Annotated in this window: 96 protein-coding genes and 1 tRNA gene (1 of these 97 cut by a window edge); 45 read left to right on the forward strand and 52 right to left on the reverse strand. The window is 49.3% G+C overall.

From position 1 onward, the window contains the following. The 15 genes from J5A66_RS07815 to J5A66_RS07885 form a co-directional block, all read left to right on the forward strand. Positions 1 to 226, forward strand: partial view of a glycoside hydrolase family 13 protein gene (locus J5A66_RS07815; RefSeq protein WP_211790080.1) — the end only. 1,634 nt of this gene lie to the left of the window's left edge; 226 of the gene's 1,860 nt are visible here — the last part of the coding sequence; its start codon lies off the left edge, out of view; it ends in the stop codon at positions 224 to 226. A gap of 388 nt (positions 227 to 614) precedes the next feature. Then, positions 615 to 1,004, forward strand: coding sequence for a DUF1573 domain-containing protein (locus J5A66_RS07820; RefSeq protein ID WP_211791477.1), 390 nt, complete (start codon positions 615 to 617; stop codon positions 1,002 to 1,004). A gap of 158 nt (positions 1,005 to 1,162) precedes the next feature. Then, positions 1,163 to 2,134, forward strand: a complete 972-nt coding sequence (gene ftsY / locus J5A66_RS07825; RefSeq protein WP_211790081.1) for a signal recognition particle-docking protein FtsY — start codon at positions 1,163 to 1,165, stop codon at positions 2,132 to 2,134. After that, entirely contained in the window at positions 2,131 to 3,432 is a 1,302-nt protein-coding gene (gene rimO, locus J5A66_RS07830; RefSeq protein ID WP_211790082.1) for a 30S ribosomal protein S12 methylthiotransferase RimO, read from the forward strand. Before ftsY ends, rimO begins: the two co-directional genes overlap by 4 nt. Beyond that, positions 3,422 to 3,712 (forward strand): HU family DNA-binding protein, encoded by a 291-nt coding sequence (locus tag J5A66_RS07835; RefSeq protein WP_211790083.1) that lies wholly within the window; start codon positions 3,422 to 3,424, stop codon positions 3,710 to 3,712. The genes rimO and J5A66_RS07835 overlap by 11 nt, the downstream gene beginning before the upstream one ends. Then, positions 3,705 to 5,138, forward strand: a complete 1,434-nt coding sequence (locus tag J5A66_RS07840) for an HU family DNA-binding protein (protein ID WP_211790084.1) — start codon at positions 3,705 to 3,707, stop codon at positions 5,136 to 5,138. The genes J5A66_RS07835 and J5A66_RS07840 overlap by 8 nt, the downstream gene beginning before the upstream one ends. A gap of 124 nt (positions 5,139 to 5,262) precedes the next feature. Beyond that, on the forward strand, positions 5,263 to 5,994 hold the full coding sequence (locus J5A66_RS07845; protein ID WP_211790085.1) for an SDR family oxidoreductase: 732 nt from the start codon (positions 5,263 to 5,265) through the stop codon (positions 5,992 to 5,994). Between the two features lie 406 nt (positions 5,995 to 6,400). Then, on the forward strand, positions 6,401 to 7,816 hold the full coding sequence (locus J5A66_RS07850) for a threonine/serine exporter ThrE family protein (protein ID WP_211790086.1): 1,416 nt from the start codon (positions 6,401 to 6,403) through the stop codon (positions 7,814 to 7,816). Positions 7,817 to 7,960: 144 nt separating this feature from the next. After that, entirely contained in the window at positions 7,961 to 8,230 is a 270-nt protein-coding gene (locus tag J5A66_RS07855) for a co-chaperone GroES (RefSeq protein ID WP_211791478.1), read from the forward strand. A gap of 51 nt (positions 8,231 to 8,281) precedes the next feature. Next, on the forward strand, positions 8,282 to 9,910 hold the full coding sequence (groL, locus tag J5A66_RS07860) for a chaperonin GroEL (RefSeq protein ID WP_211790087.1): 1,629 nt from the start codon (positions 8,282 to 8,284) through the stop codon (positions 9,908 to 9,910). 385 nt (positions 9,911 to 10,295) lie between these two features. After that, the gene (gene aspS, locus J5A66_RS07865; protein ID WP_211790088.1) at positions 10,296 to 12,056 is read left to right on the forward strand and encodes an aspartate--tRNA ligase; all 1,761 of its coding nucleotides are present in this window, start codon (positions 10,296 to 10,298) and stop codon (positions 12,054 to 12,056) included. Positions 12,057 to 12,182: 126 nt separating this feature from the next. Continuing rightward, positions 12,183 to 12,491: a winged helix-turn-helix domain-containing protein gene (locus tag J5A66_RS07870; RefSeq protein ID WP_211790089.1), complete on the forward strand. Its 309-nt coding sequence runs from the start codon at positions 12,183 to 12,185 to the stop codon at positions 12,489 to 12,491. Positions 12,492 to 12,671: 180 nt separating this feature from the next. Continuing rightward, on the forward strand, positions 12,672 to 13,025 hold the full coding sequence (locus J5A66_RS07875) for a hypothetical protein (protein ID WP_211790090.1): 354 nt from the start codon (positions 12,672 to 12,674) through the stop codon (positions 13,023 to 13,025). 446 nt (positions 13,026 to 13,471) lie between these two features. After that, the gene (locus tag J5A66_RS07880) at positions 13,472 to 14,908 is read left to right on the forward strand and encodes a leucine-rich repeat domain-containing protein (RefSeq protein WP_211790091.1); all 1,437 of its coding nucleotides are present in this window, start codon (positions 13,472 to 13,474) and stop codon (positions 14,906 to 14,908) included. Positions 14,909 to 14,941: 33 nt separating this feature from the next. Then, positions 14,942 to 15,139, forward strand: coding sequence for a transcriptional regulator (locus tag J5A66_RS07885; RefSeq protein WP_249109951.1), 198 nt, complete (start codon positions 14,942 to 14,944; stop codon positions 15,137 to 15,139). Positions 15,140 to 15,522: 383 nt separating this feature from the next. Here J5A66_RS07885 and J5A66_RS07890 read toward each other — a convergent pair whose 3' ends face one another. From J5A66_RS07890 to J5A66_RS07970, 17 genes are all read right to left on the reverse strand, one after another. After that, a complete protein-coding gene (locus J5A66_RS07890) occupies positions 15,523 to 18,021 on the reverse strand; it encodes a YfhO family protein (RefSeq protein WP_211790092.1) in 2,499 nt (832 codons plus the stop codon). Between the two features lie 260 nt (positions 18,022 to 18,281). Beyond that, positions 18,282 to 20,765, reverse strand: a complete 2,484-nt coding sequence (locus J5A66_RS07895; protein WP_211790093.1) for a transglycosylase domain-containing protein — start codon at positions 20,763 to 20,765, stop codon at positions 18,282 to 18,284. 35 nt (positions 20,766 to 20,800) lie between these two features. Next, positions 20,801 to 21,709: a tRNA (adenosine(37)-N6)-dimethylallyltransferase MiaA gene (gene miaA / locus J5A66_RS07900; protein ID WP_211790094.1), complete on the reverse strand. Its 909-nt coding sequence runs from the start codon at positions 21,707 to 21,709 to the stop codon at positions 20,801 to 20,803. 426 nt (positions 21,710 to 22,135) lie between these two features. Beyond that, the gene (gene lpxA, locus J5A66_RS07905) at positions 22,136 to 22,906 is read right to left on the reverse strand and encodes an acyl-ACP--UDP-N-acetylglucosamine O-acyltransferase (RefSeq protein WP_211790095.1); all 771 of its coding nucleotides are present in this window, start codon (positions 22,904 to 22,906) and stop codon (positions 22,136 to 22,138) included. Positions 22,907 to 22,921: 15 nt separating this feature from the next. Then, positions 22,922 to 24,307 carry a bifunctional UDP-3-O-[3-hydroxymyristoyl] N-acetylglucosamine deacetylase/3-hydroxyacyl-ACP dehydratase gene (locus tag J5A66_RS07910; protein WP_211790096.1) on the reverse strand — a complete coding sequence of 462 codons (1,386 nt, stop codon included), beginning with the start codon at positions 24,305 to 24,307 and terminating at the stop codon, positions 22,922 to 22,924. Positions 24,308 to 24,311: 4 nt separating this feature from the next. After that, positions 24,312 to 25,352 (reverse strand): UDP-3-O-(3-hydroxymyristoyl)glucosamine N-acyltransferase, encoded by a 1,041-nt coding sequence (lpxD, locus tag J5A66_RS07915; protein WP_211790097.1) that lies wholly within the window; start codon positions 25,350 to 25,352, stop codon positions 24,312 to 24,314. Between the two features lie 47 nt (positions 25,353 to 25,399). Next, on the reverse strand, positions 25,400 to 26,620 hold the full coding sequence (locus J5A66_RS07920; protein WP_211790098.1) for an HD domain-containing protein: 1,221 nt from the start codon (positions 26,618 to 26,620) through the stop codon (positions 25,400 to 25,402). After that, entirely contained in the window at positions 26,617 to 27,444 is an 828-nt protein-coding gene (gene pyrF, locus J5A66_RS07925; RefSeq protein ID WP_211790099.1) for an orotidine-5'-phosphate decarboxylase, read from the reverse strand. The genes J5A66_RS07920 and pyrF overlap by 4 nt, the downstream gene beginning before the upstream one ends. Positions 27,445 to 27,642: 198 nt before the next feature. Continuing rightward, on the reverse strand, positions 27,643 to 28,062 hold the full coding sequence (locus tag J5A66_RS07930) for an HU family DNA-binding protein (RefSeq protein WP_211790100.1): 420 nt from the start codon (positions 28,060 to 28,062) through the stop codon (positions 27,643 to 27,645). A gap of 130 nt (positions 28,063 to 28,192) precedes the next feature. Beyond that, complete coding sequence (locus J5A66_RS07935; protein ID WP_211790101.1) at positions 28,193 to 29,989, reverse strand: hypothetical protein; 1,797 nt, start codon at positions 29,987 to 29,989, stop codon at positions 28,193 to 28,195. A gap of 22 nt (positions 29,990 to 30,011) precedes the next feature. Then, positions 30,012 to 30,251 carry a hypothetical protein gene (locus J5A66_RS07940; RefSeq protein WP_211790102.1) on the reverse strand — a complete coding sequence of 80 codons (240 nt, stop codon included), beginning with the start codon at positions 30,249 to 30,251 and terminating at the stop codon, positions 30,012 to 30,014. A gap of 433 nt (positions 30,252 to 30,684) precedes the next feature. After that, positions 30,685 to 31,800, reverse strand: a complete 1,116-nt coding sequence (gene prfA / locus J5A66_RS07945; RefSeq protein ID WP_211790103.1) for a peptide chain release factor 1 — start codon at positions 31,798 to 31,800, stop codon at positions 30,685 to 30,687. A 9-nt stretch (positions 31,801 to 31,809) separates the two neighbouring features. Then, positions 31,810 to 32,973, reverse strand: a complete 1,164-nt coding sequence (locus J5A66_RS07950) for an AIR synthase related protein (RefSeq protein WP_211790104.1) — start codon at positions 32,971 to 32,973, stop codon at positions 31,810 to 31,812. Positions 32,974 to 33,064: 91 nt separating this feature from the next. Next, complete coding sequence (locus tag J5A66_RS07955; RefSeq protein WP_211791480.1) at positions 33,065 to 33,820, reverse strand: shikimate dehydrogenase; 756 nt, start codon at positions 33,818 to 33,820, stop codon at positions 33,065 to 33,067. A gap of 8 nt (positions 33,821 to 33,828) precedes the next feature. Continuing rightward, entirely contained in the window at positions 33,829 to 34,566 is a 738-nt protein-coding gene (ubiE, locus tag J5A66_RS07960) for a bifunctional demethylmenaquinone methyltransferase/2-methoxy-6-polyprenyl-1,4-benzoquinol methylase UbiE (RefSeq protein ID WP_211790105.1), read from the reverse strand. Positions 34,567 to 34,888: 322 nt separating this feature from the next. Continuing rightward, on the reverse strand, positions 34,889 to 35,839 hold the full coding sequence (locus J5A66_RS07965) for a phosphoribosylaminoimidazolesuccinocarboxamide synthase (protein WP_211790106.1): 951 nt from the start codon (positions 35,837 to 35,839) through the stop codon (positions 34,889 to 34,891). A 75-nt stretch (positions 35,840 to 35,914) separates the two neighbouring features. Continuing rightward, positions 35,915 to 36,856, reverse strand: coding sequence for a PhoH family protein (locus J5A66_RS07970; RefSeq protein WP_211790107.1), 942 nt, complete (start codon positions 36,854 to 36,856; stop codon positions 35,915 to 35,917). Between the two features lie 100 nt (positions 36,857 to 36,956). Here J5A66_RS07970 and J5A66_RS07975 point away from each other — a divergent pair, with 100 nt between their 5' ends. Next, positions 36,957 to 37,769, forward strand: a complete 813-nt coding sequence (locus J5A66_RS07975; protein WP_211790108.1) for a DUF5715 family protein — start codon at positions 36,957 to 36,959, stop codon at positions 37,767 to 37,769. Positions 37,770 to 37,908: 139 nt separating this feature from the next. Here the strand turns inward: J5A66_RS07975 and J5A66_RS07980 are convergent, their stop codons facing one another. The 6 genes from J5A66_RS07980 to J5A66_RS08005 all read right to left on the reverse strand — a co-directional run bounded on the left by J5A66_RS07980 (position 37,909) and on the right by J5A66_RS08005 (position 45,761). Continuing rightward, entirely contained in the window at positions 37,909 to 38,406 is a 498-nt protein-coding gene (locus tag J5A66_RS07980; protein WP_211790109.1) for a hypothetical protein, read from the reverse strand. Positions 38,407 to 38,946: 540 nt separating this feature from the next. Next, entirely contained in the window at positions 38,947 to 40,515 is a 1,569-nt protein-coding gene (locus J5A66_RS07985; protein ID WP_211790110.1) for a hypothetical protein, read from the reverse strand. Positions 40,516 to 40,569: 54 nt separating this feature from the next. Beyond that, positions 40,570 to 40,803 (reverse strand): hypothetical protein, encoded by a 234-nt coding sequence (locus tag J5A66_RS07990; protein ID WP_371742851.1) that lies wholly within the window; start codon positions 40,801 to 40,803, stop codon positions 40,570 to 40,572. Positions 40,804 to 41,920: 1,117 nt separating this feature from the next. Then, complete coding sequence (locus tag J5A66_RS07995) at positions 41,921 to 43,591, reverse strand: peptide MFS transporter (protein ID WP_211790111.1); 1,671 nt, start codon at positions 43,589 to 43,591, stop codon at positions 41,921 to 41,923. 58 nt (positions 43,592 to 43,649) lie between these two features. Next, positions 43,650 to 44,393 (reverse strand): porin family protein, encoded by a 744-nt coding sequence (locus J5A66_RS08000; RefSeq protein WP_211790112.1) that lies wholly within the window; start codon positions 44,391 to 44,393, stop codon positions 43,650 to 43,652. A 12-nt stretch (positions 44,394 to 44,405) separates the two neighbouring features. Beyond that, positions 44,406 to 45,761: a LysM domain-containing protein gene (locus J5A66_RS08005; protein WP_211790113.1), complete on the reverse strand. Its 1,356-nt coding sequence runs from the start codon at positions 45,759 to 45,761 to the stop codon at positions 44,406 to 44,408. 37 nt (positions 45,762 to 45,798) lie between these two features. Here J5A66_RS08005 and J5A66_RS08010 point away from each other — a divergent pair, with 37 nt between their 5' ends. Further along, positions 45,799 to 46,038, forward strand: coding sequence for a hypothetical protein (locus J5A66_RS08010; protein WP_211790114.1), 240 nt, complete (start codon positions 45,799 to 45,801; stop codon positions 46,036 to 46,038). Between the two features lie 103 nt (positions 46,039 to 46,141). Continuing rightward, positions 46,142 to 47,947, forward strand: a complete 1,806-nt coding sequence (gene typA, locus J5A66_RS08015) for a translational GTPase TypA (protein WP_211790115.1) — start codon at positions 46,142 to 46,144, stop codon at positions 47,945 to 47,947. A gap of 161 nt (positions 47,948 to 48,108) precedes the next feature. On the opposite strand, the gene J5A66_RS08020 is transcribed toward typA, so the two are convergent. Next, positions 48,109 to 50,130: a TonB-dependent receptor gene (locus tag J5A66_RS08020; protein WP_211790116.1), complete on the reverse strand. Its 2,022-nt coding sequence runs from the start codon at positions 50,128 to 50,130 to the stop codon at positions 48,109 to 48,111. 538 nt (positions 50,131 to 50,668) lie between these two features. Here J5A66_RS08020 and J5A66_RS08025 point away from each other — a divergent pair. The 16 genes from J5A66_RS08025 (at position 50,669) to J5A66_RS08100 (ending at position 69,188) form a co-directional block, all read left to right on the forward strand. Further along, complete coding sequence (locus J5A66_RS08025; protein ID WP_211790117.1) at positions 50,669 to 51,760, forward strand: YhcG family protein; 1,092 nt, start codon at positions 50,669 to 50,671, stop codon at positions 51,758 to 51,760. Between the two features lie 159 nt (positions 51,761 to 51,919). Continuing rightward, entirely contained in the window at positions 51,920 to 52,609 is a 690-nt protein-coding gene (locus J5A66_RS08030) for a phosphatidylserine decarboxylase family protein (RefSeq protein WP_211790118.1), read from the forward strand. Positions 52,610 to 52,681: 72 nt separating this feature from the next. Then, a complete protein-coding gene (gene pssA, locus J5A66_RS08035) occupies positions 52,682 to 53,401 on the forward strand; it encodes a CDP-diacylglycerol--serine O-phosphatidyltransferase (RefSeq protein WP_211790119.1) in 720 nt (239 codons plus the stop codon). A 3-nt stretch (positions 53,402 to 53,404) separates the two neighbouring features. Continuing rightward, the gene (locus J5A66_RS08040) at positions 53,405 to 53,683 is read left to right on the forward strand and encodes a DUF4834 family protein (RefSeq protein ID WP_211790120.1); all 279 of its coding nucleotides are present in this window, start codon (positions 53,405 to 53,407) and stop codon (positions 53,681 to 53,683) included. A gap of 240 nt (positions 53,684 to 53,923) precedes the next feature. After that, positions 53,924 to 55,153, forward strand: a complete 1,230-nt coding sequence (locus J5A66_RS08045) for a DNA recombination protein RmuC (protein ID WP_249109953.1) — start codon at positions 53,924 to 53,926, stop codon at positions 55,151 to 55,153. Between the two features lie 139 nt (positions 55,154 to 55,292). Next, positions 55,293 to 55,886 carry an IMP cyclohydrolase gene (locus J5A66_RS08050; protein ID WP_211790122.1) on the forward strand — a complete coding sequence of 198 codons (594 nt, stop codon included), beginning with the start codon at positions 55,293 to 55,295 and terminating at the stop codon, positions 55,884 to 55,886. 246 nt (positions 55,887 to 56,132) lie between these two features. After that, positions 56,133 to 57,155 carry a rod shape-determining protein gene (locus J5A66_RS08055; protein WP_211790123.1) on the forward strand — a complete coding sequence of 341 codons (1,023 nt, stop codon included), beginning with the start codon at positions 56,133 to 56,135 and terminating at the stop codon, positions 57,153 to 57,155. Positions 57,156 to 57,161: 6 nt separating this feature from the next. Continuing rightward, the gene (mreC, locus tag J5A66_RS08060) at positions 57,162 to 58,019 is read left to right on the forward strand and encodes a rod shape-determining protein MreC (protein WP_211790124.1); all 858 of its coding nucleotides are present in this window, start codon (positions 57,162 to 57,164) and stop codon (positions 58,017 to 58,019) included. Positions 58,020 to 58,085: 66 nt separating this feature from the next. Beyond that, on the forward strand, positions 58,086 to 58,586 hold the full coding sequence (gene mreD, locus J5A66_RS08065; RefSeq protein WP_211790125.1) for a rod shape-determining protein MreD: 501 nt from the start codon (positions 58,086 to 58,088) through the stop codon (positions 58,584 to 58,586). A 10-nt stretch (positions 58,587 to 58,596) separates the two neighbouring features. Beyond that, positions 58,597 to 60,447 (forward strand): penicillin-binding protein 2, encoded by a 1,851-nt coding sequence (mrdA, locus tag J5A66_RS08070; protein ID WP_211790126.1) that lies wholly within the window; start codon positions 58,597 to 58,599, stop codon positions 60,445 to 60,447. Then, entirely contained in the window at positions 60,428 to 61,900 is a 1,473-nt protein-coding gene (gene rodA / locus J5A66_RS08075) for a rod shape-determining protein RodA (protein WP_211790127.1), read from the forward strand. The genes mrdA and rodA overlap by 20 nt, the downstream gene beginning before the upstream one ends. A gap of 451 nt (positions 61,901 to 62,351) precedes the next feature. After that, positions 62,352 to 62,744 carry a hypothetical protein gene (locus J5A66_RS08080; RefSeq protein WP_211790128.1) on the forward strand — a complete coding sequence of 131 codons (393 nt, stop codon included), beginning with the start codon at positions 62,352 to 62,354 and terminating at the stop codon, positions 62,742 to 62,744. Positions 62,745 to 62,870: 126 nt separating this feature from the next. Further along, positions 62,871 to 64,355 carry an IMP dehydrogenase gene (gene guaB / locus J5A66_RS08085; RefSeq protein WP_211790129.1) on the forward strand — a complete coding sequence of 495 codons (1,485 nt, stop codon included), beginning with the start codon at positions 62,871 to 62,873 and terminating at the stop codon, positions 64,353 to 64,355. 194 nt (positions 64,356 to 64,549) lie between these two features. Next, on the forward strand, positions 64,550 to 65,968 hold the full coding sequence (locus J5A66_RS08090; RefSeq protein WP_211790130.1) for a peptidylprolyl isomerase: 1,419 nt from the start codon (positions 64,550 to 64,552) through the stop codon (positions 65,966 to 65,968). A gap of 74 nt (positions 65,969 to 66,042) precedes the next feature. After that, positions 66,043 to 67,494 (forward strand): peptidylprolyl isomerase, encoded by a 1,452-nt coding sequence (locus J5A66_RS08095; protein ID WP_211790131.1) that lies wholly within the window; start codon positions 66,043 to 66,045, stop codon positions 67,492 to 67,494. After that, on the forward strand, positions 67,491 to 69,188 hold the full coding sequence (locus tag J5A66_RS08100; protein WP_211790132.1) for an OstA-like protein: 1,698 nt from the start codon (positions 67,491 to 67,493) through the stop codon (positions 69,186 to 69,188). Before J5A66_RS08095 ends, J5A66_RS08100 begins: the two co-directional genes overlap by 4 nt. A 261-nt stretch (positions 69,189 to 69,449) precedes the next feature. Here the strand turns inward: J5A66_RS08100 and J5A66_RS08105 are convergent, their stop codons facing one another. The 11 genes from J5A66_RS08105 to J5A66_RS08155 all read right to left on the reverse strand — a co-directional run bounded on the left by J5A66_RS08105 (position 69,450) and on the right by J5A66_RS08155 (position 85,657). After that, positions 69,450 to 70,403, reverse strand: coding sequence for a DUF6261 family protein (locus J5A66_RS08105; RefSeq protein ID WP_211790133.1), 954 nt, complete (start codon positions 70,401 to 70,403; stop codon positions 69,450 to 69,452). A 683-nt stretch (positions 70,404 to 71,086) separates the two neighbouring features. Continuing rightward, positions 71,087 to 72,442: a dihydrolipoyl dehydrogenase gene (gene lpdA / locus J5A66_RS08110; protein WP_211790134.1), complete on the reverse strand. Its 1,356-nt coding sequence runs from the start codon at positions 72,440 to 72,442 to the stop codon at positions 71,087 to 71,089. Next, the gene (gene gcvPB / locus J5A66_RS08115; RefSeq protein ID WP_211790135.1) at positions 72,429 to 73,910 is read right to left on the reverse strand and encodes an aminomethyl-transferring glycine dehydrogenase subunit GcvPB; all 1,482 of its coding nucleotides are present in this window, start codon (positions 73,908 to 73,910) and stop codon (positions 72,429 to 72,431) included. Before gcvPB ends, lpdA begins: the two co-directional genes overlap by 14 nt. After that, entirely contained in the window at positions 73,910 to 75,241 is a 1,332-nt protein-coding gene (gene gcvPA, locus J5A66_RS08120) for an aminomethyl-transferring glycine dehydrogenase subunit GcvPA (protein ID WP_211791482.1), read from the reverse strand. Before gcvPA ends, gcvPB begins: the two co-directional genes overlap by 1 nt. Positions 75,242 to 75,437: 196 nt before the next feature. Further along, on the reverse strand, positions 75,438 to 75,818 hold the full coding sequence (gcvH, locus tag J5A66_RS08125; protein ID WP_211790136.1) for a glycine cleavage system protein GcvH: 381 nt from the start codon (positions 75,816 to 75,818) through the stop codon (positions 75,438 to 75,440). A gap of 38 nt (positions 75,819 to 75,856) precedes the next feature. Beyond that, positions 75,857 to 76,948, reverse strand: coding sequence for a glycine cleavage system aminomethyltransferase GcvT (gene gcvT, locus J5A66_RS08130; protein ID WP_211790137.1), 1,092 nt, complete (start codon positions 76,946 to 76,948; stop codon positions 75,857 to 75,859). 4 nt (positions 76,949 to 76,952) lie between these two features. Further along, entirely contained in the window at positions 76,953 to 77,927 is a 975-nt protein-coding gene (locus tag J5A66_RS08135; RefSeq protein WP_211790138.1) for a lipoate--protein ligase, read from the reverse strand. 696 nt (positions 77,928 to 78,623) lie between these two features. Continuing rightward, entirely contained in the window at positions 78,624 to 79,832 is a 1,209-nt protein-coding gene (locus J5A66_RS08140) for a bifunctional 3,4-dihydroxy-2-butanone-4-phosphate synthase/GTP cyclohydrolase II (protein WP_211790139.1), read from the reverse strand. A 57-nt stretch (positions 79,833 to 79,889) separates the two neighbouring features. Next, positions 79,890 to 81,797 carry an LptF/LptG family permease gene (locus J5A66_RS08145; RefSeq protein ID WP_211790140.1) on the reverse strand — a complete coding sequence of 636 codons (1,908 nt, stop codon included), beginning with the start codon at positions 81,795 to 81,797 and terminating at the stop codon, positions 79,890 to 79,892. A 649-nt stretch (positions 81,798 to 82,446) separates the two neighbouring features. Further along, positions 82,447 to 84,045 carry a leucine-rich repeat domain-containing protein gene (locus tag J5A66_RS08150; protein ID WP_211790141.1) on the reverse strand — a complete coding sequence of 533 codons (1,599 nt, stop codon included), beginning with the start codon at positions 84,043 to 84,045 and terminating at the stop codon, positions 82,447 to 82,449. 58 nt (positions 84,046 to 84,103) lie between these two features. Next, entirely contained in the window at positions 84,104 to 85,657 is a 1,554-nt protein-coding gene (locus J5A66_RS08155) for a leucine-rich repeat domain-containing protein (RefSeq protein WP_249109955.1), read from the reverse strand. 203 nt (positions 85,658 to 85,860) lie between these two features. Here J5A66_RS08155 and J5A66_RS08160 point away from each other — a divergent pair, with 203 nt between their 5' ends. Both J5A66_RS08160 and rplS read left to right on the forward strand, forming a co-directional pair. Next, positions 85,861 to 86,145 carry a hypothetical protein gene (locus tag J5A66_RS08160; RefSeq protein ID WP_211790142.1) on the forward strand — a complete coding sequence of 95 codons (285 nt, stop codon included), beginning with the start codon at positions 85,861 to 85,863 and terminating at the stop codon, positions 86,143 to 86,145. Between the two features lie 436 nt (positions 86,146 to 86,581). Continuing rightward, positions 86,582 to 86,947: a 50S ribosomal protein L19 gene (rplS, locus tag J5A66_RS08165; RefSeq protein WP_211790143.1), complete on the forward strand. Its 366-nt coding sequence runs from the start codon at positions 86,582 to 86,584 to the stop codon at positions 86,945 to 86,947. A gap of 211 nt (positions 86,948 to 87,158) precedes the next feature. Here rplS and J5A66_RS08170 read toward each other — a convergent pair whose 3' ends face one another. From J5A66_RS08170 to J5A66_RS08205, 8 genes are all read right to left on the reverse strand, one after another. Further along, positions 87,159 to 87,908, reverse strand: a complete 750-nt coding sequence (locus tag J5A66_RS08170; RefSeq protein ID WP_211790144.1) for an exodeoxyribonuclease III — start codon at positions 87,906 to 87,908, stop codon at positions 87,159 to 87,161. Between the two features lie 6 nt (positions 87,909 to 87,914). After that, positions 87,915 to 88,547 (reverse strand): DUF4840 domain-containing protein, encoded by a 633-nt coding sequence (locus tag J5A66_RS08175; RefSeq protein ID WP_211790145.1) that lies wholly within the window; start codon positions 88,545 to 88,547, stop codon positions 87,915 to 87,917. A 66-nt stretch (positions 88,548 to 88,613) separates the two neighbouring features. Then, positions 88,614 to 89,207, reverse strand: a complete 594-nt coding sequence (folE, locus tag J5A66_RS08180; RefSeq protein ID WP_211790146.1) for a GTP cyclohydrolase I FolE — start codon at positions 89,205 to 89,207, stop codon at positions 88,614 to 88,616. Positions 89,208 to 89,341: 134 nt separating this feature from the next. Further along, positions 89,342 to 89,956: an SPOR domain-containing protein gene (locus tag J5A66_RS08185; RefSeq protein WP_371742852.1), complete on the reverse strand. Its 615-nt coding sequence runs from the start codon at positions 89,954 to 89,956 to the stop codon at positions 89,342 to 89,344. Between the two features lie 204 nt (positions 89,957 to 90,160). Then, complete coding sequence (locus J5A66_RS08190; protein WP_249109956.1) at positions 90,161 to 92,233, reverse strand: BT_3928 family protein; 2,073 nt, start codon at positions 92,231 to 92,233, stop codon at positions 90,161 to 90,163. A gap of 13 nt (positions 92,234 to 92,246) precedes the next feature. Beyond that, entirely contained in the window at positions 92,247 to 92,804 is a 558-nt protein-coding gene (locus tag J5A66_RS08195) for a DUF1599 domain-containing protein (RefSeq protein WP_211790148.1), read from the reverse strand. 238 nt (positions 92,805 to 93,042) lie between these two features. Continuing rightward, the gene (locus J5A66_RS08200) at positions 93,043 to 93,477 is read right to left on the reverse strand and encodes a hypothetical protein (RefSeq protein WP_371742853.1); all 435 of its coding nucleotides are present in this window, start codon (positions 93,475 to 93,477) and stop codon (positions 93,043 to 93,045) included. A gap of 51 nt (positions 93,478 to 93,528) precedes the next feature. After that, a complete protein-coding gene (locus J5A66_RS08205; protein ID WP_211790149.1) occupies positions 93,529 to 93,927 on the reverse strand; it encodes an START-like domain-containing protein in 399 nt (132 codons plus the stop codon). Positions 93,928 to 94,072: 145 nt separating this feature from the next. On the opposite strand from J5A66_RS08205, the gene J5A66_RS08210 reads away from it, so the two are divergent. Then, positions 94,073 to 94,146, forward strand: a tRNA-Met gene (locus J5A66_RS08210). Positions 94,147 to 94,754: 608 nt separating this feature from the next. On the opposite strand, the gene J5A66_RS08215 is transcribed toward J5A66_RS08210, so the two are convergent. From J5A66_RS08215 to J5A66_RS08240, 6 genes are all read right to left on the reverse strand, one after another. Then, positions 94,755 to 95,603, reverse strand: coding sequence for a hypothetical protein (locus J5A66_RS08215; protein ID WP_211790150.1), 849 nt, complete (start codon positions 95,601 to 95,603; stop codon positions 94,755 to 94,757). A 936-nt stretch (positions 95,604 to 96,539) separates the two neighbouring features. Next, the gene (locus J5A66_RS08220) at positions 96,540 to 97,619 is read right to left on the reverse strand and encodes a relaxase/mobilization nuclease domain-containing protein (protein WP_211790151.1); all 1,080 of its coding nucleotides are present in this window, start codon (positions 97,617 to 97,619) and stop codon (positions 96,540 to 96,542) included. Further along, positions 97,603 to 98,034, reverse strand: a complete 432-nt coding sequence (locus J5A66_RS08225) for a hypothetical protein (protein WP_211790152.1) — start codon at positions 98,032 to 98,034, stop codon at positions 97,603 to 97,605. Before J5A66_RS08225 ends, J5A66_RS08220 begins: the two co-directional genes overlap by 17 nt. Positions 98,035 to 98,417: 383 nt before the next feature. Continuing rightward, positions 98,418 to 98,906: a DUF3408 domain-containing protein gene (locus J5A66_RS08230; RefSeq protein ID WP_211790153.1), complete on the reverse strand. Its 489-nt coding sequence runs from the start codon at positions 98,904 to 98,906 to the stop codon at positions 98,418 to 98,420. A 4-nt stretch (positions 98,907 to 98,910) separates the two neighbouring features. Further along, positions 98,911 to 99,891: a toprim domain-containing protein gene (locus J5A66_RS08235; RefSeq protein WP_211790154.1), complete on the reverse strand. Its 981-nt coding sequence runs from the start codon at positions 99,889 to 99,891 to the stop codon at positions 98,911 to 98,913. A 208-nt stretch (positions 99,892 to 100,099) separates the two neighbouring features. Further along, the gene (locus tag J5A66_RS08240; protein WP_211790155.1) at positions 100,100 to 101,479 is read right to left on the reverse strand and encodes a VapE domain-containing protein; all 1,380 of its coding nucleotides are present in this window, start codon (positions 101,477 to 101,479) and stop codon (positions 100,100 to 100,102) included. A gap of 534 nt (positions 101,480 to 102,013) precedes the next feature. On the opposite strand from J5A66_RS08240, the gene J5A66_RS08245 reads away from it, so the two are divergent. From J5A66_RS08245 to J5A66_RS08255, 3 genes are all read left to right on the forward strand, one after another. Further along, a complete protein-coding gene (locus tag J5A66_RS08245; protein WP_211790156.1) occupies positions 102,014 to 102,301 on the forward strand; it encodes a helix-turn-helix domain-containing protein in 288 nt (95 codons plus the stop codon). A gap of 16 nt (positions 102,302 to 102,317) precedes the next feature. Next, entirely contained in the window at positions 102,318 to 102,620 is a 303-nt protein-coding gene (locus tag J5A66_RS08250) for a helix-turn-helix domain-containing protein (RefSeq protein WP_211790157.1), read from the forward strand. A gap of 473 nt (positions 102,621 to 103,093) precedes the next feature. Then, the gene (locus J5A66_RS08255; RefSeq protein ID WP_211790158.1) at positions 103,094 to 105,454 is read left to right on the forward strand and encodes a carboxypeptidase regulatory-like domain-containing protein; all 2,361 of its coding nucleotides are present in this window, start codon (positions 103,094 to 103,096) and stop codon (positions 105,452 to 105,454) included. 252 nt (positions 105,455 to 105,706) lie between these two features. Here J5A66_RS08255 and J5A66_RS08260 read toward each other — a convergent pair whose 3' ends face one another. Genes J5A66_RS08260 through J5A66_RS08270 form a run of 3 tightly spaced genes read right to left on the reverse strand, consistent with a single transcriptional unit; the run spans position 105,707 to position 108,642 of the window. Continuing rightward, the gene (locus J5A66_RS08260; RefSeq protein ID WP_211790159.1) at positions 105,707 to 106,111 is read right to left on the reverse strand and encodes a hypothetical protein; all 405 of its coding nucleotides are present in this window, start codon (positions 106,109 to 106,111) and stop codon (positions 105,707 to 105,709) included. Continuing rightward, the gene (locus J5A66_RS08265) at positions 106,108 to 107,352 is read right to left on the reverse strand and encodes a site-specific integrase (RefSeq protein WP_211790160.1); all 1,245 of its coding nucleotides are present in this window, start codon (positions 107,350 to 107,352) and stop codon (positions 106,108 to 106,110) included. The genes J5A66_RS08260 and J5A66_RS08265 overlap by 4 nt, the downstream gene beginning before the upstream one ends. A 60-nt stretch (positions 107,353 to 107,412) precedes the next feature. Continuing rightward, positions 107,413 to 108,642, reverse strand: coding sequence for a site-specific integrase (locus tag J5A66_RS08270; RefSeq protein ID WP_211790161.1), 1,230 nt, complete (start codon positions 108,640 to 108,642; stop codon positions 107,413 to 107,415). Positions 108,643 to 109,279: 637 nt separating this feature from the next. Between J5A66_RS08270 and J5A66_RS08275 the strand changes: the two genes are divergently transcribed. The 5 genes from J5A66_RS08275 to mutL all read left to right on the forward strand — a co-directional run bounded on the left by J5A66_RS08275 (position 109,280) and on the right by mutL (position 115,089). After that, complete coding sequence (locus J5A66_RS08275) at positions 109,280 to 110,236, forward strand: methylenetetrahydrofolate reductase (protein ID WP_211790162.1); 957 nt, start codon at positions 109,280 to 109,282, stop codon at positions 110,234 to 110,236. Continuing rightward, complete coding sequence (locus J5A66_RS08280) at positions 110,233 to 111,378, forward strand: DNA polymerase III subunit delta (protein ID WP_211790163.1); 1,146 nt, start codon at positions 110,233 to 110,235, stop codon at positions 111,376 to 111,378. Before J5A66_RS08275 ends, J5A66_RS08280 begins: the two co-directional genes overlap by 4 nt. 28 nt (positions 111,379 to 111,406) lie before the next feature. Further along, a complete protein-coding gene (locus J5A66_RS08285) occupies positions 111,407 to 112,675 on the forward strand; it encodes a regulatory iron-sulfur-containing complex subunit RicT (protein ID WP_211790164.1) in 1,269 nt (422 codons plus the stop codon). Between the two features lie 3 nt (positions 112,676 to 112,678). After that, positions 112,679 to 113,158, forward strand: coding sequence for a gliding motility lipoprotein GldH (locus J5A66_RS08290; protein ID WP_211790165.1), 480 nt, complete (start codon positions 112,679 to 112,681; stop codon positions 113,156 to 113,158). A 92-nt stretch (positions 113,159 to 113,250) separates the two neighbouring features. Beyond that, positions 113,251 to 115,089 (forward strand): DNA mismatch repair endonuclease MutL, encoded by a 1,839-nt coding sequence (mutL, locus tag J5A66_RS08295; RefSeq protein ID WP_211790166.1) that lies wholly within the window; start codon positions 113,251 to 113,253, stop codon positions 115,087 to 115,089. The last annotated feature ends 254 nt before the right edge of the window (positions 115,090 to 115,343 follow it).

The following is a 115,343-nucleotide window of genomic DNA, read 5'->3' on the forward strand; positions in this document are numbered from 1 at the left end:
CTTTAATGGCGTCTACGTGTTGGCGCGAACCCTCGGAAAACGTCACGTCCTCACCATTATGAACGGCACATCAAAGTCTGCCATCATGCCTGTGGCCCGCTATGCAGAGGTGATTGGCGATGCCGACGAGGTGCGCGACGTGCTCACTGGTCGAACTGTCAGTTTGTTGGAGGACGTACAACTCAGTCCTCGCGAAACGCTGGTGGTGGAATTCAACGCTGAATAAGAACACCTCTTCCGAAATGTTCAGAACGGCCGCTGGCACCCAGCGGCCGTTCTGAACATTTCAGAAAGCTTCCCTGGATGCCAGCGGCGGTTCTGAACATTTCAGAAAGCTTCCCTGGGTGCCAGCGGAGGTTCTGAACATTTCAGAAAGCCTCCCTGGGTGCCAGCGATGGTTCTGAACATTTCGGAAAGCTTCCCTGGGTGCCAGCGGCGGTTCTGAACATTTCAGAAGCATCAGGGAGTCTTCATTCTCTCTTCCTGAGCAGCAGTACTCGGAATAAAAAACACCGAAATTCGTTTTTCTCCCCACATACCACTACCTTTGCAGTCGACATCGCCCCGAGAAAGAACAGCCTCCCCGGGGCACTTTCAACCCAAAAGATATGAAAATGAAGAAATTGGTATTACTCTCCATGATGCTCTTCGCATTCGTGGGATGGGCCGCAGCACAACAGCAGGCCGAGATCAAATTCGACAAGGTGAGTCACAACTTCGGTAACTTCAGCGAGAAAAATCCCGTTCAAGAGTGCACCTTCACCTTCACCAACGTAGGCAAAGCCCCCCTCGTCATCAATCAGGCCGTGGCCAGTTGCGGATGCACCGTGCCCGCCTATCCCAAAAATCCCATCAAACCGGGCGAGAAAGGCGAAATCAAAATCACTTATAACGGAAAAGGAAAATTCCCCGGATATTTTAAGAAAACTGTCACCATCAGAACCAATGCCATCACGGAGATGACCCGCCTCTACGTCGAAGGCGTGATGGAAGAGGCCAAGTAAGATGACACAAAACCGAAAAAGACTGTGCCAAAGGAGATACACTCCTCTTGGCACAGTCTTTTTTTCGTCCCTCCTCCTGAACAGAAAGGCCGTTTCGAGTGCAGAGAGACATTTTCTCGGATTTTAATCGTAACTTTGCCGCAAAAAGACAAGCCATCATGGGGATTTTCGATTTTTTCAATAGAAACAAGAAAGAAACATTCGACCGAGGACTGGAAAAGACCAAACAAAGCGTCTTCACCAAACTCACACGCGCCGTAGCCGGTAAATCGAAGGTGGACGACGACGTGCTCGACCAACTCGAAGAAGTGCTCATCACCTCGGATGTAGGCGTAGAAACCACCCTGAAAATCATCCAACGCATCGAACGCCGTGTAGAACGAGACAAATACGTCTCCACCGCCGAGCTCAACGCCATCCTACGCGACGAAATCGCTCAACTGCTGGCCGAAAACAACACCGCCGACAACAACGGATGGGAACTGCCACCAACGGGACAGCCCTACGTCATTCTCGTCGTAGGCGTTAACGGTGTAGGTAAAACCACCACCATCGGCAAACTGGCCCACCAATTTAAACAAGCCGGAAAGAAAGTCTACCTCGGAGCCGCCGACACATTCCGCGCCGCAGCCGTCGAGCAAATCTCCATCTGGGGCCAACGAGTAGGCGTTCCGGTGGTGAAACAACAGATGGGAGCCGACCCTGCTTCAGTAGCCTTCGACACGCTCAACTCAGCCAAAGCCAATGGAGCCGACATCGTCATCATCGACACCGCCGGGCGACTCCACAACAAAGTAGGCTTGATGAACGAGCTCAAGAAAATCAAAGACGTCATGAAAAAAGTGCTACCCGAAGCCCCCAACGAAGTGTTGCTCGTACTTGACGGCTCCACCGGACAAAATGCCTTCGAGCAAGCCAAACAATTCTCTGCCGTCACCCACATCACTTCACTGGCCATCACCAAACTTGACGGAACGGCAAAAGGCGGCGTCGTCATCGGCATCAGCGATCAACTGCAAGTGCCCGTGAAATATATCGGACTCGGCGAGGGTCTCGAAGACCTCCAACTCTTCGACCGACAACAATTCGTCAACTCCCTTTTCAACGCCTCAACCTCCACTCCGGAATGAAGAAAAATCAAGTAGACATCGTCACGATGGGCTGTTCCAAAAATCTTGTCGACAGCGAATTGCTCATGCGACAGTTCGAAGCCAATGGCTATCACTGCGTGCACGACAGCAAACAGCCCACCGGAGAAATCGCCGTCATCAACACCTGCGGCTTCATCGAAAGCGCAAAAGAAGAAAGCATCAACACCATCCTCGAGTTCGCACAAGCCAAAGAGGAGGGGCGGCTCAAACAACTCTACGTCATGGGATGCCTTTCGCAACGCTATAAAGACGAGCTGGAACGCGAAATCCCACAGGTGGATAAATTCTATGGGAAGTTCAACTACAAAAATCTCCTCAATGACCTCGGTATGGGCATCATCGCCTCCTGCAACGGCTCGCGAAGCATCACCACACCACCCCACTACGCCTATCTCAAAATTAGCGAAGGATGCGACCGCAGTTGCGCCTATTGCGCCATTCCGCTTATCACCGGCAAACACATCAGTCGTAAAAAGGAAGACATTCTGCAAGAAGTGCACAACTTGGTGGCCCAAGGCGTGAAAGAATTTCAAATCATTGCGCAAGAACTCACCTACTATGGCGTCGACCTTGACGGAAAACGACAGATCGCAACGCTCATCGACGACATTGCCCAGGTAAAAGGCGTAGCCTGGATTCGGCTGCATTATGCCTATCCCAATCAATTTCCCGTCGAACTCCTCGATGTCATCCGTCGACGGGATAACATTTGTAAGTACCTTGACATCGCCCTACAACACATTTCCGACCACATTCTCACCCGCATGCATCGGCACGTATCGAAGGCCCAAACCATGGAGCTGATTCGTCGAATACGAGCCTCTGTTCCTGGAATACATCTCCGCACCACGCTCATGGTTGGCTTTCCGGGCGAGACCGAAGAAGATTTCAACGAACTGATGGACTTTGTCCACTGGGCGCGATTCGAACGAATGGGAGCCTTCACCTACTCGGAAGAAGACGGAACCTATAGCGGCGAACACTACGAAGACGACGTCCCTGCCGACGTAAAGCAACGACGACTCGATCAACTCATGGCTCTGCAACAAGAAATCAGTGCCGAAGTAGAAGCCGAAAAGGTAGGACAAACAATGAAAACCATCATCGATCGCAAAGAGGGCAACTATTATATCGGTCGAACAGAGTATTGTTCGCCCGAGGTAGACCCCGAAGTTCTCATCCCTGCAACTCGCCAACTGCGCATCGGCGAGTTCTATCAAGTGCGCATCACAGACAGCGAAGAGTTTGACTTATACGGCGAAATAGATGAACAATAAAGAATATATCACCGAGTTAGCGCAGCAAGCGGGCTACACACAGAGCGTCGCCCAGACGCTCGTGCGCACCGTTGTAGACGAGATGACTGCTCGTTTCGACGACGGAGACAGTGTTTCTATCCCCGGATTCGGAACCTTCGAGGTGAAAAAACGATTGGAACGGGTAGCCGTCAATCCCGCAACGCAACAGCGCATGTTGGTTCCACCCAAGTTGGTGCTCAACTTCCGTCCCACCTCTTCGGTAAAAGAACGCTTAAAAAACGGAGGTGAAGATGAGTAGCAAAGCTGGAATACGCGAGTTGGCCATGGCCCTTGTGCGGAAACACGACATCACTCAGAAAGACGCAGAACGGTTTGTGACCCTGATGTTCGACACGTTGAACGAAGGATTGGAGACCGACAAACTGGTTAAACTCAAAGGACTGGGCACCTTCAAGGTAACGAACGTGAGTGCGCGGAAGAGCATTGACGTGAACACCGGCGAGCCCATCGTCATCGAAAGTCGAGATAAAATATCATTTACACCGGACAACACCATGCGCGACCTGGTGAATCGCCCTTTCTCCCAGTTTGAAACAGTTGTCGTGAACGAGGGAGTCGACCTCGAGATGCTCGAAAATGTGTCGACCACACCGAATAGCGAGGAAGAACCAAACGAGCTTTCCGAACCTGAAATGCCTTCCACCCACGAAGAAACAGAGCCTATTCTCACCGCAGAAGATGTTCCTACAACGATAGAAACGCCCGTTGAAGACCCGACAGAACAGCCGCAAGGCCCTTCCACCGTTCAAGAAAGCACACCCTATCGCTTGCCTGGAGAACCCGCACCTGTTCCTACAGAGACGACCCCTTCTGCGGTTTCAAAAGAAGAAACACCGGCCGAAACCGCCGTTCCATCCTCATTTCGCCTTTCCATCCGTCAACTTTCAATGCTCAATGCCGATGAAAATCCCGAGCAAAAAGAAGAAACAACGGTCATGGAAGAGCCGAATTCTCCAACAACGAAAGAAGAAACGGCAGAAGTAGACTTAGCAGATGAGGAAGAAACCACTACCACCGACAACAGCTTTGTAGACGAATTAATCGACGAAATAGATGGTTACAGGCGGCAGCGTAGCGGATTAGTGGCCGCCTTGGTTGTACTTTTGTTGTGTGGAGGCGGCTTGTTTTGGTATGTCAGCGGAGAGATGGAACAGAGAGACCATCGCATTGCCCATCTCGAAACGCTGCTCAAGTCGGTGCCAACCATCAAAAAGAAAAGCACAACCACCCCTCCCGACTCGACCGTCTCTGCCTCCACTGCCGACGTTCCGCCCGTTGTGGAAGAGACCCTGCCGCCGGATGCCACACAACAAAACGTATCTCAAACTCTGTCCAAGAAACCTTCTGCCCCGTCATCCACCCCTGTTTCAACAGGAAAAGTTGCTCAACAGAAGCCGGAAACATCCTCCGCAGCCCCCATCGGGAAAGCTTCTGTTACGCTTTACAACTCAGATGCTCGCGTCAGAACCGGTGCCTATCGCATCGTTGGAGTAGCGCAGACCGTGACGGTGCGTAAAGGACAAACCCTCCAATCCATCAGTAGAAGCCTCTTAGGCCCGGGAATGGAATGTTATGTCGAGGCACTTAACGGCAAGAACGCAGACCTCAAAGAGGGTCAAACCCTCAAAATTCCTCAGTTGGAACTGAAAAGACGAAAACGCTGATGCCCCCAAAAGGGCGACGGAAGGGAGACCTGCGTCGCCCTTTTTTTAGTTTCCCTTTGTCTCGACATCTTCAGATAGAAGAAAAGCAAATCTCTCCCATCATCTCATCACAACCCCTCGACAAATGAAAAAAGCAATCATCATGGGAGCCTCCTCAGGCATTGGCCACGCTGTGGCACAGCTTCTCATTGCAGAAGGCTGGCAAGTAGGTCTGGCAGCACGCAGAACAGAACCTCTGATGGCCCTGAAAGCAATGGCACCAGAGCGAGTAGAAGTCATGGCAATAGACGTGACCGACGAAGCCTCACCTTGCCTATTGGCAACCCTGATGGATCGAATGGGCAAGACCGACCTCTATTTTCATGCCTCGGGAATAGGCAAGCAGAATGCCTGTTTGGACACTACAATCGAGCAAAACACCATTCAGACCAACGTCTTAGGTTTCACAAGGATGGTAGACGAGGTCTTCTTGCAAATGGTCAAACAAGGAAGTGGACACATCGCCGTGATCTCTTCCGTGGCCGGCACCAAGGGTATGGGCCGCGCCGCCTCGTACAGTGCCTCCAAAGCCTATCAAAGCACTTATATACAGGCCCTCGATCAGTTGGCAGTCGGTCGGCAACTGCACATCCGTTTCACCGATATTCGCCCAGGATTTGTAGACACACCGCTACTCACCGGCGACCATTATCCAATGCTCATGCAAACCACCACCGTGGCAAAAGCCGCCCTGCGAGCCATCTTTCGTGGCCAACGCGTGTGCATCATCGACTGGCGTTACCGACTGTTGGTGGCCCTTTGGCGGATGATTCCCAATCGTTTGTGGCGTAGCATCAGATTGGGCAGAACACAATAACCCCTTCCTCACTCCTTACTACTTCCCTCCTTCTCTCTCCATCTCTTAGTTTTCATCCTCCAAAAGCTAAGAGATGGATTTGCATTTTCTTAGCTTTTGCACCTCAAAAGCTAAGGAAATGCAGGGCAAAAGCTAAGCTTTTGAAAAGCACTTGATAAACAATTGAAAACCAACAGCTTACAGGCCCATCTTTTCTTTCTATAAAACCTCATGCAGACGGGGCCGACATCGCCTTGTCATCTCGGCATCGAGATGAGATGGATGGAGAGCGGAACCTCCCGAATAAGCAAGCGGAGAAACCTCCGTACGTTGCCCCATAACTCATTTGTTTTTATTAACTTTGCAGCGATTTTTGGGATACATCGCACACAACGCGTGTTTTTAGTAAGACAAACAAATGCAAAAAATGGAAGAGAATCAACAGATTGCTTCGAAGAAATTGCTGCGTCGCAAACTCGATTTGCTGCTACGCACAGGTAAGATTTTGGTAGAAAGCTCGGCAGACACCAGTCGTATCATGCGCAACATGAAACGAACGGCCGCCTATTTAGGACTGCCCGAGGAAGACCTTCACATCCACATTACTTATAATATGCTGATGGTAAACCTGAGCGACGGCACCCATTCGTTTTCGAAGTTTCAGCGTTGCGACAAGCACGGCATCGAGATGCTGGCCATATCGGATGTGAGTAAACTCTCGTGGAGTGCCATTCGGGAAGACTATTCGCTGGATCGATATGAAGAAGAGCTTGAAAAAATAGCCCATCGCAAGCGCAGTTACACCCCTTGGCAGGTGGCACTCTGTGCAGGTTTGGCTTGTGGCGGATTCTGTATACAGTTCGGTTGTGACTGGACGGCTTTCTTCTATGCCTCCATTGCAGCAGCCCTGGGTTTCCGTTTGCGCACCCGGCTCAACGAGATTGGCTCCAATGGCTATGCCAACATTGCTGTGGGAGCTTTCGTGGCTACGCTCATTGCCTGGTTGTTGGGTATGTTTTCGGCCTCGCCACTGGTGGTCTCGCTGCCCGGTTGGCTCTCGTCGGCCCTGCAAACAGCCACCCCGTGGCATCCGTTGATGGCCTGTACGCTGTTCATCGTTCCGGGAGTGCCCATCATCAACTTCGTAAACGATGTGTTGGACAACAATATCGAGGTGGGAATCGTTCGAGGCATCAACACGTTGCTCATCGTTGCAGCCATGGCTTTCGGCATTGTGGTGGCCATTCAAGTGTGTGGTATCGACAATTTTGTGAAAGACCTGAGCATGACTCCTCACCACTCCTATTGGGAATTTGCCCTTGCGGCGGCCATTTCGGCCATGGGTTTCGCCACGATCTACAACTTTCCGCCCAAGAAACTTTGGATTTTAGCCCTCGGAGGGATTGTGGCGGTGTGCACACGCAACTTTATCAACTTAGGACCGAGCAGCGATAATATCGGGTTAGACTGGGGACCGATTCTCGGATCGCTCATCGGAGCCTCTCTCATCAGTGTGATCTACATCAAAGTGGTGCATTGGGTGCATCTACCCCACCAGTGTTTGTCTATCCCTACAGTCATTCCGATGGTTCCGGGCGTACTGATGTATCGTTGTCTCTTCGGCTTACTGGGCATGCACGGCGTGGTTGGCGAGCTCACCGGAGCCATGTACAACGGCATTCGGGCCTCGCTCATCGTGCTGTGTATCGCTATCGGCGTGGCCATACCCAACATTTTTGCCCGCAAATGGATTGCTCCCGAACGGCAGCGCAAGCTGAAACGGATGATTGAAGAACGCAGGGCGCGCGGCGAGTTCATCGATCTCACGAGAGTAGAACAATGAAAAAAGACTGACAACATTGTCAGTCTATCGTGCCAAAACCGACAAAAGGAGGTTTTGGCACGTTTTTCGTATAGAGAGAGGCGAAGTCTTTCGCAAGAAGAGACCCTACAGAACGAATCGTTTAATTTAAAATAGAATATGAAAGTGAACATTCAACCATTGGCAGACAGAGTGCTGGTGCTCCCGGCACCTGCCGAAGAAAAGGTAGGCGGAATTATCATTCCCGACACAGCAAAAGAAAAACCGCTCAACGGAACCATCGTGGCCGTGGGCGAAGGAACGAAAGACGAGAAGATGATTCTCCAAGCAGGCGACCGTGTTCTCTACGGTAAATATGCCGGAACAGAACTGGAATATGAGGGCGAGAAATATCTGATGATGCGCCAAAGCGACGTTCTCGCCATCGTGAAGTAAAGAGAGAGAAAACTCATCACTCATCAACAAACCAACTAAAATACAGATACAATGGCAAAAGAAATTAAATTTGATATAGAGGCACGCGATCTATTGAAGAATGGTGTAGACAAACTGGCTAACGCTGTCAAGGTAACGTTAGGCCCGAAAGGTCGCAATGTTGTGATTGAAAAGAAATTCGGTGCACCGCAGATCACCAAAGACGGCGTCACTGTAGCTAAGGAAGTGGAACTCGAAGATCACTTCGAGAACACCGGTGCACAGCTTGTTAAGAGCGTGGCCTCAAAGACCGGAGACGATGCCGGAGACGGAACCACGACGGCAACCATCCTCACACAAGCCATCGTAAACGAGGGTCTGAAGAATGTTACTGCCGGAGCCAACCCCATGGACTTGAAACGCGGCATCGACAAAGCCGTGAAAGTGGTGGTAGACTTTATCAAAGACAACGCCGAAAAGGTGGAAAACAACTACGATAAGATTGAGCAGGTGGCAACAGTGAGTGCCAACAACGACCCCGAAATTGGCAAACTCTTGGCCGATGCCATGCGCAAGGTGAGCAAAGACGGCGTGATCACGATTGAAGAGAGCAAGAGCCGCGACACCAGCATTGGCGTGGTAGAGGGCATGCAGTTCGATCGGGGTTATCTCTCGGGCTACTTTGTGACCGATGCCGACAAGATGGAGGCTGTCATGGAAAATCCTTACATTCTGATTTACGACAAGAAGATCAGCAACCTCAAAGATTTCCTCCCCGTATTGCAGCCTGCTGCCGAGAGCGGACGTCCGTTGTTGGTCATCGCAGAAGATGTTGACTCAGAAGCTCTCACAACACTTGTGGTCAATCGACTGCGTGGCGGCTTGAAGATTTGTGCAGTAAAGGCTCCCGGATTCGGCGATCGCCGCAAGGCTATGCTGGAAGATATTGCCGTGCTGACGGGCGGTTTGGTCATCAGCGAAGAGAAAGGACTCAAGCTGGAGCAGGCTACACTCGAGATGATGGGCACCTGCGACAAGGTGGTTGTGTCGAAAGACAATACTACCATCGTAAACGGTGCCGGCGAAAAGCAACTCATCGCCGACCGTGTGGCTCAAATCAAAAACGAGATTGCTAATACCACCAGCTCTTACGACAAGGAAAAACTGCAAGAACGCTTGGCTAAACTTGCCGGAGGCGTGGCCGTTCTCTACGTAGGAGCTAACAGCGAGGTGGAGATGAAGGAAAAGAAAGACCGCGTAGACGATGCTCTTTGCGCCACCCGCGCTGCTCTTGAAGAGGGCGTTGTGGCAGGCGGAAGCACCACATACATCCGTGCACTCGACGCGTTGAAAGGTTTGAAGGGCGACAATGCAGACGAACAAACGGGTATCAACATCGTCGAACGGGCCATCGAAGAGCCGCTCCGCCAGATTGTCATCAATGCCGGCGAAGAGGGTGCAGTGGTTGTTCAGAAAGTGCGTGAGGGTAAAGGCGACTTCGGTTACAATGCCCGCACCGGTGAGTATGAAGATATGCGTAAAGCAGGAATCATCGATCCGGCTAAAGTGGCTCGCGTAGCATTGGAAAATGCCGCCTCTATCGCAGGTATGTTCCTTACCACCGAATGCCTGATTGTTGAAAAACCGTCGGACACTCCGGCCATGCCGATGGGCAATCCCGGTATGGGCGGCATGATGTAAGCTACGTGGGCGGTGAACAGCAGACCAGTTGTCTGTCTGTATAACGTTGCTCGCAAAAGCAAAGGAAAAGGACGTTTGTCTTCGGACAGACGCCCTTTTTATGTTTCTTTGCATGAGAACGAGATTTTATAGACGGAAGACTTTGATGCGAGCACCCTTGTTTCTATATTTGCAAACAAGAAAAAGAGTGTCCTATCATAGGACGAAAATCAGAGTTGTAATATTTTGATTTGTTTGAGTAGATGAGTTTGAAGTAGTTGGATTTGAAATCGGATGTCTCACGACAACCGATTTTTTTTGCAATCAGCTTGGGTGTAGGCTTGAAATATTTGTCCGTTTCGGTGGTAATGTGTACTTTTGCACCCATCATTAAAAAGGAAACAACATGTATAGGACGAATACTTGTGGAGAACTTCGCCTCTCGGATGCAGGCAAAAATGTAACGCTGGCAGGCTGGGTTCAGCGCGTAAGAAGAATGGGTGGCATGTCGTTCGTAGACATTCGCGATCGATATGGCATCACGCAGCTGGTGTTTAACGAAGCGGAAAATAAGGAACTCTGCGACCGAGCCAACCGTTTGGGACGCGAATTCTGCATTCAGGCAACGGGCACAGTGAACCAACGTGAAAGCAAAAACCCCCATCTACCCACAGGAGACATCGAAATCATTGCCCGCGAACTGACCGTTCTGAGCGAAAGCGAGACACCTCCGTTCACCATTGAGGAAAATACCGATGGAGGAGACGACATTCGGATGAAGTATCGCTATCTCGACCTGCGCCGTCCGAACGTGCGAAAGAACTTAGAACTGCGTCATCGTATGACGATTCTGATCCGTAACTTCCTCGATAGTCGCGACTTCATCGAAGTAGAGACACCTATTCTCATCGGTTCTACACCCGAGGGAGCACGCGATTTCGTGGTGCCCTCGCGCATGAATCCGGGACAGTTCTATGCGCTTCCGCAAAGTCCGCAAACGCTCAAGCAGCTGCTGATGGTGAGCGGATTCGACCGATATTTCCAAATTGCCAAGTGTTTTCGCGACGAAGACCTGCGCGCCGACCGTCAACCCGAGTTTACGCAGATAGACTGTGAGATGAGTTTCGTAGAGCAAGACGATGTCATCGACCTCTTTGAAGACATGGCCCGACATCTCTTCCGCGAGATTCGTGGCGTAGAACTGCCGGCCAAGCTACGTCAAATGCCCTGGCACGAGGCCATGAAGCTGTATGGCAGCGACAAGCCCGACCTGCGTTTTGGAATGGAATTCGTAGAATTGGCCGACGTTCTGAAAGGAGCGGGCGAGTTTAGTGTCTTCAATTCGGCAGAATATATTGGTGGAATCTGCGTTCCCGGCTGTGCCGACTACTCGCGCAAGCAACTCAACGAACTCACCGACTTCGTTAAGCGTCCGCAAATAGGGGCAAGTGGATTGGTGTTCGTCAAGTTCGAGGCCGACGGTGGAGTGAAGAGCAGCATCGATAAGTTCTATTCGCCCGAGGTGTTCGCCCGTCTCAAACAGGCTATGGACGCAAAGGATGGCGACCTGGTGCTCATCATGAGCGGCGACAAACCCAATAAAACCCGCACCCAGCTTTGTGCCCTGCGCTTAGAAATGGGCGAGAGATTGGGGCTACGCGACAAAGATCGTTTCGAGTGTCTTTGGATTGTCGACTTCCCTCTCTTTGAATGGAGCGACGAGGAACAACGCCTCATGGCTACTCATCACCCCTTCACGATGCCTCATCCCGACGACATCCCGCTGCTCGACACGCATCCCGAGCGCGTGCGTGCCAAGGCCTACGACTTCGTTTGCAACGGAATCGAAGTGGGTGGCGGCAGTCTTCGAATTCATGACGGGGCTCTACAGGAGAAGATGTTCCACATCCTGGGTTTTACTCCCGAGCGAGCCATGGCACAGTTCGGCTTCCTTATCAATGCCTTTAAATACGGTGCGCCCCCTCATGCCGGACTGGCATTCGGTCTCGATCGCCTTGTTTCCATCTTTGCGGGGCTTAATTCGATTCGCGATTGTATCGCTTTCCCCAAGAACAATAGTGGCCGCGACGTGATGCTCGATGCTCCTTCGACCATTGCAGCTCAACAGCTCGACGAACTTTGCTTAAAGGTTGATTTACATCAATAAAACCCGCCGCCGCTCTGCCATCTCCTTTCGGTTGGCATCGGGAGCCAGAAGAAAGCGTTAACTTTGTGCCCGATTTCAGCTAAGATTGTAACCCAGGCGGTTACAAGAATCATAAAATTATAAGACATGGCAGAAAAGAAAGCAACCAAAACTTCTGGTGCAACCGCAGCGGTTGCGACCGAGAAGAAAGCCGTAGCAGTGAAGAAACCCGCAGCAAAGAAAACATCGAAACCTACTTGGGGAATAGATGCCGAGAGCGTGGGCTTCAGAGCAGGAGATGTTTATCAAGCTCTCTCTTCGGCAGGCAAAGCCCTGACCGTGGCACAGATTGCTAAAGCGTCTGAAAAGAGTGAAGAAGAGGTGCTCTTAGGCATCGGCTGGCTCTTTAAAGAAGGAAAAATCAAAGGTGAAGGTCAACTCGTCACTTTAGCTTAAAACTAAAAAGAGCCGCTTCTTTTACAGGAAGCGGCTTTTTTAGTGGATCAGATTCATAAGTTAACGAGCTGACAAGTTAACAAGTCGATCGGTTGACGAGTTAACAAGGAAGTTAGCCCCTCTGCTCAAAAACTATTGTCTTAACTCCTTAACTCCCTTACTCCTTATCTCCCTTACCCAATGTACGCCCGCGAGATATTTCGTGTACTGGCCGAAGCCGGCGAAGACGGACTCTCTGTTCAGAAAACGGCCCTGCACGTTTTCAACGCCTGCAACTCCTTCTTCAGCGAAGTGAGTCTGGATGAAGTGCGGGCCTACGTTTCGCGGTTTCTTGCTGCCAACTCACGCAATCCCAATTCAATGGTAGAGCGCACGCAGACGCGCGGAGTCTACCACCTCAACCTCCATTCCCAGCAGACGCAGCAGCTGATGTTGCAATTTGAAGACGAACGCACCGAGGAACAAGACAAGGAATCACGACCGGCAGCGGAAGACCTTTCGCTCTCACTCTTCGACGAAGCCCCATTCCGTTAATTACTTTGCTCGATCAAAACAAACAATTTACCTCTTCCATCAATTCCTCATTTTCTTTAATCTTTCTTCAACCTTTGGCCAAACCAAAAGATTGTGTTACCTTTGCCGCCGTGAAACAGAATGTGTTGACATATCGGCAGCATCAAAAGGAGCAGAAAGGGGCGAACTTTTCTGCATCTTTTAACGCCCATTGTTTGGTAGTCTCCCAGAAAATGATTACCTTACACACACACACACACACACACACACACACAGTATGCGCACCTATTGGTAGCGCAATACTTTTTCACTTTTCCATACGCGCGCGCGAGGCGAGCGCAACCCCAATAAACAAAGGGCTCACTGGAGTTCCCTTTGTTTCTCTTTTTGTGTCCGTTTGCCAGGCAACGGAAAAAAGAAATGATAACGATTTGAGATAAGTATTCAGTAATAAAAAAATCAATGATATGAAGAGAATTCTATTTTATTTAGTTGCGCTTGTATATTCGTGTCAACTCATGGCGCAGAGTTTCATCCTCAACAATGCCGATGGCATTCCTTTGAAGTACGACATCATCAACACCAATCCGCGCCAAGTAAGACTCACCGGGCGTGGAACAATTCCAGCCGGTTTCACCGGGACAGATTTAAATCTCCCTGGCTTCATTTTGTATGGAGGAAATTCCTACCAAGTTGTTGAAATCGGTGAACAAGCTTTCTATACGGAGAATAAATTCACTAACTTCCATATCTCAGAAGGTGTTTTAAGGCTCAAAAAGAGTGCCATAGCTCAAGGTCGATATGTTTCCGTTACGCTGCCCAGCAGTTTGGAAAAGATAGAAGATCCCCAAATGTTTTGGAGTGAAACCCTTAAATATGTTTATGGGCTTGAGAATACCAAAATCACCGAATTGCCAGAGAATACTTTTGGTGATTGTTACGCCTTGGAGTATGTCAAATTGCCCTCTCAATTGCAAGTAATCGGCGGTTATTGTTTTATGCAGACCAATCTTACGGCGTTGGAGATTCCTGCCACGGTAAAGAAAATCGGAGATAACGCTTTTATGATGAGCAATATTGCCGAGTTTGATATTCCCGCCTCGGTGGAAGAAATTGGATGGGCAGCATTTACTTCTAACAACGTGTCGAAAATAAGGATGCATCGCGCTATTCCTCCTACTGCAAGTGGTCAGCTATTTTATAATCTTACGAATCTGAGCATCTTTGTTCCAACTGAGGCCACACTCACCTACGAAACGACAGCACATTGGGCAGACTTGAAAGGAACCTATCGCGAAGAGGTGCCGATCGGCACCTCTGGTTACGCCACGCTCTATCTCGAAACCGAGAACTTCGAGGTGCCGGCAGGTTGTACGGCCTACATCATCACCGAGGTGAAAAAGGAAAGCGGGCAATATCAAGCCAAGACCGAGGCCTTTGCTGCCGGCAACATCATCCCCGCCGGGCAAGCTGTGATATTGAAAGGCACGGCCGGACAAACCTATGCCTACAAGGCCAACCTGACCGGAACACCCGTTACCATTGCTAAGAATCTGCTTGTGGGCACGGCTATCGAGCAAACCCTCAACGCTGCGGGTTACAAATATTTCCTCTTCGGCAGCGGTCCCGACGGACAAGGCTTTTACAGGCAGACCGGGCACGACATCAACTCGATTCACCTCAAGGCGCACAAAGCCGGATTGCGACTCCCCAGCACCGCCATCGGTTCGGCCAAGAGCTTCGTGATCGACTTCTCTACGCCCGAAACCACCGGCATCCGCTCCGTCGGTTCCGCAGTCCAGCCGAGTAAAGAAGACGTTTACTTCGACTTGCAAGGTCGTCGCGTTCTTCATCCCACCCGCGGCATTTACATTGTCAATGGAAAGAAAGTAGTCAAGGAATAAATAGTAAGGTATAAGTAAAAAAGCAATCAGACAATGACAAGCAAACAAACATACACCACGCCCCTCAGCCACATCATCCGTCTCACAACCGATGGCGACCTGGCTCAGCAACAGTTTCCCGTCAATTCTCACCATTCCATCAGCGAGGGTGACGCCAAGCAGGGCGACTTCTTCGACGAAGAAGACGAAACGCAGTTTGAAGAACGGCCCTGGAGCGAGGTGAGCTATTAGGCTTGGCGGTGAAAAGCCCTCCCATTTGGGCCTTCTGTAGCACCGTCTCGATGCGCAGCCAAAGTCAATGCCGTGCGCAAGCATCATTTACAACACCGGAGGTGACTTCCCAATGTGCGGGAGGTCACCTCCGGTGTATTGGGAGAGCACCTCTTTCGTATCGAGAGGTTATCTACCGCATATTTGTACACGTTGTACAAACATTCCCAACAGCCCCAGCCCTTATAGGGTTGTTATCTCTTCGTATCGCTTAGACAGGGTTGACGAGAGTAAACAAGTTAACAAGGTAGCTTGTTTCTTAAACTGACGAGTTGACAGGAAGGTTGCCTCCTTGTCAACTTGTCAACTCGTCAACTTGTTCACCTGTCAACTTAACTCCTTGTTCATACGCGTTCTCTTTTCTTGCTTTTCCGGTTCCAGAAAATCAGGCCGATGGTGAGGAGCACTAAGAGAGCGTAGGCGATATAGGCCACGAGCTCGGTACGCTGGACGGACTGAGGGAAGAAGCTCAGCACGACTTCATGGCGGCCGGGCTTGACGTGGATGGCACGGAGGAGATAGTTGACGCGGCCCACTTCGACGGGATGGCCGTCGACGGTGGCGGTCCACTCGGGATAATAGACTTCGGAGAAGACGAGGATGCCGCCTTTGTCGGTCTCGAGGCTATAGGTGAGCTGGTCGGGGGCGTACTTCGTGAGAACGGCTTTGGCAACGTTGCCCTGCGGCTGGCTCTGCCCAAGGACGGACTGGAAGCGTTTGTCGGCCACGGCTTCGTGCTTGAGGTCGATATGGGCCAGGGCATCGAGTTCGGCATTGGCGTTGTCGACATAGCTGATGCGGTCTATCATCCAGGCGTTGCCGAAGGCGTAGGGGTTTTGAAGAGGAACGGTTTGGTTGTTTTGAAGGGGGAGAATGAAATATTTGGTGTTGAGCATGTTGAGAACGGGATAGAGCGAGTCGCCGTTGACGCGGGTCATATCGCCGCCGGCTTTCACGAGGGCGGGCATGAGGCGTTGCATCTCGGGAGAGATGTAGGCTTCGATGAGCTCTTGGTAACGGCGCAACTTGGCAGCGTGATAGCCGCCGATACTCTTGTGATAGTAGGAGGTTTCGTTCTCGTTAAAAGTGTTCGAGGCGAGGTTGAGCACACGATAGTCGAGAGCTTTGTCTTGAAGAATCTGCCGGTCGGTGGGCGTGAGGGGCTGTGGGGTGTCGCGAACGGTAGACTCGACAAACATGCCGTCGTTGAGGTATCGCTTGTTCACCTGCCACATGTCTACCAAACACAACAGAGTGATGGCGGCAATGGCGTATGGAGCTTTCAGTCGTTTGGTTGTGAAGAGCAACAGAAGGGCTGTTCCAATGACGATGATCCAGAACGTGCGCCAACAGTCGGCGGCGAAAATGGCTTGACGGACGGTGCGCAGATTGGTGAGAATGGGTGTGAGCTGCTCGGAGGGGAACTGCGACAGAGCACGCATTTCGTCGGTCGAGATGAAGTCGGAAAAGAAGACGCCGGGCATCAGGGCGAAGAGTAGGGCCATACCGGCGGTGAGACCGAAGCTGACATATAAGTATTTCATCTTGCTCCTCAGAAGATCGGGCTCGTCGACAATCTGCTTCAAGGCCAGCATGGCCAGCAGAGGGATGGTGAATTCGGCGATGACCAGAATCGAGGCTACCGTGCGGAACTTGGCATACATCGGGACGTAATCGATGAAAAAGTCGGTGAGGCCCATGAAGTTCTTTCCCCACGAGAGCAATATCGATAGGACGGTGGCCGCAAGCAAAGCCCACTTCATCGGCCCTTTCACAATGAAAAGACCGAGGATGAAGAGCATCAGCACAAAGGCCCCGACATAGACGGGACCTGAGGTTCCCGGCTGCTCTCCCCAGTATTGCCCCATCTGTTGGTAGAGATAAGAGAGTTCGGGGGAGCCTTTCTCCTGCACGATTTTGTTGGCAGACATCGGCACGGCAGACGTTCCTCCCTTGGCGTTGGGGATGAGCAGCGTCCAGGTTTCACCGATGCCGTAGCTCCATTGCGTGATATAGTCTCGCTCCAATCCGCTGTTGGTTTGGTTGGCGGTATTCTTCTTCACCAATTCGCTTTTACCCCGCATCGATTCCTGTCCATACTGCCAGGTGTGATACAGATTGGAAAGATTGATGCAAATGCCCAGCGCGGCTCCCACGATACAGGCCAGCGTGGCTTTCAGAAAGCGAGTCATCTGTCGCTCTCTGAAAGCTTGCACGCCGTAGGCGATCACGATGAACAGGAGGATGAATAGGTAGTAATAGGTCATCTGCACGTGATTGGCATTGATTTCGAAGGCCGAAAAGAGGGCCGTGAGGACGAGGCCGCTGGCCCATTTCCCACGATAGGCCAGTATGACGCCCGCTATCATCGGCGGAAGATAGGCCAAGGCCATGACTTTCCAGATGTGCCCGGCAGCTATAATAATGAAGAAATAACTGGAAAAGGCCCATACCACAGCACCCAGAACGGCTAACGAGTGCCGGAAGTCGAAGGCTCTGAGCAGGATGTAGAAGCCCAGGAGATAGGCAAAGACGTACCACACATAGTCGGGTAGCCACAGGTGATAGGCTTTTGTGGCAGCTACGAGCACACCCATGCTCTGATACGAGGGCGAGGTTTGATAGGTAGGCATTCCGCCAAAGGTGGAGTTGGTCCACCGCGAGATCTTTCCTGTCTGCTCACGATATTGCAGAACCTCTTGTCCGGCTCCTCTTCCGGCCGATGCGTCGTGCTGATAGAGAATTCGTCCATCAAGGGTTGCGGGCATAAAATAGGCCAACGAGATGACTGCAAACACCACTACTGCCACCACATCGGGCAGATATTTCTTCCATATTTCCATGTGTGAGTAAGGATTTTGTTAGTTTCTTGCAAAGATAGATATAAAATGCAAGAAATCCGTTGTTTTTCGCCCGTTTTGCAAAAGCTAAGAGATGGGAAATTGACGAGTTGACAAGTTAACAAGTTGATGAGTTGACAAGTTGACGAGGTGGTTTGCTTTTAAACAAATGAGTTAACAAGGAGTTCCCACATGAGTAATCTCCTTGTCAACTCATCAACTTGTTAACTTGTCAACCCATCAACTCGTCAACTAAAAAACACTTATAATTCGTCGAGGTTGAGGGGCTGCTCGGTGGGATGCGAGCGTTTCTTTTCTGTACCCTGCTCGGTGGGTTTGAGGTCGTTGGGGTTGACGTCTTTGATAGGATTGCCCTCGCCATCGAGGATAATGAGACCGTCGGCTGAAGCACTGTCGCTCTCAGTGGTATCGCGTTTAGCTTGGGGATAATAGCTGGCGCAGAGGTACATGTCGCGGGTGATGTCGGCATCTTTCGGATTGCCGAACTTGGCATGATATTGTTTGAAAGCAGGATCGCGGAAAACGGCCTGTAGGAAGTAGCCGCAGATGGGCAGAGCCGTGCGACTGCCTTGCCCCAAGGCTCCGGTTCGGAAGTGAATGCTTCGATATTCGCCACCCACCCAGGCTCCGACGACGAGTCGCGGACTCACCCCCATGAACCAAGCATCGGAGTGATTGTTGGAGGTTCCGGTTTTTCCGCCGAAGTCGGTGTCACGATAGTTTCCCACATATCCCCAAAGACTTTGCGAGGTGCCGCCTGGTTCGCGCATGCCACCCATGAGGAGTTGCTGAACAAGAAAGGCACTTTTGTAGGGTACAACTTGCTCGGTAGTGGTGGGACCGACAAACACTTCGTTCCCGTCTTTATCCTCAATACGGGTGACCAACACAGGCTCATGATGCTGACCGTCGGCGGCAATGGTGCAGTAGGCGTCGGTGAGTTCGAGCAGATTGACGTCGCTCGAGCCCAAAGCCAGTGAGGGGGCATCATCGAGCGGACTCTTGATGCCCATCTTTCGAGCAGTCTCGATGATGCGCTTGATGCCCATCTCTTGTCCTAATCGCACAGCCACTGAGTTGATACTTTTGGCGAAAGCGGCTTTCAGGGGGAGGGAGTCGCCCGAGAAAGAGCCATTGGCGTTAGAGGGTGTCCACGTCGTCACTTCTCGTTTCACTTTGTCGTAGACCTGCATTGAGATATATTCGTCGCGGCGTTTATCGCAGGGAGTCAGTCCTTGGTTCATCGCTTCGGTGTAGACAAAGAGTTTGAAGGTGGAACCGGGTTGGCGCATAGCCGTCACCTTGTCATACTTCCACGACCCGAAGTCAATGTCGCCCACCCAGGCTTTCACAGCACCCGTCTGCGGTTCCATGGCTACGAAGGCGCAGTGCATGAACTTCACCATGTAGCGAATGGAGTCCATCGTGGAGAGTTGCATCTCGATTTCTCCTTTTTGATAATCGAATACCCGCACCTGATGCGGCTTATTGAGGTAATAATGAATAGAGTCGGGCTGATTGGGATATTTCTCTAAGAGCCATTTGTAGACAGGTTGCTTGCGGGCAATGCCTTCGATGAAGTCGGGAATGACTCGTCCTCGTTCGTCTACCCACGGATCGTTGTTGCCCCAGTGGTTTTTGAAGTTCTGCTGAATCTGCCGCATCTGTTTCATTGCGGCCTCCTCGGCATATCGCTGCATGCGGGTGTCGATGGTGGTATAGATTTTCAGACCACTGCTGTAGAGATCGTACCCGTTGCTTTGACACCACTCTTTGAGATAGTCGGCCACGGCTTCGCGGAAATATTTCGCCTGACCGTCGTAGTTGCTCTCAACGCTGTATTTCAGACGGATGGGAACTGAGCAGAGCGAGTCGTATACCTGGCGACTCAAATCGCCGTGCCGAACCATATTCGAAAGCACCACGTTGCGGCGGCGCAGACTGTTTTCCGGATGCGAGATGGGATTGTAATAGGTTGTGGCCTTGAGCATTCCCACGAGCGTAGCGGCCTGTTCAGTGGTCAGATCTTTTGGTGTAGTATTGAAATAGGTTTTGCAGGCCGTTTTGATGCCATACGAATTAGCTCCGAAATCGACGGTATTGGCATACATCGTAAGAATCTCGTTCTTGTTGTAGAGCATCTCCAGCTTGGTGGCAATGATCCATTCCTTGCTCTTCATGATAAGCATGCGAATGCCGGGAATCTTACCGAGCAGTCCGGTGGAATATTGCGTGCGAACGCGGAACATATTCTTGGCCAACTGCTGAGTGATGGTTGACGCGCCGCGGGCATCGTTCCGCGCCACGGCATCTTTCACTGCTCCGAGCATTCCAGGAACGTCGATACCGAAGTGGTGATAGAATCGTTCATCTTCGGTGTCGATGAGCGTCTTCCAAAAGAGTGGATTCACCTCGTCGAACTTCACCGGCGTGCGATTCTCGTTGAAGTATTTGCCGATGAGTTGTCCGTCGGCACTATATATCTCGGAGGCTTGCGACGTGGTGGGGTTCTTGATCTGAGCAAACCCGGGCGACTTCCCGAAGAGCCACAGGAAGTTACAGTCTACCATCCCCAGATAGAGGAAAAAGAATACAATGCCCGAGACCAAACCTACGGCCGTTCTGAATGCCCAGTTTCGGCCCCGATACAGACCTTTATACCAATGCCAGAAGGTGCGGAGCCTTTGCTCCCCCCATTGTGCATAATAGATGATTTTTCGACGCATGATGTGTGTGTTGATTTGTTTGCAAAAGTACGGATTTAATCCGTTACGGCGATAGATGTCTCGATATAATTTAGGATTTCAACGGGGTTGTCGGGATGGAACCATTTGATTTGTGCATCCCGCTTGAACCACGTGAGTTGCTTGCGCATGTACTCCCGTGTGTGCGACTGGATCTGTCTCACGGCCTCCTCTTTGGAGATCTGTCCGTCGAAATGTGCGAAGAGTTCTTTATAGCCCACTGTGTTGAGCGAGTTCATCCCGCGTTGCGGATACACACTCCGAGCCTCGGCCTCAAGTCCGGTCTCCATCATCTCAAGCACTCGCGTGTTGATGCGGGCATAGAGTTCTTCACGTGGGCGGTTGAGTCCGATTTTCAGGATTCGGAACGGACGTTGTTTCACCTCTTTCTTTCTGAAGGAGGAATAGGTGGTGCCCGTCATCCGGCAAATCTCAACGGCATGGCACACACGTCGGGGATTCCGCTGGTCGACGATGCGGTAATGTTCAGGGTCAAGCCGTCTGAGTTCTTCTACCAGGGCTGGCAGTCCTTGGGTTTCGAGCTTGCGTTTCACGGCCAGTCGTGTCTCGTTGTCGATGGTAGGGAGGTCGTCGATGCCGTTGCACACAGCGTCGATATACATCATACTGCCGCCCGAGAGCAGGGCCGTATCGTGCCGGAGAAAGAGTCGGTCGAGCAGGTTGATGACGTCCGTCTCGAACATCGATGCACTGTAATAATCGGTGATCTGCCTGTTGCCCACAAAAAAATGCTCAGCCTCCTGCCGCTCACGCTCTGTGGGGGCGGCCGTACCGATGGGGAGCTCGGCAAAGATCTGTCGCGAGTCGGCGTTAATGATGGGGATACCGAATCGCCGGGCAATGGCCAGGTTGAGTTGTGTTTTTCCCACGGCGGTGGGACCTACGAGCACGATGAGAGTCTTCATACGCTTCTTTTGGGGGATGAATGGGAGATTTTGAGGGCAAATTTACAAAAAATACGCCAGCCAAGGGATGAAAATGTGATTGAGTGGACCGAATCAGGGCTTTCTCCCCTGGTAGAAACGTAGAACGGGCAACAGAATAGGATTTCCCCCCTGGGGGAAACGCAGGACGGGCGACAGAATGGGCTTTCCCTCCTGGGGAAACGCAGAACAGGCAACAGAATGAGCTTTCCCTCCTGGTGGAAACGCAGAACAGGCAACAGAATGAGCTTTCCCTCTAGGGGGAAACAAAAAACAGCCCCAAAACGGGCTTGCTCCCTCTGCCGAACAAAAAGCGGAACGGTTTTGTTATCTCGATGGGCAGGCAAAACGATAAGAGAGCGTATCAAATTCACGTTTGATACGCTCTCTTGCTCCCCAGAAGAGGCTCTATCGGATGATTCCGCGCTGAGACGACTCGACGAAATCGATGATATACTGTATTTCTTTCGTAATGCGCAGGTTGCGTTTGATTTCTTCGATGCCCTCGGCCATAATACCTTTAGAATAGAGTAGGCGGTAGGCATTGTGGATAAGGTCGATGAGTTCGTTGTCGAAACCGCGACGACGTAGCCCCACGAGATTGATTCCGGCGAAGCGTATGGGGTCTTTCCCGGCGATGATGTAAGGGGGAATGTCCTGACTGAACCGACAACCGCCTTGTATCATTACGTAACCGGCAATGCGGCAGAACTGGTGACAGAGTACGGCGGCACTAATGATGGCATGATCGTCTACCACCACTTCGCCAGCAAACTTAGTGGAATTGCCGATGATGGTGCCCGAACCGATAATGCAGTCGTGTGCAATGTGCATGTTTTCCATCAACAGATTGTTGTTGCCCACTCGTGTGGTTCCGCGCGAGGCCGTTCCACGCGAGATGGTTACGTTTTCGCGGATACTGTTGTTGTCGCCAATCTCGCAGAGGGTGTCTTCGCCGGCAAACTTCAGATCTTGTGGTTTGGTGGAAATACTTGCTCCGGGAAAAATCTCGTTATTGTTGCCCAATCGGGTTCCGTAGTTCAGAGTGACGCTGTTTTGCAGGTTGTTGCCGTTTCCGATCACCGTGTTGCGATCGATGTAGCAGAATGGGCCAATAAGATTGTTCTCTCCCAGTACGGCTTCGGGGTGGACGTAGGCTAAGGGGCTGATTTGGTTCATAGCTTCCAGGGGGATTTATTTATTCTTTACGATCTGGGCGGTGAAGGTGGCTTCAGACACTACTTGGTCGCCTACAAACATGTAACCTTTCATTGAGCTCACGCCGTGGCGAACGGGATGGAGCAATTCTACACGGAAGAGCAGCGTGTCGCCGGGAACAACTTTCTGCCGAAACTTCACTTCGTCGATCTTCATAAAGTAGGTCGACCAACGTTCCGGTTCCTCCAGTTGGTTGAGCACCAACAATCCGCCGCACTGCGCCATTGCCTCAACCTGTAATACGCCGGGCATGACGGGCTCCTGCGGGAAGTGCCCCACGAAGAAAGGTTCGTTGCTCGTCACGTTCTTGATGCCGACGATGCTCGTGGGCCCTAACGAGATGATCTTGTCTACCAACTGCATCGGATATCGGTGCGGTAGGAGTTCGCGAATGCGTTTGTTGTCCATCACGGGTGCCTCGTTGGGATCGTAGATGGGGGCTTGTATCTCGTGCTTGCGAATGTCTTTGCGCAGATGGCGGGCAAAAAGGTTGTTGATCGTATGTCCGGGCCGAGTGGCGATGATGCGCCCTTTGATGGGTTTGCCCAAGAGAGCCATGTCGCCGATAATGTCGAGCAGTTTGTGGCGGGTGCATTCGTTCTCCCAAACTAAGGGCTTGTGTTGGATATAACCTTGCTTGGTGGCATCGAGATGAGGCACTTTGAGGAGGTCGGCCAACTGATCGAGTTGCTGCTGCCCGATGATATTTTCGTAGATGACGATGGCATTGTCCATATCGCCGCCCTTAATGAGGTTGGCTTTCAGCAGCGGTTCAATGTCGCGCACGAAGACGAAGGTGCGGGCCGGGGCGATTTCGGTCTCGAAATTTTCGAGAGTATCGAGCGTGGCAAACTGACTGTTGATGAATTTCGAATCGAACGAACACATTGCCGTAACGCTGAACTCATCGTCGGGCAGGATAGTAATGCACGAGCCTGTCTTCTCGTCTTTCACCTCGATCTTATGGCGAATGATGTAATAATCCTTCGGTGCGTTCTGTTCTTCTATACCCACACGGTTGATCTGCTCAACATACATGATGGCCGAACCGTCGAGAATTGGGAATTCAGGACCGTTGACCTGTATCAGACAGTTGTCCACGCCCAAAGCATAGAGTGCCGCAAGGCCGTGCTCAACGGTAGACACGCGCACATCGCCGTTGGCCAAAACTGTTCCGCGCTGCGTGTCGACAACGCGCTCTGCCAGGGCATCGATAACGGGTTGTCCTTCCAAATCGATTCTCTGTATCTTATAGCCGGTGTTTTCGGGGGCAGGATTGAACGTTACCGTGAGGTTCAATCCCGTATGTAAACCTTTTCCGCAGAGCGAAAAACTTCCTTTCAATGTTGTTTGTTTTAACATTGCATTATGATTTTAATTGCTGTTGTAATTCTTCTACTTGTTTCTGCAAATCGTTGATTTGCTTGTATAGTTCGGGCAGACGCTTCAATACGGCTTGCGACTTGAAGTATGGGCGTTGCTCCATGGGCGGTGTTCCGATGAGCTGTTGGTTATCGCCGATATTGCCCGGCACACCCGACTGCGCCCCGAGAAAAACTCTATTGCCGATGGTGATGTGTCCGGCTATACCCACTTGCCCACCGAACATGCACCATTGCCCCACCTTAGTCGAACCTGCCACACCCACCTGAGCTGACATCACCGTGTTTTCACCGATGTCTGTATTGTGTGCAATCTGCACCAAATTGTCCAGCTTCACACCTTTGCGGATATAGGTACTGCCCATTGTCGAACGGTCGATGCAGGTATTGGCTCCCACCTCTACATCGTCTTCGATCGTAACGATGCCGATTTGCGGAATCTTATCGTAGCCGTTGGCAGAAGGTGCAAAACCAAAGCCATCCGATCCCACCACGCTACCGGCATGCAAAATCACCCGATCGCCGATAACCGACTCTTGATACACCGTGACATGGGGATAGAACGTGCAATTTTCTCCTATCGTCGTATTCTCGCAGATGGTAGTATGGGGGTATATTTGTGTATGATCGCCTATTTTTACTTTACTGCCCACATAGGCAAATGCGCCGATGTAGCAATCTTTTCCTATCTCTGCATCGGGCGCAACAAAAGCCAAAGCATCTATACCGGTTTTCTTCGGCTTGGATGCCTCGTACATTTGCAGCAGACGAGCAACGCATTCGTAGGCATTGTCTACTTTAATAAGAGTTGTTTTTACGGGTTTTTCAAGTACAGTATCTTTATTCATTAGTACGATACTTGCCTCGGTATGATATATATAATGTGTGTATTTAGGGTTGGAGAGGAATGAAATACTTCCCGGTTTTCCTTCTTCTATCTTGGAAAAAGATCTGACCGCTGCGTTCTCGTCTCCTATAATTTCGCCATTGATGATTTGGGCAATTTGTTTTGCTGTAAATTCCATCAGTTTAAGCCGTGTTGAAATAATTTTGCAAATATAGCAATTATAATTTAGATTCGTTGAAAGCAAAGGTAATATTTGCTGTTTTTCTTGGAAATGCGAGCGATATCAAACAGCTCTGATGCCTCGGAAATATCTTTGCAAGTTCCGTCTTTATATTTGATGGAGATATGGTCGTCGTTCATGCTGTACATGTTCTTCCGAACGGTATTGGCACTGAGCAGATAGCGGCATTCGTCGTCTGAGAGATTCAGGCGTGTTTGAATTTCCTGGCGCACGGCATTGATTTTCTCTTCGGGGATAGGTTCGTCATAGACTTTCACCCTAAAGATGTTACGTTCGACCAGATTGGCAGAAAGCAGAGCAAGCACCCGATCTTCGTCGTTCATCCACACCTTCACGCTGCTCCATATATCATTGTCGTCCAGGGCACAGTAATGGTGCAGAGCTTCGGCATCTTGGCGAAAGCGTTCTTGATCTACATCGTTCTCTAAGAAATAGGTAAGGGCTGGTGTGGCAAACAGTCGGCGACCTTGCCTCGTTAGCTGTTTGGCGCGCCGAAGCACGTTGATGAGCATCGCCTCGCAAGCTACAGCTGTTTTGTGGAGATATACCTGCCAGTACATCAGACGTCGGGCGATGAGATAGCTCTCAATAGAATAGATGCCTTTATGATCTACCACCAATCCATCGTCCACCACATCAAGCATCTTAATGATACGGGCCGACCCGATATTACCCTCGCTCACGCCCGTAAAAAAGCTGTCTCGACTAAGATAATCCAACCGGTCCATATCCAACTGACTACTGATGAGTTGATGCAGAAATCGCTTGGGATATTCGTTCTTAAAAATACTAATCGATAGCGTCAGCGCACCGTTCATTTCGCGGTTCATCTGCTCCATCATCAGCAGCGAAATTTCTTCGTGCGAGATACCGCTGATGAGCGTATTCTCCAAGACATGCGAAAAGGGACCGTGCCCGATGTCGTGCATCAGGATGGCCGCTTCCACGGCCTCTGCCTCACTGTCGAAAATAAAAATACCTTTTTGTTGAAGCGAAAACACGGCCTCGCTCACCAAATGAAACGCCCCGATAGAATGTTGAAACCGCGTGTGTTGTGCACCGGGGTAGACCGCCGAGGCCAGTCCCAATTGTTTGATACGTGTGAGTCGTTGCATCAATGGATGGCGCACGATGTTGAGAAGCACGCCGCGAGGAATTTTGATAAACCCGAACACGGGATCGTTGATGATTTTCGCCTCGCTCATCGTCCTCGTGCTGCCAGTTCTTGCTCCATCTCCTGCTGCATCTCACGTGCTTTTTCGGCAGCCACCTCTGCAAATCGTTCTCCGCCGTCGGCATAGATGATTCCACGCGAACTGTTCACCAGCAATCCGCAATCCCTCGTCATACCATACCGACACACTTCTTGCAGACTGCCGCCCTGTGCTCCCACGCCGGGCACCAACAAGAAATGATGCGGCACATGCCGGCGAATATCCTCGAACGCTCTACCCTGTGTCGCTCCCACGACATACATCATGTTTTCCTCGTTGCCCCATTGCTGCGAACGAATGAGCACCTCTTCAAACAGCCGCCGTCCCTTAGCATCTTCCAGTAACTGAAAATCGTGCGATCCCCGGTTGCTCGTCAGGGCCAACAGAATCACCCACCGCCCATCATACTCAAGGAATGGCCGCACGCTATCCTCGCCCATATACGGAGCCACCGTCAACGCATCAAGTCCATACTCTTCGAAAAACGTGCGGGCATACAGAGCCGATGTATTCCCGATGTCGCCGCGTTTGGCATCGGCAATCACAAACTGCTCGGGATAGACCCGCTTCAGATAGTCCACCGTACGTTCGAAGGCTGCTATTCCCTTCACCCCCAGTGCCTCGTAGAAGGCCAAATTGGGTTTGTAGGCCACACAATAGGGAGCCGTTGCGTCGATAATGGCTTTGTTAAAGGCAAAGACGGGATCTTCCTCCGCCAGCAGATGTGGTGGAATTTTCCGAATGTCCGTATCGAGCCCTACGCACAAAAACGATTTCTTTCTCCATATCTGCTCCACCAACTGTTGTCTGTTCATATCGATCTCCTCTGTTTTGTTAGTTAATTTCGACTGCAAAGATACCACAGTTTCGCCAACTTCCCAAGTCATGATGCCAAAAGCCTGAGTCAGAACAAGGGGGTGGAAAGGCGCGCCGTGCGTCTTTCCACCCCCTCGGTTCTCTGTTTCGGCATTCTCTCCACCTTGAGAGCGAAAGCCGTTGCCGCCCAAACGGCCTTATGGTTTCTTGGGCTTGGCCTCTTTCTTCCTGGCGGGATTGTCTATGCTCACCTCCGCCGCTTTAGAGGCCGCGCGCATCTTTGCTTTGGGTGTGAACACGATTTTGGGTGTTTTGAGCGTACCGGCCGTCACATCTTCTTTCTTATCCATCATACGTGAGGGGAAATAGACACGTATCGAACCCACGTCGCCCAGGTCGATGCTGAAGCCCATCTTCAGCGATCGGCACGTCAGCTGTCCCAGCGTGATGAGCGTGTTCATCACGTCACCGCGTGAGAGTGAGGTTTCGGCTACAATCATGTCGCACACCATCTCGAGCGTCATGTGGTTATTGGTCTTGGCCACAGCGTAATACACCGTTTGGCCTTTCTTGGCTCCGATCGTCTGTTTTTTAGACTTCACTTCGAATTCGATCATAATTTTGTTTCCTTTCCATTTAAGTGATTATAATAAGTTGATAAAATACGCTTCTTCAAAGGTATTGAACACTCTTCCTCAAGGGTGTTGAATACTCTTGACCGTAAGTGTTCAACACCCTTGTTGCTTCTTATTTGTATTTTACGAATGGGCGGACAAGATTGTCGTATTGTGATATGGCATATCCTCCCCAGTATCCATCTGTCGGATTTGCAAGGAAAGCATTCCCGTATGTATCTGTTCCATACAATCCAGTTACAACGTATTCAGAACTTGACCAATACCTCTTAAGGTACATCGCACCTGTAATCGCATCACCACCAACTTGTGTTAACGCAATATCGGCCAAACTGCCATACCAACTATAATGAGCGGGTTGAGTTACAACAGTTTTATCACCCAAACCTAAACTAGAAAACATCCACTTAAAATCACTGTATGACGGAAGATACCATTGTAGTGCGGGTGAACCTGTGTAAACCGTACCTGGATCATAGTGAGCTGCGGCATAGAATGCAGGGAAATCAGAGTTCTTCCCTTTTACCTTTTCGCCAATTACATTACTCGTACTGTAGTTTGGATCCCATGTCTCATCTAATCCACTGGTAACTTGACTGTTTAAGGCATCGGCCTGATTTGTTACCCCATGCGTATTAGTCTGTTTATACCAATATTTGTTGGTACTCCACCATGCTGGAGCTCCTCCATTGGCGTTCTTTAATGCTACCGCCATTCCTTTGCTTTGGCTTAACACCACGGCGATGGGCACTTTGGGGGTGGCGAGCACAGTGCCTTGCTTGTCGACATAGCGTTTCGTTTTACCGTCGCTAGCGCGCAGGGCGGTATATTGGGTGGAGTTAAGGAAGTCAGTGGTGCCGTCGCTCATCAAGTAGAGGAAGTTGTATTTGAGGTTGATGTTCACCAAATACGACTCGTTGATGTCCATGACGTGGGCTGAATGAATGTTGGGATCGACAAGACTGATGAGGTTGACGCTGGCACCGGCCATGTTCATCTTGTAGATCTGCCCGCCGGTGAACTTGAGTTTGAAACCTTCCATGTCGGTACCGGGCACGAAGTAGAGATACTCGTTACTCTGGGTGGTGTAGGTACCGTCGGCGTTAGGAGTGGTGGCACTGGCAGGGAAAGTGAGGGGTTCGTTAAGAGGATTCAGTTCGCCATCAGTCAACTTATCACCGCTGTAGGGTAGTTCAAAGGTGCAATCCTCAGGCAGCAAATTGGAGTTGTAGGCTTGTATGCTGGCTGTGGTGGAGGCTTGAATGGGCATCCATCCGGTAAGCTTGATACGCATACGACAACCCACATGGCTCATTTGGAAATCGACATACTGTGGGTCGGGTGTGGCGGTTACAGTATAATCGGTTCGGGCCAGCAAGGCCTTTTCGGCGTTGTCACGGGTAAGCTTCAATCCAATCGTGCCCATGGGGGTGGTGACTTTAGTCATACGGTTATTGTGCAACATGAAGATGTAAGGGCCTGGTGCCAGGCGCAAATGCATGTTGGGAGTGAATTTGCCGTCTTTCAATGTGCCGGTAATCTCCCCTTTCAGCGTGTAGGTGGGAAAAGAGCCTTGGAATACGAGCATCGTATAGTCGTCGTTCTCCAATGCGCGGGTAGCGGCTATGGAGCGGGTAGTCCTGGCAGAGTCGCGTTGCACGGTTACCTCGGCCAGCAGGTTGTTGCCCAGGTCGATGGTTTTGCGGCTGATGGTGTCGGAGGTTGGCGTGGTGCGTGTTCCGACATATTCTTTTTCAGTATTGAAATCTTTGAAGTTTACCTTGAACTCAATACCTTGCGTAATATCCACTTTGCCTTTATCGCCATCCTCGGGCTTTACGTTATCATTGTTGCTGCAAGCTGCCAGCATGGCTAACAGTGCGAAGGATAAAATCATCTTTGTCTTCATTGTGTCTGTCTCTTTTTTACGTTTAATAATCTTCTTCTTCTCCATCGTCTTCCCACAAACCCTTTTTGGAGGGTGCTACGTTGCTCTCGTCGCCAAAGAAGACGGAACCGCCCTCATGGTTCTTTTCATCCCACGGGTCGGTGGTCGAGGGGTTGCCGCCATTGGGACGAACGGAGACGCAGATAAAACTCTCACTTTCCGTTTGAATAACCTCACATTGCGGTGCTGTGTAAGGTTGATTCTTGAATTGCTTTCTGTTCATAATTCTCTAATATTTAATTGATGAAACTTCGGTGTGAATTCGCTTTCCGACACTTGGCGAAAGAGCATGAAAAGAGAAGCAAAGGGAACTCCGTGGAGCCCTTTGCTAATAGGGGTTGCGCTCACTTCGCGCGCGCGTAGAGAAAAGCTAAAAAATCTTACACTACAATAGGTGCGAATATTGTGTGTGTGTGTGTGTGTGTGTGTGTGTGTGTGTGTGTGTGTGTGTGTGTGTGTAAGGTAGTCATTTTCTGGGAGACTACCAAGGAATGGGCGTTAAAAGATGCAGAAAAGTTCGCCCCTTTCTGCTCCTTTTGATGCTGCCGATATGTCAACACATTCTGTTTCACGGCGGCAAAGGTAACACAATCTTCCCTTTCCGCCAAAGGTTTCAATATGAAATACGAATCACAGTGAGAATAAATCGGTGATGATTAAGCCAGTGAGGACTCTTTCATCCGCTCGGCATTTTCGGCCACGGTGAGAGCGTCGATCATATCTTGGATGTTGCCGGAAACAAAGCCTTGAAGGTCGTGCGTGGTGTAGCCAATGCGATGGTCGGTGACACGGCCCTGCGGATAGTTGTAAGTGCGTATTTTGGCAGAACGGTCGCCGGTGGAGACGAGACTCTTGCGCCGACTGGCAATATCGTCGATATACTTTTGATGCTCGCGATCGTAAATAAAGGTACGCAGTCGAGAAAGGGCGCGTTCCTTGTTCTTGGGTTGGTCGCGTGTTTCGGTACATTCGATGAGAATTTCCTCAGTCTCGCCCGTGTTGGGGTTCTTCCAAGGATAGCGCAAACGCACGCCCGATTCTACCTTATTGACGTTCTGACCGCCTGCACCCGAACTGCGGAACGTGTCCCACTTGATGTCGCCTTCGTTGATATTTACTTCGAACTTGTCGGCCTCGGGCAGCACGGCAACGGTAGCAGCAGAGGTGTGCATTCGGCCCTGCGTTTCGGTAGCAGGAACGCGTTGCACGCGGTGTACGCCGCTTTCGTATTTCAGAACGCCGTAGACGTTATCGCCACTTACAGCGAAGTCTATCTCCTTAAAACCGCCGACAGCACCTTCGCTCGAACTGGTGACGGAAAGACTCCAGCCTTTGGAGTCGCAGAAGCGTTTGTACATGCCAAAGAGGTCGCCAGCAAAGAGTGCGGCCTCGTCGCCACCTGTTCCGGCACGGATTTCCATTTGCACGTTCTTGGCGTCTTCGGGGTCTTTAGGAATGAGCAACAGTTTGATTTCTTCTTCCAGCTTCGGACGTTCTGTTTCGTTGACCGACAACTCTTCACGCGCCATCTCTTTTAGGTCGGAATCGGTTTCGTTGGCCAGAATATCTTTGGCTTCGGCAATGGAATTCAAACAAGAGACGTATCTACGGCGGGCATCCATGATATCGCCAAGATCTTTATATTCGCGGGTAAGTTTTACGTATCGCTCTTGGTCGGCAATGACGGCAGGATCGGTAATCAGGGTCGACACTTCTTCGTAACGACTTTCCAATCCGTCGAGTTTCGCTAATATGCTGTTATCTTCTATCATCTTTCTTCATCAATAGTTATAGGTTCCAAATTCTGAGGTAATGGTGAGCGACTTGCTGCCTTCTTCTACACGGCCGACTATCTGCGCATCGATGTTGAAGCTGCGACTGATGTCGATGATACGGGGGGCAATGTCGGGGTGGACGTAGAGTTCCATGCGATGGCCCATGTTAAACACTTTATACATCTCGCGCCAATCAGTGTTGCTTTCTTTCTGAATAAGACGGAAGAGGGGCGGGACGGGGAAGAGATGGTCTTTTATCACGCGGCAGTTGTCACCGACGAAGTGGAGCACCTTGGTTTGTGCGCCACCTGTGCAGTGTACCATACCGTGGATATCAGAGCGCAGCTCATCGAGCACCTGACGGATAACGGGAGCGTAGGTGCGGGTGGGCGAGAGCACCAATTGACCGGCATCAACGCCAAGAGCCTCGATGGCATCGGTCAGATGTTTTGTTCCGCTGTAGACCAGTTCCTGGGGCACAGCGTGGTCGTAGGTCTCCGGATATTTCTCGGCCAAGTATTTGGCAAAGACATCGTGGCGCGCGCTGGTGAGTCCGTTGCTGCCCACACCGCCGTTATAGCGTTGTTCGTAGGTGGCGGTGCCGCAGGAGGAGAGCCCTACAATGACGTCGCCGGGGCGAATGTTGGCATTGTTGATGACATGGCTACGCTTCATGCGACAGGTGACAGTAGAGTCGACAATGATTGTGCGGACGAGATCGCCCACGTCGGCAGTTTCACCACCGGTGGCATAGATGCCGATACCCATGCGTCGAAGTTCGGCAAGCAGATCGTCGGTGCCGTTGATGATAGCGGAGATTACTTCGCCGGGGATGAGCATTTTGTTGCGCCCGATGGTACTTGAGACGAGGATATTGTCGACGGCACCCACGCAGAGCAGGTCGTCGGTATTCATCACGATGGCATCCTGGGCGATGCCGCGCCATACGGACAGATCGCCCGTCTCGCGCCAGTAGGCGTAGGCCAGTGACGACTTAGTACCGGCTCCATCGGCATGCATGATGTTGCAATACTCGTCGTCTCCGCCGAGGATGTCGGGGATGATTTTGCAGAATGCTTGCGGAAAGATTCCTTTATCGATATTCTTGATGGCATTGTGCACATCTTCTTTGGCGGCACTCACGCCGCGCTGCATATAACGGTTGTTCATATTTTTAGTTGACAAGTTGACGAGGTGACGAGGTGACAAAGTTGACAAGTTGACGAGGAAGTTACTCTGTCGACAAAAGCAATACTCCTTCCTACTTCCTCCCATCTTCTCCCGTCCAAATTTCCCAACTGGCGAAAGCTTGGAGGAGAAGCATTTCCAGTCCATTTTTGGTGATAGCCCCTTGCTGCCGACCTTTTTTCATAAAGAGCGTTTCGTCGGGATTATAGAGCAGGTCGTAGAGCAGCGTGTGCGAATTCATCGCCTCGTAAGGCAGGTCGGGGCATACCTCGGTATTGGGATAGAGTCCCAGTGGAGTGCAGTTGACGATGACGTTGTAGGCCTCGATCATCTCGGGAGTGATCTGATTGTAGGTGACGACGCCTGCGCGCGGTGTCCTACTGACGAAGAGTGTCTCCAGGCCCAGGCTTTTCAGTCCGTAGGCCACGGCTTTGGCCGCTCCGCCCGTACCGAGGATGAGAGCCTTCTTATGACAAGGCTCGAGCATCGATTCGATACTACGGGTAAACCCGATGACATCGCTGTTGAAGCCCTTGAGTATCGTCTTCGAACCTTTATGACTCACGCGGATGACATTCACCGCTCCGATGGCCGAGGCCTCGGGCGTGATGTCGTCTAAATAGCGCATCACCTCCTCTTTGTAGGGGATGGTGACGTTGAGGCCTTTCAGATGAGCATTAGCGGCAAGAATCTCGGGCAGATCTTCGATTTGGGAAATCTCGAAGTTGACGTATTCTGCGTCGATGCCTTCATTGTGGAACTTCTCGTTGAAGTAGCCTATTGAGAAGGAATGTCCAAGGGGATAGCCTATCAGTCCGTACTTATCCATCATGTTTTTTATTTTTTACTGGCCAAATACATCGTGCAAACACCGAGGGTGAGCCGGCAGAACTGCACCTCCTCGAAGCCCGCTTTACGCAGAATCTCCATCATCTCCTCACCCTGTGGAAAAGCTTCGATGGTATTGATGAGATAGCGGTAGGCACTGCCATCTTTCGACACGAGGCGAGCGTAGAGGGGCAACAGCGTGTGCGAGTAGACTTTAAAGAGCCACGACATGGGTGGGCGCATAGGGGCCGAGAGTTCGACGATGCTGAGGTGTCCACCCGGTCGGAGCACGCGATGCAATTCGCGCAGACAAGTGTCGAGGTCTTTGAAGTTACGGATCCCAAAGGCGGCTGTCACAGCATCGAAACTGCCATCTTCGAACGAGAGCTGCAGGCAGTCTTCGCGGCGAAAATGGATGACATCTCGCAAACCTTCGCGCTCCACCTTCTGTCTTCCCACGGCCATCATTCCTTCGGAGATGTCTGCCCCCACGAGTTGTTCGGGCTTTAGCATCCGGGCGGCGAGGATAGCGAAGTCGCCGGTTCCGGTGGCGATGTCGAGTATCTCCCGGGGGGCGAAAGGCTTTAGCTGGGCGATGGCTTTGCGTCGCCAGCCTTTGTCGATGTCGCACGACAGGCGATGGTTGAGCATATCGTAAGTGGGAGCGATGTTGTCGAACATCTCTTCCACTTGTGCGCCTTTGTCGCCCTCGCTGCCGTAGGGCTTGATTTGTTCTTGCCGATACATTTTTTATTGACAATTGATCATTTCGAGCTTTTGGGAGGATACGCCCCCTAAGTTAGGGGATTGAGGGGCTGTTGAGTGAAGTTTCAACTTTCCGAGGCCTCGGAAGCTCTGTTTTTCTCATTTTCGAGCTTTCCGAGTAGTCGGAAGCCCCGTTTTTCCCATTTTTGAGCTTTCCGAGTAGTTGGAAGCTCCGTTTTTCTCATTTTCGAGCTTTCCAAGTAGTTGGAAGCTTCGTTTTTCTCATTTTCGGGCTTTCCAAGTAGTTGGAAGCCCCGTTTGGCTCATTTTTGAACTTTCCAAGTAGTTGGAAGCTTTATCGGGCTCATTTTTCCTGCGCCAGGTAGGCCGAAACGTTGCAATGGATGCGAGCGGCGATGTCGCCAGTTTCGGTGGAGCGATTGAAAGGCTCTCCGGTGATGTGCTCGTAGAGTTCGATGTAGCGGTTGCTCACTTCGAGGGCATATTCGTCGGTAATGTCGGGCATGGTCTGTCCGGGTTCATTCATAAATCCGCGGGCGATGAGCCACTGCCGCAGAAATTCTTTGGAGAGTTGGCGTTGAGGTGCACCCTTGGCCAGTTTTTCTTCGTAGCCCTCGGCATAGAAATAACGACTGGAGTCGGGGGTGTGGATTTCGTCGATGAGGTAGACCCGACCGTCGCGCTTGCCGAATTCGTATTTCGTGTCGACCAGGATGAGGCCCTGCCGTGCGGCAATCTCCTGCCCGCGGGCGAAAAGGCGACGGGTGTAATCCTCTATCACGGCGTAGTCTTCAGCCGAAACAAGACCTTGCGCGATGATTTCCTCACGCGAGATGTTGAGGTCGTGCCCCTCGTCAGCTTTCGTCGTAGGGGTGATAATGGGTTGTGGGAAACGTTCGTTCTCGCGCATCCCATCGGGCAGACGTACGCCGCAGAGCTCACGACAGCCTTCTTGGTAGGCGCGCCAGGCCGAACCGGTGAGGATGGAGCGGATGATCATTTCCACGCGGAAGGGTTCGCACTTAAGGCCGACGGTGACCATCGGGTCGGGCGTGGCGAGTTTCCAGTTGGGGCAGATGTCGGCGGTGAGATCGAGAAATTTGGCGGCAATCTGGTTGAGCACTTGTCCCTTGAAGGGGATGCCTTTGGGGAGGATGACGTCGAATGCCGAGATGCGGTCGGTGGCAATCATCACGAGTCGGTCGGCGTCGATGTCGTACACGTCGCGCACTTTGCCATGATAGACGCTGCGCTGACGGTCAAAGTGAAAGTCGGTTGTTGTTAATGCTTTCATTGTGTGTTGTATGTTTTTTGTGTGAAATATCGTTGTTTCTTTACTTACTCCTTTTACTCCTTACTCCCTTACTCCTTACTTACTACCCTTGTAGGCCTCGTAAGCGTTCACGATTCGGGTAACGAGTCGGTGCCGCACGATGTCTTTTGAGCCGAATCTTACGGTGGCAATACCTCGAATGTCGGTCAGAATGTCGAGAGCTGTTCGCAGTCCGCTAGTTTCTTGGCGGGGCAGGTCGATTTGGGTGAGGTCGCCCGTGACGATCATTTTCGTGTTGGTACCCATTCGGGTGAGAAACATTTTAATTTGCGCCGAGGTAGTATTCTGAGCTTCGTCGAGGATGACGATGGCATCGTTCAGCGTTCGTCCACGCATAAAAGCCAGTGGGGCGATTTGTATCACGCGCTTCTCCATCATCTCTTGCAGTTTGACGGCGGGGAGCATGTCTTCCAGCGCGTCGTAGAGGGGTTGAAGATAGGGGTCGATTTTCTCTTTCATGTCTCCCGGCAGAAAACCGAGCTTCTCGCCCGCCTCTACTGCCGGTCGGCTGAGGATGATCTTCTTGGCCGTCTTCTCCTTCAAAGCTTTCACCGCCAGGGCGATGCTTAGGTAGGTTTTACCCGTTCCGGCCGGTCCCACGGCAAATACCAGATCGTTCTTCTCGTAGGCCTCTACCAATAGCTGCTGATTCTCGCTGCGACTTTTGATGGGTTTGCCCGACGTATTGTAGACGATGACGCCCTTACTGCCCTCGGCTTTGGTCTTTCTACCGTTGATGATGTCGATGAGGTCTTCTTCGGTGATGGCGTTGTATTTCAGGATGTGGCGGCGCAGGGCTTCGGTTTTCTCTTCAAATCGAATCAGCTCCTCCTCGTCGCCCAAGGCACGCACCACATTATCGCGTGCCACGATGCGCAACTTGGGGAAGAGCGACTTCAGCATCTGCAAGTGTCCGTTGTTCACACCGTAGAACATTACGGGGTCAATGTCTTCAAGAACGATATGTTTCTCTACCAATATCAATGTCTTCTACTTTGTTGATAGGCGCAAAATTACAAAAAACGTTCTATAACTTTGCACTTTTCGCTACCTTTGTGCCTACAAACCACCTGTTTCAATGAGATTGACAAAGACGAGAATCACCAAGAACCAATATTTGAAAGCCTTTTCCGCCTGCGTGCTTCTATTGGCTTTCATACGTGCCATCTTTCCCGAAGTGGCCAGCACGAAGGAGGAAGAATCGTACCATCTTGCAACGGATTCTGCTAAGACGGTATCGAGAGCTGCCTTTCTTTCCGCACAACCAGTGGAGAACGGAGCACAGACCGTCACTTTTTTCAGGGCCGACGGCTCGCCCGTGAAGAATCGCATTCGTAGTGTTCCCGATTTCTCAAAAGCCTTTCCCGACCTTAACGACGTACAGTTGGAGGAAGCTCATCGATACGGCGTCCCTCCGGTAGCCAATCGCCAGGAGGCTGAACGGCGAAAATCGGAATTGGTATACATCGCTGGCAGTCCTTTTTATCAAGTCGATCGCCTTCGCAGCAGCATTCCTTATCTCGTCCCGCGCGCCGCCGTTTTACTGCACGACATCGGGCGCAATTTCTTCGACAGTTTGCAGGTGAAGGGCGTTCCACTACATCGATTCATCGTCACGAGCGTGTTGCGCAGCGAGGCAGACGTGGCCACACTGCGCGGACATAACGGCAATGCTTCCGAAAACAGCTGCCATCGCTATGGCACTACATTCGATATTGCCTACAATCGCTACAAAACGGTTGAGGATCCCAACGGTCCTTCCCGCCGTCGTGTACGCAACGACACGCTCAAATGGGTGCTCAGCGAAGTGCTCAACGATCTGCGCACCGCCCACCGCTGCTACATTAAATACGAAGTAAAGCAGGGGTGCTTCCACATCACGGTGAGATAGATGGGATGAGTTGACGAGTTGATAAGTTGATGAGTTGACGGATTAACCAAGATAGGATTGGATGAAACGAAAAGAGGATGCTCCATGAATAGGGGCATCCTCTCTTAGTTTATACTCTTAAATTCTCGTCAGCTTAGGGTTAGGGCTTCTTTACGCTCAGGTTCTTGCCCTCATAGCTACCGCTGATGGTCGTTGTTTTACCGGTCGGGTCTTTCTTGATGAATGTGAACTTAACGGTATAAACATCACCGCTCTTGTTAACATACAACGAGCTACCTTCTGCCAAAGGCGAACGGGAATCTGCATCAACCGCACCGTTTACCGACCAGTCGATATTGCTCTTCTTGCTCAAATCGATGGTTTTGCCAAACTGATTGGTCGGAATGGTAAAGCCAACAGTGGTCATGTTAATGCCTGCCGCCGAAGGAGAACCTGCTGTAAGTAAACCGATAAGAGAACCACCGCCTTCGTTCAGAGAAGCTCCTACGATGCTTACGGCCTGACCATTAACAACAATCGTGTTACTGTTCTTGTCGTCATCGTCGCTTCCGCAAGAAGCAAAAAGGGTTGAAGCACAAACAGTAACAAGTGCTACTGCCAACAGACTGAAAAACTTCATTGTCTTGTTTGATTTCATAATTACTTTGTTTTAATTGACTCCACGACTGATAAATTACTGTCTCATTTATTTTATTAAACTCTCCGGCGGGCTGTCTTCAAGAGTGCCGTGGAAAAACTCTCTCCAATAGTCTTCCGAACTGACCGCAAAGTTATTAACATTTTCAAGACTACACAAAGAAAACAGTAAGATTTTTTATACTCTAATCTCTTTTTCTTGTGAAAGCTTTTTCAATTTGCTCCTATCACTTAGTTTCTTAAATATTGAGATGAATGAAAGGATAGAGCAAAATTATATGATAAAACAAATTCACCCGAATATTCTCTTTTAAGAATATTCGGGTTGAAAGGGTTGTGATTACTGAGTTTTCCACAAGGGAATACCACTTGTCAAATAATCAAAGTAAATAACTACATTTGCAGTTGTGCACTTTTGTTTGACAACCTACAGGGTTATAAATTTTCTTGCAACGGGTTGGATATTTCAATGTCTCTCACCCTCCTTTATCCAGTTAGGCTCCCTCCCCTTTTGGGGAGGGTCGGGGTGGGGCTTTTAGGACTACTCGAACCCGCCAACCCTGTTCCCGCTGCCGCAACTGTAGTAGAACACGGTGACGTTGAAACTGTTGAAGGACAGGTAGTACGCGTAGTAGCTGGTCCATGGGAAAGCACTTGACGACCAATAGATTCCGGTGTCGCCAACGTAGTTCAGCTGACCAGAGTCGTAGTAACCCAAGGCGGGCAGGTAGAAGTAATTACCTGCATCGGCGACGGAAGGGAGACCAGAGTTTCTGATACTACTGCTGTTGTTGGTGTAGCTTATCCCTGTTGTACGCATGTCGGTTGTACCGTCGGCAGATTTCTCGACGTCGTAATGACTCTCTCCCTTTAATACAGACTTCTTCTTAAACCACATACCACCTTTATATAAATGACCCATAGTTGTCCATAACTCATCTGCATCCCAACGTGGATCGCCGTTCATGCAATACCAAGACAGCTCGTTAACGTTGGGAAGACCTGCGCAACTCTGGGTAGCTTGGAATGCACCGCCACCCTCGTGGTACCAACGAGAGTCACTGTTGCTCTGGGGGAAGTTTGAAGAACTCCTATTGTTTAGTGTTGGTTGGCCTGTGTTTCCTGCCAAATTCTTTGTCCATTCGTAACCATACCAATATTGCTGCTGAGCATCCCACATGTAATAATGGTCGCCATCGTAGTCGCGTACGTTGAGGTCGGCGGTCATATCGTAGTAGGTGTTCGAAGCGTATGCTGTAGATGGATATATCTTAGTTATAGTTCCCTCTGTACCTGTTGCCACGTCCTTTACCCAATAACGTACCCTTAAAGTATGAGTGCCTGGCTTAATCACCATGTAAGCTCCGTTAGTTGTTACGCTGGCGCTGTTGTTGGTTAGTGGGAAGCCGGTTGCGCCTTGTGTCGTTAAGACTATCTTGTCTCCGTTTGTTACTGCGGAAGCGTCTAAAGCACCTGTTGTTGGGTTGATGGTGTAGGTCTCGGCGATATCGTTGTCGGAGCTTACTTCTACCTTTGTTAACTTACAGTTCCGTAGAATTGTGTTACTTGTGTAAGGCTGGAAGACTAAGTAAGCCGGATGATGCTCCAATACGAACGCAAACTGATTTTTGTCTGTCACTTTTGTAGCGGTAGCAGTACCGTAATCGCCTGCTGTGCCAAAGTGCGCGGTGTTGTCTGGAGCGGTCTGGCTCTGGGCCGTTGAGATAGTTACTGAGTTGCCACTACTGTTCTTGCCCAAGTAATAAACTTTATAACTTGTACTTGCGCCAAACTTGCCAGGAACTCTATAACGGAAGGAAGCTACCTTCTGAGTTGGAGCGTTGCTACTCTTCTGCAATACACCATCATCATCCTTTACGTAGATATAATCACCTGCTTCCCAAGAGAAGTCGCTACTGTTATAATCCAATGACGTGCGGGTTTTTGCCTCGTCGCCTGCTACGAAAGTTGTTAGGTTCTTATTCCCCTCCTCGTTTGGCTTTGCCGGGTTCTGAGCCACGTCGTCCTTTGTACATGAGGCCAAAGCCAAACCTAAGCTCAGCATGATGCCCAAAGACTTTATTCCTGATAAAAGGGACTGATGTTTCATCTTTCTTTTTTCTTTGTTCGTTTTCTTTTTTTTGTTAATTAATCGCTTTAGGAATTAGTCGTTCCATGATGAAGAGCTGTCATCGTTAGCTTCTTCGCTACTGTCCTCCTCAAAGTACTCATCACTCCATAAGCCGAAAGACTTGGCTGGAGCCGTTGGACCAGTACCGTGATTTGCCTTCTTGTGCTGGCTCGGGAAAGACGTATCCATGAGATAAGTCATTTCGCTCACTTGGATTATCATGCAACGTGGTGCAGAATAATCCTTCTTTTCTTGCTTCTTTCTCATTGCTTTTTTGATTTGATTAAAAATAGTTGTTATCTACTCTCTATGTGGCTTCGTTGCTCACCTTTTATTATATACATCCTGACAAACTCATTATTTATCCTTTATGGTTGCCTGCCCTCTTCCCGCTCTATAGGCAGACAGCGTATCACTGCTGCCTGCCCGAGAAATCAACGAGAGAAAACAAACTATTATCAGAGAATTACAATTATTTGTTACGGTAATTTCAGTGCTTAAAACGTTCTTATTTTGCTTTCTTGATAGCTCGCAAACGGGCACAAAAAAGCGAACAAAGGGAACTCCTTGGAGCCCTTTGCTAATAGAGGTTGCACGCATTTCACGCGCGCGTAGGGAAAAGTGAAAAAGTCTTACGCTACCAATAGGTGCGCATACTGTGTGTGTGTGTGTGTGTGTGTGTGTGTGTGTGTAAGGTAGTCATTTTCTCGGAGACTACCAAACAATGGGTGTTAAAAGATGCAGAAAAGTTTTTGCTCTTCTGCTCTGTTACACCTTTATTATTTATATGCACATTTATCATCACGGCTGCAAAGATAAGCAAAATCTTCTTTTCTCACAAATCTTCCCGCAATGAATCCATCTCTTTCTTTTCTCATTCGATCATTAAACACAGACCAAGACCTACGGCCTTGTTTTCTCTTTGTACGCCGTAAACAAGGTAGGTTCGCTTCGCTCACCAGCCTTGCTCTACCAACAGACCAACCCTTACAGGGTTGTTTACTACCTCAACATCTCCACTCCTTCCCTCTCTACCCCTTACTATTTCCCCTCTTTTCTCCTTACTACTTACTACTTTCCTCCTCACTACTTCCCTCCTTCCCTTTCCATCTCTTAGCTTTCGCCACCCAAAAGCTAAGGAAACGCAGGCCGAAAGTTAAGGAAATGGAAGGCGAAAGCTAAGAAATAGGAAGACGTCTATGCAAACTTCTGTGGTTCAAGGCGTTTTTACAAATTATATACGCAGGAGGATGGGCATCAAAAAAGAGGATGCAACAAGGTTGCATCCTCTCTTAAGGGGTGATAGTTGATGGGGCGTTTTAGTCCACGGTCTTAAATTTTTTGGTCCACTGTTTCACATCTTTTAGCCCACGATTTCATTCTTTTAGCTCACTTTCTCAAGTCGTTTCATGATCGAGAAGATGAAGAGGGCTGAGAGCAGACAGCAAACGATGAGTACACTCCATACCATCCACAGCTGCATGTCGCCCCATAGATAGCCAATGATGGCCACAAGATAGTTGCCAATGGCAGTAGCAACAAACCAACCGCCCATCATCATGCCCTTGTATTTGGGCGGTGCTACTTTCGATACGAAAGAGATGCCCATCGGCGAGAGCAGCAGTTCGGCGAAGGTAAGGACGAGATAGGTAGAGATGAGCCAGTTGGGCGAAACCAAAAGATTGTCGGCAATGCCCTCGGTTTGCACTGTTGTGGGCGTGGGCAGACCGAGTGAGGCCACGGCAAGAATCATAAATCCGCAGGCTGCAATGAGCATTCCGAAACCTATCTTACGCGGAGCAGAGGGCTCTTTGCCCTTGCGTGCCAGGTAACTGAAGACGGCCAGCGAGACGGGCGTTAAGGCAACGACGAAGAAGGGATTGAACTGCTGGAAGATTTGCGGAAGAATCTTCACCTCGCCGTCCATCGTGTGATAGTTGGCTGCAATGCCAATGACAGCCGCCACGAGCAAAACACCCGAGATGCCTTTGCCTTTACTTGTTTTCGACTGGAAAAACGAGAAGGCACTGTATACCGCCACGACGGCAAGAACTAGGTTGAGAACGTCGAAGCCCAAGCGGTCGAACCCCATAACGGACTTAGCGGTGTAGTCGCGGGCGAAGAACGTCATTGTCAGTCCGTTTTGATGGAAGGCCATCCAAAAGAAGATCACAACGGCGAAGACCAGCAACAGGGCGATGATGCGTTGACGGGTGTCGGCCGGAGAAAGTTCGTCGGCCTGTGCGTCGATGCTGCCAGATTGGACTTTCTGCTTATTGTTGACGTCGGCATGCTTAAAAGTGGAACGGAATGCCACATAGATGGCCATCGAGATGATGAGCGAGATGCAGGCCACGGCAAACCCATAGTTGTAGGCTTTTGAGAGTTGCTCGATGTAGGTGGTGCAGAAGGTGGCCATATCGCCCGTAAAGCCCTGTGCGGCTTTTAGCTGTTCGAGCAGCACGTTACCGTCTGGCTTGATGGTTCCGTCGAGAAACTGATGGGCCAACGACGGGATCTGGGGTTCGTAGGTGAAGTGAGAACCGGCCAGAACGTAATTGGTTACCTTCGTTGCGGCCGTCGGAGCAAAGAGTGCTCCTACGTTGATGGCCATGTAGAAGAGGCTAAATGCAGTGTCGCGCTTGCCGCTGAGCTGCGGATTGTCGTAGAGATTGCCCACCATGACCTGGAGATTGCCCTTAAACAAGCCCGTCCCGCAGGAGATGAGAGCCAGCGCACCGAACATCATGGCCTTGCCGGTGATGTCGGCTCCGGTGGGGATGGCCAGCAGCGTATAGCCCAAAAACATGACGACGATGCCCGATGTCACCATCTTGCCGTAGCCAAAACGGTCGGCAAGGATTCCGCCGATGAGGGGCATGAAATAAACAAAGCCGAGGAAACTTCCGAAGATAGTGGATGTTTCTGCCGCGGTGTAACCGAACTTGGCTTGCAAAAACAAAGTGAAAATGGCAAGCATGGTGTAGTAACCGAAACGCTCGCCCGTATTGGCTAATGCCAATGCGTACAGTCCTTTAGGTTGACCTTCAAACATAGTTTTTATTTTTTAGTTAAGGGTGGATGAATTCTTGAGTTGTCAAACATGGCGATGTTCACCTCCGGGTCTTGGCTACGTCGAAGAGATAGGCTATCTTCAGGAGGATATTTCCAAAGTTGGACCGCCCGAAAAAGTCGCGTTTGCTCTCGCCGTAGATGCTGCCCAGGCCGTAGTAATAGCGCGCTTCGAGAAGGAAATGGCCCACACTGGGCAGACGATATTCTGCCCCCAAACCTGCGGCAATGCCGTAGTCGAACTTCCGTTCGACGGGCATCGACTCTTGCTCGACCACTTTGTTGGCTCTATCGGCGAGGTTTCTTTGAGTCGCCTCGTAGTTCGTCTGCGTCTGCTCGCTCAAATAAAGCCCCATCTGCGGGCCCAACTGGAAGAAGAACTGTGCGCCACGGTCTTCTTTTCCCCAAGCCAAATGAGCAAAGATGGGCACCTGAACGTAGTTGATCGTACGCAAGTAAGACTCGGCCTCGCCGGTATGGGTATTGATAACGGCACGTCCGTCGAGGTCTTTGATGTCTTGCTTCCAACCAATCGAGGCATAATTCACCTCGGCATAGAGGGAACAAAAGGTGTTGAAGTATTTCTCGCAGACGTATTTCACCGACAGTCCGCCTGTGAAACCGCCATGCTGCGACTGGTCTACCTTGGGGTTGAATCCTACCGAACTCAACACATAGCCGCCATTGAGACCTATCGAGAGATCGCTGCGATGAAGCCCTATCTGCGCCATCGACTGCAATGGGAAGAAGAGAAGGAATTGAAGAAGAAGTTGTTTTGCGTTCATCGGTCTGCCGGATTAATAGGCCAGGGATTCTATCTTTCGGTCGTACGTGTAATGAATGAGCATGAATGCCACGTTCTGCATCCCCCCGTTGCCTACACGTTGGAAGCTCATCGGGGTTTGCAACGCCGTATAAACGTTCTGCTCTTTCGTCCCCATGAATGCCTTACCGTATTTGTGCAATCCTCGCAAGAAGAACTGAGCATGGTCATATCCGGTGAGAGCAAACCGCGGAAGGGCGTATTGCATCGGCATACTGAACCACCGACGATAGCTGTTTTCCAATTGCTGCGTCTTCGTTGAGAGGGGGTTATAATAAAAGGTGGTGGGGATGTAGGTGTTGTATTTAAAAAAATGGTCGAGGTGTTGCTTCGTGTACATCAACCATTCGGTATAGCCGAAGAGCGAGATCACAATGCCGGGAGCATTGGCCGTAAGCCCGTTGATCTTGGCAAGAGCCACCGACAGCTCGGGCGATCGACCCGTATTCAGCACTACGACGTTGGGTTGGGTGCGACTGAAAGCCTTGGCAAAGGCATCCTCGGGCGATCGAAGATTGGTAATACTGTATTTGATACCCCGCGCGCTGAATTGGTTTCGCAGCGCAGAAGTAAAAATTCCTTTCTTGCTGGTGCTGTCGTTACAATCGATAAAAACGGGGTGCTGCTTGGCGAATCGCTCCAAAAAGGCATCGATGGTGGCGTTATTCAACTCGTCGGTCGACTGATATACTTGATACACCTGCGGATTGCGCACGACCTCGTCGCCCCCAATCGAAAACGGAATCACGAGTTTGATGCCCGCCGTTTTACAAAAGTCGGCCAGCGGACGCACCTGTTTGGTATAGAGCGGACCAAAGATGATGTCGCACTTCTTCGCCTCTGCCTTGAGCAACGTCTGTCGCACGTCGGCATCTGCCGAAACATTCCAGGCATAAACCTCCGTCGAGATTCCTTGTTGTCTCAAACTGTCGCAGCCCATCAGGAGTCCGCGATAGTATTCCACCATTCTTTTCCCGTCACCGTCTACATTGTGCAGTGGAAGCATCACGCCCACCCGAATGGCTCGATTGCGAACATCTGCCGACGACGAGAGTGCCCTCTGAGTGGCCGAAGCCGCCGGTTTCTGTGTCGAGGGGTAGGGGATGAAGATGTAGTCACCCTTCTTCAGTTCGTAGCCAGCCACCTTCATGTCGGGATTGGCCGTGATGAGCTCTTCCAGTGTAATGCCATAACTCTTGGCAATCCCGAAGAGCGTATCTTTCTTTTTCACTTGATACATGTCTCGCCATTTCAGCGTCTGCGCCCATACATTGACACATAAGAGTGCGATAACGGCTAAAAGCATGTATTTGGAAATCGTTTTGATCATCGTATACTTTTGATTGTTCGCTGCAAAGATAACGATTTTGAAAGAACAAGCAATGAAAATGCAACATAAGAGAGGGTTGTTCGCCTCGTTCAAGCGCAAAAATGAGCCGTCGCTCCAAGCGATAGCTCGTTTTCTTCCTTTTTTTGTTTTCGCTCCAGAGCGAAAGCTTCTTTTCTCTATTTTGCAGCTTTCGCTCCGACGCGAAACTTTCTTTGCGTCCTTTTCTCCCCTTCGCTCCGGCGCGAAGCCTTACGGGAAAACTCTGGTGTCTCTCTAATCGTCAATTGTCGCATCCGCAATGGTCGATTGTCAATTAAATGCCGTACCTTTGCAACCGATTCAATAACAAAGGATAATTCACAACTTAAGGTAAAAAGACAATGCAAGACATTAGAAATATAGCTATCATCGCCCACGTGGACCATGGAAAAACCACGCTGGTTGATAAGATGATGCTTGCTGGAAAACTCTTTCGCGAAGGGCAGGATAACAGCGGACAGGTGCTGGACGCCAACGACTTGGAACGCGAAAGGGGTATAACCATCCTGTCGAAGAACGTATCGATTACGTGGAAAGGCGTAAAAATTAACATCATTGACACTCCGGGGCACTCCGATTTCGGTGGTGAAGTGGAGCGTGTGTTAAACATGGCCGACGGCTGCATTCTGCTCGTCGACGCTTTCGAAGGGCCTATGCCGCAGACGCGCTTCGTTTTGCAGAAGGCCTTACAACTGGGATTGAAGCCCATCGTGGTGGTAAACAAGGTGGATAAGCCTAACTGCCGACCCGAAGAAGTGTATGAAATGGTGTTCGACTTGATGTTCTCGCTCAACGCCACAGAAGATCAACTAGACTTCCCCGTGGTGTATGGCTCGGCCAAAAACGGTTGGATGGCCGCCGATTGGAAAGCACCCAGCGACAATATTGACTATTTGCTCGACGAGATTGTTGAGAAAATACCTGCCCCAAGACAGATTGAGGGTACGCCGCAGATGCTTATCACCTCGCTAGACTATAGCAGTTACACGGGTCGAATTGCTGTGGGGCGCGTTCATCGCGGTACTTTCACCGACGGAATGAACGTTACCGTGGTGCATCGCAATGGCGAAAAGGAACGCACACGCATCAAGGAGCTACACACTTTCGTAGGTATGGGACACGTTAAGACCGATCACGTGGACAGCGGAGATATCTGTGCCGTTATCGGACTTGAAAGATTCGAGATTGGCGACACCATCTGCGACTTTGAAATGCCCGAACCACTGCCGCCAATCGCTATCGACGAACCCACGATGAGCATGCTCTTCACCATCAACGACAGCCCTTTCTTTGGCAAAGAAGGTAAGTTTGTTACCTCGCGCCACATCAACGACCGACTAGAAAAGGAGTTGGAGAAGAACCTCGCCTTGCGCGTACGCCCCTTTGAAGACTATACCGACCGCTGGATTGTTAGCGGACGTGGCGTGCTTCACCTCTCGGTGCTCATCGAAACCATGCGCCGCGAGGGCTACGAGCTGCAAGTGGGTCAGCCACAGGTTATCTATAAGGAGATTGACGGCCAGCGTTGCGAACCCATTGAAGAACTAACCATCAACGTTCCCGAAGAGTTTGCCAGCAAAATGATTGACATGGTGACACGCCGAAAGGGCGAAATGACCTCGATGGAAACACAAGGCGAACGCGTGAACATAGAATTCGACGTGCCATCACGTGGTATCATCGGCCTTCGCACCAACGTTCTCACTGCCAGTCAGGGTGAAGCCATCATGGCCCACCGCTTTAAAGAGTACCAACCTTTTAAAGGTGAGATTACGCGACGCACCAATGGCTCGATGATTGCTATGGAAACGGGTACTGCCTTCGCCTACTCCATCGACAAGTTGCAAGATCGTGGCAAATTCTTTATCGATCCAGGAGAAGAGGTTTACTACGGACAGATTGTTGGCGAGCATGTTCACGACAACGATTTGGTTATCAACGTAACCAAATCTAAGCAGCTAACCAACGTGCGCGCCAGCGGAAGCGACGACAAGGCACGTGTCATTCCCAAGGTTATCATGTCGTTGGAAGAGGCCTTAGAATACATCAAGGGGGACGAGTTTGTAGAGGTTACGCCCAAAAGCATGCGTATTCGTAAGATGACACTCGACCATAATGAACGCAAACGCCTGAATAAAGACAATTAATGATTGAACAAGGTCATGAATTGACAGGTTAACAAGAAGATTATTGATTAGATTGACGAGTTGACAGGAACGCCCACATGGGTAACTTCCTTGTCAACTCGTCATTTTGTTAACTCGTTAACTCATCTACTTGTTAACTGGTTAACTTGCCAACCGATTCACTAAAACCTCACATTTCCTCCTGCCATTATCCACAATCCCGGCTGTCGAACACCGCCGAGGTCGTAGTAGCGATGCGCTGTAAGATTATCTGCTTGCAAGAAAAGCGAGAAGCGGCGTGCCGTCCACAGCAATTTTCCGTCGATTTTCGCATAAGGGTGATAGCCATTCATGCGCCTCTGCCAGCGCAAAGCCCAGTGAGCCGAGAGACGCGAAAAAAGATGATGGTCTACCTCTGCTGTGAGTTGATGCCGCAGATATTCCAATGCATAGAGCGATCGGAAGATAGGCTGCGACGTATCATGCCGCTGATGGATATACGCATAGCCCAAACGCACCGACGCAATGGGACAGAGCGGCCACCACTCACGGGGCAACCATTTCACGTCGACCGATGCCCCCATGTTGTCCAGTCGTCCTATGTTGAGAGCATGATAACGAGTGGAAGCCGATGTCTCGAACACCCAATCGATCATATCGCGCCCCCGACTATAAAATACACCCGTCCGAGCCTCCCATCCCGTCTGCCGGAGATTCGCTCCCAGTCGGAAAGTAGACACCCGTTCAGGCCGCAAGTGCAGGTCGCCCATCTGCGCACGATTACTGATATACAAGTCCGTATAGGTAGGTAGCCGCAATGCCTTGTTCCAAGAAGCAAACAACTTCCATCCCGTTGCCGGTCGAAACGCCAGGTCTATACCCGGATAAAATCGCAAACCACCTCCAAGCCATGAGTTGCCATTAGCCAACAGTCCCATCGAAAGCGTCCATCGGCGAAGCACCACATCATGTTCTAAGAAAATACTTGTGTTTGTACGCTCACCCAGTCGCTCATACTGCCTACTACTACCATGGATGCCACGCCAATCTTCCGGAGAGAGTCGCTCGCCATAAGCCGTACTCCGGATGCGCTCTCTCCTCAGGTCGCCTCCCAAAGCCGTTCGTCCCAGTGCCCAAACCAGATGCATATTGAGCGAAGCCCCGTAGACATCCGTGCGATGGAAATTCTCTCCGGCCGCCGCCCCGGTTTTTCCTTTTATCCATTGATAATGATCCCAATCGCGATGCCCATAAAGCATCGGCTCCACAACGAGCGAAGCCGGTAGTCCCCGCAGCCTTCCGCCCACCGAGGCAATGAGTCGCCGTGTGGCTTCATACTGGTTATCGCTCTTCAAACCGTAGAACGTACCAGCACCATAATCTTTCGATGTAATCCCGGCCTGCCAGAAAAGGTCGAACCTCCGACCGGAGAAGTCGCCTTGATAAAAGGTGCGTCGCATGCGAAAATACGTGTTTTCCGTTCCGCCATCCGACTGTCCATAGCCACCGCTCATTCGTTGTCGCACTTTCCCCGTAGCCAAATTGAGAAAGCCACCCGCAGCTATCGTTCCATAGGATCCACCTTCACTCGAGAGTCCTAAGGAGTTCTGCGCCTCGCGCCGCGTCACAATATTGATTGCTCCACTGAAAGCCGAAGAGCCAAACACACGGGCTGCCGCCCCTTCCAACACCTCGATGCGCTCAATATCCTCGAGAGCCACCGGGAAATCGGCTGCATTGTGTCCCGTCTGCGGACTGCCGATGTCCATGCCATTGAGCAGAATGGTGATTTGATCGAACGTGCCACCATTGATCGAAATATCCGTCTGAACACCCATCGGCCCTCTCTGTCGCACGTCCACGCCCTGAGCCAGTTTTAAGATGTCCTGAATACTTGTGGCTGCTGCACGGCGAATCTCGTCGCGCGAGATGACAGTCACCATTTTGGCCGATTGCAGAGCTGTGAGCGGAGCACGTGAGCCCGTCACGACCACCTCGTCGAGTTTCAGTTCGCGTCGAGTCAACGAATCTGTCGCCAGTTCCGTTTTCGCCCCGATTCCCTCGGCTTTGGCATTCGCAAGCGTAGCTACGCTCAACACTCCTACCAGCACCTCGCGACCCAGACAAGCGAAGAGCGCATAGCCCTTACGGCTGAACCTTGAAAAACGAATGGCCGGCTGTCTTTTAAAATACAATTGATACATAAATAATAATAGATTAATAAAACGCTGCAAAGGTAATCAATAATTACATTTTTTCATTCAATTGTTAACCAAGCAGCATCTCCCCACCCTCCTTTTCTCACAAATCCTCGCCAGTTGTACAGCTCAATTGTTTTTTATCATCCCGTCGTTGTTTCTCGGAAAAACAGAAACTTTTGGTTGAAAATCAGCAAGGCTTTCACCATACGCTTAGCTTTTACGTTCCCATCTCTTAGTTTTCGCGATGCATTTTCTTAGCTTTTGCATCACGTTTTCTTAGCTTTTGAAATACATTTTATAAGTTCCTGATTCACAGCGATTTATAATTCGCATTAAGAAAAGAATACCATTACTGTTTCAACTCCACTCAAACACAAATATTCTGAATAGGAAAGAAGCGAAAAAACTTTATATTTTTATGAAAAATGATTACATTTGCAAACACAACAACGGGTTTTTTCGTTTGCTGATCGGCAATAGGCCTCTGTCTAACTGATGAACAATGAAGAGCCCCATCACCAATGAAAAAACTGAAGAAACAATGGAAACCAAACAAGACCAACAACCTTTGACCTATCCAGAGACAACCGTTGCGCCATGGACAGCCGCAGTGTTATCGGACGTGAAAGCCATTATTGCACAAGGACGGCAGACGGCCTATCAAGGGGCTAATGCCATATTGATACGCACTTACTGGCAGGTGGGTCGACGCATTGTGGAAGAAGAACAGCAAGGAGAGCAACGAGCAGCGTATGGCATACAGCTGATTGACTTCTTGGCAGAGTCGCTTTCGAAAGAATTCCCTATGGGATATAAAGCAAGGGATTTACGCAATTATCGACAGTTCTACCTGATGTTCAATGATTTAGAGATTTGGCACGCACGCGTACCAAATCTTTCCTGGACCCATTTTCGCACCCTACTCCGCGTAGACAATGAGGATGCGCGTTATTGGTACATGCGTGAAGCGGCAAAAGAGATGTGGAGCACACGCACGCTCGACCGTAACATCGGATCGCAATACTACTACAGACTGCTACGTTCGCCCCGAAAAGAAGAGGTGATGGCAGAGATGAAACAACGCACACAAAGCCTGCAAGCCCAACCGGACGAGATTATTAAAAGTCCGATTATAGCCGAATTCTTAGGCCTCCCGTCGGACCTCAGCTACAATGAATCGCAAATAGAGCACGCCATTCTCGATCATATACGCGAGTTTATCATGGAGATGGGGCGCGGCTTTGCCTTTGTGGCACGTCAAAAGCGCATCGCTACCGATATGGGCGACTTCTACGTCGATCTGGTTTTCTATAATTACATCCTTAAATGTTTCTTCCTCGTTGATCTCAAAACCGAACGAATCAGCCATCAAGACGTAGGACAGATGGACATGTATGTGCGGATGTACGACGAGTTGGTTCGTACAGAGGGCGACAATCCCACCCTGGGGCTCCTGCTTTGCTCGGAAACCAGTCAAGATATTGCCCGCTATTCCATTTTAAAAGACAACAAGCAGCTCTTCGCCTCCAAATATCTCGCCTTTCTTCCTACAGAAGAAGAACTGAAAAGAGAGATTGAACGACAAAAAGAACTCTTCCTCTTGCAGCAACAAAAGCCGAACCAGACATCCTAAAACTAAAGAAAATGCACCACTGCACATCGTTGCAGAATGCAGAAAAAAGAACAAAAATGTGCGCAAAGTGGCATGTAGAATGAAGAAAAACACAGCCGTATTTGTCTAATGCGCTAAAAATCATTATCTTTGCAACACTAAAATTAGCATCTACCGAGAATGGTTAATGAAATAAAGAAACTCAAAAAAATACGAATTCACCGAGAGGGCACGACCACATTGATCCTTGGTTTCGCCGTAATAGCCCTTATTTTGCCGCTCCTATGGAACTTTTTTGAGACGAAAATTCCCTTTTGGAGTTTCCTCAGTGTTTTCGGAATCGTCTATGCAATCCTCTTAAACTTCTTTCGTTGTCCCACGCGTTATTTCGACGGAGAGACAGAAAAGATCGTGGTTGCTCCGGCCGATGGAAAGATTGTCGTGATAGAAGAGGTGGAAGAAAACACCTATTTTCACGACCGTCGTATCATGGTGTCCATCTTTATGAGCCTCTTTAATGTGCATGCCAACTGGTTTCCGGTGGATGGGAAAGTGAAGTTTGTCAAACACAAGGACGGCAACTTTCACAAAGCTTGGCTGCCTAAAGCCAGTGAAGAGAACGAGCATGCCGACATCATGCTCACCACTCCCGATGGAGTGGACATCCTTTGCCGACAGATAGCGGGGGCGATGGCACGACGAATCGTGACCTATGCCAAACCGGGAGAAGACTGTTTTATTGACGAACACTTGGGGTTCATCAAATTAGGGTCGCGTGTAGACGTGTTCCTTCCTTTGGGAACAGAAGTGTGCGTCAAGATGGGACAACTTACCACGGGAGACCAAACCGTGATAGCAAGGCTGAAATAAAACGAATCAATCGAGGGAACCTTACGCATCGAGTTGTGTAGGGCTTCGCAAAACTTTTACAACAGAAAGAGAATGAAGAAGGGGATCACACGGCATATTCCGAATACCATCACTTGTTGCAATCTGATTTCGGGTTGCATCGCAGTGGTTTGTGCCCTTTACGGCGAGTTGCACTTAGCCCTTTTGTGGATCGTGATAGGAGCCGTGTTCGACTTTTTCGATGGGATGAGTGCCCGTTTGCTGCACGTCTCTTCGCCCATTGGTAAAGAATTAGACTCGTTGGCGGATGTCATCACTTTCGGATTGGCCCCCTCGATGATGCTTTTCCACGAATTGTATTGCGCTGAATATCCGTTCGCTTTGGTGGCGGTAAAGCCATTAGTGCGTTATTTACCCTTTGTAGCCTTTACCATGGCAGCCTTTTCGGCCCTCCGGCTGGCTAAGTTTAACCTCGACGAGCGGCAGACAACCTCGTTCGTCGGACTACCGACACCTGCCAATGCCTTATTCTGGGGGTCGCTTCTGTTAGGACTGAACAGGCAAATGGAAAGCTGTGAATGGGCAGGATTACTGCTCATTGCGGGTGTGTTTGTCAGCAACTGGTTGCTGGTGGCCGAGATCCCGATGTTTGCTCTCAAATTTAAACATTGGGGATGGCATGGCAACGAAGTGAAATATGTCTTCCTGTTGAGTTGCATTCCGCTACTCATTCTCTTCAAGATCCTTGCTTTAGCCATCATTATTGCCTGGTATGTGGCGCTTTCTGTTTATGTCAACCTTACGAAGAAGTAGCCGATGGAATCTTTTTTCAAAGTGATAGGCGTATTTACGCTTTCCGTTTTCATCGGTGCGATAGTGGCAATGGTCTTCTTGTTGAAGCGCATCATCAAGATATTCAGACAGACGATGCGATCATTCAGCGATACCAAAACCGCCGGACAAACGTATGAGGAAAAAAGACGAGCCGGAAAAGACGGAGAAGTGATGATCGACCGCCAGACTGCGCAACGGATGAATCGGAAGATTTTCGATAAGAACGAGGGAGAATATGTAGACTATACAGAAGAGGTATAGTTGTCTTTTGAGGGTTGCAGGGTTCTTTTTTCTCTGTTTTTACAATAAAGAAAAGAGGCTGGAAAGCCATCGCCAACGATCATTCATACATTGTTTCATGTGTGCTCCTGCAAGGAGAACGAACGATGACACAATGTTTTTTGTATATCACCATCACAAAAACAAAAAGAAGATAAAATGGAGATTCTGGTTATAGGTATTCTTATGGCAGCCGCTGGGGCGGTTTTTGTCCTGCAAAAAATGCTGAAGGCAAGCTATGAACGACAAATAGCCACCTTACAGGGACAAATAGAAACCGAACGGGCGTATGCAAAACGGATGATCGACTTGGCAAATGAAAGTTTGGAAAAAGAAAAAGAACACGCCGAGGAGATGAGAAAAGAAAACGACCGACAGTGGAGAGACAAACTGGATAAGCTAAAGCAAGAAATGCTGAAAACAACAACCGAAGAACTGGCTGAAAAACAGAAGAGTCTGCAAGAAAATAACCGAACACAGATGGACGAACTCCTAAAGCCCATCAAAGAACAGTTTGATGAATTCAGGCGATCGGTTGATGAAAGTAAGATGCAAAACGAAGTGAACAAGAAGGAATTGCAGAAGGCTTTCGAATCGACGATGAAGCTTTTTCAACAAGAACAACACCAGGCTGTTGCACAACTCAAAGAGCAGACCGAGCGAATAGGGACAGATGCCGCCAATCTGACCAAGGCATTGAAAGGCGAAAACAAAACGCAGGGCGACTGGGGAGAAATGGTGCTGGAGATGTTGCTTGAGAACAGCGGACTACAAAAAGGCGAAGAGTTCTTTGTTCAGGAAACAGTGAAGGGTGAAGAGGGTGGTATTTATCGTCCGGATGTCGTGGTGAGATTTCCTGAAGGCCGATCGGTGGTGATTGATTCCAAGGTTTCACTAACAGCCTATGCGGAAGCCGTAGCAACCGAAGACGAACAGGAACGCGACCGCTTGCTGCGCGAACATGCGCGAAGCGTGAAGCGACATGTAGACGAATTGGCCGAAAAGGGCTATGATCAACTCGTGGCTGATGCTATTGGCTTTGTATTGATGTTCGTACCGAACGAGAATAGCTACATCGCAGCAATGAAACAACAACCCGATCTGAGTCGTTATGCTTATCAGAAGCGCATCATCATCATCTCGCCAAGCAATTTGCTCATGGCGTTGCAGCTGGCCTACAACCTGTGGCAGTATGATAGGCAAAGCAAAAACGTAGAAAAGATTGTGAAAACGGCCGCCGACCTATATGACAAAGTTGCGGGATTTGCAGACACTTTCGGCGATTTGGAAAGTCAGATAGACCGCCTGAACCGCAGTTTTGGTAAAGCTAAAGACCAATTATTCGAAGGAAAAGGTAACGTAATGCGACGAATAGAGAGTCTGCGCTCGTTAGGCGTGACCCCGAAGAAGCGCATCAAGGCAGTAGAAGAGCAGGAGGAAGAAGGCAATTAAAAGTTTACAGCGATAAGGAGAAAAAGAAAACCGAGAAAGTTTTTAATATATATAATGTGTTTTTTAGGGAGGCACGCTGTTTTCTATACAAGGATTTTCGTAACTTTGTGGCCTAAACGCAATAAGGAATTCAAGGCTTATGGCTGAAACAAAAAGAATAAAGACCGCATTAGTTTCTGTCTATCATAAAGACGGATTGAACGAACTGCTCGCCAAACTGCATGAAGAAGGCGTGAAGTTCTTGTCTACAGGTGGCACACAGCAACTGATCGAATCGTTGGGATATGAGTGCCAAACGGTGGAGAGCGTCACTTCCTATCCTTCTATCTTAGGAGGCAGAGTAAAAACACTGCATCCCAAAGTGTTCGGAGGAATCTTGGCACGCCGTGACCATGAAGAGGATCAGGCGCAAATGAGACAATACGATATCCCGGCAATCGACCTGGTTATCGTAGACCTCTATCCTTTCGAGCAGACAGTGGCAAGCGGTGCGTCGGACGCAGATATTATTGAGAAAATCGATATTGGAGGAATCTCACTCATCCGGGCCGGTGCAAAGAATTTCAACGACGTGGTGATTGTCCCCAGTAAGGCTGAATACGGAATGTTGCTCGATGTCATCAAGAAAAATGGAGCACAGACTGAGCTGAATGAACGCAAGGCTTTTGCTGAGAGAGCATTCAACGTGAGCAGTCGGTATGATACGGCTATCCATCGTTGGTTCTCCAAATAGAGATAGAAGAAACCTGTGCGTAGCCATAAGAACAGAACGCATAGGACGGTTTGTGACAAACTGACCGCTGGCGTATTTTCACCAATAAGCTTTTTGATAGCATATATTTTATAAAATGATAAGTGGAGTGAAGTTTTGCAAGCGATGCGAGTCTCCTGCATGAGTAACGTGCAAACGCGGCTTACTTCGAAGGGGTAGCTTCAAGCAATTCTCAACAAATTCACTCCAAATAAAACCAATAGAGACATGGGATTCTTTTCTTTTATGCAAGAAATTGCAATGGACCTCGGCACAGCGAACACCATCATCATCAACGATGACAAAATTGTGGTGGACGAACCTTCTGTTGTGGCCCTCGATCGCCGTACAGACAAAATGATAGCTGTTGGCGAACGTGCGAAGCTGATGTACGAGAAGACACACGAAAATATCCGCACCGTTCGCCCATTGCGCGATGGCGTGATAGCAGACTTTACCGCTTGCGAACAAATGATGCGGGGACTTATCAAGATGGTGCATACAGGCAGTCGATTGTTTTCTCCATCGCTGCGCATGGTTATCGGTGTTCCCTCGGGTAGTACGGAGGTAGAACTCCGTGCCGTACGCGATTCGGCAGAACATGCCGACGGGCGAGATGTCTATCTTATCTTCGAGCCTATGGCAGCAGCAATAGGCATCGGCATTGACGTAGAGGCCCCCGAAGGTAATATGATTGTAGATATTGGCGGTGGAAGCACCGAGATTGCAGTCATTTCATTAGGCGGGATCGTGTCGAACAACTCGATTCGCGTGGCAGGAGACGACCTCACGGCGGATATTCAAGACTATATGAGTAGACAACACAATGTGAAAGTGAGCGAGCGGATGGCCGAACGTATTAAAATACATGTGGGATCGGCTCTTACCGACTTGGGAGAAGAAGGTCCGGAAGACTATGTCGTACATGGGCCGAACCGCATCACGGCTTTGCCTATGGAAGTCCCGGTGTGCTATCAGGAGATTGCCCACTGTCTGGATAAAACCATTGCGAAAATTGAGAACGCAGTGCTCTCAGCTTTAGAGAACACCCCCCCGGAACTATATGCCGACATCGTGAAGAACGGTATTTATCTTACCGGCGGCGGAGCCTTGCTTAGAGGACTCGACAAGCGGCTGCAAGATAAAATCAACATTCCGTTCCACATTGCCGAAGACCCCTTGCACAGCGTGGCAAGAGGGGCAGGCATCGCCCTAAAGAACGTAGATCGTTTCTCGTTCCTGATGAGATAAAGGCGCATGAGGAATCTCCTTGCCTTTTTAGATAAATACAATCACTGGTTCCTTTTTGTTCTGCTGGAAGTTGTCAGTGCGGTATTGCTGTTTCGGTATAACAGTTATCAGGGCAGTGTGTGGTTTTCTTCAGCGAATGTCGTAGCAGGAAAGGTGTACGAACTAAATGCCTATGCGGAGAGTTTCTTTGCACTGACAAAGGTGAATCAAGAACTGACCAAGCGCAACTTAATACTGGAGCAGCAATTGGTGGTCTTGCAAGGATTGCACGTTAAAACCTCGGCAGATAGCAGTCGTATGTATATGGAGCAGCAACAGCTACTGTCTCGCTTTAAACTTTACCCCGCCAAGGTAGTGAGCAACTCGTTAGATAAGCGCGATAACTTTATCACTATCGATAAAGGAGCGGCAGACGGGATTCGCAAAGACATGGGTGTAGCCTGCGGAAGTGGAGTTGTGGGCGTGGTCTACATGGTTTCGCAACACTATTCGGTTGTTATTCCCGTGCTCAACTCACATTCCAATATCAGCTGCATGATAAGAGGTCGGGGATATTTTGGTTATTTGCATTGGACAGGAGGATCCCCGGAGCTAGCCTATGTCGACGACATTCCAAGGCATGCACGCTTTGCTTTGGGCATGAACGTTGTCACCAGCGGTTACTCTTCCATCTTTCCGCCCGGCATTATGGTAGGAAAGATTTTGCACGTGTTCAACTCACCCAATGGATTGTCCTACCGATTGCAAGTAAAATTGGCAACCGACTTCGGTAATTTACGAGACGTATGCGTGATTGACAACACGGGAATGGAAGAGAGACTTGGAGTAATGAACGCTGTACAAGACTCCTTGAAAGAGAGATGATAGGTAAGTGCGAAAAGATTGCGTCTATTCGTGAGCGGAATCAAACAAAAGATATGAGATAGAAGAATGAGCATGAGCATTTTAAGGAGCATCGGATTGTTTTTCGTTTTTCTGCTGGTACAGGTGCTAGTGCTGAACCATATCCACCTCCTCGGTTGTGCAACACCTTTATTATATATATATATGGTGTTGTTATTTCCGCGCAACTATCCCAAATGGGCTATGTTGCTATGGGCGTTCGGACTGGGTTTGTCTGTCGACATTTTCTCGAACACACCCGGAGTGACCGCTGCCTCAATGACATTGGCAGCCTTTTTACGTCCTTATCTGCTCGAACCTTTCCTGCAACGGGAAAGCGCAGACGACTTGGTGCCCTCCATGAAGTCGTTAGGAACCTTTCGTTACGTGGTTCTCGCGACCATTCTTATTCTGTTTTACTGTCTTACCTTTTTTTCATTAGAGATGTTTTCATTCTTCAACTGGGTGCAGTGGCTCTACTGCATCGGTGGAAGCGCGGCATTGACGCTCGTATTAGTGTTGGCGTTAGACAATCTCAGAAGCAGATAGAAATCAAAGCGTGAAAGATTTTGAACTTGAAAAGCGGCAATTGGTGATTGGTGGGGTGGCAACATTCATTGTGATTGTCTATCTCATCCGGTTATTCACGCTTCAACTTCTTAGCGACGATTACAAAAAGAACGCCGACAGTAATGCTTTCCTAAAGAAAATTGAATTTCCCTCGCGCGGCGTTATTACCGACCGACACGGGCGTCTGCTCGTTTATAATCAACCGGCTTATGACATCATGGTAGTGATGAACGAAGAGAAGGGGAGGCTCGACACCGCAGAGTTTTGCAACACATTGGGCATCACCAAAGACTTCTTCATACGCCGAATGGAAGAAATCAAAGATCGAGCGAAGAATCCCGGTTACTCACGCTTCACCCAACAGCTCTTTATGAGCCAGTTATCAGACAGAGAGTTCAGCGTATTCCAAGAGAAAATCTTCCGTTTCCCCGGTTTTTATGTACGAAAGCGCAGTATCCGACAGTATCAGTACCCCTATGCCGCTCACGTCTTAGGCGATGTGGCCGAGGTTTCGAGAAGTGACATCGAAGCATCCGACTACTATCAGTCGGGCGACTACATCGGAAAGCTCGGCATCGAGCGCAGCTACGAAGAACAGTTGCGTGGCGAAAAAGGTGTACAAATCTTATTGCGCGATGCCCACGGAAGAATTCAAGGTAGCTATCAGGACGGAAAATTCGACCGTAAACCCGTAGCAGGCAAAGACCTCACCCTAAGCATCGACATCAAGCTCCAAGCCTTGGGAGAGCGACTCTTGGAAGGGAAGATAGGAAGTATCGTTGCCATTGAGCCTGCTACAGGCGAAGTGCTCTGCATGGTATCGTCGCCCACTTACGACCCGCGACTGATGGTAGGCCGACAGCGTGGTCGGCATCACATGGAACTATCGCGAGATGTTTGGAAACCCTTGCTCAACCGTTCTATCATGGGGCAATATCCGCCGGGGTCTACATTCAAAACGTCTCAAGGACTCACCTACATGACCGAAGGCATCATTACCCCCACCACACAATTCCCTTGTCATCACGGCTTCAACTATCGCGGACTGCATGTGGGTTGTCACGGACATGCCTCGCCCGTGGCCCTTGTCGGAGCGTTGAGCACCTCGTGCAACAGTTACTTCTGTTGGGGATTATTCCAGATGATGTCCAACCGTCGGCGTTACCGAAACGTGCAGGAAGCGATGAATACCTGGCGCGACTACATGGTCAGTATGGGATTCGGTTACAAGCTCGGCATCGATCTGCCCGGCGAAAAACGCGGGCTCATTCCCAATGCCAGCTTTTATGACAAGAACTATCGAGGATCTTGGAACGGATTGACCGTCATCAGCATCTCCATCGGACAGGGTGAAGTAAATCTCACGCCGCTACAAATAGCCAATCTCGGAGCCACCATCGCCAATCGCGGCTACTACTACGTGCCGCATGTGGTGCGCAAGGTGAAAGGCGAACCGCTCGACACCCTCTTTACGCGTCGCCATTACACCAAGGCCAGTCGGCGTGCTTACGACTATGTGGTAGCAGGCATGCGCGCTTCGGTGCTCGGTGGAACCTGCCGCGCAGCCAATCGAGCCGACTATGAAGTGTGCGGCAAGACCGGAACAGCCCAGAACCGCGGTCAAGACCACTCCGTCTTTATGGGTTTCGCACCGATGAATCACCCCCGAATCGCCATCGCCGTATACGTAGAGAATGGTGGATTCGGAGCCGATTACGGCGTGCCCATTGGGTCGCTGATGATGGAACAATATCTCAAAGGAAAACTCTCAGAAGCTTCGGAGGCACGGGCACGAGACTTCCAAAATCGAAGAATAGCTTATGGCAGGAGCAACAGATAAGCAGTCGAGCATTCTCGGCTCTTTAGATTGGTGGACGATAGGCATCTACATCGCCCTACTTACTTTCGGGTGGGTGAGCGTGTGCGGAGCCAGTTACACCTACGGAGACACCGACATCTTCAGTCTCTCCACCCGTTCGGGCATGCAAATCGTGTGGATAGGCACCTCTATCTGCTTAGGTTTCGTGCTACTGATGCTCGACGATCGTTTCTACGACACCTTCGCCTACGTCATCTACGCCCTCCTTCTGCTGCTACTTTTTGCCACCATCTTCAACCCGCACGAAATCAAAGGCTCGCGTTCGTGGCTCGTACTCGGGCCACTCCGACTGCAGCCCGCCGAGTTTGCCAAGTTCGCCACTGCCCTGGCCATCTCCAAACTCATGAGCACCTACGGTTTCAACATCCACAACTGGCGGCACTTCCTTGTCTCCTGTCTCGTAATACTGCTGCCGATGGTCTTCATCGTAGCGCAGAAAGAAACCGGTTCGGCTCTGGTCTATCTCTCCTTTTTTTTGATGTTCTACCGCGAGGGAATGCCCGGTAGCATCCTCTTCACCGGTGTAGCGATGGTGATTTATTTCGTCGTAGGCATCCGTTTCGAAGCCGTCGAACTGTGGTCAACCCCCTCCTCGCTGGGCAAGTTTGCCGTGCTCGCCCTGGTGCAACTGTTTTCCGCAGGACTGGTGCAAGTCTATTGCCGCCCCGACCGCAGTCGCACCCGCTTACTTACAGCCGTTATCCTCCTCCTCACCGTCCTCTCGCTGCTCGTATCGCATTATCTGTTTCCGTTCGATGTCACGCAGATACAGCTTGGGCTGACCGTTGTGTTGGTGCTCTATCTGCTTTACCAGGCTCTACACGCCCGACTACAGCCTTACCTTTACGTTGCCCTTTTTGCCATTCTCTCGGTGGGCTTTTTCTACTCGGCCGACCATGTCCTCAACAACGTTATGGAGCCACATCAACGTGTGCGCATCAACGTGCTCTTAGGTTTGGAGCAAGACCTTGCCGGTGCTGGCTACAACGTGCACCAAAGCGAAATTGCCATCGGTTCGGGCGGGCTCAAAGGCAAAGGATTTCTCAATGGGACACAAACCAAACTCAAGTTTGTGCCCGAGCAAGACACCGACTTCATCTTCTGTACCGTGGGCGAAGAAGAAGGATTTGTGGGATCAGCCGCCGTACTGTTGCTCTTCCTCGCGCTCATTTTGCGGCTCATTCGCCTGGCCGAGCGGCAGACCATGCGGTTTGGTCGGGTTTATGGCTATTGCGTACTTAGCATCTTTCTCTTCCATGTCTTCATCAACGTGGGAATGGTGTTGGGCCTTACGCCCGTCATCGGCATCCCGTTGCCCCTCTTCAGCTATGGCGGTTCGAGTTTGTGGGGATTTACATTACTCTTGTTTATCTTTCTACGAATTGATGCCGGGCGTGAACGCTCGCGCTATTAACTCCCAATGCCTTCGCCCGGAACGGAAGGATTCTATCCGGTTCTGATAGAATAGCAAATCGAGTTTCTAATCCGTTGAAATTCATTCTCTTACAAGGCCCCTTACATTCTCTTAGCTTTTGCAACCCATTTTCTTAGCTTTTAGGCTGCGTTTTCTTAGCTTTCGCCATGTAGTCTCTTAGCTTTTGCAATTTGTTTTCTATCGCTTGGTATGCCCAATACTATTGGACGAACAATCGTTTGCAACGTAGTCTGTTAGTCCGAAATCAAGAAATGGCCCTGTTTGTCGAACATTTCGACGGCAGCACGACTCTACTCATAACTTGTCAGCTCGTTCACGGTGCATTTGTCAACAGGTCGACTCATCCACTTGTCAACCCGTTCGCCTGCCCACTCGTTCACTTCTCAACTAAATCCCTTAACTTTGCACCCAAATTCAAAACCTCGGAACGATGAAGAAAACAAAAATCTGGGCTCTGGCCGCACCGTTACTACTGATCGCTTGCACCGACCGGACAAGCCCTGAAGATGTGGCCGGAGCGGCAGCCAAGACGTATTATCAACAACTCGCCAAAGGACAGTATGCCGAATATGTAGACGGCTTCTATCGCCCCGATAGCATCCCAACCAATTACCGGCAGCAATTGATCGAGAATGCCAAAATGTTTCTCGCCGAGCAAACCCGAGAGCGAGGCTCTTTAGCCGGTGTACACCTCACTCGAGCCACGGTAGACACCGCCCTGCACACAGCCAACGCTTTCCTACTGCTCACTTTCGCCGACAGCAGTCGTGAAGAAATCGTCGTGCCTATGGTGCAACACCGTGGATTGTGGTACATGCGTTAAGCTGCGCAAAACGCTTCGACACCCGCCACAACATCACTTAATAAATAAGAAAAACAAAACTCCAGGGAACGGTATCTGACTTTTTATTGCTACTTTTGCAAGCAATCAAATCCTAAAAACTTCGATATGTCATCATTTCTTGCAGATAAAATCGTGATGGACGGACTCACCTACGACGACGTCCTCCTCATCCCCGCTTATTCAGACGTACTGCCCAAAACGGTAGAGTTGAAAACACGCTTCTCACGGAATATCCATCTCAACATCCCTTTCGTAACGGCTGCCATGGATACCGTCACCGAAGCCGCCATGGCCATTGCCATTGCACGGGAAGGAGGCATAGGCGTGATTCATAAAAATATGTCTATTGAGGAACAAGCACACGAGGTGGCCGTAGTGAAACGGGCCGAGAACGGAATGATTTACGACCCCGTAACCATCCGCCGAGGACGCACCGTGAGAGACGCACTCGAAATGATGAGCGACTATCACATCGGAGGCATCCCCGTAGTGGACGATGAAAACCGACTCGTGGGCATCGTCACCAATCGCGACCTGCGCTTCGAACGCCGGCTCGACAAGAAAATCGACGAGGTGATGACCAGCGAAAACCTCGTCGTGACGCATCAACAAACCGACTTGGCCGCAGCTGCCAAGATTCTGCAAGAAAACAAAATCGAGAAGCTTCCCGTTGTCGATGCCGATAACCATCTCGTGGGACTCATCACTTATAAAGATATTACCAAGGCCAAGGATAAGCCCATGGCCTGCAAAGACGAAAAGGGACGACTGCGCGTGGCGGCCGGAGTAGGCGTAACGGCCGACACTCTGGAGCGCATGCAGGCCTTGGTGGAGGCCGGAGCCGATGCCATCGTTATCGACACGGCGCATGGACATTCGAAGTATGTCGTCGAAAAACTCGTCGAAGCCAAACAGGCCTTCCCCGGTGTAGACATTGTTGTGGGCAACGTTGCTACGGGCGAGGCTGCTCGTTTGCTCGTTGAGAACGGTGCCGATGCCGTGAAAGTGGGCATCGGTCCGGGCTCGATCTGCACCACTCGCGTGGTGGCTGGCGTAGGCGTTCCACAGCTCAGTGCCATCTACAGCGTGTTCAGTGCCCTCGAAGGAACGGGTGTTCCGCTCATTGCCGACGGCGGACTGCGCTACTCTGGCGACGTGGTCAAGGCTCTTGCAGCGGGCGGCAGTTCGGTGATGATCGGGTCGCTCGTGGCAGGAACAGAAGAAAGCCCCGGCGAAACAATTATCTTCAATGGACGAAAGTTTAAAACCTATCGCGGTATGGGCTCGATGGAGGCCATGGAACAGAAGAACGGATCGAAAGATCGCTACTTCCAAGGCGACACAAAAGAGGCCAAGAAACTGGTACCGGAAGGCATCGCCGGCCGAGTGCCCTACAAAGGCACGGTACAGGAGGTGATCTATCAGCTCATCGGCGGTCTGCGGTCGGGCATGGGCTACTGTGGTGCGCACGACATTACTGCACTGCATCAGGCCAAGTTCACCCGCATCACCAATGCCGGCGTCTTGGAAAGTCATCCCCACGACATCACCATCACCAGCGAGGCTCCTAATTATAGTAGACCGGAATGAAGAGGGAGTAGGAAGGAGTAAGGAGAGAAGTTGGAAGGAGGAGAATAGAAAGAAGTAAGTGCGATCAACCTTTCCCCTCTTTCCACAGAACAAAACAAACAGCCGAACATCCTCCTCGCTCCCTCCCCTACTCCTTACTACTGGCTCCGCCCCTCCCTCCTACTGATACTCCTTACTCCCTTTACTCCTAAAAGATGAAACTTCTCACCCTCCTTCTTCTTTGTTCTGCCGCCGTCCACGCCCAGACGACCGATCCCATCATCATGACGATAGACGGGCAACCGGTGAGCCGATCGGAATTTGAATACTCCTACAACAAGAACAACGGCGAGAACGTGGTAGACAAGAAGACTGTAGCCGAATATGTCGAACTCTTCATCAATTATAAACTCAAAGTGGCCGCCGCATTGGAAGCCCGACTCGACACGCAGACTTCTTTCAAGCAAGAGTTTGCTGGCTACCGCGATCAGCAGATACGTCCCTCGTTCGTGACCGATGCCGACCTCGAAGCCGAGGCACGACGCATCTACACCGAGACGCAGCAACGCATCGATGCACAGGGGGGAATGGTGAAACCGGCACACATCCTGTTGTTGCTTCCACAGAAAGCGTCGAAAGAAGTGCAGCGCGCCGCCGAAGTAAGAATCGACTCTATCTATGCCGCTCTGCGCGCCGGAGCCGACTTCGCCACGTTGGCCCGCCGGTTTTCCGATGATAAAGGCTCGGCCTCGAACGGTGGCGAACTGCCTTGGATTCAGCCCGGACAAACCCTCAAAGAGTTTGAAGACGCCGCCTATGCATTGAAGCGTGGCGAAATGAGCCGTCCTTTTCTCTCCCCCGCCGGCTATCACATCGTGCTCATGAAAGACCGTCGCCAGTTCGTGCCCTACGACTCTGTGCGTACCGACATTCTCAGATATATCGACCAGCGCAACCTGCGCGAGCAGATCATCGACCGCAAGCTCGAAGCATTAGCCACCTCAACCCATCCACAGCGTACGCCGCAGGACGTACTCGCTCAGCGCACCGAGGAAATGGCCGCTAAAGACCCCGCCCTTAGGTTCCTCATTCAGGAATACCACGACGGATTGTTGCTCTACGACATCAGCAACCGTCTGGTATGGGAGAAAGCCGCCAAAGACGAGGCCGGCCTGCAAGCCTTCTTCAAGAAGAATAAAAAACGTTATGCATGGGATGCTCCCCGATTCAAGGGCATCGCCTACTATACGAAGACGGCGGCCGACTTGAAAGCTGTTCGGCAGACCATCAAGCGTCTCCCCTTCGACCATTGGGCTGAAGCCCTGCGCAAGACCTTCAACAACGACTCCACCCTACGCATCCGCGCCGAGAAAGGCCTCTTCAAGCAGGGCGACAACGCGCTGGTAGATCGCGAAGTGTTCAACACCGGTGCACAACCCAAGCCTCTAACCGGCTATCCTTTCTCGGCCACGCTGGGTCGGCGACTCAAGGCTCCGAAAGAGTTGGACGATGTGCGCCCGCTCGTTGTGGCCGACTATCAAGAAGAACTCGAACGCGAATGGGTGAAGGCTCTTCGTCGCCAGCATCGGGTGGAGGTGAACCCGGATGTGGTTCAAACCGTCAACCAACACTGACATCTTTGCCTTCTTAGGCATTTCGTCCACAGACGACGACTCAAAATCAAAACATCGCAATCCATTTCACAAGAATGAAAACAAGAACAAAGATATTCTGCGGACTTTCTGCCATGATTTTGGCAGTAGTCCTTTCTGCCCATGCCAAACAAGGCGCACGGCGCACGGCGGCAGACAACGATTCTACTCGAACTCCCAGCGTAGCCAAGGAAAATCCCGTGGTGCCCGAGACCAGCGTGATAGACGAGGTGATTTGGGTTGTGGGCGACGAGCCCATCCTCAAATCCGACGTCGAAGCAGCCCGACTGCAAGCCGAAGCCGATGGGCATAAGTTCAAAGGCAACCCCGACTGTTCCATCCCCGAGCAACTGGCCGTTCAGAAGCTATTCCTCCATCAAGCCGCCATCGACAGTCTGGAAGTAAGCGAGTCGGACATCTCACAAGGCATCGAAGACCAAATCAACTACTGGATACAACTCATCGGTTCGAAAGAAAAGCTTGAAGAATATCGCAAACAAAGCGTCTCGGAAATGCGGCAGGCCATGCACGACGACTTCAAAAACAACCGCCTCATCACCATGATGAAAGACAAGCTCGTGGCCGACGTAAAAGTATCGCCCGCCGACGTGCGTCGCTACTTCAACGCCCTACCCGCCGACAGCATCCCCCTCGTGCCCACCGTAGTAGAAGTAGAAATCATCACGCAGAACCCCAAGGTGCGGCAAGACGAAATCAACCGCATCAAAGACCAACTCCGCGAATACACCGACCGCGTGACCAAAGGCGAAACCACCTTCGCCACCCTGGCACGCCTCTACTCAGAAGACCCTGGTAGCGCACGGCAGGGCGGAGAACTCGGCTTCACCGGTCGCGGAACACTCGATCCTGCCTTCGCCGCCGCAGCCTTCAACCTCACCGATCCAAAGAAAATCTCGAAAATCGTCGAGACAGAATTCGGCTATCACATCATCCAGCTCATCGACAAACGCGGCGATAAAGTCAACGTGCGGCACATTCTGCTCAAGCCCCGCATCTCGCAAGAAGAAATCACCAACGCCGAAGCCCGACTCGATTCCATCGCTGCCGACATCCGCAGCGGGAAATTCACCTTTGAAGAAGGAGCCACCTTCATCTCCGACGACAAAGACACGAAAAACAACCACGGGCTCATGGCCTACACCGACCAAGAAAATCGCTCCCTCACCTCCCGTTTCCGCATGCGCGACCTCCCCACCGAAGTCGCCCGTCAGGTAGAAAGCATGAAAGTAGGCGACATCTCCCAGCCCTTCTCCATGGTCAACAACCGCGGGAAAACCGTCTGCGCCATCGTCAAGCTCAAAAGCAGAGTAGAAGCCCACAAAGCCACCATCACCGAAGACTTCCAAGTGATGCGCAACGTCGTGCTCGCCAAAGAAAAAGAAAAGAAACTACACAACTGGGTAGTCAACAAGATCAAGCAAACCTACGTACGCATGAACGATCGCTACAAAGGTTGTGACTTCGAATATCAAGGTTGGGTGAAATGAAACACCTCCACCCCATTCATCCGCATCACAGCAGGCATAGAGGCATCCTCGCATCGCTTCTATGCCTGCTTGCCATAGGTCTGTCGCCTGTTTTTGCAAGTCAGATAGCAGCTCCCCTTTGGCAGCACGCCCCGCATCCTTCACAGAAGAAAACCACCCCTTCGCAGAAACGCCCCACCCCCCGAAAAGGGAAAAAGCCCGTGCCAGACGACCGCGTCTACCTCGTCCACTCCGACGAACTCCGTTACGACCAGTTCGGCCTCGTCCCCGACGCCCAGATCGTCAAAGGAAAAGTACAATTCCACCACCAAGGCGCGCGGATGTGGTGCGACAGTGCCTACTTCTACCAGTCGACCAACTCCTTTCGCGCCTTCGGACACGTGCGCATGCAGCAAGGCGATACCCTCTCGCTCACCTGCGACCGCGCCTACTACGACGGACAAGGCCAGATGATGGAAGCCCGGCAGAACGTCATCCTCAAACACCGCGGCCAAACCCTCCACACCGACAGCCTCAACTACGACCGGCTCTACAACAACGCCTACTTCTTCGAAGGCGGAACCCTCACCGACAAAAACCAAAAACTCGTCGCCGATTGGGGGCAATACAACACCCAAACCCGCCAAGCCTCCTTCTACTACAACGTCAAAATGCTCGACGGCCAGCGGCTCATCACCACCGACACCCTCCACTACGACACCCGCACCTCGCTGGCCCACGTCACCGGTCCCTCGAGAGTCACCTCCAAAGCCAGCACCATCGACACCCAAGACGCCTACTTCAACACCCACACCGACCAAGCCCAGCTCTTCGGTCGCTCCACCGTCAACGACCAAGACAAAACCATCACCGGCGACAGCCTCTACTACGACGACCGCACCGGCCTGAGCCACGGTCACGGCCGCGTCGTCTACGTCGACAAGCACAACCACCACACCCTGCACTGCGAGCACATGGAATACAACGAAAAAACCGGCTTCGGCTTCGCCACCGGTCGCACCCTGGCCAAAGACTACTCACAAGGCGACACCCTCTACGTCCACGCCGACTCCATCAAGCTCTACACCCTCCACCTCAACACCGACACCGTTCAGCGTCACATCCACGCCTACCACCACGTCCGCGCCTACCGCACCGACCTACAAGCCGTCTGCGATTCCCTCGTCATCACCACCCGCGACTCCTGCCTCACCCTCTACCGCCACCCCATCGTCTGGAATGCCAACCGCCAACTCACCGGCCAGCGCATCAAAGTCTACCTCCAAGACAGCCTCCTGCGCGAAGCCCGCGTTCTGGGGCAAGCCCTCTCCATCGAGCAGCTCCCCGACAGCCTCCATTACAATCAAATCTCCTCGCGCGACATGTACGCCTACTTCACCCAAGGCGTTCTACGTCGAAACGACGCCATTGCCAACGTCCGCACCGTCTATTACACCATGGACGAAGCCGACAGCACCCTCATCGGCCTCAACTACCTCGAGACCGACACCCTCCGCCTCTACCTCAACCCACAGAAAAAGCTCCAGAAAATCTGGACCTGCAAATTCGAAGCCACCCTCTACCCCATGACCCAAATACCGCCCACCAAGCCCAAACTCGACAACTTCGTCTGGTACTCCGCCATCCGCCCGCGCCACAAAGACGACCTCTTCGAATGGCGCCCCTACTCTCCCTCCGTTTCTACCCTCCCCTAAGTGAGAGGGATGGAAGCTCCGTTGAAGAATTGGCGAGAAGAATAGAGGCCGGAACGAAAAGAGAACTGATATGCACAGCGCATATCAGTTCTCTTTTCCATTTTTCCAATCTTTTGTGCAGTGCAATCCACCCTGCCAACGATACACAGAGAGAAAACAAGGCCGTAGGTCCTGGTCTGTTGAAATCTCTCCTGTTAGGGATGAGAATCAAGCCTTTTCTCTCCGATCCTTTTCACTTTTGAGAATCGACCTGATGGATTCTTAAACCTCAACAAATCCATCCTCTGTCATTTTCACATAGAGCCGCCTGTTGTTCCTCCGATCCAATAGCTCATAGGTGCGAACCTTCCCCCTATTTCGAATTTTCCCTGTGATATGGAGCGAACCCTCGGGCAATCCCACTTTTTCTTCATACACCCGTAGAGCCACCGCCCATTCCTTGCGCAGTTCGATGGCCCGACGCTCCCGGGCACTACGTTGCTGCGCATTGATAGCACGCTGCGTCGTTTTGAAATGTTTAATTTCAGCATTCAGATGGTCCACCAACTTTTCGATCATTTTTTGGTCGTCTTCTACAGAGCTATGCACATAAGCAGCCTCGATGAGTCGGCAAACAGCATTGAAAATCTGGTCTGTATAGAGGCGAATGTCTTTCATGGTGGGCAAACGCAGTTGGACCAATTTTTCCTGCCGTTTTAGGAAGAGTTTTTCATAAGCCTCATTCAGCTGTTTGAGTTTGCCTACTGTTGAACTAAGTTGCAGCACAGAAAGCTGCGCGGTCATTGGCTCCAAGTCTTTGAGCAAGCTACAAATATAGCCCGTCTCTGCGTCGAATGTTTCGCTCTGTATTCCTCTGTAATTTCCGATAGAATGATAGAGCAACATCGCCGCTTGGGCCACTTCCTCGATGGGCGACTTTCTTTGCGCCTTAATCAGCTCGAGAATGTTCGACACCACTCGGTCGCGCTCCTTATCGATCTTGTGCATCTCATCCAATTCAACCGTTTTGAGTGATTGCTTCACAGCGTCGGTCTCCAACTCGATGAACTCAGCCCACTCCGTCATTAATCGTTCAGGCACTCCGATTTTCTTTCCATTTTCCCGCTTGACCAAGGCATAAACCTGATTTTGAAACTGCACATGCAACGCACCGCTAAGCCTATTAGCATTAGCCGACAGAATCTTCACCATTTTGGGAAGCCATAATTCTTTCATCAACACTTTCATCTTCTATTTTATTTAAGGATTCAACATTTGCTTGTCAAAAGGTAGATCATGATATAGCCCTAACTATTTTACTGAAATAGATTTTCAGCTTTTTTCTGTTTAAAATTGAAATGCTATCGAAACATCGACCATCTCTGCGCAAAAATAGTTTTTTCCTGTCAAAGTTCCAAACATTTTTGTAAATAAATATTTTTCGTTATATAAAATGCTGCAGTTTGAATAGCAAAAAAGTTTTTCATACAGAAAATCACAGATTTTGTGCATCAAAAAAGCTTTTCATGCAGAAAATCACAGATTCTATGCATCAAAAAAGCTTCTTATACAGAAAATCACAGATTCTGTGCATCAAAAAAGATTTCTATGCAGAAAATCACAGATTCTGTGCATCAAAAAAGTTTTTCATACAGAAAATCACAGATTCTGTGCATCAAAAAAGTTTTTCATGCAGAAAATCACAGATTCTGTGCATCAAAAAAGTTTTTCATGTAGAAAATCACAGATTTTGTACATCAAAAAAGCTTTTCATGCAGAAAATCATAGATTCTGTGCATCAAAAAAGTTTTTCATGCAGAAAATCACAGATTCTGTGCATCAAAAAAGTTTTTTCTAACAAAAAAAGAGAATGCCCTCTGTGCGGAGTGCATTCTCTTCTCAAAAAATGGATTGACTGCTTAAGGCCTGAGGGCCATGTCTTGCAAAATCTCGCTCAAGGTGGGATGCGTGTGGACGATGTCGCCCAGACGGTCGAGGGTGGCCCCGAGGTTCATGAGTACGGCTACTTCTTGCGCGATGAAGGCGGCGTGCTCGCCATAGAGGTGGCAGCCCAAGAGGGTGCCTTGCTCGTCGGTGAGAAGCTTGATCATCCCTTCGGTGGCGTTGCCGGCATGGGCTTTGCCATTGGAGCGGTAATAGCCTTTGTGGCAGCGATAGGGGGTTGCTGCCTCTTTGCATTGGTCTTCGCTCAGGCCTACGCTTCCGGCTTCGGGATGGGTGAAGATGGCGGCGGGGATGAGGTCGAGGCGGATGCGATCGGGGGTGCCCAGGATGTGGTTCACGGCTCGGAAGCCTTGGAAGATGGCGGTGTGGGCGAGCATCTGCCGTCCGTTCACGTCGCCGATGGCGTAGACGCCGGGCACGTTGGTTTGCAGATTCTCGTCGGTGGAGATGCCTGCGGGGCTGTGGCGGATGTCGGTGGATGGGAGGTGGAGACCTTCGATGTTGGGCTTGCGTCCGGTGGCCATCAGGATGATGTCGGCATCGATGAAGGCGGCTTTGCCTTTCTTTTCGTAATGCAGGCGTAGGAGGCCTTCGTTTTTCTCGATGCGGCTCACGGCAGACTGGAAGGAGAAGTCGATGCCGCGCTGTTCGAGTTGTTTGCGCAGGCGTTTGGCGATGTCGCTGTCTAAAGCCGGGAGGCATTCTTTGAGGTATTCGACGACGCAGACTTCACTGCCCAAACTGCGATAGATGCTGGCGAACTCCATTCCGATGACGCCTGCGCCGATGACGCAGAGGCGTTGGGGGATGCGGGGGAGGTCGAGCAGCTCGGTGGAGGTGAGCACGCCGGGGAGGTCGATGCCTTCTATGGGTAGTTGTTTGGCGGTGGAGCCGGTGGCGATGAGGATGTTGTCGGCGGTGATTTCTTGGTCGTCGACGACGATGGTTTTGTTTCCGGAGAAATGGGCTTTGCCTTTTAGATAGGTGATTCCGGGCATGGCCATGATTTGTTCTACGCCTTGACGCAGCCGGTCGATGATGGCTTGCTTGCGGTCGATGATGGCCGGCATGTCGATGGAGAAGTCGGTGCTGGATAGGTGGATGCCGTAGGTGGCGGCGTCTCTGATGGTGTCGGCCACTTCGGCATGCTTACACAGGGTTTTTGTGGGGATGCAGCCGCTGTTGAGGCAGGTTCCTCCGGCGTCGTGGGCTTCGATGATGGTGACTTGAAGCCCTTTTCGTGCGGCGTATTCGGCTGCTCTGTACCCTCCGGGACCGCTGCCGATAATGATGAGGTCAGTCTTTGTCATGAATGAGTTGCTGATAGGTGGTGATGGGATGTTTGGCTGCTAAGACGTCGTCGACCCGACCTACGGGGGTGGTATGTGGGGCCGATGTGACTTTTTGAGGTTCTTGGGCGGCGTCTTGGGCAATCTTTCGCATGGTGTCGATGAAGCCGTCGATGGTAGATTTGCTTTCGGTCTCGGTGGGCTCGATCATCATGGCTTCGTGAAAGAGCAGGGGGAAGTAGATGGTGGGGGCGTGATAGCCGTAGTCTAACAGGGCTTTGGCTACGTCCATGGTTCTGACTCCGGTTTGTTTGTCTTTGAGTCCATCGAAGACGAATTCATGTTTGCAGAGTCCGTCGATGGGCAATTCGTAGACGTCTTTGAGGGATTCTTTGATGTAGTTGGCGTTCAACGTGGCCAGCGGTCCTACCATTTTGAGGTTCTCTCGGCCCAAAGTGAGGATGTAGGTGTAGGCTTTCAGGAGTACGCCGAAGTTGCCAAAGAAGGAGCCTACGCGCATTTCGCTGCCATCGGGCGAGAGTAGGCAGTGTTTTTGCTCTACGTCGAACTGCCCGTCTTTGAGGATCACTCGCGGCGAAGGCAAGAATTGCTCGAGGCCTTTGCGCACTCCGACGGGACCGGCACCGGGCCCTCCGCCTCCGTGTGGCGTGGAAAAGGTTTTGTGAAGGTTGATGTGCATCACGTCGAATCCCATGTCTCCGGGACGACATTCGCCCAATAGGGGGTTGAGATTGGCTCCGTCGTAGTACATCAGTCCGCCGCAGGCGTGCACCATCTCTGTGATGACGGGTATATCCTTCTCGAAGAGTCCGAGTGTGTTGGGGTTGGTCATCATCATGGCTGCGATGCTGTCGTCTAAAAGTCGTCGGAGGTCTTCTGTATCGACGGTTCCCTGAGGCGTGCTCTTCACTTCTACTACTTCTAAACCGCAGACAGCTGCCGATGCGGGATTGGTTCCGTGGGCCGAATCGGGAACAATCACTTTCGTGCGTTTGTAGTCTTGCCGACTGTTATGATAGGCCCGAATCATCATCAGACCCGTCAGTTCGCCTTGTGCCCCCGCAAAGGGATTGAGCGTAAACTCGTACATGCCGGAGAGTTCTGACAAAGCTTGCTGCAAACCGTAATACACCGCCAACGCACCTTGACAAGTGGACACGGGCTGCAAGGGGTGTAGGTCGACAAAGGCGGGCATACTGGCCACTTCTTCGTTGATGACGGGATTGTATTTCATCGTGCAACTGCCCAAGGGATAGAAACCGTTGTCTACTCCGAAGTTGTTACTGCTTAGGTTGGTATAATGTCTTACCACCGTCACTTCATCGCATTCGGGGAGCTGGGCATCGGTTGTTCTCCGCAGGTTGGCGGGTAGTTCATGGCGTTCGATCTTGCTTTTGGGCAAGCTATACCCCCGTTGTCCGGTGTGGGAAAGTTCGAAAATCAAGTTCCCGTATAGTCTGTTGTTCATTATTTTGGGGATGAAAGGGTTGCTGATTGTACGAGTTGGTCGATGTCTTCTTTGGTATGCTTCTCCGTTACGGCAAACATCACGGTGTGGCTGTCTATTTTGATGCCGCCCAGAATGCCTCGCTGAAGCAGTTGTTGTTGCAGAACATCGACGTCTCCATCATATTTCACACAGAATTCGTTGAAGAAGGGTTGATTGAAAGCAGGCGTAAAATGCCCCGACCCGATCAGTTGGTCGTATAAATAATGTGCTCCGTCGCACGACATCTGGGCCGCTTCTTTCAGTCCTTCCTTACCCATCACACTGAGATAGATGGTGACAAACAAAGCCATCAAACTTTGATTGGAACAGATATTAGAGGTGGCTTTCTCGCGTCGGATGTGTTGTTCGCGGGCCTGAAGGGTGAGAACAAAGACGCGTTGCCCTTTGTTGTCTACCGTTTTCCCGACAATCCGCCCCGGCATCTTCCTCATGAGCTTCTCCGTACAGCACATATAACCTACCGACGGACCGCCGAACGACATGGGAATGCCCAACGACTGCCCATCGCCCACAGCAATATCGGCTCCCAATTCGGCCGGAGTTTTCAGCAGAGCCAGGTCGGCCGGGTTGGCATTCATGATGAACAGAGCCTTTTCGTTGTGGCAGATGTCGGCCCATCCTTCGTAGTCTTCCACGATTCCGTATTTATTGGGTTGCTGAACGATCACTCCTGCCACGCCGCCTTGCTTGAGTTCGTCGACAAGAGCAGAGCGGGAGGTGACACCTTCTTCGGCCTCCACCACGTCGACACGGATAGATTGGAAGTGAGCATACGTCTTGATGACAGCGAGAATCTTCTCATCGACGGTCTGCGACACCAGCACCCGATCGGCTTTCTTGGCCGAAGCCACAGCCATCAGTGCCGCTTCTGCCGTAGCAGTGCTGCCATCATACATCGACGCATTTGAGATCGGCATTCCCGTTAGTTCTGCCATCATGCTTTGAAACTCGAAGATGTAGTGCAACGTTCCTTGCGAAATCTCCGCCTGATAGGGTGTATAACTGGTGAGAAACTCCGATCGCGCCACGAGATGTGGGATGATCGAGGGTGTGTAATGGTCGTAAACGCCGCCGCCTGCAAAGATGGTGAGCTGTTGATTCTTACTTCCCAATTCGCGAAAGAAGTTTCTGATTTCCTGTTCCGACATCGCTTCGGGCAGATGATAGTTTCTTCTGAACCGAATTTCCTCGGGAACCTCTTTATATAAGTCGTCGAGCGAACCGATGCCAATTCGGCTCAGCATCTGCTCAACGTCTTCTTCTGTATGCGGGAAAAACTTATATTGCATCATACTTTGGGTTGAAGTATTTTCTAAAAAAGACAAAGTGTTTCTTTGAGAAAGCCAAAATGTTTCCTAAGAAAAGGCAAAGCAACTCTTGAAAGAAGACAGAATACCTCTTTGAAAAAGGAGAAACATCTCCTTCAGAAAGGGGAAACGCCCTCTTGAAACAAAAGAAGAGCCTTTTCTTGAAAGGGAAGAGAGCCTATTGATTACAAAATTCTTCGTAGGCTTTTGCATCCATCAAGCCGTCCAACTCGGTTTTATCAGACAGCTTCACCTTCATAATCCAATTTTCGAAAGCATCTTTGTTGAGCAGTTCGGGAGCATCTTCGAGGGCCTCATTGGTCTCAACGACGGTTCCGCTCACAGGAGAAGTAAGGTCGCTTGCCGCCTTTACGCTTTCAACGGCTCCGAAATCTTCTCCTGCTTCCACTTCATCGTCCACGTCGGGCATATCGACATAAACCACATTTCCCAATGCTCCTTGTGCATAATCGGTGATACCGATGAAAGCATAGTCTCCTTCTACACGTACATATTCGTGCGACTCGCTGTAATAGAGCCCTTCAATAAATTTTGCCATAAGGTTTTTACTTTTTTATAGGGTTTGTTATTCGTATTTTATTTCTTATAATGTTTGTCATAGAACTTCTTCTTGACGATGGTCCCGGGGAAGGTTTTCTTTCTGATTTGCACTTCTACGTCGGTGCCCAAAGCAGCATATGCACTGTCGATGAGAGCCATACACACGCTTTTATCTACAGAGATGGTATGGTATCCGGTGGTTACCTCGCCTATCATCTGTCCATCTTTCCACACCGAATAGCCATTTCGCGGAATCGCTTTATCGTGAAGCTCGATGCCCACCAGTTTTTTTTGCACGCCCTCGCCCTTCTGACGGGCAACGGCTTCTTTGCCAATGAATTCTGGTTTGTCGAGTTTGCAAAACATACTGAAGCCCGCCATCACCGGAGAGATGTCTTTGCTGAGTTCGTGACCGTACAAGGGCAGTCCCACCTCAAAGCGAAGCGTGTCTCGACAGCCCAATCCGCAAGGTTTGCACTGTCCGCTGGCCATGAGTTGGTCCCAAAGCTGACGTATCAAGTCGTGCGAACCATAAATTTCAAAGCCGTCTTCACCGGTATATCCCGTACGACTGACGATGGCCGTTCCCTGCTTTTCGTCAATGGTTTTGGCCGTATAGAACGCCAGTTCTTTGCAAGGAATGCCCAACACGGTCTCCATCACCTCCTCGGCTTTGGGTCCTTGCACGGCGAGCTGCCCGTAGTAGTCGGAGCAATGATCGATGGTGACATCCAGTCCGTCGCTGTTTTGTCTCATCCAGTCCACGTCTTTATCGATATTGGCTGCATTGATCACGATAAAAAACTCGTTCTCTCCCATCTTGTAAACCAGCATATCGTCTACCGTTCCGCCGTCGGGATAGAGCATCATGCCATAGAACACCTTTCCGATGGAGGCTCCTGTCACATCATTGGTAAAGATGTGATTGACGTATTTCTCTGCATCGGGCCCTGTGACATAGACTTCGCCCATGTGCGAGACATCGAATACGCCGCAATCGCCTCGCACGGCGTTGTGCTCTTCGGTGATAGAAGTGTACTGAATGGGCATTTCAAAGCCCCCGAAGGGTTGCATCAACGCCCCGAGCGCGGTGTGCTTGTCATACAGGCACGTTTTTTTATTCTCCATATTCTTAAGGATTGATGATAAGCTTGATAAAATCTTCTTTCTTCAGGTTCATGATAATGTCGTCCACTTTGGGTGGCAATGCCTGCCGAACGGCTTCTTCGGTGTAGGGAATGTTCTTGAGCAACTCGAGAAGACGGTTGTCTATGTCGCCCGTGAGGAAGAAGTCGCCCATCACATTCACGGCTTTGATGATGCCATTCTTGAGTTCGATGCGCACTTCAAAGTCGCCAACGTTCTCGATTCGCCGATGATGAACCACCGAATAGCGGGGGTTGCTGCCGTAGATAAACTCGGGCGTAAGATATTCGCGCTCGATTTCCTCTACGATACGCACGTCTTCATCCGTCAGTCGGTGGGTTCTCTCGCACAAATCTCTTCTGACAAAGGCCTTGAAGTCTTCCAAAGAGATGTCCGTATAGTCTTTCAGCAGAGCGATGTGCTGACGAACGCTCTTCACGCCTTTGCTCACCAGCTTGGCATCGGTGGGTGTAATGCTGCCCACCATGTTCTCCATATTCGTGTCGTAGAGCATTGTTCCGTGCACGATGCTTCGCCCGGGAATGTGGTAAAAGGCGTTTCCCGACACCTTTTTGCCATCGATGAGGATATCGTTCCTTCCGCTGGCCTTCGCATCTACGCCGAGTTTGCACAGGGTTTGGGTCACCATGTCGATGTAACGCCCAAAGGTGAAGTTCACGTTTTCGTCTTTCGTGATGTAAGAGAACATCACATTGCTCATATCGGCATAAACACAACCTCCTCCGCTCTTTCTACGCACGGTGTTGATGTGGTGCTTCCGACAGTAGTCCAGGTTCACTTCGTTCTCGATGAGCTGGTTTCGCCCAAAGATAACGGTAGGTTCTACTTGCCACATAAAGAAGCAATCGTCTAAGTCGAGGTGCCTGGCAACGAATTCTTCCATCGATAGATAAAAGGTGAGTCGTCGCGTTTCGTCAAAAGGCAGTTCTATATAGATCATAATAAATCGAGGTTTAGGTCTTTTTTACGTTGGTGTCATCAGGTGCGGCGGGAGGCCGCTTGCAGGCGATTGAACGGGCGGACGGCATGTGTCCGCTGTCAAGAGGGAAAGGACCGGTTGAGGCATTGCTCTCCCAACTCTTAGCTTTTGCGGTGTCATCTCTTAGCTTTTGCCTTCCATTTTCTTAGCTTTTGCAAGGCGTTTTCTTAGCTTTTGCGAAGCGTTCTTGTAAGTTCTTGGTTTTCAGTTGATTGTAAAGGTGCTATCGGCATTGAGATTCCGCATCCCTGTTCCTCCGCAAATGTACGACAAAATTGACAGAAAGTCGTACATTTTTTGAAAGAAAATTTTCGGAAATCTGTGTTTATCGGAAATGAGGTCTTTCTCTTGGTCTGTCCGAGCCTCCTCACTTAGAGGAATTCAACAGATCCATCTCTATAAGGTTGTTATGGATGAGCATTGTCAAGACTGGGTGGGCGCGCTTCGCTTGCTCATCCTACCCTATCAACAAGCCCATCGCTACTCGGTTGTTATCGCAGCGTGTGTTTGGAGGTGATTCTGAACTGGGGCAGTCTTTTTAGCATGTAATATGCCATCGAGAAGGTTTCTTTTCTTGTCGTCGAATGGCGATTCTTGAAGTAAGGAGAAAAAAATGCCCCCTATCCGCTGGGGACAGGGGGCGCAGGTGGGGAAGAATCAGAGGTGCAGATGGTGCCCCATCCGTTCTTGTTTGGTCTTTAGATATTTGTAATCATATTCGTTGGGATGCACTTCCAGTGGGATGTTCTCGGCAATTTCCAGTCCATAAGCCTCTAATCCCACGCGTTTCACGGGATTGTTGGTGAGGAGCCGCATCTTGTGCACCTTGAGGTGGCGCAGCATTTGAGCCCCGCAGCCATAGTCTCTTTCATCGGGTTTGAAACCCAAATGCACGTTGGCATCCACCGTGTCGTAGCCCTGCTCTTGCAGTTTGTAGGCCGCAATTTTGTTCATCAGGCCTATTCCGCGTCCTTCTTGCTGCATATAGATGAGCACGCCTTTACCTTCTTGCTCGATCATCTCGAGCGAAAGGTGCAGCTGATCGCCGCAGTCGCAGCGCAAACTGCCCAAGATGTCGCCCGTAGCACACGACGAATGCACACGCACCAGCACCGCTTCGTCTGCCGCCCACTGACCTTTGGTCAGGGCAAAATGTTCCAATCCGTTGCTCACCTGCCGGAAAGGGGTGAGCTGAAAATGGCCGTATTTGGTGGGCATGTCTACCGTTTGCCCCACTTCGATGAGCGATTCCGTTTTCAGTCGGTAGGCAATCATGTCTTTAATGCTGATGAGCTTCAGGTCGTACTTCTGCGCCATTTCTTTAAGTTCGGGCAGTCGGGCCATCGTTCCGTCCTCATTCATAATCTCCATCAGGGCTCCTACGGGATATAAACCAGCCATTCGGCATAGGTCGATGGCCGCTTCGGTGTGTCCGCTCCTGCGCAATACGCCGTTGTCTTGGGCATACAGCGGGTTGATATGTCCGGGTCGGCCGAAGGTTTCAGGCTTCGACGTCGGGTCGGCCAGTGCTTTGATGGTCTCGGCACGGTCGTGTGCGGAGACGCCTGTTGAGCATCCTTCCAGCTTATCCACTGTAACGGTGAAGGGAGTGCCCAGCACCGAGGTGTTGTCAGCCACCTGATGGGGCAGGTTGAGCTCTTTGCAACGCGACAAAGTGACCGGTGCACACAACACGCCTCGGGCATGTTTGAGCATGAAATTCACCTTCTCGGCCGTTATTTTCTCGGCGGCGATAATCAGGTCGCCCTCGTTTTCGCGGTCTTCATCATCTACAACAATCACAAACTTTCCGTCTCTGAAGTCGGCTATCGCTTCTTCAACGCTGTTGAGTGTCAGTTCTGCCATATCATTATCTTTTATTGGTTTCTATATATAATAAGGTGTAACGTATCGTTCGCCCTTTTATCTCGCTCCCGGCTCCATCGAATGGATGGTGCGAACGATGGTTTCGCTGGTCTGGGTGATGACCTTCAGGTCGTGCAACAGACGCAAGCGGAAACGCCACATCCGCAGATACAAGAACAGACCCACGGGGAAAAGCACGGCCGCAACGACGTTCATCCACTGCCGATCGAAAGGTCGGGTGTGCGCTTTCACCGAGAGGATGGGATATTTGTTGAGTTCGGCCAGGATGATTTTGTTGCGTGTGTTCCCCAAATCGTCTATGATGAGCTCCAGTTGTTCGCTCATTTCCTCCACATCGTGGTCGGGATGATATTTGAAAAACACTTGAACAACGCCAGGAGCCTGTTTCAGGTGGTGCGATTGGGCATAGGTTTGCACGCGGTGGTTGAGTTCCACCAGTTGTTCGGCATCGCGTTGGTAGTCGGGATCATTGATGATCACTTCTTTACCGGCCACCTGTCGTTTGATGCGAAGGCCCAAAAGCCTCATCGCCATATGACGATAGGCGTCGAGATTGAACACGACCGAGTCTTTATTGGCTTTGTAAGTAACAAAGACAGCGATAGGGGTGAGGATAGCCGGGGCCAGACTTCGCCCAAACCAAACGGCCCAAATGCCACGCCGGGACATTTGATAGCCGGAGTTGTCGAGGATGTAATAGACGATGAACACCAGCACCGAGACGATAACAGGTATGCCTAAGCCTCCCTTTCGGATGATGGCCCCGAGCGGTGCACCGATAAAAAAGAAGATGAGACACGAGAGAGCAACGGTGAACTTATTGATCGCCTCGATTTCATGCTGCCGAATCATGCGGTTAGCATCCTCGGTTATCATCGTCTTAAACTCCATATCCGACAAGATCGACTGCACTTGTGCCCTCGCACTACCCACCGTTTCCTTCTTTTGCTCGGTGTTCATTCGGTTGAAAAGAGTGTCTATCGGCAGCAATTTCCTGGCTACAGTCTTCACAGCCGCTAAGGAATCCATCCGGTTGAGATGAGCCGTGTGATAATAAGAGGCTTGGGTTTCGCGATAGAAAGCTTGTCCGATGCTGTCGGTCGACCGTCTCAGCGAGTCTAAATCGTGATAAATCTTCACCAATCCCTTTCCTTTGGCATCGCCAGAGAGCAATCCGGCATCGGTCATACTGAAGTCTGCATTGAAGTCGATTAGCATTTTCTTCTCCAAGAAGCTCTCCCTTCGATAAGGAGCAGCGGCATTGCTGCCTACCTCTTGCGATTGATTGGAGAACCATTCGCCTGCCCACAGCGTGAGCAACAGGTGTTTCTTTTCGGCGGTAGACTGCAACATGCCCGAGTCTGCCAGGATAATCTCCGAGTCTTCATAGCTGTTGGACATTCGATAGATCATGATTCCGTAAAACTTACCCGTCTCCAAGTCTTTCTTTTGCACGTAGATGTTGCTGTTGGGAATACCGTCGTAGAACACGCCTTCCGGGATTTCGAGCTCCGGACTCTTCTGTTTCATCGAGATCAACAGCTGTGCGATCTTGATGGTAGACCGCGGTCCGATTTCGTTTTGAAAGATGAAAGAGGCGAAGCTGATGGCAATGCTGATGAAAATCAGCGATCGAAACGATCGCATCAACGAGATTCCGGCAGCCTTGATGGCGGTTAGCTCACTGCTCTCGCCCAGATTGCCAAAAGTGATGAGCGAGGAAAGCAGAATGGCCAAAGGCAAAGCCTGCGGTACCATCATCAATCCCATGTACCAAAAAAACTGTGCCAGAATCTCCATCGACAAACCTTTGCCGATCAAGTCGTCGATATATCGCCACAGAAACTGCATCATCAGCACGAACTGGCAGATGAAGAAGGTTCCGAAAAACAGCAATCCAAACTGTTTAGTAATAAAGATGTCGAGTTTTTTTATCCTAAGCATCTTGGCGATTCGGGCCGTTTCATATGGCATACAAGCCCGTCAACGTGCAAAATTAGTACAAAAAAATAAGATTTGCGCCTACGAAAGACTTTTTATCAAACGCCCTTTCCCATGCGCTCTCTGCAATCATTGATCTATTCTCAATAATCCATTCTCCATTAAAAACATACCACCCCCGATAGGGTTGTTATGAAGGAGCATCGCTTCAACAAGATCGCTGCGCTTCACTTGCTCATCCTACCCTACCAACAGATCTATCCCTACTCCTTACGACCTCCCCCCTTTACTACTTACTACTTTCCCCCTTACTCCTTACTACTCCCCCCTTACTCCTCCATCTCTTAGCTTTCGCACTTCATTTTCTTAGCTTTCGCCCTGCGTTTTCTTAGCTTTTGCACGCCAAAAGCTAAGGTTTTGAAAATCATCTGATAAGAGATGGGTTTTCAATCGATTATAGAGATTGCCCAAAAAACCGTTTCCCGCTTATTGAAAAGGCAGTCTTTACATCCTCACAAAGAAATAGCGATGCCTCGTTTCGAGCTAAATTGAAAAATGCCGGATGGCACCGTTAGGCACCATCCGGCAACTATGGGGTAGAAACGAACCAGACGTCATACGTCCGTTCGTCTTTCTGCATGCGGCGAGAGGGCTATTCCACCAGCACTTTTTTCACCCTGCCATCGCTCATCTTCACGAGGTTGACACCACGTTCAGGGGCCGAGAGGCGACAGCCGGAGAGGTTGTAACGTGCCACTTCCACAGCCTCTGCCTGTGCTTGGGGCACCGTTTGCAGAGCCGTCACCACCTTCAGATCGTCTTCAATGCTATCGAAAGAGAAGTCACTCCAACCCGCTGCTCTCTCATAAGCCTTTTTCGACCCCTTGGGCACATGCAAAGCGAGGGTGGCTCCGAGGAGATTGAACGTCTCGTCGTCGAGCGTTGGCGGTGTTTGGGCAGAGATATTGAGCGTGGTCATCCGGTCGTCCATACAGAATACCTTGGCCCCAATATGGCGAAGGGTAGAGGGCAATGAGAGCGTTTCGAGCGAATAGCAATAAGCAAACGTGCCGTCTTCGATGCGAGTAACGCCCTCGGGCACTTCGATCGTCTCGATATCCGAGTAGTAGAAACACTCTTTGCCTATCTCGCGCACAGTTTTGGGAATGTTGATGTCGGCCACACCGGTGTAGGTAAAGGCATATTTGCCCATTTTTTCAAGACCTTCGGGCAATCGAATGTGGGCCAGTGCCACCTTTCTCTTTTCCGAACTCTTCTTGATGTCTTTGTAAGCATTTCCTCCACCGCACTCTTGGAAAGCTCCGGTAGCCAGTTCGCGCACCGTGGCGGGCACGGTATAAGTCGTTCCGTGCTTGGAGGTGGGATAGCAGATGAGCGTGGTCTGCGCCTTGTTGAAGAGCACACCGTCTACCGAAACAAAGTGTTCGCTGGCCGTCTCTACCTCAATAGAGGCAAGCGCATAGGTAGCGGCAAACGCATCCTCGCCGATCTCCTTGATAGAGGCCGGGATATGGATGCTGGTCAGCTTGGATGCCGTGCCGAAAGCCAGACCTCCGATGCTCTCAAGCGTACCAGGCAGATCGAGTTCGCCCGTTCGATAGACAAAACATTGCAGCAATCGGTTGGTGCGAAGGTCGATGAGAAGCCCGTTATCCACTTTGAATGCCGGATTACCAGCGGCCACCGACACGCTAACGGCTTTTTTGAGGTGAGCAAAAGCACCGTCGCCAATCTGCACAACCGAAGCGGGAATGACAAGATTCTTCGTCTGCACCGTTCCCACAAAAGCCTGTTCGCCAATGCGCTCTAAGCCTTCGGGTAGAGTGATCTCTTGCAACGATCCTACATGAGCAAAGGCAAAGCTGCCGATTTCTTTCAGTGTGGCGGGAAAATAGAAGTTGGTAACGTAGGTTTGACCCTTGAAGCAGTTGTCGGGGATGTGCTCGAGCTGCGCATCATGCAGGTTAATGGAATGCAAACTACCCAAATTGCCGGGTGCAGAGAGGCTGGCGATGAAGCGCATGTCGGCCTCGTTCATCGGTCCTTCTACCTTTAAGCCCTGTATACTGCTGGGGCTGGCGTTATAATAGGCTTGTTCCAGCGTGCCGGGAGCCGTCACTTGCAGCACCACTTGGTTGAAATAGTGGTCGTCTTTCTGTTTGTAGGCTTCTTGCGCCATCGCAATGAGGGCAGTTGTTAACAACAAAAAGAGAGATAAAAATCTTTTCATAAAGAGATTAATTTAAGTGATTGAACATGATTGACTATGAATGAAAGTATCGGAAGCATTAATTTTTCCGTCGGAAAAAGTCTTTATCCAACACCGCTACCCGTTTACTGGTTTCCTGATAAAGGGCTATATGTTTGAGTTTCTCTTTAGATGCGGCATCCAATCTCAACGGCGCATTGAGACGGAGACGGGTACTCATCTTCCGATCCGAGAGCATAACCCACTGTTCGTCGGCTTCATAGGCAGCGAGATCTCCCCCAACGACATGTAGTTTGGGGTGTGTCCCAATCTTTCCGAAGGCCTCCGAATGGCATTCCGGTGGTACTTGGGCGTGTATCTCGATGTTTTTCAGACCGTCGGAAAGATCGAATACACCTGCACCGACATATTTTAACGTAGAGGGTAGCGACACCTTCCTAAGCGAATAACAAGCATAGAAAACACCATCTTCCAGTCGTTGTACGCCTTCAGGGACGATCGCCTCCTCAATATTGGTGTAGTAGAAACTATTACGACCTATTTTCCTCACGCTGGAAGGAAGATTGACGTGTTCGATGCCCGAGAAAAGGAAGGCGTCGGCACCGATTTCTTCGAGTCCCTCGGGCAATTCTACGCGTTTGAGCATCTGCCGGTTCTTCTCCGTTTTGCCCACATGCGAATTTTGTCCGCCCACCTCTTGAAAGGCCCCTGCCGCCAAGACACGCACCGTTGCAGGGACAACATATTCTGTTACCTCCCTTGATGACGGATAACAAATCAGTTCTGTCTGTGCCTTATCGAAGAGAACACCCTCGATGGAACTGTAGTTGACATTCGTTTCTTCCACATTGATACACTGCAAGCTGTAAGTAGAGGCGAAGGCATCTGCTCCGATGCGCCTCACCGACTGCGGAATATACACAGAAGTGACCTCTTGCGCTCGACCAAAGGCCAGCGTGCCGATGCGGTCAATACCCTCTGCGATGCGTACTTCACCCGTTTTGAAGTTGAAACACTGCAACAGTAGTTTCTCGCGCTCATCAATGAGCAGACCGTCTATCAGCCTAAACCTTCCGTTTGCCCTGTCTACACACACCTCTGTCAGCTCTTTGATACCGGCAAGAGCCCCTTCGCCGATGTGTTCTACGCTTGCCGGAATGCAAATAGAATGTAGATGCAGGTTGATGAAAGCCTGCTGCCCGATGCGTTTTAAACCTTGAGGCAGGATGATCTCGGTGAGTGCGTTGCAGTTGGCAAGAGCAAAATCGCCGATTTCTTCCAAACCGGTAGGTAGATAAAGATGGGTGAGATAGACCAAGCCCTCGAAACACCGCGGAGGAAGACAGCCAATGAGAGCATCGTGCAGGTTGATGGAGTGCAGACTTTCGAGTTCGTTACCCGAAGAGAGCTTGGAAAGGAAGGCTAAATCGGTAGCATCAATGGGGCCAACGACGCGTATGCCAGTCATATCCTTGGGATTTTGCTCATTGAATCTCTGTTCGAGCATGCCCTCTTTGTCTACGGTCACGGTTACACGGTTGAAAAAATTGTCGTTCTCTTGTCTATAACGAAAGGGTGTATTTTCTACTTCGGATGTTTCGCCACTCATCTGTGAGAATATGTTTCTGCTCATAAAATTCTTTGTTTGTTAATGTAATTCTTTTTTGTTCCATATTGATAGGCTTGCAAATTTACGCTTTCCACCCTGCCCCGACAATACCTAAAAGTGGGTATAAGCCTAACATTTGGCAGGAATTTCGACGGTGTTGGCCCTGCTTTTCTTATCAACTTTTTTCTACCTTTGCAACCAAAATATTTCAATTTGCATAGTAGAGAATGAAACAAGAATTGAAGATTTTGCTCGCCGAGGTGGAAAAGAAGGTGGGCAAAAGCATCACATTGGCTTCCGACTTTGAGAAGTTGGCGATGGAATTTGCCCGTCATCGCGTGTCGTTACACCCTTCTGCGCTACGAAAGGTGTGGATGCATTTGGCCGACTCTGGGAAACCGACTCCTGAGACGCTGGATAAGATCGCTCTTTTTGTGGGCTTCCAAAGTTGGAAAGACTTTAAAGAGGCGCTGCATGGCGAGGGCGATGGACAGTCTAACTACGAACTTTAACTCCCCCCAAAGTCACCCCTCCGGATTAGCTTCACAAACATCTGACAATCAATCGTTTAGAAAACATATTGCAAAAGCTAAGAAAATGAACTGCAAAAGCTAAGAAAATGAACTGCAAAAGCTAAGAAAATGAACTGCAAAAGCTAAGAAAACGCGCGGCGAAAACTAAGAGATGGAAGAAGAAGGGGAAAAGGAGTAAGAAGTAAAATAGTCATCAATGAATGCGCAACGGGGTGGAAAATTCGATGAGTACGGCATGTCCTGTCGCATTTCTCAGTGAGAAGAATCGCCATCAGGTCGTATTTTAGGACTTCATCCTTTGGCACATCAACAAAAAATCGTAACTTTGCACCGCTTTTGGCGTAATCGCTGGCAGGAGGAAGAGTAGCCTTGCTATGTTACGTTGGGACAATAAACAATTTAAATATCAAGCAAAATGGATTTGATTAAAGTTGCTGAAGAAGCATTTGCAACCGGCAAGAAGTTTCCCCAATTCAACTCGGGAGACACCATTACTGTCGCTTACAAAATTGTCGAGGGAACAAAAGAACGTATCCAGCTCTATCGTGGCGTTGTGATTCGCATCTCCGGACATGGAGAGAAGAAGCGTTTCACGGTTCGCAAGATGTCGGGCACCATCGGTGTTGAACGTATCTTCCCCATCGAATCGCCGAACATCGATAGCATCGAGGTGAACAAGCGCGGTAAGGTTCGTCGCGCTCGGCTCTACTATCTCCGTGGACTTACGGGCAAGAAAGCACGTATCAAGGAGAAAAGAGGCGGTGCACCCGTTGCAGAGTAAGAGATACTTACGCTTCGAAAAAGAAAACAAAAGGCCTAATACCCATGCGGTGTCAGGCCTTTTTCATGCCGATGGATCGGCAGCAATTCGACGATCGAAACCCAAACAGTGCTCGTTCGTCTCAAAAGAAATACCCCTTAGAAGCCGTTCACGCAGCCTCTAAGGGGTATTTTGATACGTCAAACAGAGCGAAAAGAGCTCTGGGCGACGTTTATCTTAAGTCTAATTCCACCGGACAATGATCGCTTCCAAAGATGTCGGTGTGTATCTTGGCATCGAGGATGCGGTCTTTCAGCAGGTTGGACACCAAGAAGTAGTCGATGCGCCACCCCGTATTGCGCTCACGTGCTTTGAAACGATAGGACCACCAGCTATAAGTAGCCTCGTCGGGATGGAGAAAACGAAAGCTGTCGACAAAGCCTTTGTCCAGGAGTTGCGTCATTTTCTCCCGCTCTTCATCGGTGAATCCTGCATTGCGGCGATTGGTTTTGGGGTTCTTGAGGTCTATTTCCTGGTGGGCCACATTCATGTCTCCGCACACAATGACCGGTTTTTTCTGATTCAAGTCATGAAGGTAGGCCTGAAAATCGGTTTCCCATTGCAGGCGGTAGTCCAACCTTCGAAGCTCTTCTTGGGCATTGGGCGTGTAAACTGTCACGAGGTAAAAGGTGTCCATCTCAAGGGTGATCACCCGCCCTTCATGGTCGTGCGCCTCCACACCGATGCCGTAACTCACGCTCAAGGGGCGGTGTTTGGTGTATATCGCCGTGCCCGAGTAGCCTTTTTTCTCGGCATAATTCCAATAAGACGCATAACCGGGGAATTGCAAATCGAGCTGTCCGGCCTGCATTTTTGTCTCTTGAAGGCAGAAGAAATCGGCATCGAGCGTTTTGAAAATCGTCTCAAAACCTTTGCCAACACAGGCCCGCAGACCGTTGACATTCCAGGAAATCAATTTCATTCTCAACTATTGTTTCTTGCCAACCAGCAGCAACGGCATATTGACTTCGTAGATTTCAGAATCAATCACCACGTTTTCGACGAGGATATAACCGGTTGATGAGCCTTTGTAATAAACAATTTCGGGATACAGATAAGACTGTCTCAAACTGCCGGAGGGAATCCTTTTGGCGTAGTTAACCGTGGCTTTCTTCGTTCCTGCCATAAAGGTGATTTTCTCTTTGGGCAGCAAGCCAAACAGATAATAGCCCTGTTGGTAATACTGTTCGAGCGTATAGGAAGGCACTTTTACCATGGCTTTGAAGCTCACCGGTGAAGCACTCTCTACCGTTGCTTTCACATCGGCCTTCGTAATGTAGTTGGCCAACACCTTTACGGGGAAGTTGGTGACAGTGAGAACCGAGTCTCGAGTGATGGTCCAGGTAATGTCCGTCGAGTCGAGTTTGCCGTCTTGACGCGCCGTCATGTACTTCAGCTTACCCTTATAACTACCGGTGATAGCGTTCATATAGACCGTTTTCTCCGTCGTTCCAAGGAGTTTGTACTGCACATTGTCGTTACCGTTATCGCTAAGACATGAGGTGAGGCCGAGAACTGCCATGCAGCTCAATGCCATTGTTAAGAATTTGATTTTTTTCATCTTGATTTTTTATTTGTAAAGTCAAAAGATAAACATCTCATGAAAAGAACCTTGCACTCACAAGAGTTAAAAAGTTTTATATTCGCCTCTCAACAAATTCATGAATTCTTCTCGGGTTTTAGCTTGATTGAAAGCTCCGCTGAAATCGCTGGTAGTGGTCACTGAGTTTTGTTTTTCGACACCGCGCATTTGCATACATAGGTGTTTGGCCTCGACAACGACCATCACGCCGAGAGGTTTTAGGGTGTCTTGGATGCAGTCTTTGATCTGTTGGGTCATCCTTTCCTGCACTTGTAGTCGATGACTGAAGATGTCTACCACTCTGGCTACTTTGCTTAGACCCGTGATATAGCCGTTGGGGATGTAGGCAACATGCGCTTTCCCGTAGAAAGGAAGCAAGTGATGCTCGCAAAGAGAGAAGAAATCGATGTCTTTTACGATGACCATCTGATTGTATTTCTCGGCAAAAAGGGCATCGGTGAGCACCTTTCGCGCATCTTGAGAATAGCCCCGAGTGAGCACTTGCATGGCCTTCGCCACACGCATAGGCGTCTTTTCCAATCCTTCTCGTTGCGGATCTTCGCCCAACAGTTCAAGTGTTCGGCGGTAATGTGCCGCCAATTCGTCGAGCCCTTCTCTGTATTCGTTTTCCGGAAGCATTTGTAGGATATTGTGTTTTGATGTGGAGGAGTTTCTGAATAAAGGTGTTTTCAGTTGGCAAATTGAGATGGAAAGAGCGCGATATATCAAAAAAGCGCATTCTTTTTGAAACCGATAACACTCAAAAAACGTCTTTAATACTGCACTGTTATCTTTCCTTTCACGATCACCGCTTGCTTATAACCCAACGCTTGCACAGCCGTGAGCATTCTACTGGCCTCTTCCATGCTTCTGTAATTGCCCACTCTGCAAATCCAACGGGGGGAGTAGAAGTGTACATAGACGGGTTGATCGGGATAAGCGGCTTTGATTTTGTCGCCTGCTTGCTGCGCCTTGCGTTTGTCTTCGCGAGAGTTGCCACCAGCAAAGGCCTGAACCCGATAGCCATCTACCTTGTAACCACCCCGCATCACCTTCTTTCGGGTGTCTATAACGGGAATTTTCAGTTCGTCGTCATCGGCATTTTTAGTGGCATTGTTGTGCGGCGGAACATCCTTTTTAGGTGTTTCTCCTTTCCTGGCAGAGTCGTTTTCATGCTTAGATCCAGACTCTTTCGTTGCAGAAGTTACACTGGCTGCCGGTGTTTTGCCCGTAGAAGCAGACTGTTTACCGGGTTGGGGTATGCTTTTTTCGTTTTTTATCGGCTTTGTTTCTTGTACAATGCCGCTTCGTCCATTCACCAATTCGTCTATCTCGGCACTCTGTATCACCATCACTGTGCCTTGTTTGTTGGGTTCTTTCTTCTTCAAATGTTCCGTATAGGTTTGTGCTTCCACAGTAAAAGAAGTGCAAACCATTATGAGGAGTAAAGCGACGAATCGTGTCATGTTGCTAAATGTTGGGTGATAAGTTCCTGATTGAAAAGCAGGGAGATGGATGTTGCCCGCAGAAAGCCGACCTTGTAGCTTGCCATCGACCAGCATCCATCGTCCCGAAAGGTTTGAAACGACCGGTTATTTCTTCCAAGCGTCGATGATACCTTTAAAGTCTGCGCATTTCAAAGCAGCTCCGCCAATGAGTCCACCATCGATGTTGGGCTTGGCAAAGAGCTCAGGTGCGTTGCTGGCTTTGCAACTTCCGCCATACAAGATAGAAGTTTGTTCGGCCACATCTTTACCAAATTTCTCGGCAATGGCCGAACGGATGAAGGCGTGAATCTCTTCTGCTTGATCAGACGTAGCGGTTTTTCCCGTTCCGATAGCCCAGATAGGCTCATAAGCAATGACAACATTGGCAAACTCTTCAGCAGAGAGATGGAAGACAGAACCTTCGAGTTCGGCCTTGCAAACTTCGTTTTGCTTGTTGGCTTCACGCTCTTCCAAGGTCTCGCCGATACAGAAAATCACCTTCAAACCATTTTTCAGAGCCAGCTCAACCTTCTCTTTGAGAATCTCAGGAGTCTCTCTATAATATTGTCTACGTTCCGAATGGCCCAGTATAACATATTCTGCGCCGGTGCTTTTCACCATTTCTGCCGATACTTCTCCCGTGTAAGCACCTTTCTCTTTATCAGCGCAGTTCTCTGCACCGAGGCTTATTGGCTTACCGTTCAGCAAGCCTGCAACGGTTGCCAGGTGGATAAACGGAGTGCAGACAATGACGTCGCAGTTAGGTTGATCAGCCGAAAGAGCCTCGTTGAGTTCTTTAACCAGTGCCACACCTTCCTGCAGGTTCAGGTTCATTTTCCAGTTTCCTGCTACAATTTTCTTTCTCATTTTTCTTCTTTTCTTTAAAAGTTGATATATCTTATTTCGTCTTTTCTTCTCTTTCATCCACCGAGTCCAGGCCCAAAGTCTATCTGTGAGGGTAAGCAACAACAGCGGAAGAACAAACCAAAGGGCAATCATCGTAATTTTTTCGGTGATGCTTGCAGGATTGATTTTACCGATATCGAGTTGTTCGAGCGGGCCATTGAGTTCCTCTTCAGTGGGCAAACGGTTATGACTCCACTTGTTCACCACCACCCCATTCTTTAATAATATCAGACCAGGGTTGCTTCTAATGATTGTTTTTAGCGTGGTAGCATCCGCTGTATAGAAAGGATATTCTGCGCCAGTGAGCTCTTGCCAGCGACGGATGGCCTGATTCCGACTGGCAGTCAGGCCGAACATGGGAACGTTTTCCCTGCGTGCATACTCGTAAATCCGGTCGATGGCACCGAAATTGGTATCGTCGGCCTGTTCGAGATAGGGCGAAACGAGCACAAAAGAATAGCCTTTTCTGGCCAGGATCTGTGCCGTCAGGTCTTCTCCCGAGGTGCCATCGCAGATGGCGAAGTCGTGAATGGGCGGCACATAGCCCTCTTCCGTCTGCACAGTTTTACTGTTTACGAAAGCCCATGTCGAGTCAGGATAATTGTCAAGACCGAATTCTCGCTGCACGCCATCTTTGCTAAGGATGAACGTTGTCTCGAACTTCGGTTGCGGTGCACCTGCCGGAATCTCCATGCCTTTCCGTATATCGGCTCCGATATGATAAGGACGGAAGTCGAAAAAAGGTAGGTCGTAGAGACAGAACAAGCTCGAGACGACGATGAACACCACTGTATAATTGGTGGCAATCCACTGATTGGGCTTGGAGATAAACCGCACCATGCACAACGGCCGACAAGCCACCACCACCGCCGCCACCAGCAAAACGAGGTTTTTCGCTAAGGTCTCGCCGTTGGAAAGATGGATGGCATCACCGAAACAACCACAATCTTTCACCGGATTGCTCAAGAAGAGCCACACCGAAATGAGCGTCATGACGCCCATAAAGAGCAGAACCAGTCGCGAGACCTGCCGCCTTTGAATGGCGAAGAGCAGGAAAATGCCCAGCGAGAACTCTACGGCCGATACACCAACAGAGGCTGTCAGCGTGATCCAATCGGGCAAAACACCGGCTAAATTCACCGCCGCAAGATAATCAGCTATCTTATATTGCGTGCCAAGCGGGTCGATTGCCTTGACATAACCCGAAAAAATGAAGGTGATGCCCAAGAGAAATCGACACACATTGACCCCTATATACCCTGCCGTCTTCACGTTTTTGTTTTGTTTACCGTCCTTCTTCCTCTTTTAACTGGATGGCTCCGAACACAGCATAGTTGATAATATCCAGATAGTTGGCATCGATTCCTTCAGACACGAGTGTCTCTTCGTGCAGATCCTCCATCTCTTTAACGCGTTGAATCTTAGTCAGAATCAAGTCCGTATAGCTGCTCACACGCATCACGCGCCATGCTTCGTCATAGTCGTGGTTCTTCTTGAGCATCAGTTGCAACGCCTCTTCGGCATGCGTGCGATAGAGCGCAGCAGCCTCTTCGGCCTTCATATCCACGGTGTCGGCAAAGCCTTTTTCGAGCTGTATCAAGCCGATGATGCCATAGTTGATGAGAGCAATGAACTCAGGACGAATGCCTTCTCCCACCCAACTGGCCTTTTTTGTTTCGAGAGATCGGATGCGTTTAGCCTTGATCAACAACTGATCCGTCAGCGACGAGGGGCGCATGATGCGCCACGACGCGCCATAGTCGTGCAGTTTCTTCTCGAAAAGCGATCGGCACTCTTCCATCGTGTCTCGGAACAGACTTTCTGTTGTGACTTGTCCTGCCATTGTTGTGTGAGTTGTTGGTGCAAAAAACTGTTGCACACCGACTGCCGAGGATTTTTCTCCGACTGTCGAACGTGACCTGTTTGCTGCAAAATTACGCATTATTCGCGAAACGACAAAGGGGAAGTCTCTTTTTGCACCGACGGCATTCTGCCCCTCATGCGTCTGGCGAAGGGCAGCTGTCAGGCACAAGACCACGGTCTTACGGGTTGCCGTCAGGCCGTATAGAGGCTACCGCCTCTTATTTTTGCCGGCGGTGTATCGCCCTGACCATTGCGCAGAGGGCGTCGTAACGAATCTGCAACGAGTCGCGCCGAGCACGCATTCGGTTGGCGGTGCGCAAACCATACTTTCCCGTTTCTAAACTTCGAAGCACCTGTTGCAGTGCCGAATCGGTCTTAGCAATATCCGCTTGGGCCATCTTCAGCGAAGCCTCCTGCCACAGAATCAATGCCTTTTTACGGGTTTCCAGGGCCTGTGGAAAGTTTTTTCGGAGCAGACGGATGGAGTCTAAAGCCGTTTGATACCTCCCTTGACCGTTGAGTCGTTCGATTTTGGCGAGCAGCGGAGCCGCTTTCTCGTCATCGGTAGGTTGGCATGCCGTCAGTGCAGCCAACAAAATAAGGAGAGAAACAAATGTTTTCATATACCGGATGTAAAGATATGTAGATTTCACCTTTTTATATATAGAGACTGTAAGAAGGGCGAAAGGCACGGCAGGATTGTTTTAGATTCCGCTCGACTGCCGCAGTCGAGCCAGGCTGTCGCCCCATATCGTGCGCAGACTGTCCGCCTCTTCAGGCCAAGCAAAGTCGGTAATGGTGAGCACATAATCGTTGGTGATGTGGCTTTTGTCCATCTTCAGTTCGAAATAAGCCTCCTCTCCGTCTTCGTCATCCCATTTGATTCGGATCAGTTCGTTCTTGATTTTCTTCAGAATGGTGGCCGTTCTCGTTTCGTGATGGCTCCAAACCTCTCCCCACAGAAAGGTGAAACGATCATCCTCTTGCCTCACACTGTCGGCAAACCAGCGAGACAGTCCGGCCTCGGTACTGATTAAATCCCAGATAATACCGACCGAATTAGACCGGAGCTCATGTTCTATACATAGTTTTTCTTTGTTCATAAGCAAGTGAGTTAATAGCTCATGTTGATAACTCTCGGCTTACAAAAGTACGATATTTTATAGGGAACTGAATAAAAAACATGCATTTTTTTGCGGGTTTCGCATTTTTCTCTTACCTTTGCACCCGCAAACCAGCATCAAACACGGCGGGATAGCTCAGCTGGTTAGAGCGCATGATTCATAATCATGAGGTCCCCAGTTCAATCCTGGGTCCCGCTACAGTCAACGACCACCAAGAGATTTCTTGGTGGTCGTTGCTTTTTTGTGCCATCGACAAGTGATGATTAAGATTGAAAAACAGACGTATCCCCATGGGGTTGAAGGGATGAATGGCCCTCTTAGGCAGGGCAGGCTCATTTCATTCGTCAACCGTGCCCTACCAACAGACCAACCCCGATGGGGTTGTTTCCTACCTCGGCTACTCCACCCCTGCCCTCTTTACTCCTTCCTGCCTCCCTCCTTACTTCCTACTACTTCCCTCCTCGCTCCTTCCTACTTTCCTCCTTACTACTTTCTACTTCCCTCCTTACTCCTCCATCTCTTAGCTTTCGCATCTCATTTTCTTAGCTTTTACCTTGCGAGATATTTACTAAAGTGTATATAATTGAAAATAAAGAAGTTACCTCGTTGCACAAACTAAATAGGTAACGATTTGGAAACGAGCGAATTGCTTTTAGTCGCAAGTTTCTGCATTAACAAAGAAACGCTTGTTATTCTATTTGCAAAGATAATTATTTGCTTTGAATAACAAGCGTTTTCTTCGAAAAAAATGTTCAATTTATTGCTTTTGTTTGTACCAACTCAATGTTAAAACTCGTTTTGTGTTATTATTTGTCTTTCTTTTTGGAATTTGAGCGATATAGGCTATTTGTTATAGCTCCTCTGAAAATGTCTTCATTTAAGAACTCTAAAGTTCTATTAAGCTCTGCAACAGTACGAGTTGGAAGAATAAGCTTTCCTTCTTCATCAATTCGAGCATTTATACCATATCTCTTTAGTAGGTTTTTCTTTGTACCAAGTGCTTTTCTTGTGAATGTAGAAATATTTCCGGTAATAGATAATATCTTAATCAAGCGTCTAGTCTTAACATTTCCAATATTCTTAATTTGGGCCGTATCCACCTCTAAGCTTTCGTTCCTACCGAAAGAATCTATTTCACCATTAGTTGCTTCTGTGACAAAATCGATTAGAGAAAAAATCTGATTTGCACTTGTATAACTCTGAAAATAGAATCTGCCATTTTCGTATATAGCATTGACTTTATCTTCAATTATAAATGCGTTTTCTCGCATCCTTGCAAAAGAGTTTCCGTACTCTACTTTTAAAACAGTCTTGCGCGATAACATATTCCTTTTACTAAAGACTTGAAAAAAATACCTACCATTTTCATACCAGAAAATACTTTTAGGAATATCTCCTTCTATATCATATTCTGACATATCGGCTTGGTTATTAGGTATTCTATTGAAATCATCAGGTAATGAATAATTGACATAAGTAATGTTCTCTCCACTTCTAGTTAATATATCCCCATTAAATTCATCTTCTTCCATATCTTCGTGCTTTAGCTTTTCTGCAGCATGAACAAAGATGTTTCTTACATCATCAATAACTTCCTGGCTAAGTGAAATATATTTCACTGTATTATCAGGCATTAAGGCATAAAATTGGCTCATATTTATTTCTTATTTTTAATAATTAAACCCATATAATCTGTTATATCTATATATAATTTTATATCATTCTTATTTCTAATACATTTTTTAGAAAGTAGTATATAGGTATTCTCTTCTGTATGTACTTCATAATATCTATAGCCTAATATTGAACAGATTATATTGTAGTTGCTATTATTGTAACTAGTAATTGCGATAAGGCAACATTGTAGTACGATACAAAAAAATAAGATTCTAAAATCTGTTTTCTCCGCAAAAACCGTGAGCCATGGAATTACAGATGACAGAACTTGTTCTCCTCCACGGTGTGACATATTTGAATAGGAAATAGCGACAATAGACTTAGCCTCTTTAAAACGTCTACTTTTATATTTAAGATAGACAGAAACACCTATTATACAAGATAACATAAATAGTAGGCTACCATTGATAGCCCACCACTCAAAACTATTAGGACAGATGTAGTCTGACCAAAATTTTCTCTACACATCATAGTAAATCTTACTATCTTTAACTATTCCCGTTAGTGCTAGTGAGAAGAATGTTGGTGCAGTTACAGTCATTGTGAATAATACCTTTGAAATATCTTGCACCATACCTTCATTCTTCTTTTATCATTTACTACTTACAACTTACGAAAGATGTTTACATGTCCATGTCTTTAACTAGAACATAAAATAATAAGATTCTTGTTTTCTATGATTCTAAAAAATCAATCGTTTTATTTAAATTCTATAAATCTTTAAATTCTTTTATTAAGAACTCTTTATCTTTATAGGATAGAATAAGAGTCACCATTCTCTATCAAACAAAGAACGCTCATCATTCTATGTACAAAGATAATCATTTACTTTGAATAACAAGCGTTTTTGATGAAGATTTCTCTCTTTTGCTTTGTCTTCGTTTTTTGGAAAAGACAGGAATAACGAAAAGTGATTACAATCCTCTCCCTCTTTTCTTCTTTTTCTTGGCTTGGTTTCTGAGTCTGTGCTGCCATGCTGTCTCGGCATAATCATCACCGTGTGTCTGTGGGTTGATTAACCCGCCTGCTCCAGAAATGATCTCTTCGGCTGCATTTATGGCAGTACTTGCCACATTGCCAACGGCTTGTGCAATAGATGAACTTTCATTTGTGTTGGCAGGTGACGTATAGGAACGGCTGGGAGGAACAAGTTGATAACCTGTATCGGATTGAACTTTATTCTTTGTAGTCTTGTCTGCTATTGTGTGAGCTTTTGTTATCGTCTTCTTTGTTTCGGCTTTGTTGGCTATCTCAAAGTTCTTTTGCAAAGAGTGGTATCCGAACTCCCTGCCGATTTCGGAAGCCTTGAAACATTGCCCGTTGTAGGAGAACTTCAAGCCATAGACCTTGCCCTGCTTATTTTTCAAACGTTCAATGGTTACACCACTCTTGCTAAGGCTATAGAGGAACATGGAATACCCTGCGATGCCTGGGTCTTTGTACCTATCAAGTAAGGTATAGCATATCTTCTGCACCTGCTGCTTTGTTTGTTCTCTTGTCGGATTGGCTTTTGCCTTTTGGTGTGTCCTTTCCGCCTTTACTTCCTTTGCGATGGTCAAGCCATACTTGCGGCTGAGTTCCTCTGCAACCCTTGCTGCTCGGTTACTCACAAAGGTGGTGTCATACACTTCTCCGTACAGGTTGATACGATTGGCAATAATATGGATATGCATATTATCGGTATCCTTGTGTGTTACTGCCACCCATTGATGGTTGGCAAGTTCCATGCGTATTGCAAAGTTTGACGCAAGGTTACGGACAGACGCAAGACTCAATCTTTTCTCATCTTGTGGTGCTATGCCGATTTCGATACGCAGGAACTTGTTTCTGCAACGTGTGTTGTAATCGCTGACCATCTTCATTTCCTCGTAAATCTCCTTTGGCGTAGTGCCGCAGAGATTGTGAAAGAGAAGCGCTTTATCGAGTTTCCCCTCTCTGAAAATATATTCCAGTGCATTGCTGCCGTGCGCGATTGCCTTACATTTTCCTATCATTCTCCATCAGATTTAAGAGTTTAATTGCCCTTCCCTCAATACGGTATTTGGGATTAAAGAAACGTTTAAAAGCTTCCCTTGCCAGATAGGAAAGACTTTGAGTAATCAGTACCCACGCATCATCCTTTACCTTGATAAGGTTGGAAACATGTGTAAAGAAGTAGGCTGTTCGTCTCAACACCTCTATGGTTTCCTTTTCATTGTCCGTCATCTTAGGAACAGAAATAACTTCTCCATTAAGAAGCATCTCGCGACAGTAATCAGAGAACTTCCGCCCTGTGCTTTCTGCCTTTGATTTAATTCGTTGCTTTTCCTCTAAGGTACATCTTACCTTGATGAACTCAGTCTTGTTCATCAGCTGTTCTTTCTTCTCCTGCTGCTGCCATCGGGCAGTCTTGCTATTGTATCTGTTCATATAAAAGTCCTCTTTTCGTTATTGCTTAATTCCTGATGGCTGACCGATGAGAACGGAGTGATTACGGTCTAACCTCCCCGACAGTCTGACAAGGGGAGCAAGCGCAGTTTGTGGGTACAAACTGACATCTTGCAATGTCAGTGATAAGACCATTTACGCACGAGGCGTTTTGCCGTTGAAACGCGAATGCTGTGCATTCTGTGTTTAACAGCGTTCGCGATGTTCTCATCGTTCAGATGTCTGCTTAGCAAAAATATGACGTCATTTCTGGTCAAATAAGACGTCATATTTATAAGAAAATGACGTCATATTTTAATGCAATTGTAGGATTAGAGCATGAAATAATTCTTTTGAAATTCCTTCCACGTCCCTTTTTCTGCGGTTTATAGCTTTCTCCATTTCTCTATGTCCTCACCGTACTCCTCCAGATGGAGGCGCACGATGTTCTCCACGAAACTTGAGAGGTTGCTGCCCCTGTCACCCAACCTGCGGACGACGAAGTCGGCACGCTCCTGCGTAGCCCTGCTCAGATAAACCGCCTTTCGGTCGTTCAATTTGGTCGGAACAAGGAACGCCTGTTTGTAGGCTTCGAGCGTTCCCCGTCTCATCTTGGCACTGATACGCCGTTGAACGGTTGCATTCTCTGTGTGCAGTGTAGGTTCGGATGGCTCGGAAGCTATTACTTCTCGGCAATCTATTTCCTTTGATGGAGATTTTGCCTGTGGTTGTTCTTCCGCCTCATCTTCTGTATCTCCCAAGTAGTATGTAAGACTTTTCCTTTCTGTTCTTTCATTACTTTCCTGTCTGTTCATGTTGAACGCTTCTTTTATGGATTGGTCTATCTCCTCTCTGCTTGCTTTCATCTTTTTCATTGCTCTATCGTATTTTAAGTTTGACTTGTTTGGGTTTATTGCTTGTTTTGGGTGTTTTCTCCAACTTTTTCTGTTGCTCACGAACACAGCTGACATGATACTCGTTGAGGTCTTTGAGGTCTTTGTAATATCGGGATATATCTTCTACCTTAAAACCTGCCTTTATCAGCTCCTGTGTTGCTCTCCGCCCTGCGTCGTCGTTATCAAGGAAAGTACGGATAGAAGATACTTGATGGTTGTTCAGGTAGCGGATACTTCTTCCTATGTTGCTCACAGAGTTCATCACAAGGCAGCAGTTATTCACTTCTTCTTTCATTGAAAGGAAAGAGAGAAAGTCCATAAATCCCTCGAACAGACAGACGGGCTGCGCTTTGTCCTCAAATATCGGAGTGATGTCCTTTGGGGCAATCGTTCCTTTGAACGTCTTGTCGTCCCGAAGTTCATAGCCGCCGGAGAGGTTGGCAAAGCCGATGGCTTCGTATCTTCTTCCTCTTACCTCATAGCTGATGGATTTGAGAAAGGGCAATGCTTTTTCCAAGTTGATGCAGCGCACCTTTGTAAGATACTCCTGTAAATGTGACGGTAAGATGTCTGATACATCTATCAGTCTCCTCGCCCCGTTTGCCATTTCCTCTTTTGGTAGTCTGATACTACCATTGCTGCTGTATGCCTTCTCTTTTGAGAGTACGACATTGTTGCACGCTGTATCAAAGGAAGTGGTCTGCCCCAAACGACAGATGGCTTCCGAGAGCGTGCAGTTCTCCAATCGCATACAGAGGTCGATGATGCTTCCGCCCCTGCCTTCGGCATAGTCTATCCAAAGGTTCTTCTCTGTGTCCACCTTGAAACTCGGATGTGTTTCATCCCTGAGCGGTGAGCGGTACAGCGCATAGGTCGGTGTTCTGCGTACAGGCTTGTTGCCTTTCCTTTCGAGATACGCCACAATGGGGTATCGCTTGATGAATGATAAATCTTCTTCTTTCATTGTCATAAACTTTAAATGGTTGGATAATTCTTATTTGAATAATAATGGTTGGTTTGAATGATATTTGAATGCCGTTTGAATGAAATTCTCTTTTCCTAAGTTTTTCCCCTCCAAACTTTTTCATCTTTCTTCTTACTACATACTATTTTAATATAAATGATTGATAATCAGCAATAGTTAGTGGTATGTGGAGATACTACACATTCTACTACATCTGGCTACTACAAGTTTGAATGAGTGGACATGGCAAGATTTTTCTAATCTTGTAGACATAGATGGGGCTGCCTCCGTTTCTTCGTTTACTCACCTTTATATATCCTGCTTTCTTCAAGGCTTCGCCCATACGCTTGGCAACAAGTAGCTGGTGGGTATAAACACCCAAATAAGTGAGTATCTCCGTAGTGGTCATTAACGAATAGTTTTCATCTTCCGCTGGTTTCTCGAAGCAACGCAACAATAGCTCCATTTCTGCAGTCTGTACTTGAAAGTCCTCACTCTCCCTGTATAGTTCGGCTATCTCTTCATCATCAAACCAATAGCGAAAACCTGACTTTAACAGGGCTTTGGCTTCAGCATAGACATTGTCCATTGAAATACGCTTGGCTTTCTCTATGTCTATGGAAAGAACTTCAAAGGGAAGAAACCGTCTGCTGCCTGTCGGGTCGGTAAGAAAGTCATTGCCGTTCACTGATGCCACAAAGCTCGCCAAGTGGGGATGTTCCTCCACATATTTGTCATAGGGCATGCGATATTTAATCATCGGACAGGTGATGAGGTTTTTCAGTTCGTTTTCGTCCCGTTTGTTGAGGGCTTTGAGCTGGTCGTCAATGTTTACGATAAGGTTCTGCCCGATATAGGTAAGTGTGTCCTTCTCCTGCGGATATATCTTGCCCGTGTAACTGTAACCATGTAGGGCAGGTGGACAGAGCAGGTCTAGGAACGTGGTCTTGAACTTGCCCTGTTCGCCTGTCAGCACGAGGCAGGTGTGGTTACGGCACTCGCGGTCGTCCATTGCATTGGCAACCACTGCCACAAGCCATTTGGTGAGATACGGCAGCCATTTTTGGGAGTTACGGACAACCACGCAGCTTGCCAAATCGGGAATAGCTTTCAATAAAAAGGAAGGAGGCACAACACTACTGCTGTAACTACCACCACAGCTACTATCATCGCCTATATCTATCAGTGGCAATCCTTTGAAATACTCCTGTATGGGATTGATGCGCGGAGAAAAACTGCTCTCGATGATGGAATACAGGTTCTCGGAGGAAGTCGATATGCCTTCATCGCAATCGAGTTCCCTACGGAGCGTGTTGATTTCATAACGACCAACCTTTGCAAAATGACTACAACTCCTATTACGGTATTCGGTTCTTCCCAATACCGTGTTGTATCTGAACTCATAATGCATGGAGAGATAGGCTTCTATCTCTGCATTCTTGGACGAGCTACCCCTGCGATTGTGATTTCGCCTGTCGTTTATATTGCCTGCATCTGCTTCTCTTTTCATTATTTCCTTGAATTGGTTTCCAAGAGTGAAGTTAGGGTGAGAATGCGTAACTTCCAAGCATTCAGAGGCTTCTTGCATAATGTTGCGTCAGTCTGCTGCTAAATTCTTAGGGAAGCAAGTCAAAAAGAAGAGCATTTATTGCCTCATTAAGCAAAAATCGGATAGTCAGAAGAAAAGGTTGGCTGGAATATCGATGTCGTTGTTTGCTTTCAGATGCAGTCGTTTGCTTTGATTATCTTGTTAGCCTCATTTGGGTAGTAACGAGAATATCAATCTGTCTCTTTTGTCCCAGTCATAGCGCCACAAGCTGCCACTTGAATGAAAAGTGATGGAATAAGAAATATCCAATATTAATTTTGCATAAGACAAGCTGCGCTCGGCAAAGGATAAGTGAACTTTCCTCTACACTCGCTTGGATTGTCTTTGCAATGAAAGAAAAAAGACGGGACAGGAAAATGCAAATGTGAACTGATGAAACGGATTGCTCTTTTCCCGATTGTTCCCGATACTTCCCTACTGTTCCCCATGGCTTTGAGAGGTGTACGCACGCCATTATCTTTGCCGATGGAAACTGGAAAGATTTGAAACAACAAACAATAACAATATAAAATTATGAACTATTACATCATTACAGAAACCAATTGGGCAAAGCTTCGAGATGAAATTTTGAGCCTTGCAGAATGCTGCCACAAGGCATTCGGAGAAAAGAGTAAGCACACGGACTGGCTGCACAACGGAGATGTGTGCCGGCTGTTGAACATCAGCAAGCGCACCTTGCAGCATTATCGTGATACGGGTGTGCTGCCGTTTACACAAATTGGACACAAGTGCTATTACAAGCGTGAGGATGTGGAAGCATTGCTTCAGACCAAATCAGAGAAATCAAAAACGGAAAAATAAAATAAACACGTAGATTATGGAACAGATAAGAAATTTGAATATGGAAGCGGACGATATGCAGGTAGTGCTGTCCGCTATCAGTGGAGTAAGCAAGAGAATTAAGGAAGTGGCACAGACACACAAGCCGCTCTTTGCCGGTGAGCTTTTCCTTACGGGCAAGGAAGTGTGCGAGCGGCTGTACATCAGTCCCCGTACCTTGCAGGACTACCGAGACAGGAAGATTATCCCCTACACACAGTTTGCAGGAAAGATACTCTACAAGGCTTCGGACTTGGAGAAGATACTGGAGGAGAATTACAAGAGTTGTCGAACAGGATAAAGGCTATAAGCGTAATATTGCTGAAAGGATAACGGCACTTGGGCAGAGATGCATCTACTCCAAGTACCGTTTTATTTATGTCTCAATATAAAAATTTTCGTTCTTCTTGGGTTCATTTTATAATATTTATTGTATCTTTGTCATCGTGAATAGTAATAATTGTTTGACACATAGCAATAAAGGCGTGATGCTGTTACAGAGAAATAGGAGTTTCTCTACAACTTTTAACGCTTTATATTTGTGTGTTTCAAATAATTTGCTAACACACACTCCTAATATCTAAAACCGCATTTACACTTTTGTATACGTGCGCGAAGCGTGCCGTATTCTCCATAAACAAACGGTTTTCCAAGGCTTCTTTTGCTCAACTTTATCTCTCTTGTATGTGTCTACCCATAACAGGAAAAGTTGTACAAAAGCAGTATTTGCAGTTGATCACAAAACATAGAACATAATATTTATTTAAAAAACTTATGACAAAACAAATTCTTATCATCTGTTTTACAGTGTGTGGTTGGTTAAATACAACAACCTTGTTTGCCCAAGAGGCACTTCCTACACAAACAATACGTGGTTTAGTAATTGATGCAGCATCAGCTGCACCGTTGTCTTCGGCAAGTGTAAAGATTATCAATGCAGAAGGTCAAACAACTGTTACCAATGATAAAGGGCTATTTGTGCTGCCCGATATTCCTGTGGGACGATATGATTTACAGGTGTCTTTTATGGGTTATGAAACTGAAATCGTGAAAGGCATCATACTTACCTCTGCCAAAGAAGTAAATTTGGAGGTTCAGCTGAAAGAACGTCCGAGTTCCCTTGGCGAAGTAGTAGTGCGTGCACAGATAGACAAAAGCCGGCCATTAAACAAGATGACCTTGACGGGGGCACGTATGCTTAGTACCGAAGAAGCCAGCCGTTTTGCAGGTGGTATGGACGATCCCGCCCGTCTTGTGAGTGCTTTTGCCGGCGTTGCCTCGGGCATATCGAATAATGGTATCTCTATTCATGGCAATTCACCGGGCTTTTTGCAATGGCGATTGGAAGATGTAGAGATACCCAACCCCAATCACTTTGCCGACATGGGCTCGTTCGGAGGGGGCATTCTTACCTCTTTAAGCAGTAATGTATTAGGCAATTCCGACTTTTATACATCAGCTTTCCCTGCAGAATACAATAACGCCATCTCGGGCATCTTTGACATGCGGCTGCGCAATGGTAACAATCAACGGTTTCAACATACATTTCAGTTGGGTGTTCTCGGCATTGATGCCGCTTCCGAAGGACCACTCGGTAAACGCGGCAAAGCATCTTATATCTTCAACTATCGCTATTCCACGCTGGGTCTACTCAATAAACTGAACAGCAATAAAGATATGGCACAATCGCTGGATTATCAAGACCTGAATTTTAAACTCAACTTTCCGACCGCTCATGCAGGCATATTTTCTTTTTGGACTACAGCACTTATCGATAAAGTAAAACCAGAAATGCGCAAACCTGCAGACTGGGAATATGCCGACGATGCAAAAGATTCTCAAGCCAAACAAACATCGGCTGCGGCCGGACTGTCACACCGTTACTTGTGGAATAACGGCGGAATGCTGAAAACAACGCTTGCCCTTACTTTCTCGCAAACCGATGCTTGGGAAGACGTATACGATGTTTCGATGAACGAAAAACCAAATGTCGATTTCAAAGTGCGTTATACCAACATGGTGCTCAACTCATTCTTCAATAAGAAATACAGTTCACGCCATACCAATAAAACAGGTATCACAATTACCAACATGCACTATGATATGCAGTTTGATATGGCACCATATTATCAACAACCACTTCAACGCCTTTCAGAGGGTAAAGGCAATACAGTGTTGGGGTCGGTTTACAGCAGCTCGCTGTTCAATCTCAGCAACAAACTATCAGCTACGGTCGGTATTAACGGTCAGTTACTTACTCTCAATAACCATTGGACAATAGAGCCGCGCATCGCTTTGAAATGGCAGGTAACCGATAAGAGCTCGCTGGGATTTGCCTATGGATTGTATAGTCGAATGGAAAAACTGGACGTATACTTTGTAAAAAATGCAACGACAGGCCAGGCTTCAGTTAACAAAGACCTTGATTTCACCCGCTCGCAAAACGTATCTTTGTCTTATCATTACCGCTTTTCCGACAATCTCGGCATAAAGATTGAACCCTATTATCAATATCTCACCAACATTCCAGTTATAGCCGATAGTTCCTACTCACTCATCAATCGGCGTTCTTACCACATCGAAGACCAATTAGTGAGCAAGGGAAAGGGATATAATTACGGTGTGGATGTAACATTGGAGAAATATATGTCACACGGACTTTACTACATGGTAACGGCGTCTGTATTCGACTCTAAGTATAAAGGCGGCGATGGTAAATGGTATAACACACGCTTTAACCGGCATTACATCTTAAATGGACTTATCGGTAAAGAGTGGATGATGGGGCGTAGTAAACGTAATGTATTGGGTGTAAATATCCGGACTACCTTGCAAGGGGGCGACCGTTACTCGCCTGTCAACACACTTGCAACGTTGGCACATCCCGATAAAGAAACCGTTTACGACGAAAGAAGAGCTTTTGAAAACGAATTTTCACCCATCTTCTTGTTGCATTATAGCATCAGCTATCGCATCAATTGCAAAAACACCTCGCACGAATTTGCCCTCAAAGGATTGAATGCCACTAATTATAGAGAGTATTCGGGGCATGCCTATAACTTGAAAACGGGTACTATTGAGCCGAGAAGACTGAAAACAACGGTGTTAAATCTACTTTACAGGATAGACTTCTGAGACGGATTGTCGAGATTTAAAGCGTGCATCAAAGAAATTACCTTTGATGCACGCTTTTTCTTTTGCAGGCTAAATATCCGTTATTTATGGTTCTGAACAAGAAAAGTGGGCTTAAATGACAAATATAGGTAGTCAGTACGTAGTAAAGACTATTTCTACTTTCTGACTACAACACCAAACCTTTTTCTTTCACCGTATTACCTCTTACTGTAGTAATGTAGTAAGATAATATCGGTGAAAGAGAAAAGTATATCAATTGATACTGCCACTTCCGTATAGGAATATCTGTTCTACCATAGGTGTGGGGTGTTGTAACTCTTGGCAGATGTGTTTTCTGAACAAGTGGGCTTCCATGCTGTCCAATTGATAAGACAAAGCGATAATGATAGTGAGCGGATAAAGTGGAGCATATCCTCGCAACCGTCCGTTCACGAATACTTTTACCTCCCCTGCATTCCTTTCACCGGGATGTAGGGTATATGTTTTGAGGAGCAGTTGCAATCGATAATTGAGTTTCCTCCATGTTACACCGAAGAAATCTACCAATTCACTCTCTGTCATCGCTATTTCACCTTTGCCTTTACGAATGATTTGCATCTTGTCGCCCCACTCGAAATAGCTGCGCTCTCTTTTTGTTTGATGGTGATTGACATTCATACGGCTTCCTCCTTTATCTCTTCTTTTTGATGTTTCCTTATCAGGCTATCCATATCCTCCGAAATCTTATTGTCTGTCACCTGTGCGTAGATTTGAGTACTAGATATAGAGGCATGCCCCATCATCTTGGCAATACTCTCGATGGGTATTCCTGCACTTAAACTCATCGTGCCGAACGTGTGCCTTGCCATGTGGTAGGACAACCGTTCCCTGATACCGCAAGCCTTGCCCACGATGCTCAGCTTTGCACTCATCACGCTACGGCTGCAATTAGTTCGGAAGATAAAGCTGTTGTCTTTGTCTTTCACCGTCTGCATTTCTTTCATGCTGGGTTGTTCTTTCTTGCATTGATTAATGATGGTCTCCGCTATCGGGTGCAGGGGCACAATTAACTCCATCTTTGTCTTCTGCCGTTCTTTTCGGATATATTTCTGTCCGTCTGCTGACATTTGGATATGACGGTATTGCAAATGTTCTATATCGGCAATAGCCAAACCTGTAAAACAGGCAAAGACAAACATCCGTCTTGCTTGTTCAGCCTCCTTATCAATTACTCTCAATGCCATGAGTTTGGCAACATCGCTCTTTTGCAGAAAGCGTATCTTCTGTTCCGCTTTCTCATACTTGGCATTCTCAAAAGGATTACAGCGAATGAGCCTTTGACTGACCGCACGATACATCAGCCTACTCAGCCAACAAAGATAGCGATTCATGGTTGCTGTTGCCAAGCCTCGTTTTTTCAGATAGAAACGGTATTCTTCAAACAAGTCTTCCGTTATAGTGGCTATGACTATATCCGTCATTCCCTTATCCTTTACAAACTCCGTAAGTAACTTATCTGAATAGAGAAAATTCTGATAGGTTCCCTCTGCCCTTGATTTGCCCACGCACCCTTTGACGGATTGCAATTCCGTCTTGCTCATGGCAAGCAACGTTGTCGGATGGATGGCAATACCTTGCAAGCGGTTCTTGATAAGTTCCACGCTTACCACTCCATCACTTACGAGCAAATCCCGATAAGTATTTTCTACAAGTTCTCTGAACTCTGTTAGCTTTTTGTTTATCCTTTTGTCGGTAGTCTGTCCTTGTTTGGCGTTCCACTCTGCCGGCAGGCATTCCTCGCCTGTGGTTATGGCGGAACTCTTTCCATCTATGGTAATACGGCAGAGAATGGTAGTCCTTCCGTCTGCCTTTGTCTTCTGTCTGTTGATATAGAACAGTATCTTGAATGTACTTCTCATTGTCTTGATGGTTTTGTATGTATATTTTTATTGAAAATGCTGTTGAATGAAAGCAATTGGTCAAATCACCAACTGCATATCTTCGGTGAAAGAAAGGAAACGGTCAAATTCCTCAAAGAGCTTTTGGGGTGTTACCTTTGCGTAGCGCTCGGTCATACTTACACTCGTATGTCCGAGCATCTTGCTCACCGTTTCAATCGGTACGCCCTGTTCCAAGGTGATAAGGGTGGCAAAGGTGTGCCTTGCTGTATGTGTGGTAAAGGGAAACGGGATACTTGCGCGAAGCCGTAGGGCTTTCAGACAAGTCTGATAGTTCTTGTACTTGACATGGGGGAGCAGCGTTTCCCTTTCATCGTTGTGAAACTTCTCTATCAGACTAATGGCTTCGGGCAGCAATTTGATACGGCATAGTACGCCTGTCTTTTGGCGGTTGAACTTCAGCCACAAACTTCCCTCGTCATCACGGACAAGATAAGATTTGCTTAGTTCCATCAAATCGCAATACGCAGCACCGGTATAACAGGCAAAGAGAAAAATATCCCTTGCCGTTTCCATTTCCTCCTCCAAATCATCAAAGCGGAGAACCTTTAACTTCTCCAAGGCTTCCCTGTTGAGTGCCTTCGGCGTTTTCTTATCTCCTCTTTCTATGTGGGCTTTGTCAAACATCAGTGTATCGGCTATTCCCTCACGGTAAGCCAACCTGCAAACCGTTTTCAAATGTGATGCCACTGCGAAGAAAGAACTTTCTTGGAAGCCACATACCCCCAAGTAGTATTGGCGGAACTCATATATGAAGTTCTCGGTCAATTGGGAGAACGCCATGTCTGAAACATTATACTTCTTCAGAATAAACTCCTGTAATTGTTTTCGAGTGGAATAATAGGTGGACATAGACTCTTTCTTGATGTCTATACCGATATGACTTTCTTTCTCCTTGATGAGCATATCCAATCTTTCGATAAGCATACATCTTGCCTGCACGCTGCCTTGAAACTGCTCCTTTACATCGGTTGCATCAAATGGGCAACCTTTGGTAATCAATGATTGGTAAGCCGATTGAATGGAAAGTAACAAATTCTCCAACTTTCCGTTAATCTCCACTGCCTCACGACTCTTACCGTTCATCCTGCTCTCACGGGGATTCCACAAATCGGGATTACAAGATAGTTTACAACTAAATTGGGCAATGGAACGCCCAATGGTTATTCGTCCCATAATCGGAGCCTTGCCCGACTTGTCCAAACTGCTCTTTTTAAGGTAGAGCAACACCTTCATCTTTTCTGTTTTCATACGCTTTAATATTTGTGGGTAAAGTTACCCGAATTAAAGCGTTCCTCACTTACGCAGAAAACTGCCGACCGAAGCAACAGATGCACGAGCGAAAATAATTCAGTTACCGAATGCTGCACCATCGTTACCTACATCAAAACAAGGTAACACTCTGGTAACTGAACTTCTGCCTAAATCTGCACTTTCCTGCCTTTTACAAACAATTCAGCATCATGCAAATCAGAGCATTTCATACTCATTATCAGTTAGTTTACACTAATTTCGATATTCCTTCATTTTCAGTGATTAGTTACAAACGGTTTTCTTAGCTTTTGCAGGTCATTTTCTTAGCTTTTGAAAAGCATTTTATAAACGTCTGATTTTCAACGAATTGGAAAACAGACGAAAGAAAGACTTTTCCACTGCAGAAAACACCTATCCACAGTCCCCTATCCAACCGGAGAGGAACGAATCTTACACCATCTTTGTTCGGCCCCATCCCTAACATCGAGCCTGCCGAGGCATGAACAGGGGCGAGAATTGAAAATCGTCGGTACGGAGCTTTAGTGGTCTGGAAAGGCTAAATGCACCTTTTAAGGAACGAAAAAAGAACTTTTTTTGTATCTTTGCACCTTATTAAATAGAAAGAAAAAGGTGAATGAAAGTCAGCGACTTTATCAACAATACCCCCCAAGGAAAGAACTTTTCTCTCGAGGTTCTGCCGCCACTCAAAGGCAACGGAACGGCTTCGCTGTTCTCAACGCTCAACCGACTGTGCGAGTATGGCCCCAAATATATCAACATCACCACGCATAACTGCGAGTATGTGTACAGAGAACTGGAGAACGGACAGTTCGAACGCGACCGCATTCGACGCCGACCCGGCACGATTGCCATTGCCGCGGCCCTGCAAAACAAATACAGCATACCGGTGATTCCGCACGTGATCTGTAGCGGATCGACGGTGGAAAGCATCGAGTATGAACTACTCGACCTTCAGTTTCTCGGCATTTCCAACCTGCTATTGCTGCGTGGCGACAAGGCCAAAGACGATCGCGTATTTACACCTACACCAGGTGGACACGCCCATACCACCGACTTGATGGCGCAGGTGAACCGCTTTAACGACGGTTTTTTTGCCGATGGCAGCCCCATCAAGCATCCGGGCGAGCGTTTCGAATATGGCGTGGCCTGCTATCCGGAGAAACATGAGGAGGCCCCGAACCTGGAAATGGACATGGCTTTCCTGAAAAAGAAACAGGAGTTGGGGGCCCGATATGCCGTGACACAGCTGTTTTTCGACAATCGGAAATACTTCGACTTCGTTAAGAAAGCCCGCACCATGGGCATCACCATCCCTATTATTCCGGGCATCAAGCCTTTTGCCCGGTTGAGTCAGCTGACGGTGGTGCCGAAGGTTTTTCACTGCGACCTTCCCGAAGACTTGGCACGCGAGGTGCTCAAGTGCCGCAACGACGAGGATGCAAAGGCTCTTGGCGTGGAATGGGCTGTGCAACAGTGTCGCGAGCTCTACCAAAGCGGCGTGCCGGGAATACATTTTTACACCGTTTCGGCGGTAGATTCGATTGAAGAAGTGGCCCGACAGGTGTTATGAACTGGAACGACGTGATTGGACAGGAAGACGTTCGGAAACGTCTTGTCGCGATGGTCGAGGAAGACCGGCTGCCGCATGCACTGTTGTTATGCGGTCCGACGGGAAGCGGAAAGATGGCTCTGGCTCTGGCCATGGCCTCCTATCTGCTATGCGAAGACCGAGACGCCAAGGGCAATCCCTGCGGTGTGTGCGCCTCATGTGCCATGACCCGCGTGTGGAAACATCCCGACCTGCACTTCTCTTACCCCGTGATTCGCCCCACAGGCACGTCGAGCGAACACAAGATGACCAGCGACGATTTTGCCCAGGAGTGGCACACGATGTTGGAAAAAACGCCTTACCTCACGATAGACCTATGGCTCGCCGAGATGAACGCGACCAATCAACAGGCACAAATAGGCGTGGGCGAGAGCGACTTGCTGGTGCGACGACTCAGCTTGAAGTCGAGTCGGGGCGGCTATAAGGTGTCGCTCGTGTGGCTTCCCGAGAGAATGAACTCGGAATGTGCCAACAAGCTGCTCAAACTCTTTGAGGAACCGCCCTCTAAGACGGTGTTCATCCTCGTGTGCGAGGAGCCCGAACTGCTGCTCGACACCATCCGCAGCCGAACGCAGCGCATCGACATCCATGGCATTTCCACCGACATCATCGAGCAGGCTTTGATAGAACGCCGCGGCATTGATGCCAGTCAGGCTCACCGCATCGCACGTATCGCCAACGGAAGTTGGACGAAGGCCTTGGCCGAACTGCGGCCCGACAACGAGAATCGTCTTTTTCTCGACCTTTTTATCCAACTCATGCGCCTGGCTTACCAACGAAACATCCGCGAACTGCGCCATTGGAGCGAGACCGTGGCCGGCTATGGACGCGAGAAACAGAAGCGAATGCTGACTTACTTCGCCCGGATGATGCGCGAGAACTTTATGTACAACTTCCATCACCCTGAACTCGTCTACCTGACTCAGCAGGAAGAGAACTTCACACGCAACTTCGCACGATTCGTACACGAGAGAAACATCATCGACATCCTGCAACTCATCGACCTGACGATAAGGGACATCAGTCAGAACGCAAATGCAAAAATCGTGTTTTTCGACTTTGCCATCCGCATGATTCTTTTCATCAAACGGATGGAAAGCTAACCTTTTACCCACCAAACAATAAGCAAGAATGGACTATAAAAATATGAAATTCAAAGTGGCCTCGGGCTGCGACCGCGGGCTTTCCTGCAAAGGCTGCTGCCGACAAGACCACCAACTCAACACCTACGACTGGCTGGCCGACGTCACTGCCGACCCCGATGCTACCGATCTCGTAGAGGTGCAGTTTAAAAATACCCGAAAGGGCTACTTCCATAACGTGAATGCACTCGACCTGAAGAAGGGAGACACCGTGGCAGTAGAGGCCAGTCCGGGACATGACATCGGCATCGTCACCCTCACCGGCAGACTCGTGCCACTGCAAATCAAAAAGGCCAATCTCAAATCTCCTGAAGACATCAAGAGAATTTATCGTCTGGCCAAGTCTACCGATATGGATAAGTACGCCGAAGCCAAGAGTAGAGAAAACGATACGATGATTCAAAGTAGAGAGATCGCCAAAAATCTCGGACTGAAAATGAAGATCGGCGACGTAGAATACCAAGGCGATGGCAACAAAGCTATCTTCTATTACATCGCCGACGAGCGTGTAGACTTTCGTCAGCTCATCAAGGTGCTGGCCGAAACCTTTCACGTGCGCATCGAAATGAAGCAGATCGGTGCCCGACAAGAGGCCGGACGCATCGGCGGAACTGGCCCCTGCGGACGCGAACTCTGCTGCGCCACCTGGAACAAGAACTTCGTTTCGGTGAATACCAACGCTGCCCGGCTGCAAGATATCTCGCTCAATCCGCAGAAACTGGCTGGTATGTGCGGCAAACTGAAGTGTTGTCTGAACTATGAGGTGGACAATTATGTCGAGGCCAGCAAGCGAATGCCCAGCAAAGAGGTGTCGCTGCAAACGCTCGACGCTGAATACTTCGTCTTTAAGGCCGACATCCTGGCCGGCACCGTTACCTATTCGACCGACAAAAACCTGGCCGCTAATCTCGAAACCATCTCGGCCGACCGCGCTCGGACCATCATCGAAATGAACCGACACGGCGAAAAGCCTGCTACTCTCGATGAGGAGGCTGGCAAGAAGGAACCCGAAAAGCCCGTCGACCTTCTGGCCAACGCCGACATCAGTCGGTTCGACAAGGCTCGCCGACCCAAACGTATGTCTCAGACACGGGCCCGCGGCGAGCGACGAACGGACAGACCGGCCAAGGATTCCACACGTTCGCAACGCCCGGGAACTGCGCCAGACGCACGGTCTGCCCGCCCCAACGCTCCTCATCGGTCGCGTTCGCCCCGTCGTGACTCACCCGCTGCGCCTCCCGTTCATCCACAAGAATAAATCATGTCTTTCTGTTCTGCCTCTTCCTTCGGCTCTTTCTTGCTCGCCGCTATTCTGCTTCTGCCTGCGGCTTGCACCCGTCGCACCGTCTACCACACCTACCAACATACCCTCGTAAGCGGTTGGGAGAAGAACGACACGCTCTGCTTTCACGTCCCTCCACTGGCCCACACAGGTCTCTACAACGAAGAGCTCGCCCTGCGCATCAATACCTCCTATCCTTTCACTGCTGTTACCCTCGTGGTGCACCAGCGTGTGATTCCCGGAGGAGAGGAACACATCGACACCGTCAACTGTCGTTTCGGCAATCGAGACGACACCCGTCTTGCCCGCGGCATCAGTCATTTTCAATACCGCTTTCCCATCACCCATCTGCGCCTCCAAGAGGGCGACAGTCTTGTTGTCGACGTTCGCCACGATATGAAACGCGACATCCTCCCCGGAATCTCCGACGTGGGCCTGAAGATTTCTTCAGAAAAATAAAAGAGAACTTAGATGTGAAGGAGTGCAGACTCCTTCTTTCACGTTCTCACTATCTTTGCATCCGTTTTCAACTCAAGAGAAAAGCCCTTGTTATGAGCGACATTATTCAACTCCTACCCGAAGCCGTGGCCAATCAGATAGCAGCCGGTGAGGTGATTCAACGCCCTGCCTCGATGATCAAAGAACTTGTAGAGAACGCTGTAGATGCTGGTGCTACACGCATCGATGTGAGTGTGACCGATGCCGGGAAAACCGCTGTTCAGGTGATCGACAATGGGCAAGGCATGTCTGCATCTGATGCCCGACGTGCCTTCGACCGACATGCGACGTCTAAAATCCGCCGCGCAGACGATCTCTTCGCCCTCCGAACCATGGGCTTCCGCGGAGAAGCCCTCGCCTCCATTGCTGCCGTAGCACAGGTGGAACTCAAGACTCGACGACCCAACGACGACTTGGGTACACATCTCTTCATCGCTGCTTCGCAAGTGCAAAGCCAAGAACCCTGCGCCACAACTCCGGGCAGTAATTTCCTCATCGAAAACCTTTTCTTCAACATTCCCGCACGACGCAAATTCCTTAAATCCAACGCTACCGAGCTCAATCACATCATCACCGCCTTCGAACGCATCGCTCTCGTCTATCCTAATATCCACTTTACCCTGCAAAGCAACGGCACCGAAATCTTCAATCTCCCATCCGTCTTGCTCAAACAACGCATCGTCGATATCTTCGGCAAACGCATCAGTCAAGATCTTCTCTCGATGAACGTCGAAACATCAATGGGCAAAATCAGCGGCTTTGTGGGTAAACCTGAATCGGCTCACAAAAAAGGTGCCCACCAATACTTCTTCGTCAACGGCCGATATATGAAGCATCCCTACTTCAATAAAGCTGTCATGCTGCCTCTGGAGCGGATGATTCCGTCGGGCGAACAAGTGCCCTACTTCATCTATTTCGACGTGCCCACCGAGGATATCGACGTCAACATCCATCCCACCAAAACCGAAATCAAATTCGAAAACGAACAAGCCGTCTGGCAAATTCTCTCGGCTGCGGTCAAAGAAGCCGTGGGACTCTTCAACGATGTACCTACCATCGACTTCAACACCGATAGTCGTCCCGACATCCCTGTCTTCAATGCACAAGCTCCTTCACCCACCTCTGCACCACGAATCAACTATAATCCCCACTACAACCCTTTCGAAGATGTTCCCGCACGCCATCACTCCTCCGCATCTTCTGGATGGGAACAGCTCTACACCGAACAAAAGACTGAAAACCATATGCCAGGCCTCTTTCCCGAAGAGTCTTCTAATGAGCTCATCCCACCAACCGATTCGGCCCATCCCCAGCCTCATCTCGAAGACAAATCGCCCGCACACTATCAATATAAAGGGCGATATATCCTCACGGCTGTGAAGTCGGGCCTGATGATTATCGACCAACACCGCGCCCATCTCCGCATTCTCTTCGAACAATATCTGCGTCAAGCCACCCAGCACAACGGTATCTCGCAAAAAGTACTCTTCCCCGAAGTCGTCCAACTCTCCACCGCCGAAGACCTGATCGTGGAGAAAATCATGCCCGAGATAGAGAGTCTGGGCTTCGAACTCACCTCACTTGGAGCCCGCAGCTACGCCATCCATGCCGTTCCTGCCGGTCTCGACGGCATCGCTCCCACCGAGATGGTGCACGACATGATCGCCTCGGCACTCGAGAAAAGCACGACCGCACAAGACGAAATCCATCGTTCCTTGGCCCTGAGTTTGGCCCGCACTGCTGCTGTTCCCTACGGTCAGGTGCTCGGCAATGACGAAATGGAGAACATGGTCAACTCGCTCTTCGCCTGTCCCAATGTCAACTATACCCCCGACGGCAAAAAGATCCTCGCCATCCTACCACAAACAGACATCGATCGACTGCTCAACTAAATTCCCCGTCTTCCTCGGTTGTCCTCTTATCCTCCTCATTCGTCCTCAACTTGGTCCTTCATTTACTTCAAACAAGTGATGCTTTCGCAGCTTTTACCCCTCATTCGTCCTCAACTTTACCTTTCATTTACTCCTCGCACACTCGGCATAAAGTTCGTTAAAATGCCCACAGCTATGGTAGGCAGAGCATTTTTTAGGAAATAATCACTAACTTTGCACCCATTGTTCAGCACTTTTATGCTTATAATAATATA

Source organism: Prevotella sp. oral taxon 475 (assembly GCF_018127805.1).
In the GTDB taxonomy this organism is placed as follows: domain Bacteria; phylum Bacteroidota; class Bacteroidia; order Bacteroidales; family Bacteroidaceae; genus Prevotella.

Coding starts and splice junctions, on each gene's coding strand:
- J5A66_RS07965 (WP_211790106.1), bottom strand. CDS start 35,839: ATGAAAGCATTAACAACAACCGACTTTCACTTTGACCGTCAGCGCAGC.
- J5A66_RS08215 (WP_211790150.1), bottom strand. CDS start 95,603: ATGAGCCAATTTTATGCCTTAATGCCTGATAATACAGTGAAATATATT.
- J5A66_RS08030 (WP_211790118.1), top strand. CDS start 51,920: ATGGTTAATGAAATAAAGAAACTCAAAAAAATACGAATTCACCGAGAG.
- J5A66_RS08160 (WP_211790142.1), top strand. CDS start 85,861: ATGAAACAAGAATTGAAGATTTTGCTCGCCGAGGTGGAAAAGAAGGTG.
- J5A66_RS08285 (WP_211790164.1), top strand. CDS start 111,407: ATGGACTATAAAAATATGAAATTCAAAGTGGCCTCGGGCTGCGACCGC.
- J5A66_RS08040 (WP_211790120.1), top strand. CDS start 53,405: ATGGAATCTTTTTTCAAAGTGATAGGCGTATTTACGCTTTCCGTTTTC.
- pssA (WP_211790119.1), top strand. CDS start 52,682: ATGAAGAAGGGGATCACACGGCATATTCCGAATACCATCACTTGTTGC.
- J5A66_RS07935 (WP_211790101.1), bottom strand. CDS start 29,989: ATGAAGACAAAGATGATTTTATCCTTCGCACTGTTAGCCATGCTGGCA.
- J5A66_RS08250 (WP_211790157.1), top strand. CDS start 102,318: ATGGAACAGATAAGAAATTTGAATATGGAAGCGGACGATATGCAGGTA.
- J5A66_RS08245 (WP_211790156.1), top strand. CDS start 102,014: ATGAACTATTACATCATTACAGAAACCAATTGGGCAAAGCTTCGAGAT.
- J5A66_RS08045 (WP_249109953.1), top strand. CDS start 53,924: ATGCTGAAGGCAAGCTATGAACGACAAATAGCCACCTTACAGGGACAA.
- J5A66_RS08155 (WP_249109955.1), bottom strand. CDS start 85,657: ATGAGCAGAAACATATTCTCACAGATGAGTGGCGAAACATCCGAAGTA.
- J5A66_RS08100 (WP_211790132.1), top strand. CDS start 67,491: ATGAAACACCTCCACCCCATTCATCCGCATCACAGCAGGCATAGAGGC.
- J5A66_RS08135 (WP_211790138.1), bottom strand. CDS start 77,927: ATGATCTATATAGAACTGCCTTTTGACGAAACGCGACGACTCACCTTT.
- J5A66_RS08175 (WP_211790145.1), bottom strand. CDS start 88,547: ATGAAAAAAATCAAATTCTTAACAATGGCATTGAGCTGCATGGCAGTT.
- J5A66_RS07845 (WP_211790085.1), top strand. CDS start 5,263: ATGAAAAAAGCAATCATCATGGGAGCCTCCTCAGGCATTGGCCACGCT.
- groL (WP_211790087.1), top strand. CDS start 8,282: ATGGCAAAAGAAATTAAATTTGATATAGAGGCACGCGATCTATTGAAG.
- mutL (WP_211790166.1), top strand. CDS start 113,251: ATGAGCGACATTATTCAACTCCTACCCGAAGCCGTGGCCAATCAGATA.
- aspS (WP_211790088.1), top strand. CDS start 10,296: ATGTATAGGACGAATACTTGTGGAGAACTTCGCCTCTCGGATGCAGGC.
- J5A66_RS08230 (WP_211790153.1), bottom strand. CDS start 98,906: ATGAAAAAGATGAAAGCAAGCAGAGAGGAGATAGACCAATCCATAAAA.
- ubiE (WP_211790105.1), bottom strand. CDS start 34,566: ATGTATCGGCAAGAACAAATCAAGCCCTACGGCAGCGAGGGCGACAAA.
- rimO (WP_211790082.1), top strand. CDS start 2,131: ATGAAGAAAAATCAAGTAGACATCGTCACGATGGGCTGTTCCAAAAAT.
- J5A66_RS07995 (WP_211790111.1), bottom strand. CDS start 43,591: ATGTTTGAAGGTCAACCTAAAGGACTGTACGCATTGGCATTAGCCAAT.
- J5A66_RS08220 (WP_211790151.1), bottom strand. CDS start 97,619: ATGATAGGAAAATGTAAGGCAATCGCGCACGGCAGCAATGCACTGGAA.
- J5A66_RS07985 (WP_211790110.1), bottom strand. CDS start 40,515: ATGAAACATCAGTCCCTTTTATCAGGAATAAAGTCTTTGGGCATCATG.
- J5A66_RS07930 (WP_211790100.1), bottom strand. CDS start 28,062: ATGATCGAATTCGAAGTGAAGTCTAAAAAACAGACGATCGGAGCCAAG.
- J5A66_RS07990 (WP_371742851.1), bottom strand. CDS start 40,803: ATGAGAAAGAAGCAAGAAAAGAAGGATTATTCTGCACCACGTTGCATG.
- gcvPA (WP_211791482.1), bottom strand. CDS start 75,241: ATGCAATATAAGTTTTTCCCGCATACAGAAGAAGACGTTGAGCAGATG.
- J5A66_RS07840 (WP_211790084.1), top strand. CDS start 3,705: ATGAGTAGCAAAGCTGGAATACGCGAGTTGGCCATGGCCCTTGTGCGG.
- gcvPB (WP_211790135.1), bottom strand. CDS start 73,910: ATGAACAACAGACTATACGGGAACTTGATTTTCGAACTTTCCCACACC.
- J5A66_RS08095 (WP_211790131.1), top strand. CDS start 66,043: ATGAAAACAAGAACAAAGATATTCTGCGGACTTTCTGCCATGATTTTG.
- mreC (WP_211790124.1), top strand. CDS start 57,162: ATGAGGAATCTCCTTGCCTTTTTAGATAAATACAATCACTGGTTCCTT.
- J5A66_RS07870 (WP_211790089.1), top strand. CDS start 12,183: ATGGCAGAAAAGAAAGCAACCAAAACTTCTGGTGCAACCGCAGCGGTT.
- J5A66_RS08240 (WP_211790155.1), bottom strand. CDS start 101,479: ATGCAAGAAGCCTCTGAATGCTTGGAAGTTACGCATTCTCACCCTAAC.
- J5A66_RS07880 (WP_211790091.1), top strand. CDS start 13,472: ATGAAGAGAATTCTATTTTATTTAGTTGCGCTTGTATATTCGTGTCAA.
- J5A66_RS08170 (WP_211790144.1), bottom strand. CDS start 87,908: ATGAAATTGATTTCCTGGAATGTCAACGGTCTGCGGGCCTGTGTTGGC.
- J5A66_RS07885 (WP_249109951.1), top strand. CDS start 14,942: ATGACAAGCAAACAAACATACACCACGCCCCTCAGCCACATCATCCGT.
- J5A66_RS08080 (WP_211790128.1), top strand. CDS start 62,352: ATGAAGAAAACAAAAATCTGGGCTCTGGCCGCACCGTTACTACTGATC.
- J5A66_RS07940 (WP_211790102.1), bottom strand. CDS start 30,251: ATGAACAGAAAGCAATTCAAGAATCAACCTTACACAGCACCGCAATGT.
- J5A66_RS08195 (WP_211790148.1), bottom strand. CDS start 92,804: ATGGCAGGACAAGTCACAACAGAAAGTCTGTTCCGAGACACGATGGAA.
- prfA (WP_211790103.1), bottom strand. CDS start 31,800: ATGATAGAAGATAACAGCATATTAGCGAAACTCGACGGATTGGAAAGT.
- mreD (WP_211790125.1), top strand. CDS start 58,086: ATGAGCATGAGCATTTTAAGGAGCATCGGATTGTTTTTCGTTTTTCTG.
- J5A66_RS08090 (WP_211790130.1), top strand. CDS start 64,550: ATGAAACTTCTCACCCTCCTTCTTCTTTGTTCTGCCGCCGTCCACGCC.
- J5A66_RS08055 (WP_211790123.1), top strand. CDS start 56,133: ATGGGATTCTTTTCTTTTATGCAAGAAATTGCAATGGACCTCGGCACA.
- J5A66_RS08050 (WP_211790122.1), top strand. CDS start 55,293: ATGGCTGAAACAAAAAGAATAAAGACCGCATTAGTTTCTGTCTATCAT.
- lpdA (WP_211790134.1), bottom strand. CDS start 72,442: ATGACAAAGACTGACCTCATCATTATCGGCAGCGGTCCCGGAGGGTAC.
- J5A66_RS08260 (WP_211790159.1), bottom strand. CDS start 106,111: ATGAATGTCAATCACCATCAAACAAAAAGAGAGCGCAGCTATTTCGAG.
- folE (WP_211790146.1), bottom strand. CDS start 89,207: ATGCTTCCGGAAAACGAATACAGAGAAGGGCTCGACGAATTGGCGGCA.
- J5A66_RS08225 (WP_211790152.1), bottom strand. CDS start 98,034: ATGAACAGATACAATAGCAAGACTGCCCGATGGCAGCAGCAGGAGAAG.
- J5A66_RS07875 (WP_211790090.1), top strand. CDS start 12,672: ATGTACGCCCGCGAGATATTTCGTGTACTGGCCGAAGCCGGCGAAGAC.
- rplS (WP_211790143.1), top strand. CDS start 86,582: ATGGATTTGATTAAAGTTGCTGAAGAAGCATTTGCAACCGGCAAGAAG.
- pyrF (WP_211790099.1), bottom strand. CDS start 27,444: ATGAACAGACAACAGTTGGTGGAGCAGATATGGAGAAAGAAATCGTTT.
- J5A66_RS08025 (WP_211790117.1), top strand. CDS start 50,669: ATGGAAACCAAACAAGACCAACAACCTTTGACCTATCCAGAGACAACC.
- J5A66_RS07820 (WP_211791477.1), top strand. CDS start 615: ATGAAGAAATTGGTATTACTCTCCATGATGCTCTTCGCATTCGTGGGA.
- rodA (WP_211790127.1), top strand. CDS start 60,428: ATGGCAGGAGCAACAGATAAGCAGTCGAGCATTCTCGGCTCTTTAGAT.
- J5A66_RS08205 (WP_211790149.1), bottom strand. CDS start 93,927: ATGAACAAAGAAAAACTATGTATAGAACATGAGCTCCGGTCTAATTCG.
- J5A66_RS07955 (WP_211791480.1), bottom strand. CDS start 33,820: ATGGATAAGTACGGACTGATAGGCTATCCCCTTGGACATTCCTTCTCA.
- J5A66_RS08145 (WP_211790140.1), bottom strand. CDS start 81,797: ATGCTTAGGATAAAAAAACTCGACATCTTTATTACTAAACAGTTTGGA.
- J5A66_RS07910 (WP_211790096.1), bottom strand. CDS start 24,307: ATGTTAAAACAAACAACATTGAAAGGAAGTTTTTCGCTCTGCGGAAAA.
- J5A66_RS08140 (WP_211790139.1), bottom strand. CDS start 79,832: ATGGCAGAACTGACACTCAACAGCGTTGAAGAAGCGATAGCCGACTTC.
- guaB (WP_211790129.1), top strand. CDS start 62,871: ATGTCATCATTTCTTGCAGATAAAATCGTGATGGACGGACTCACCTAC.
- J5A66_RS07950 (WP_211790104.1), bottom strand. CDS start 32,973: ATGAACAACCGTTATATGCAGCGCGGCGTGAGTGCCGCCAAAGAAGAT.
- J5A66_RS07835 (WP_211790083.1), top strand. CDS start 3,422: ATGAACAATAAAGAATATATCACCGAGTTAGCGCAGCAAGCGGGCTAC.
- miaA (WP_211790094.1), bottom strand. CDS start 21,709: ATGAAGACTCTCATCGTGCTCGTAGGTCCCACCGCCGTGGGAAAAACA.
- J5A66_RS07980 (WP_211790109.1), bottom strand. CDS start 38,406: ATGAAATCAAACAAGACAATGAAGTTTTTCAGTCTGTTGGCAGTAGCA.
- J5A66_RS08280 (WP_211790163.1), top strand. CDS start 110,233: ATGAACTGGAACGACGTGATTGGACAGGAAGACGTTCGGAAACGTCTT.
- J5A66_RS07890 (WP_211790092.1), bottom strand. CDS start 18,021: ATGGAAATATGGAAGAAATATCTGCCCGATGTGGTGGCAGTAGTGGTG.
- gcvT (WP_211790137.1), bottom strand. CDS start 76,948: ATGGAGAATAAAAAAACGTGCCTGTATGACAAGCACACCGCGCTCGGG.
- J5A66_RS08265 (WP_211790160.1), bottom strand. CDS start 107,352: ATGAGAAGTACATTCAAGATACTGTTCTATATCAACAGACAGAAGACA.
- J5A66_RS08270 (WP_211790161.1), bottom strand. CDS start 108,642: ATGAAAACAGAAAAGATGAAGGTGTTGCTCTACCTTAAAAAGAGCAGT.
- J5A66_RS08150 (WP_211790141.1), bottom strand. CDS start 84,045: ATGAAAAGATTTTTATCTCTCTTTTTGTTGTTAACAACTGCCCTCATT.
- J5A66_RS07975 (WP_211790108.1), top strand. CDS start 36,957: ATGAGATTGACAAAGACGAGAATCACCAAGAACCAATATTTGAAAGCC.
- J5A66_RS08235 (WP_211790154.1), bottom strand. CDS start 99,891: ATGAAAGAAGAAGATTTATCATTCATCAAGCGATACCCCATTGTGGCG.
- J5A66_RS08020 (WP_211790116.1), bottom strand. CDS start 50,130: ATGTATCAATTGTATTTTAAAAGACAGCCGGCCATTCGTTTTTCAAGG.
- ftsY (WP_211790081.1), top strand. CDS start 1,163: ATGGGGATTTTCGATTTTTTCAATAGAAACAAGAAAGAAACATTCGAC.
- lpxD (WP_211790097.1), bottom strand. CDS start 25,352: ATGGAATTTACAGCAAAACAAATTGCCCAAATCATCAATGGCGAAATT.
- J5A66_RS08005 (WP_211790113.1), bottom strand. CDS start 45,761: ATGATCAAAACGATTTCCAAATACATGCTTTTAGCCGTTATCGCACTC.
- J5A66_RS07895 (WP_211790093.1), bottom strand. CDS start 20,765: ATGCGTCGAAAAATCATCTATTATGCACAATGGGGGGAGCAAAGGCTC.
- gcvH (WP_211790136.1), bottom strand. CDS start 75,818: ATGGCAAAATTTATTGAAGGGCTCTATTACAGCGAGTCGCACGAATAT.
- J5A66_RS08290 (WP_211790165.1), top strand. CDS start 112,679: ATGTCTTTCTGTTCTGCCTCTTCCTTCGGCTCTTTCTTGCTCGCCGCT.
- J5A66_RS08275 (WP_211790162.1), top strand. CDS start 109,280: ATGAAAGTCAGCGACTTTATCAACAATACCCCCCAAGGAAAGAACTTT.
- J5A66_RS07920 (WP_211790098.1), bottom strand. CDS start 26,620: ATGAGCGAGGCGAAAATCATCAACGATCCCGTGTTCGGGTTTATCAAA.
- J5A66_RS08255 (WP_211790158.1), top strand. CDS start 103,094: ATGACAAAACAAATTCTTATCATCTGTTTTACAGTGTGTGGTTGGTTA.
- J5A66_RS07850 (WP_211790086.1), top strand. CDS start 6,401: ATGGAAGAGAATCAACAGATTGCTTCGAAGAAATTGCTGCGTCGCAAA.
- J5A66_RS08000 (WP_211790112.1), bottom strand. CDS start 44,393: ATGAACGCAAAACAACTTCTTCTTCAATTCCTTCTCTTCTTCCCATTG.
- lpxA (WP_211790095.1), bottom strand. CDS start 22,906: ATGAACCAAATCAGCCCCTTAGCCTACGTCCACCCCGAAGCCGTACTG.
- J5A66_RS08105 (WP_211790133.1), bottom strand. CDS start 70,403: ATGAAAGAATTATGGCTTCCCAAAATGGTGAAGATTCTGTCGGCTAAT.
- typA (WP_211790115.1), top strand. CDS start 46,142: ATGCAAGACATTAGAAATATAGCTATCATCGCCCACGTGGACCATGGA.